This is a genomic window from Nocardioides koreensis, from assembly GCF_039531775.1.
Classification (GTDB): domain Bacteria; phylum Actinomycetota; class Actinomycetes; order Propionibacteriales; family Nocardioidaceae; genus Nocardioides; species Nocardioides koreensis.
In genome coordinates, this window is sequence record NZ_BAAAQR010000012.1 from 1 (window position 1) to 110,483 (window position 110,483).

General features: G+C 71.9%; 115 protein-coding genes, 6 tRNA genes and 1 riboswitch (1 of these 122 running past the window's edge). Of the genes, 81 read left to right on the forward strand and 40 right to left on the reverse strand.

Annotated elements, in window-relative coordinates; translation table 11 throughout:
* Window positions 1-217 precede the first annotated feature (217 nt).
* The 5 genes from ABD268_RS17285 (at window position 218) to ABD268_RS17305 (ending at window position 4,124) form a co-directional block, all read left to right on the forward strand.
* On the forward strand, window positions 218-643 hold the full coding sequence (locus ABD268_RS17285) for a hypothetical protein (RefSeq protein WP_344155093.1): 426 nt from the start codon (window positions 218-220) through the stop codon (window positions 641-643).
* A 100-nt stretch (window positions 644-743) separates the two neighbouring features.
* Window positions 744-1,169: an HIT family protein gene (locus tag ABD268_RS17290; protein ID WP_344155096.1), complete on the forward strand. Its 426-nt coding sequence runs from the start codon at window positions 744-746 to the stop codon at window positions 1,167-1,169.
* A 213-nt stretch (window positions 1,170-1,382) separates the two neighbouring features.
* Window positions 1,383-2,150 (forward strand): SDR family NAD(P)-dependent oxidoreductase, encoded by a 768-nt coding sequence (locus ABD268_RS17295; RefSeq protein WP_344155099.1) that lies wholly within the window; start codon window positions 1,383-1,385, stop codon window positions 2,148-2,150.
* Window positions 2,151-2,278: 128 nt separating this feature from the next.
* A riboswitch (cyclic di-AMP (ydaO/yuaA leader) is annotated at window positions 2,279-2,460 on the forward strand.
* A gap of 9 nt (window positions 2,461-2,469) precedes the next feature.
* Entirely contained in the window at window positions 2,470-2,994 is a 525-nt protein-coding gene (locus ABD268_RS17300; RefSeq protein ID WP_344155102.1) for a C40 family peptidase, read from the forward strand.
* Between the two features lie 116 nt (window positions 2,995-3,110).
* A complete protein-coding gene (locus ABD268_RS17305) occupies window positions 3,111-4,124 on the forward strand; it encodes a DUF3048 domain-containing protein (protein ID WP_344155105.1) in 1,014 nt (337 codons plus the stop codon).
* On the opposite strand, the gene ABD268_RS17310 is transcribed toward ABD268_RS17305, so the two are convergent.
* Window positions 4,125-4,805 (reverse strand): TetR/AcrR family transcriptional regulator, encoded by a 681-nt coding sequence (locus ABD268_RS17310; protein ID WP_344155108.1) that lies wholly within the window; start codon window positions 4,803-4,805, stop codon window positions 4,125-4,127. It abuts the gene before it with no gap.
* A 137-nt stretch (window positions 4,806-4,942) separates the two neighbouring features.
* On the opposite strand from ABD268_RS17310, the gene ABD268_RS17315 reads away from it, so the two are divergent.
* From ABD268_RS17315 to ABD268_RS17335, 5 genes are all read left to right on the forward strand, one after another.
* Window positions 4,943-5,467, forward strand: coding sequence for a hypothetical protein (locus ABD268_RS17315; protein ID WP_344155111.1), 525 nt, complete (start codon window positions 4,943-4,945; stop codon window positions 5,465-5,467).
* A 66-nt stretch (window positions 5,468-5,533) separates the two neighbouring features.
* Window positions 5,534-6,091, forward strand: coding sequence for a YqgE/AlgH family protein (locus ABD268_RS17320; RefSeq protein WP_344155114.1), 558 nt, complete (start codon window positions 5,534-5,536; stop codon window positions 6,089-6,091).
* A gap of 47 nt (window positions 6,092-6,138) precedes the next feature.
* Window positions 6,139-6,402, forward strand: coding sequence for a DUF3039 domain-containing protein (locus ABD268_RS17325; RefSeq protein WP_425573751.1), 264 nt, complete (start codon window positions 6,139-6,141; stop codon window positions 6,400-6,402).
* 50 nt (window positions 6,403-6,452) lie between these two features.
* Window positions 6,453-8,216 (forward strand): DEAD/DEAH box helicase, encoded by a 1,764-nt coding sequence (locus tag ABD268_RS17330; protein ID WP_344155605.1) that lies wholly within the window; start codon window positions 6,453-6,455, stop codon window positions 8,214-8,216.
* Between the two features lie 30 nt (window positions 8,217-8,246).
* Entirely contained in the window at window positions 8,247-8,885 is a 639-nt protein-coding gene (locus ABD268_RS17335; RefSeq protein WP_344155117.1) for an IclR family transcriptional regulator, read from the forward strand.
* Here ABD268_RS17335 and ABD268_RS17340 read toward each other — a convergent pair.
* On the reverse strand, window positions 8,866-9,345 hold the full coding sequence (locus ABD268_RS17340) for an Lrp/AsnC family transcriptional regulator (protein WP_344155120.1): 480 nt from the start codon (window positions 9,343-9,345) through the stop codon (window positions 8,866-8,868). The two genes, ABD268_RS17335 and ABD268_RS17340, sit on opposite strands and share 20 nt — an antisense overlap.
* Window positions 9,346-9,426: 81 nt before the next feature.
* Between ABD268_RS17340 and hppD the strand changes: the two genes are divergently transcribed.
* The gene (gene hppD / locus ABD268_RS17345; protein WP_344155123.1) at window positions 9,427-10,671 is read left to right on the forward strand and encodes a 4-hydroxyphenylpyruvate dioxygenase; all 1,245 of its coding nucleotides are present in this window, start codon (window positions 9,427-9,429) and stop codon (window positions 10,669-10,671) included.
* Window positions 10,672-10,690: 19 nt separating this feature from the next.
* Here hppD and ABD268_RS17350 read toward each other — a convergent pair whose 3' ends face one another.
* Both ABD268_RS17350 and ABD268_RS17355 read right to left on the reverse strand, forming a co-directional pair.
* On the reverse strand, window positions 10,691-11,932 hold the full coding sequence (locus ABD268_RS17350; protein WP_344155126.1) for an MFS transporter: 1,242 nt from the start codon (window positions 11,930-11,932) through the stop codon (window positions 10,691-10,693).
* A complete protein-coding gene (locus tag ABD268_RS17355; RefSeq protein WP_344155129.1) occupies window positions 11,929-12,375 on the reverse strand; it encodes a MarR family winged helix-turn-helix transcriptional regulator in 447 nt (148 codons plus the stop codon). The genes ABD268_RS17350 and ABD268_RS17355 overlap by 4 nt, the downstream gene beginning before the upstream one ends.
* 76 nt (window positions 12,376-12,451) lie before the next feature.
* Here ABD268_RS17355 and ABD268_RS17360 point away from each other — a divergent pair, with 76 nt between their 5' ends.
* On the forward strand, window positions 12,452-12,985 hold the full coding sequence (locus ABD268_RS17360) for a DUF1697 domain-containing protein (protein ID WP_344155133.1): 534 nt from the start codon (window positions 12,452-12,454) through the stop codon (window positions 12,983-12,985).
* Between the two features lie 110 nt (window positions 12,986-13,095).
* A complete protein-coding gene (locus tag ABD268_RS17365; protein ID WP_344155136.1) occupies window positions 13,096-14,946 on the forward strand; it encodes a bifunctional metallophosphatase/5'-nucleotidase in 1,851 nt (616 codons plus the stop codon).
* Window positions 14,947-15,016: 70 nt separating this feature from the next.
* Here ABD268_RS17365 and ABD268_RS17370 read toward each other — a convergent pair whose 3' ends face one another.
* From ABD268_RS17370 to ABD268_RS17380, 3 genes are read right to left on the reverse strand one after another with little or no spacing between them, the layout of a single operon-like run.
* A complete protein-coding gene (locus ABD268_RS17370; RefSeq protein WP_344155140.1) occupies window positions 15,017-15,787 on the reverse strand; it encodes an enoyl-CoA hydratase in 771 nt (256 codons plus the stop codon).
* Window positions 15,780-16,355 carry an isochorismatase family protein gene (locus ABD268_RS17375; RefSeq protein WP_344155143.1) on the reverse strand — a complete coding sequence of 192 codons (576 nt, stop codon included), beginning with the start codon at window positions 16,353-16,355 and terminating at the stop codon, window positions 15,780-15,782. The genes ABD268_RS17370 and ABD268_RS17375 overlap by 8 nt, the downstream gene beginning before the upstream one ends.
* A gap of 60 nt (window positions 16,356-16,415) precedes the next feature.
* A complete protein-coding gene (locus ABD268_RS17380; RefSeq protein WP_344155146.1) occupies window positions 16,416-17,714 on the reverse strand; it encodes a nicotinate phosphoribosyltransferase in 1,299 nt (432 codons plus the stop codon).
* A 65-nt stretch (window positions 17,715-17,779) separates the two neighbouring features.
* Here ABD268_RS17380 and clpS point away from each other — a divergent pair, with 65 nt between their 5' ends.
* From clpS to ABD268_RS17420, 8 genes are all read left to right on the forward strand, one after another.
* Complete coding sequence (clpS, locus tag ABD268_RS17385) at window positions 17,780-18,076, forward strand: ATP-dependent Clp protease adapter ClpS (RefSeq protein ID WP_425573752.1); 297 nt, start codon at window positions 17,780-17,782, stop codon at window positions 18,074-18,076.
* Window positions 18,073-18,660, forward strand: coding sequence for a DUF2017 domain-containing protein (locus tag ABD268_RS17390; protein ID WP_344155149.1), 588 nt, complete (start codon window positions 18,073-18,075; stop codon window positions 18,658-18,660). Before clpS ends, ABD268_RS17390 begins: the two co-directional genes overlap by 4 nt.
* A 49-nt stretch (window positions 18,661-18,709) precedes the next feature.
* Entirely contained in the window at window positions 18,710-19,177 is a 468-nt protein-coding gene (locus ABD268_RS17395) for a hypothetical protein (RefSeq protein WP_344155152.1), read from the forward strand.
* Between the two features lie 82 nt (window positions 19,178-19,259).
* Entirely contained in the window at window positions 19,260-19,688 is a 429-nt protein-coding gene (locus ABD268_RS17400) for a M67 family metallopeptidase (protein WP_344155155.1), read from the forward strand.
* 18 nt (window positions 19,689-19,706) lie between these two features.
* Window positions 19,707-19,979, forward strand: a complete 273-nt coding sequence (locus ABD268_RS17405) for a MoaD family protein (RefSeq protein ID WP_344155158.1) — start codon at window positions 19,707-19,709, stop codon at window positions 19,977-19,979.
* 25 nt (window positions 19,980-20,004) lie between these two features.
* Window positions 20,005-20,952, forward strand: a complete 948-nt coding sequence (locus ABD268_RS17410; RefSeq protein ID WP_344155161.1) for a PLP-dependent cysteine synthase family protein — start codon at window positions 20,005-20,007, stop codon at window positions 20,950-20,952.
* Window positions 20,953-21,039: 87 nt separating this feature from the next.
* Entirely contained in the window at window positions 21,040-21,864 is an 825-nt protein-coding gene (murI, locus tag ABD268_RS17415) for a glutamate racemase (protein ID WP_344155166.1), read from the forward strand.
* Window positions 21,865-21,888: 24 nt separating this feature from the next.
* On the forward strand, window positions 21,889-22,656 hold the full coding sequence (locus ABD268_RS17420) for an MBL fold metallo-hydrolase (RefSeq protein WP_344155169.1): 768 nt from the start codon (window positions 21,889-21,891) through the stop codon (window positions 22,654-22,656).
* 10 nt (window positions 22,657-22,666) lie between these two features.
* On the opposite strand, the gene ABD268_RS17425 is transcribed toward ABD268_RS17420, so the two are convergent.
* Window positions 22,667-22,951 carry a Fe-S cluster assembly protein HesB gene (locus ABD268_RS17425; RefSeq protein WP_344155172.1) on the reverse strand — a complete coding sequence of 95 codons (285 nt, stop codon included), beginning with the start codon at window positions 22,949-22,951 and terminating at the stop codon, window positions 22,667-22,669.
* Window positions 22,952-23,156: 205 nt separating this feature from the next.
* Here ABD268_RS17425 and ABD268_RS17430 point away from each other — a divergent pair, with 205 nt between their 5' ends.
* From ABD268_RS17430 to rdgB, 4 genes are read left to right on the forward strand one after another with little or no spacing between them, the layout of a single operon-like run.
* Complete coding sequence (locus ABD268_RS17430; RefSeq protein ID WP_344155175.1) at window positions 23,157-24,071, forward strand: ABC transporter ATP-binding protein; 915 nt, start codon at window positions 23,157-23,159, stop codon at window positions 24,069-24,071.
* On the forward strand, window positions 24,068-24,883 hold the full coding sequence (locus ABD268_RS17435; protein ID WP_344155178.1) for an ABC-2 transporter permease: 816 nt from the start codon (window positions 24,068-24,070) through the stop codon (window positions 24,881-24,883). Before ABD268_RS17430 ends, ABD268_RS17435 begins: the two co-directional genes overlap by 4 nt.
* Before the next feature lie 42 nt (window positions 24,884-24,925).
* Window positions 24,926-25,648, forward strand: a complete 723-nt coding sequence (rph, locus tag ABD268_RS17440) for a ribonuclease PH (RefSeq protein WP_344155181.1) — start codon at window positions 24,926-24,928, stop codon at window positions 25,646-25,648.
* A complete protein-coding gene (gene rdgB / locus ABD268_RS17445) occupies window positions 25,645-26,265 on the forward strand; it encodes an RdgB/HAM1 family non-canonical purine NTP pyrophosphatase (RefSeq protein WP_344155184.1) in 621 nt (206 codons plus the stop codon). Before rph ends, rdgB begins: the two co-directional genes overlap by 4 nt.
* A gap of 727 nt (window positions 26,266-26,992) precedes the next feature.
* On the opposite strand, the gene ABD268_RS17450 is transcribed toward rdgB, so the two are convergent.
* Window positions 26,993-27,583, reverse strand: a complete 591-nt coding sequence (locus ABD268_RS17450) for a TMEM175 family protein (RefSeq protein WP_344155186.1) — start codon at window positions 27,581-27,583, stop codon at window positions 26,993-26,995.
* Window positions 27,584-27,650: 67 nt separating this feature from the next.
* On the opposite strand from ABD268_RS17450, the gene ABD268_RS17455 reads away from it, so the two are divergent.
* Window positions 27,651-28,013 (forward strand): pyridoxamine 5'-phosphate oxidase family protein, encoded by a 363-nt coding sequence (locus ABD268_RS17455; RefSeq protein WP_344155189.1) that lies wholly within the window; start codon window positions 27,651-27,653, stop codon window positions 28,011-28,013.
* A gap of 5 nt (window positions 28,014-28,018) precedes the next feature.
* On the opposite strand, the gene ABD268_RS17460 is transcribed toward ABD268_RS17455, so the two are convergent.
* Both ABD268_RS17460 and bcp read right to left on the reverse strand, forming a co-directional pair.
* Window positions 28,019-28,092: transfer RNA gene (locus ABD268_RS17460), tRNA-Leu, on the reverse strand.
* A 9-nt stretch (window positions 28,093-28,101) separates the two neighbouring features.
* Window positions 28,102-28,575 (reverse strand): thioredoxin-dependent thiol peroxidase, encoded by a 474-nt coding sequence (bcp, locus tag ABD268_RS17465; protein WP_344155192.1) that lies wholly within the window; start codon window positions 28,573-28,575, stop codon window positions 28,102-28,104.
* A gap of 68 nt (window positions 28,576-28,643) precedes the next feature.
* On the opposite strand from bcp, the gene ABD268_RS17470 reads away from it, so the two are divergent.
* The 8 genes from ABD268_RS17470 to ABD268_RS17505 all read left to right on the forward strand — a co-directional run bounded on the left by ABD268_RS17470 (window position 28,644) and on the right by ABD268_RS17505 (window position 37,443).
* Entirely contained in the window at window positions 28,644-28,898 is a 255-nt protein-coding gene (locus tag ABD268_RS17470) for a DUF3618 domain-containing protein (protein ID WP_344155195.1), read from the forward strand.
* Between the two features lie 50 nt (window positions 28,899-28,948).
* Window positions 28,949-29,263: a GroES family chaperonin gene (locus tag ABD268_RS17475; protein WP_344155198.1), complete on the forward strand. Its 315-nt coding sequence runs from the start codon at window positions 28,949-28,951 to the stop codon at window positions 29,261-29,263.
* Between the two features lie 48 nt (window positions 29,264-29,311).
* Complete coding sequence (locus ABD268_RS17480; protein WP_344155201.1) at window positions 29,312-31,723, forward strand: penicillin acylase family protein; 2,412 nt, start codon at window positions 29,312-29,314, stop codon at window positions 31,721-31,723.
* Window positions 31,724-31,769: 46 nt separating this feature from the next.
* Window positions 31,770-32,219, forward strand: coding sequence for an SRPBCC family protein (locus tag ABD268_RS17485; RefSeq protein ID WP_344155203.1), 450 nt, complete (start codon window positions 31,770-31,772; stop codon window positions 32,217-32,219).
* Window positions 32,220-32,232: 13 nt separating this feature from the next.
* Window positions 32,233-33,825, forward strand: coding sequence for a phytoene desaturase family protein (locus ABD268_RS17490; RefSeq protein ID WP_344155206.1), 1,593 nt, complete (start codon window positions 32,233-32,235; stop codon window positions 33,823-33,825).
* 47 nt (window positions 33,826-33,872) lie between these two features.
* Window positions 33,873-34,994 carry a YihY/virulence factor BrkB family protein gene (locus ABD268_RS17495; RefSeq protein ID WP_344155210.1) on the forward strand — a complete coding sequence of 374 codons (1,122 nt, stop codon included), beginning with the start codon at window positions 33,873-33,875 and terminating at the stop codon, window positions 34,992-34,994.
* Window positions 34,991-36,484: an FAD-dependent oxidoreductase gene (locus ABD268_RS17500; RefSeq protein WP_344155213.1), complete on the forward strand. Its 1,494-nt coding sequence runs from the start codon at window positions 34,991-34,993 to the stop codon at window positions 36,482-36,484. The genes ABD268_RS17495 and ABD268_RS17500 overlap by 4 nt, the downstream gene beginning before the upstream one ends.
* A 95-nt stretch (window positions 36,485-36,579) precedes the next feature.
* Window positions 36,580-37,443, forward strand: a complete 864-nt coding sequence (locus tag ABD268_RS17505; protein WP_344155216.1) for an aldo/keto reductase — start codon at window positions 36,580-36,582, stop codon at window positions 37,441-37,443.
* Between the two features lie 20 nt (window positions 37,444-37,463).
* On the opposite strand, the gene ABD268_RS17510 is transcribed toward ABD268_RS17505, so the two are convergent.
* A complete protein-coding gene (locus ABD268_RS17510; protein ID WP_344155218.1) occupies window positions 37,464-38,915 on the reverse strand; it encodes an MFS transporter in 1,452 nt (483 codons plus the stop codon).
* Window positions 38,916-39,021: 106 nt separating this feature from the next.
* On the opposite strand from ABD268_RS17510, the gene ABD268_RS17515 reads away from it, so the two are divergent.
* Window positions 39,022-39,666 carry a methyltransferase gene (locus tag ABD268_RS17515; protein WP_344155222.1) on the forward strand — a complete coding sequence of 215 codons (645 nt, stop codon included), beginning with the start codon at window positions 39,022-39,024 and terminating at the stop codon, window positions 39,664-39,666.
* Window positions 39,667-39,672: 6 nt separating this feature from the next.
* Here the strand turns inward: ABD268_RS17515 and ABD268_RS17520 are convergent, their stop codons facing one another.
* From ABD268_RS17520 to ABD268_RS17535, 4 genes are all read right to left on the reverse strand, one after another.
* On the reverse strand, window positions 39,673-39,894 hold the full coding sequence (locus ABD268_RS17520; RefSeq protein ID WP_344155225.1) for a CDGSH iron-sulfur domain-containing protein: 222 nt from the start codon (window positions 39,892-39,894) through the stop codon (window positions 39,673-39,675).
* A complete protein-coding gene (locus tag ABD268_RS17525; protein ID WP_344155228.1) occupies window positions 39,891-40,844 on the reverse strand; it encodes an iron-containing redox enzyme family protein in 954 nt (317 codons plus the stop codon). Before ABD268_RS17525 ends, ABD268_RS17520 begins: the two co-directional genes overlap by 4 nt.
* Window positions 40,845-41,004: 160 nt before the next feature.
* Window positions 41,005-43,263 (reverse strand): sensor histidine kinase, encoded by a 2,259-nt coding sequence (locus tag ABD268_RS17530; RefSeq protein WP_344155231.1) that lies wholly within the window; start codon window positions 43,261-43,263, stop codon window positions 41,005-41,007.
* Window positions 43,264-43,369: 106 nt separating this feature from the next.
* Window positions 43,370-44,131, reverse strand: coding sequence for a GH12 family glycosyl hydrolase domain-containing protein (locus ABD268_RS17535; RefSeq protein ID WP_344155236.1), 762 nt, complete (start codon window positions 44,129-44,131; stop codon window positions 43,370-43,372).
* A gap of 343 nt (window positions 44,132-44,474) precedes the next feature.
* Here ABD268_RS17535 and ABD268_RS17540 point away from each other — a divergent pair, with 343 nt between their 5' ends.
* Window positions 44,475-45,623: a TolB family protein gene (locus ABD268_RS17540; protein ID WP_344155239.1), complete on the forward strand. Its 1,149-nt coding sequence runs from the start codon at window positions 44,475-44,477 to the stop codon at window positions 45,621-45,623.
* A gap of 20 nt (window positions 45,624-45,643) precedes the next feature.
* On the opposite strand, the gene ABD268_RS17545 is transcribed toward ABD268_RS17540, so the two are convergent.
* Both ABD268_RS17545 and ABD268_RS17550 read right to left on the reverse strand, forming a co-directional pair.
* A tRNA-Lys gene (locus ABD268_RS17545) sits at window positions 45,644-45,719 on the reverse strand.
* A gap of 60 nt (window positions 45,720-45,779) precedes the next feature.
* Window positions 45,780-47,351 (reverse strand): phytoene desaturase family protein, encoded by a 1,572-nt coding sequence (locus ABD268_RS17550; RefSeq protein ID WP_344155242.1) that lies wholly within the window; start codon window positions 47,349-47,351, stop codon window positions 45,780-45,782.
* A 149-nt stretch (window positions 47,352-47,500) separates the two neighbouring features.
* Here ABD268_RS17550 and ABD268_RS17555 point away from each other — a divergent pair, with 149 nt between their 5' ends.
* Window positions 47,501-48,445 carry a pirin family protein gene (locus ABD268_RS17555; RefSeq protein WP_344155245.1) on the forward strand — a complete coding sequence of 315 codons (945 nt, stop codon included), beginning with the start codon at window positions 47,501-47,503 and terminating at the stop codon, window positions 48,443-48,445.
* Between the two features lie 74 nt (window positions 48,446-48,519).
* Here ABD268_RS17555 and ABD268_RS17560 read toward each other — a convergent pair.
* A tRNA-His gene (locus ABD268_RS17560) sits at window positions 48,520-48,595 on the reverse strand.
* Between the two features lie 41 nt (window positions 48,596-48,636).
* On the reverse strand, window positions 48,637-49,284 hold the full coding sequence (gene orn / locus ABD268_RS17565; protein WP_344155248.1) for an oligoribonuclease: 648 nt from the start codon (window positions 49,282-49,284) through the stop codon (window positions 48,637-48,639).
* Window positions 49,285-49,355: 71 nt separating this feature from the next.
* Between orn and ABD268_RS17570 the strand changes: the two genes are divergently transcribed.
* The 4 genes from ABD268_RS17570 to ABD268_RS17585 are packed head-to-tail and all read left to right on the forward strand — an operon-like array spanning window position 49,356 to window position 51,911.
* Entirely contained in the window at window positions 49,356-49,835 is a 480-nt protein-coding gene (locus tag ABD268_RS17570) for a MauE/DoxX family redox-associated membrane protein (RefSeq protein ID WP_344155251.1), read from the forward strand.
* A 2-nt stretch (window positions 49,836-49,837) separates the two neighbouring features.
* The gene (locus tag ABD268_RS17575) at window positions 49,838-50,566 is read left to right on the forward strand and encodes a DsbA family protein (RefSeq protein WP_344155254.1); all 729 of its coding nucleotides are present in this window, start codon (window positions 49,838-49,840) and stop codon (window positions 50,564-50,566) included.
* A gap of 30 nt (window positions 50,567-50,596) precedes the next feature.
* Window positions 50,597-50,860 carry a hypothetical protein gene (locus ABD268_RS17580; protein ID WP_344155258.1) on the forward strand — a complete coding sequence of 88 codons (264 nt, stop codon included), beginning with the start codon at window positions 50,597-50,599 and terminating at the stop codon, window positions 50,858-50,860.
* A 13-nt stretch (window positions 50,861-50,873) separates the two neighbouring features.
* The gene (locus ABD268_RS17585) at window positions 50,874-51,911 is read left to right on the forward strand and encodes an adenosine deaminase (protein ID WP_344155261.1); all 1,038 of its coding nucleotides are present in this window, start codon (window positions 50,874-50,876) and stop codon (window positions 51,909-51,911) included.
* 108 nt (window positions 51,912-52,019) lie between these two features.
* Here ABD268_RS17585 and ABD268_RS17590 read toward each other — a convergent pair whose 3' ends face one another.
* The 3 genes from ABD268_RS17590 to ABD268_RS17600 are packed head-to-tail and all read right to left on the reverse strand — an operon-like array spanning window position 52,020 to window position 55,134.
* Window positions 52,020-52,733, reverse strand: a complete 714-nt coding sequence (locus ABD268_RS17590; protein ID WP_344155264.1) for a glycosyltransferase family 2 protein — start codon at window positions 52,731-52,733, stop codon at window positions 52,020-52,022.
* On the reverse strand, window positions 52,730-54,076 hold the full coding sequence (locus ABD268_RS17595) for a PIG-L family deacetylase (RefSeq protein ID WP_344155267.1): 1,347 nt from the start codon (window positions 54,074-54,076) through the stop codon (window positions 52,730-52,732). Before ABD268_RS17595 ends, ABD268_RS17590 begins: the two co-directional genes overlap by 4 nt.
* Entirely contained in the window at window positions 54,073-55,134 is a 1,062-nt protein-coding gene (locus tag ABD268_RS17600; RefSeq protein WP_344155270.1) for an acyl-CoA dehydrogenase, read from the reverse strand. The genes ABD268_RS17595 and ABD268_RS17600 overlap by 4 nt, the downstream gene beginning before the upstream one ends.
* Window positions 55,135-55,239: 105 nt before the next feature.
* Between ABD268_RS17600 and ABD268_RS17605 the strand changes: the two genes are divergently transcribed.
* Both ABD268_RS17605 and ABD268_RS17610 read left to right on the forward strand, forming a co-directional pair.
* Window positions 55,240-55,905, forward strand: coding sequence for a LuxR C-terminal-related transcriptional regulator (locus tag ABD268_RS17605; protein ID WP_344155273.1), 666 nt, complete (start codon window positions 55,240-55,242; stop codon window positions 55,903-55,905).
* Window positions 55,906-55,915: 10 nt separating this feature from the next.
* Window positions 55,916-56,491, forward strand: a complete 576-nt coding sequence (locus tag ABD268_RS17610) for a hypothetical protein (protein WP_344155276.1) — start codon at window positions 55,916-55,918, stop codon at window positions 56,489-56,491.
* A 10-nt stretch (window positions 56,492-56,501) separates the two neighbouring features.
* Here ABD268_RS17610 and ABD268_RS17615 read toward each other — a convergent pair.
* Window positions 56,502-56,575, reverse strand: a tRNA-Arg gene (locus ABD268_RS17615).
* A 208-nt stretch (window positions 56,576-56,783) separates the two neighbouring features.
* On the opposite strand from ABD268_RS17615, the gene ABD268_RS17620 reads away from it, so the two are divergent.
* From ABD268_RS17620 to ABD268_RS17645, 6 genes are all read left to right on the forward strand, one after another.
* Window positions 56,784-57,059: a hypothetical protein gene (locus ABD268_RS17620; RefSeq protein WP_344155279.1), complete on the forward strand. Its 276-nt coding sequence runs from the start codon at window positions 56,784-56,786 to the stop codon at window positions 57,057-57,059.
* 186 nt (window positions 57,060-57,245) lie between these two features.
* Window positions 57,246-58,451, forward strand: a complete 1,206-nt coding sequence (locus ABD268_RS17625; RefSeq protein WP_344155282.1) for an endonuclease/exonuclease/phosphatase family protein — start codon at window positions 57,246-57,248, stop codon at window positions 58,449-58,451.
* A 203-nt stretch (window positions 58,452-58,654) separates the two neighbouring features.
* Window positions 58,655-60,061 carry an MFS transporter gene (locus ABD268_RS17630; RefSeq protein WP_344155285.1) on the forward strand — a complete coding sequence of 469 codons (1,407 nt, stop codon included), beginning with the start codon at window positions 58,655-58,657 and terminating at the stop codon, window positions 60,059-60,061.
* Window positions 60,062-60,098: 37 nt separating this feature from the next.
* On the forward strand, window positions 60,099-62,237 hold the full coding sequence (locus ABD268_RS17635) for a SpoIIE family protein phosphatase (RefSeq protein WP_344155288.1): 2,139 nt from the start codon (window positions 60,099-60,101) through the stop codon (window positions 62,235-62,237).
* Between the two features lie 10 nt (window positions 62,238-62,247).
* On the forward strand, window positions 62,248-64,209 hold the full coding sequence (locus ABD268_RS17640; RefSeq protein WP_344155290.1) for a PAS domain S-box protein: 1,962 nt from the start codon (window positions 62,248-62,250) through the stop codon (window positions 64,207-64,209).
* Window positions 64,210-64,220: 11 nt separating this feature from the next.
* On the forward strand, window positions 64,221-64,961 hold the full coding sequence (locus ABD268_RS17645) for a response regulator (RefSeq protein WP_344155292.1): 741 nt from the start codon (window positions 64,221-64,223) through the stop codon (window positions 64,959-64,961).
* Window positions 64,962-65,004: 43 nt separating this feature from the next.
* On the opposite strand, the gene ABD268_RS17650 is transcribed toward ABD268_RS17645, so the two are convergent.
* Both ABD268_RS17650 and ABD268_RS17655 read right to left on the reverse strand, forming a co-directional pair.
* On the reverse strand, window positions 65,005-66,249 hold the full coding sequence (locus ABD268_RS17650; RefSeq protein WP_344155295.1) for a glycoside hydrolase family 3 N-terminal domain-containing protein: 1,245 nt from the start codon (window positions 66,247-66,249) through the stop codon (window positions 65,005-65,007).
* A 144-nt stretch (window positions 66,250-66,393) separates the two neighbouring features.
* Entirely contained in the window at window positions 66,394-66,567 is a 174-nt protein-coding gene (locus ABD268_RS17655) for a hypothetical protein (RefSeq protein WP_344155298.1), read from the reverse strand.
* Window positions 66,568-66,680: 113 nt separating this feature from the next.
* Here ABD268_RS17655 and ABD268_RS17660 point away from each other — a divergent pair, with 113 nt between their 5' ends.
* Together ABD268_RS17660 and ABD268_RS17665 are read left to right on the forward strand one after the other, a co-directional pair.
* Window positions 66,681-67,193: a helix-turn-helix domain-containing protein gene (locus ABD268_RS17660; RefSeq protein WP_344155300.1), complete on the forward strand. Its 513-nt coding sequence runs from the start codon at window positions 66,681-66,683 to the stop codon at window positions 67,191-67,193.
* 13 nt (window positions 67,194-67,206) lie between these two features.
* On the forward strand, window positions 67,207-67,956 hold the full coding sequence (locus tag ABD268_RS17665; RefSeq protein ID WP_344155303.1) for a helix-turn-helix transcriptional regulator: 750 nt from the start codon (window positions 67,207-67,209) through the stop codon (window positions 67,954-67,956).
* Window positions 67,957-67,963: 7 nt separating this feature from the next.
* On the opposite strand, the gene ABD268_RS17670 is transcribed toward ABD268_RS17665, so the two are convergent.
* Window positions 67,964-69,385 (reverse strand): aminopeptidase P family protein, encoded by a 1,422-nt coding sequence (locus ABD268_RS17670; protein WP_344155306.1) that lies wholly within the window; start codon window positions 69,383-69,385, stop codon window positions 67,964-67,966.
* Between the two features lie 58 nt (window positions 69,386-69,443).
* Here ABD268_RS17670 and ABD268_RS17675 point away from each other — a divergent pair, with 58 nt between their 5' ends.
* The 5 genes from ABD268_RS17675 (at window position 69,444) to ettA (ending at window position 76,371) form a co-directional block, all read left to right on the forward strand.
* Window positions 69,444-70,565 (forward strand): PrsW family intramembrane metalloprotease, encoded by a 1,122-nt coding sequence (locus ABD268_RS17675; RefSeq protein ID WP_344155309.1) that lies wholly within the window; start codon window positions 69,444-69,446, stop codon window positions 70,563-70,565.
* On the forward strand, window positions 70,562-72,319 hold the full coding sequence (locus ABD268_RS17680; protein WP_344155312.1) for a dynamin family protein: 1,758 nt from the start codon (window positions 70,562-70,564) through the stop codon (window positions 72,317-72,319). The genes ABD268_RS17675 and ABD268_RS17680 overlap by 4 nt, the downstream gene beginning before the upstream one ends.
* 55 nt (window positions 72,320-72,374) lie before the next feature.
* Window positions 72,375-74,036, forward strand: a complete 1,662-nt coding sequence (locus ABD268_RS17685) for a GTPase (protein ID WP_344155315.1) — start codon at window positions 72,375-72,377, stop codon at window positions 74,034-74,036.
* 136 nt (window positions 74,037-74,172) lie between these two features.
* The gene (locus tag ABD268_RS17690) at window positions 74,173-74,595 is read left to right on the forward strand and encodes a single-stranded DNA-binding protein (protein WP_344155318.1); all 423 of its coding nucleotides are present in this window, start codon (window positions 74,173-74,175) and stop codon (window positions 74,593-74,595) included.
* Between the two features lie 93 nt (window positions 74,596-74,688).
* Window positions 74,689-76,371 (forward strand): energy-dependent translational throttle protein EttA, encoded by a 1,683-nt coding sequence (gene ettA, locus ABD268_RS17695; RefSeq protein WP_344155321.1) that lies wholly within the window; start codon window positions 74,689-74,691, stop codon window positions 76,369-76,371.
* 146 nt (window positions 76,372-76,517) lie between these two features.
* Here the strand turns inward: ettA and ABD268_RS17700 are convergent, their stop codons facing one another.
* The 3 genes from ABD268_RS17700 to ABD268_RS17710 all read right to left on the reverse strand — a co-directional run bounded on the left by ABD268_RS17700 (window position 76,518) and on the right by ABD268_RS17710 (window position 78,963).
* Window positions 76,518-77,006, reverse strand: coding sequence for a MarR family winged helix-turn-helix transcriptional regulator (locus ABD268_RS17700; RefSeq protein WP_344155324.1), 489 nt, complete (start codon window positions 77,004-77,006; stop codon window positions 76,518-76,520).
* Window positions 77,007-77,055: 49 nt separating this feature from the next.
* Entirely contained in the window at window positions 77,056-78,273 is a 1,218-nt protein-coding gene (locus tag ABD268_RS17705) for an acetyl-CoA C-acetyltransferase (RefSeq protein ID WP_344155327.1), read from the reverse strand.
* Window positions 78,274-78,354: 81 nt separating this feature from the next.
* Entirely contained in the window at window positions 78,355-78,963 is a 609-nt protein-coding gene (locus ABD268_RS17710; RefSeq protein ID WP_344155330.1) for a TetR/AcrR family transcriptional regulator, read from the reverse strand.
* A 119-nt stretch (window positions 78,964-79,082) separates the two neighbouring features.
* On the opposite strand from ABD268_RS17710, the gene ABD268_RS17715 reads away from it, so the two are divergent.
* Both ABD268_RS17715 and ABD268_RS17720 read left to right on the forward strand, forming a co-directional pair.
* Window positions 79,083-79,268, forward strand: coding sequence for a hypothetical protein (locus ABD268_RS17715; protein WP_344155333.1), 186 nt, complete (start codon window positions 79,083-79,085; stop codon window positions 79,266-79,268).
* Between the two features lie 41 nt (window positions 79,269-79,309).
* Window positions 79,310-80,179 carry an acyl-CoA thioesterase gene (locus ABD268_RS17720; protein WP_344155335.1) on the forward strand — a complete coding sequence of 290 codons (870 nt, stop codon included), beginning with the start codon at window positions 79,310-79,312 and terminating at the stop codon, window positions 80,177-80,179.
* Here ABD268_RS17720 and ABD268_RS17725 read toward each other — a convergent pair.
* The 4 genes from ABD268_RS17725 to ABD268_RS17740 form a co-directional block, all read right to left on the reverse strand.
* A complete protein-coding gene (locus ABD268_RS17725; protein WP_344155338.1) occupies window positions 80,146-80,700 on the reverse strand; it encodes an RNA polymerase sigma factor in 555 nt (184 codons plus the stop codon). The two genes, ABD268_RS17720 and ABD268_RS17725, sit on opposite strands and share 34 nt — an antisense overlap.
* The gene (locus ABD268_RS17730; RefSeq protein ID WP_344155341.1) at window positions 80,697-81,371 is read right to left on the reverse strand and encodes a hypothetical protein; all 675 of its coding nucleotides are present in this window, start codon (window positions 81,369-81,371) and stop codon (window positions 80,697-80,699) included. Before ABD268_RS17730 ends, ABD268_RS17725 begins: the two co-directional genes overlap by 4 nt.
* Window positions 81,372-81,456: 85 nt before the next feature.
* Window positions 81,457-82,011: a hypothetical protein gene (locus tag ABD268_RS17735; protein ID WP_344155344.1), complete on the reverse strand. Its 555-nt coding sequence runs from the start codon at window positions 82,009-82,011 to the stop codon at window positions 81,457-81,459.
* Between the two features lie 131 nt (window positions 82,012-82,142).
* Entirely contained in the window at window positions 82,143-82,517 is a 375-nt protein-coding gene (locus ABD268_RS17740) for a globin (RefSeq protein ID WP_344155347.1), read from the reverse strand.
* Between the two features lie 89 nt (window positions 82,518-82,606).
* On the opposite strand from ABD268_RS17740, the gene ABD268_RS17745 reads away from it, so the two are divergent.
* The gene (locus tag ABD268_RS17745) at window positions 82,607-83,032 is read left to right on the forward strand and encodes an OsmC family peroxiredoxin (protein ID WP_344155350.1); all 426 of its coding nucleotides are present in this window, start codon (window positions 82,607-82,609) and stop codon (window positions 83,030-83,032) included.
* Between the two features lie 75 nt (window positions 83,033-83,107).
* On the opposite strand, the gene ABD268_RS17750 is transcribed toward ABD268_RS17745, so the two are convergent.
* Window positions 83,108-84,145: a mechanosensitive ion channel family protein gene (locus tag ABD268_RS17750; protein ID WP_344155353.1), complete on the reverse strand. Its 1,038-nt coding sequence runs from the start codon at window positions 84,143-84,145 to the stop codon at window positions 83,108-83,110.
* Between the two features lie 114 nt (window positions 84,146-84,259).
* On the opposite strand from ABD268_RS17750, the gene ABD268_RS17755 reads away from it, so the two are divergent.
* Together ABD268_RS17755 and ABD268_RS17760 are read left to right on the forward strand one after the other, a co-directional pair.
* On the forward strand, window positions 84,260-84,613 hold the full coding sequence (locus ABD268_RS17755) for a hypothetical protein (protein ID WP_344155356.1): 354 nt from the start codon (window positions 84,260-84,262) through the stop codon (window positions 84,611-84,613).
* Window positions 84,591-84,983, forward strand: a complete 393-nt coding sequence (locus ABD268_RS17760) for a DUF5130 family protein (RefSeq protein WP_344155359.1) — start codon at window positions 84,591-84,593, stop codon at window positions 84,981-84,983. The genes ABD268_RS17755 and ABD268_RS17760 overlap by 23 nt, the downstream gene beginning before the upstream one ends.
* Before the next feature lie 111 nt (window positions 84,984-85,094).
* Here the strand turns inward: ABD268_RS17760 and pepN are convergent, their stop codons facing one another.
* Complete coding sequence (gene pepN, locus ABD268_RS17765) at window positions 85,095-87,677, reverse strand: aminopeptidase N (protein WP_344155362.1); 2,583 nt, start codon at window positions 87,675-87,677, stop codon at window positions 85,095-85,097.
* Window positions 87,678-87,832: 155 nt separating this feature from the next.
* On the opposite strand from pepN, the gene ABD268_RS17770 reads away from it, so the two are divergent.
* Both ABD268_RS17770 and ABD268_RS17775 read left to right on the forward strand, forming a co-directional pair.
* Complete coding sequence (locus ABD268_RS17770; protein WP_344155365.1) at window positions 87,833-88,432, forward strand: mycothiol-dependent nitroreductase Rv2466c family protein; 600 nt, start codon at window positions 87,833-87,835, stop codon at window positions 88,430-88,432.
* A 129-nt stretch (window positions 88,433-88,561) separates the two neighbouring features.
* The gene (locus ABD268_RS17775) at window positions 88,562-90,190 is read left to right on the forward strand and encodes a CHAP domain-containing protein (protein ID WP_344155368.1); all 1,629 of its coding nucleotides are present in this window, start codon (window positions 88,562-88,564) and stop codon (window positions 90,188-90,190) included.
* A gap of 168 nt (window positions 90,191-90,358) precedes the next feature.
* Here ABD268_RS17775 and ABD268_RS17780 read toward each other — a convergent pair whose 3' ends face one another.
* The gene (locus ABD268_RS17780; protein WP_344155371.1) at window positions 90,359-91,042 is read right to left on the reverse strand and encodes a GOLPH3/VPS74 family protein; all 684 of its coding nucleotides are present in this window, start codon (window positions 91,040-91,042) and stop codon (window positions 90,359-90,361) included.
* A 73-nt stretch (window positions 91,043-91,115) separates the two neighbouring features.
* On the opposite strand from ABD268_RS17780, the gene metG reads away from it, so the two are divergent.
* On the forward strand, window positions 91,116-92,942 hold the full coding sequence (metG, locus tag ABD268_RS17785; RefSeq protein ID WP_344155374.1) for a methionine--tRNA ligase: 1,827 nt from the start codon (window positions 91,116-91,118) through the stop codon (window positions 92,940-92,942).
* A complete protein-coding gene (locus ABD268_RS17790; protein ID WP_344155377.1) occupies window positions 92,939-93,679 on the forward strand; it encodes a DUF3626 domain-containing protein in 741 nt (246 codons plus the stop codon). Before metG ends, ABD268_RS17790 begins: the two co-directional genes overlap by 4 nt.
* Window positions 93,680-93,711: 32 nt before the next feature.
* Here ABD268_RS17790 and ABD268_RS17795 read toward each other — a convergent pair whose 3' ends face one another.
* Both ABD268_RS17795 and ABD268_RS17800 read right to left on the reverse strand, forming a co-directional pair.
* Window positions 93,712-94,551, reverse strand: coding sequence for a hypothetical protein (locus ABD268_RS17795; protein WP_344155380.1), 840 nt, complete (start codon window positions 94,549-94,551; stop codon window positions 93,712-93,714).
* Window positions 94,548-94,892: a DUF2568 domain-containing protein gene (locus ABD268_RS17800; protein ID WP_344155383.1), complete on the reverse strand. Its 345-nt coding sequence runs from the start codon at window positions 94,890-94,892 to the stop codon at window positions 94,548-94,550. The genes ABD268_RS17795 and ABD268_RS17800 overlap by 4 nt, the downstream gene beginning before the upstream one ends.
* 34 nt (window positions 94,893-94,926) lie before the next feature.
* Between ABD268_RS17800 and ABD268_RS17805 the strand changes: the two genes are divergently transcribed.
* The 14 genes from ABD268_RS17805 (at window position 94,927) to ABD268_RS17870 (ending at window position 106,141) form a co-directional block, all read left to right on the forward strand.
* On the forward strand, window positions 94,927-95,496 hold the full coding sequence (locus tag ABD268_RS17805) for an LURP-one-related family protein (RefSeq protein ID WP_344155386.1): 570 nt from the start codon (window positions 94,927-94,929) through the stop codon (window positions 95,494-95,496).
* Window positions 95,497-95,503: 7 nt separating this feature from the next.
* Complete coding sequence (locus tag ABD268_RS17810) at window positions 95,504-96,385, forward strand: alpha/beta hydrolase (protein WP_344155389.1); 882 nt, start codon at window positions 95,504-95,506, stop codon at window positions 96,383-96,385.
* A gap of 58 nt (window positions 96,386-96,443) precedes the next feature.
* Window positions 96,444-96,959, forward strand: a complete 516-nt coding sequence (locus ABD268_RS17815; protein ID WP_344155391.1) for a ribose-5-phosphate isomerase — start codon at window positions 96,444-96,446, stop codon at window positions 96,957-96,959.
* Window positions 96,960-96,967: 8 nt separating this feature from the next.
* Entirely contained in the window at window positions 96,968-97,810 is an 843-nt protein-coding gene (locus tag ABD268_RS17820) for an Fpg/Nei family DNA glycosylase (RefSeq protein WP_344155393.1), read from the forward strand.
* A 29-nt stretch (window positions 97,811-97,839) separates the two neighbouring features.
* Window positions 97,840-98,952, forward strand: coding sequence for a PP2C family protein-serine/threonine phosphatase (locus tag ABD268_RS17825; RefSeq protein ID WP_344155396.1), 1,113 nt, complete (start codon window positions 97,840-97,842; stop codon window positions 98,950-98,952).
* A gap of 97 nt (window positions 98,953-99,049) precedes the next feature.
* Window positions 99,050-99,123, forward strand: a tRNA-Gly gene (locus tag ABD268_RS17830).
* Window positions 99,124-99,146: 23 nt separating this feature from the next.
* Window positions 99,147-99,219 (forward strand) — tRNA-Pro (locus tag ABD268_RS17835).
* A 33-nt stretch (window positions 99,220-99,252) separates the two neighbouring features.
* Window positions 99,253-100,671 carry a trigger factor gene (gene tig, locus ABD268_RS17840; RefSeq protein WP_344155399.1) on the forward strand — a complete coding sequence of 473 codons (1,419 nt, stop codon included), beginning with the start codon at window positions 99,253-99,255 and terminating at the stop codon, window positions 100,669-100,671.
* 148 nt (window positions 100,672-100,819) lie between these two features.
* Window positions 100,820-102,004 carry an esterase/lipase family protein gene (locus ABD268_RS17845; RefSeq protein WP_344155402.1) on the forward strand — a complete coding sequence of 395 codons (1,185 nt, stop codon included), beginning with the start codon at window positions 100,820-100,822 and terminating at the stop codon, window positions 102,002-102,004.
* On the forward strand, window positions 102,001-102,477 hold the full coding sequence (locus ABD268_RS17850) for an SRPBCC family protein (RefSeq protein WP_344155405.1): 477 nt from the start codon (window positions 102,001-102,003) through the stop codon (window positions 102,475-102,477). Before ABD268_RS17845 ends, ABD268_RS17850 begins: the two co-directional genes overlap by 4 nt.
* 174 nt (window positions 102,478-102,651) lie before the next feature.
* Window positions 102,652-103,257, forward strand: a complete 606-nt coding sequence (locus ABD268_RS17855; RefSeq protein ID WP_344155611.1) for an ATP-dependent Clp protease proteolytic subunit — start codon at window positions 102,652-102,654, stop codon at window positions 103,255-103,257.
* 3 nt (window positions 103,258-103,260) lie between these two features.
* A complete protein-coding gene (locus ABD268_RS17860; RefSeq protein ID WP_344155408.1) occupies window positions 103,261-103,872 on the forward strand; it encodes an ATP-dependent Clp protease proteolytic subunit in 612 nt (203 codons plus the stop codon).
* Window positions 103,873-104,031: 159 nt separating this feature from the next.
* Window positions 104,032-105,315 carry an ATP-dependent Clp protease ATP-binding subunit ClpX gene (gene clpX, locus ABD268_RS17865; protein ID WP_344155411.1) on the forward strand — a complete coding sequence of 428 codons (1,284 nt, stop codon included), beginning with the start codon at window positions 104,032-104,034 and terminating at the stop codon, window positions 105,313-105,315.
* A 145-nt stretch (window positions 105,316-105,460) separates the two neighbouring features.
* Window positions 105,461-106,141, forward strand: a complete 681-nt coding sequence (locus ABD268_RS17870) for a hypothetical protein (protein WP_344155413.1) — start codon at window positions 105,461-105,463, stop codon at window positions 106,139-106,141.
* A 30-nt stretch (window positions 106,142-106,171) separates the two neighbouring features.
* Here the strand turns inward: ABD268_RS17870 and valS are convergent, their stop codons facing one another.
* Window positions 106,172-108,805 carry a valine--tRNA ligase gene (valS, locus tag ABD268_RS17875; protein ID WP_344155415.1) on the reverse strand — a complete coding sequence of 878 codons (2,634 nt, stop codon included), beginning with the start codon at window positions 108,803-108,805 and terminating at the stop codon, window positions 106,172-106,174.
* Between the two features lie 79 nt (window positions 108,806-108,884).
* On the opposite strand from valS, the gene ABD268_RS17880 reads away from it, so the two are divergent.
* Together ABD268_RS17880 and folC are read left to right on the forward strand one after the other, a co-directional pair.
* Window positions 108,885-109,784 carry a GNAT family N-acetyltransferase gene (locus ABD268_RS17880; RefSeq protein WP_344155418.1) on the forward strand — a complete coding sequence of 300 codons (900 nt, stop codon included), beginning with the start codon at window positions 108,885-108,887 and terminating at the stop codon, window positions 109,782-109,784.
* Window positions 109,785-109,806: 22 nt separating this feature from the next.
* A protein-coding gene (folC, locus tag ABD268_RS17885) for a bifunctional tetrahydrofolate synthase/dihydrofolate synthase (RefSeq protein WP_344155421.1) crosses the window boundary here: on the forward strand, window positions 109,807-110,483 show its 5' end (the start). The gene runs 700 nt beyond the window's last position; 677 of the gene's 1,377 nt are visible here — the first part of the coding sequence; it begins with the start codon at window positions 109,807-109,809; its stop codon lies off the right edge, out of view.

Consider the following 110,483-nt stretch of genomic DNA (forward strand, 5'->3'; position numbering starts at 1 on the left):
ACGGGGATCGATGGGTTCACTGACAGCCACCGCCGAAGCCTCGGGGCAGAAGTGTCACCACCAAGATGATTCAAAGTGTTACCGATGTCTTGATGCAGAACTGTCACCGATGTCCTGCCACATGACATCCGGGGATGTGGAAGACGGGTGCAAATCATCGCCACGGCGCTCGGTGTCGCAGCAGAGCTCCGCGCGTCACGGGCCAGATACTCACGTCATGACCCACGCAGGAGAGCCCGCCGCTGGCGAGAAACGAACGTCGGCGGCCGGCGCGAGGTGGCCGGCACGGCGCATCGCAGCCGCGGCAGTCGTCGGACTGCTCCTTGTGTTGGCGGGCTATCTCATCGGTGTGCGTTCACCGTGGACGGCTCACCATCCGCACCTCGTGAGCGGCCAGGCCGAGAGGGTCCCCGCAGACGTGCCGTCCGGCTACTTCGACCCCGAGGACGGCGACAGGGTTGCCTTTCGACTCGACGACGTGGTGTGGCGCTCCGGAGGCAGGACCGGCGAAGGAAGCGTGCCACCCTGCCTCCGGGAAGAGGGTCGACGTGTTGCCGTGCACGTGGGTCTCCTCGAGGTCGCCCGGCCGTTCGGGTCGGGGTCCTACGGGCAGGTCCTCTCCCTGACCTGCCCACCCGGGTGATCCACGCGACCGTCTCACTCGCCGCGACAAGGCCTTAGCCTGCGCACATGCCACGCCGTTCGCCCCTCTCGCACCGGCGACCCGAGATCGGTCGGCGCTGATGGACGACTGCGTCTTCTGCGCCATCGCCACGGGCGCCGTGGCGGCCGACCTGGTGCTCGAGACCGACGACGTGGTCGCCTTCCTGGACCGGCGTCCACTGTTCAAGGGGCACACGCTGCTCGTGCCGCGCCGGCACGTGGTGACGCTGCCGGACCTGCCCGCGGAGCTGCGGGACCCGTTCCTGGCGGCCGGTCAGCGACTGGCGGCCGCGATGGTCGAGGGCCTCGGCGCCGAGGGCTCGTTCGTGGCCATGAACAACACGGTCAGCCAGTCCGTGCCCCACCTGCACCTGCACGTCGTGCCCCGCACCAAGGGTGACGGCCTCCGGGGGTTCTTCTGGCCGCGGCACAAGTACGCCGACGACGCCGAGCGCGCTGAGTACGCCGCTCGCGTGCGCGCCGTGCTGCCGAACCTGCCGGACTGACCCGCCGTCCCGTGCCGTCGCCGACGCCCTAGGGTGTGGTCTCGACAAGCTCGACCAACGAGACAAGTCGACCAACGAGACAAGTCGACCAACGAGACAAGTCGACCAACGAGACAAGTCGACCAACGAGACAAGTCGACCAACGAGACAAGTCGACCAACGAGACAAGTCGACCAACGAGCTAGCACGACCACCGAGGCAAGGAGTCAGGTCATGGGCCGTTTTGACGGGCGCGTCGCTGTCGTCACGGGAGCCGCGCGCGGCATCGGTTTCGGGACCGCCACGCGGTTCGCCGAGGAGGGTGCCTCGGTCGCGATCATCGACCTCGACGAGTCGTCGGCCGCCGAGTCGGCCGCCAGGCTCCCCCTGACCGACGGCGCCAAGGCGATCGGCATCGGCTGTGACGTGAGCAGCGCCGAGTCGGTCGACGCGGGCGTCGCGCGGGTGGTCGAGGAGCTCGGCGGGATCCACATCCTGGTCAACAACGCGGGGATCACCCGCGACAACCTCCTCTTCAAGATGACCGAGGAGGACTGGGACCTGGTCATGAACGTCCACCTCAAGGGCGCGTTCCTGATGACCAAGGCCGCCCAGAAGCACTTCGTGGAGCAGAAGTACGGCAAGATCCTCAACCTCTCCAGCGTCTCGGCGCTGGGCAACCGCGGCCAGGCCAACTACTCCGCCGCCAAGATGGGCGTCCAGGGCTTCACCCGCACGCTCGGCATCGAGCTCGGCCCCTTCGGCATCAACGCCAACGCGATCGCCCCCGGCTTCATCGCGACCGAGATGACCGACGCGACCGCCGCGCGCCTGAAGATGGACGTCGAGGAGTTCCGCAAGCTCAACGCCGAGGCCAACCCGGTCAAGCGGGTCGGCTACCCCGAGGACATCGCGGCCGCGGCAGCCTTCCTGTGCAGCGACGAGGCGTCGTACATCACCGGCCAGACGCTCTACGTCGACGGCGGCGCCAAGCTCGGCTGACGACCGGATCGTTGTGACGTCGGTCGCTCGACCGGCGAAATCGTCCCCCAGACGGGGGAAGCGCGGTGGTTCGGCCCGTCGGGCTCTGCCTAACGTGCTGACGTCGCAAACGCGACCGAACCCGGGTACGCCGAATCCTGCCCGCCCGGGTCATCGTTCCCCCGACGTACCGAGGGCAGGAGTGGGGGACCCACAGGTTCCACCGCCGCACCTCGGGTGCGGCTCGGGGTGAAGTCGGCGCTTCTCGGGCGGCGCAGGCAGAGGACTTTCCACCTCCAACCCGACAGCTCACCTCACAGGCGTGGGAAAGGCCCGATCCATGTCTGCACGCCTGCGCGCCTTCATCGCGCTGCCCGCACTCCTCCTCAGTCTCTTCACCGCCGTCGTGGCCGCCGGCGTCTCCACGGCCCCCACGGCCGACGCCGCCACGCACAAGGCTCACCACAAGGCCCACCACGCGCCGTCCCAGAGCGCCAAGATCGTGCACGCCCGCAACCTCGCGCTGCGCCAGATCGGCGACCCGTACGTCTACGGCGCCGCCGGCCCGAAGGCCTTCGACTGCTCCGGCCTGGTGTTCTTCAGCTACCGGCACTCCGGCCTCTCGGTGCCCCGCACCTCGAGCGCCCAGGCCGCGCACGCCCGGCACATCCCCAAGAGCCGGCTCAAGACCGGTGACTTCCTGTTCTTCGCCGACGGCGGCGGCGTCTACCACGTCGGGATCTTCCTGCACTGGGGCAAGGGCCACCACGCGGTGATGCTGCACTCGCCGAAGCCCGGCCAGAAGGTCCAGCGCGCCGTCCCGTGGACCAGCTCCTGGTTCGCCGGCACCCTGCGCGGCCGCTGAGCCGTCCGGGGCTGCTACCTTGACCGATCGTCGGAGCGGGCGCGCCTTCCGTCGGTCGGTCAGGGCCCCCCGCACACTGAAGTCGACTCCATCTCACTACACGAACGGAGCCCATCGTGCGCCGTGCCCCCCTGCCCGCTGCTGTCCTGATCGCCGCGAGCCTCGTGCTGGCCGGCTGTGGGGGTGGTGACGAGACCACCTCGGAGGACAGCTCGCCGGCCTCGCAGAAGGTCGCTGGTGGTTCGACGCTCGACTCGACCTGGCCGCTGACCGGCCTGCCGGTCTCCGGTGACCAGAGCGCCTCGCAGGACCACCCCGTGCTGGTCGCGAAGATGGACAACACCTACTCCAGCGCACCCCAGATCGGCCTCTCCAAGGCCGACATGGTGGTCGAGGAGCTGGTCGAGGGCGGGCTCACCCGGCTCGCGGCGTTCTACTACTCGCAGGTCCCGGGCGAGGTCGGCCCGGTGCGCTCGATGCGCGCCAGCGACATCGGCATCGTCTCGCCGGTCGACGCCGACGTCGTCACCAGCGGCGCGGCCGCCCGCACGATCGCGCGGATCAAGGGTGCCGGGATCACGTTCTTCCAGGAGGGCGCGAAGGGCCTCCACCGCGACTCCGGCCGCAGCGCGCCGTACAACCTGTTCGCCGACCTCGGCGAGGTCTCCTCGACGATCAAGCAGGACGAGGCGCGCCCCGACGACTACCTGCCGTGGGGCGGGGACAAGGACATGCCGAAGGGCCAGCCGGCGAAGACCATCGCGGCGTCCTTCTCGGGCGGTCACACCACGAACTGGAGCTACCGCGACGGCGGCTACGTCAACGAGAACACCTACGCCGCGGACGGCGACGAGTTCCCGGCCGACACCGTGCTGGTCCTGCGGGTCCAGGTCGGTGACGCGGGCTACCTCGACCCGGCCGGCAACCACGTCCCCGAGACGAAGTTCACCGGCTCCGGCGCGGCCCTGCTCTTCCACGACGGCCGGCTGGTCAAGGGCACCTGGAAGAAGGGCGACCTGAAGTCCCCGCTGCAGCTGTCGACCAAGGCCGGAAAGCTCACCGTGCCCGCCGGTCACACCTGGATCGAGCTGGTCCCGTCCAACGGCGGGAACGTCACCTACAAGAAGTAGTCACAGGCTCGAGGGCAGCTCGACGCCGGAGTCCGCCAGCGTCTGGAAGCCCACGAGGATGAACCCGATCGCCGTCTCGACCCTGGCCGCGGCGGCGATCGGGTCGTCCGCGCTCGACACCGACTCGCCCGCGGACGACATCGCCCCGAAGAAGATCCGGGCGAAGGTCTGGAGCATGTCCTCGTCGAGGTCCCACGTCCCCGCGCTGAGCACGGCGCGGACGATCTCGAGGACGTTGGCGAACGTCGAGCGCTCCTCCTGCTCGCGGTAGCGCTCGTAGCCCAGCACCGCGGGCCCCTCCTGGATCACGATCCGGCGGTAGCGCGGCTCCTGCACGACGCCGAGGAACGCCCGCAGCCCGGCCCGGGCCTTCTCCCACGGGTCCTGGTGCCCCCGCAGGGAGGTCTGGATCGCGCGCGAGGCGTCCGCCTCCACCCGCTCGAAGACCGCCTCGAACAGCGCCTGCTTGCCGCTGAAGTGGTGGTAGAGCGCGCCCTTGGTGACCTGCGCCCCCGCGACGATGGCGTCCAGGGACGTCGAGGCGTACCCGTGGGTGGTGAACAGCTCCTCGGCCACGTCGACCAGGGCCCGCTTCGTGGACGCGGAGTACTGCTGGCGCCTGCTCGCCCCCGGGACGTGGGGCACCTTGGGCACCAGCTTGGACACCGACGGCTTGCTCATTGGCGCAGTCTAGGTACCGCCACCTCGATCACGTGGCCGGGATCACCGCGCGTTGCCTTTGCATACCGCGAGTACGTCACCGTACTGTGGGTACGTACTCACGGTATGTACGTGTGACACACGACGAGGAGCCGACCATGACCTGGAATTCCTTTCACCGTCGCGGGGAGATCCTCCGCACGGTCATCGCCACCGCCGACCGTCGCCGGGACGGACTCCTGCCCATGGACGTCGACGGCGTGGCGCAGACCTTCGGCGACGAGCTGTCGCTGCTCGGCGCGCTGCAGCTACGCTGGCACACCCGCCTGGCCGGTCGGATCGAGCGCGAGCTCATGCACCAGCCGATGGAGCTCGAGAGCGCGGTGGTCGCCGCCTGGCACGCCACCTCCGACGAGCTGCCCGGGATCCGCGCGATCATCGACCACTACCGCCACGAGCCGCTCGACGACGCGATGGCGGCGATGATGACCAAGTCCGCGGCCAAGGAGCACATCCTGCTCGCCGTGATGGCCGGCCGGGTCAGCGCGCAGGACGCGACCGCCGCCCGCGTCGGCGAGTCGATCGAGCACACGGCGCGCGCCACCTACCGGCCGATCCGCCCGGCCGCCGAGCCGACCGGCCACGGCCTGCTCGACCGGATCAGGGCCGCGCTGGCTGCCTGAGCGGCCGTCCGCCGCCGATTCCTCGAGGGTGGTGCCGCCCCCGGCCGTGTGGGTGATGATGGAGGCATGACCGAGGTGAGCGCCGGGATGCTGCTCGTGGCGACTCCTGCCCTCCTCGACCCGAACTTCGCCGACACCGTCGTGCTCGTGCTCGACGTCGACGAGAACGGCGCCCTCGGCGTGGTGCTCAACCGGCCGTCGGCGATCCCGGTCGCCGACGTCCTGGCCGACTGGCGCGACGTGGTCGCCGAGCCCGAGGTGCTCTTCCACGGCGGCCCGGTCAGCACCGAGGGCGCGCTCGCCGTCGCGAGGCTGCGGCGCGAGGACGATGTGCCCGTCGGGTTCCGTGAGGTCGCGGGCCGGCTCGGGCTGGTCGACCTCGACACCCCGGTCGAGCTGCTCGACGGCAGCCTGGACGGGCTGCGGATCTTCGCCGGGTACGCCGGCTGGGGCGCCGCCCAGCTCGAGGGCGAGATCGCCGAGGGGAGCTGGTACGTCGTGCCGTCGCAGCCCCTCGACGTGTTCCGGATCGACCCGGGCGAGCTGTGGCGCGACGTGCTCCGGCGCCAGCCCGGCGAGCTGGCGTGGCACTCCACACGTCCCGTGGACCCGGACCTGAACTGATCCGCGTCGACTCTGATCTGACCGCTTCCTCAACTACAGTGGGGCCCGTGACCACCATCGGATTCTCGACAGACACGGACGTCCGCGAGGACCGACGTACCGTCCCGACCGATGACGGGGACCACGAGCGGTTCTCGCACTACGTCGAGAAGGAAAAGCTCACCGAGGCCATGGTGATGGGCACCCCCGTGGTCGCGCTGTGCGGCAAGGTGTGGGTCCCCAGCCGGGCGCCGGAGAAGTTCCCGGTCTGCCCGGAGTGCAAGGAGATCTGGGACTCCATGAAGGACGACTCGGGCGAGGGTGACGAGTGACGGGACGGCCCCTCCAGGACCACGCCCCCCAGGACCCAGACCAGCTCGAGATCGACCCGGCACTCCCGCCCGCGTACCCCGACCGCGCGGCGTGGGGCACCGCACCCTCGCTGCGCGCCTGGCAGGCGGCGGCGATGCACAAGTACTTCTCCGACCAGCCCCGTGACTTCCTCGCGGTGGCGACGCCGGGCGCGGGCAAGACGACGTTCGCGCTGACGGTGGCCGCCGAGCTGCTCGGTCGGCGGCTCATCGACCGGATCACGATCGTGGCGCCCACCGAGCACCTCAAGGTGCAGTGGGCCGAGGCCGCCGCGCGGGCCGGGATCCCGATCGACCCGACGTACGCCGCGGGCAAGGGCAAGACGTCGAAGGACTACGTCGGCATCGCGGTCACCTACGCCGGCGTCGCGGTCAACCCGCTCGCGATGCGGATCCGCACCGAGAACTTCAAGACCCTCGTGATCCTCGACGAGGTGCACCACGCGGGGGACGCGCTGTCGTGGGGCGAGGGCGTGCGCGAGGCGTTCGAGCCCGCGGCCCGACGGCTGGCGCTGACCGGCACGCCGTTCCGCTCTGACGTGAACCCGATCCCGTTCGTGACCTACGCGCCCGGCGACGACGGCATCCCACGGTCGGTCGCGGACTACGCCTACGGCTACGCCCACGCGCTCGCCGACCACGTCGTGCGCCCGGTGCTGTTCATGGCCTACTCCGGCGAGATGCAGTGGCGCACCCGCGCCGGTGACGAGATCGCGGCCCGGCTGGGGGAGCCGCTCACCAAGGACATGACCGCGCAGGCGCTGCGGACCGCCCTGGACCCCGCGGGGTCGTGGATGCCGTCGGTGCTGGCCGCCGCGGACAAGCGCCTCTCGGAGGTACGCCGCCACGTGCCCGACGCCGGCGGGTTGGTCATCGCCAGCGACCAGGAGTCGGCGCGCGCCTACGCCAAGCTGCTGCGGGCGATCTCGGGCGAGGCGCCGACCGTCGTGCTCTCCGACGAGAAGGCCAGCTCCAAGAAGATCGCGACGTTCAGCGAGAACGAGGCGCGGTGGATGGTCGCGGTCCGGATGGTCTCCGAGGGCGTCGACGTGCCGCGCCTGGCCGTCGGGGTCTACGCGACGACGTACTCCACCCCGCTGTTCTTCGCCCAGGCCGTCGGCCGTTTCGTCCGGGCCCGCAAGCGCGGCGAGACCGCGTCGGTCTTCCTGCCCTCGGTGCCGACCCTGCTCGGGCACGCCTCCGAGATGGAGGTCCAGCGCGATCACGTGCTGGGCAAGAAGATCACCGACGAGGGCGACATCTTCGCCGCCGAGAACGACCTGCTCGCCCAGGCGAACGCCTCCGAGGCGGCCTCCTCGGAGCTCGAGTTCTCCTTCGAGGCGATCGGCTCGCAGGCGACGTTCGACCGGGTCCTCTACGACGGCGGCGAGTTCGGCCACTCCGGCGAGGTGCACGTGGGGTCGGAGGAGGAGATGGACTTCCTCGGCATCCCCGGGCTGCTCGAGCCCGACCAGGTGCGGGAGCTGCTGCACTCGCGGCAGAGCGAGCGCGCTCGCAAGCAGAAGCGGTCGGCCCCGGTCGCCGAGCCGGACACCGTCTCGGAGCTGTCCACGCACGAGCAGCTCGCGGTGCTGCGCCGCGAGCTCAACGGGCTGGTCGCGGCCTGGCACCACCGGACCGGGCAGGCGCACGGCATCACCCACGCCGCGCTGCGCAAGGAGTGCGGGGGGCCGGCGGCCGCGGTGGCGACCTCCGACCAGCTGCACGCGCGGATCGACCGGCTCCGGGAGTGGGCGGCCCGGAAGTCCTCCTGAGGGGACGGGCTCGGGCCCTACACTCAGGCCATGCCGGCCGAGACCTCCCAGACGCTCGACCGCGGTCTCCGCGTGCTCGACGTCCTCGCCGCGGCCCCGGGTGGCCTGACCGTCACCGAGCTCGCCGCCCGGCTGGAGGTCAACCGCACCGTCGTCTACCGGCTGGTGAGCACGCTCGAGCAGCACGCGCTGGTCCGCAAGGACTCCCGGGGGCGGCTGCACGTGGGGCTCGGCGTGCTGCACCTCGCCTCGGCGGTCCAGCCGGTGCTGCGCGACCTGGCCGTGCCGGTGCTGCGCGGGCTGGCCGAGCAGGTCGGCTGCACCGCCCACCTCACCGTCGCCGACGGCGACGAGGCGCTGGCCCTCGCGGTGGTCGAGCCGTCGTGGACCGACTTCCACGTGAGCTACCGGGTCGGTTCCCGGCACCCGCTGGAGCAGGGTGCGGCCGGGAAGGCGATCCTGCTGGGGCGCAGCGCCGCGGCCGACCATCCCTACGAGGTGACCGAGGGGGAGCTGCAGCCCGGCGCCCGCGGGCTGGCCGCTCCGGTGCGCGGGGTGGACGGGCTGGAGGCCAGCGTCGGGATCGTCACCCTGGGCGAGCTCGACACCGTGACCATCGGGCCGCAGGTCGCCGCCGCGGCCGCGGAGGTCACGGCCCGGCTTCGCTGAGGCGGGCGAGCGGGAGGACCCGGTAGGGCACCTGGGTCGCGAGCGCGATCACCGTCGAGCTGCGCACGATCGCCGGCTCCTTGAGGACGAGGTCGATCACCCGCTGCAGGTCGGTGTTGGAGCGGGCGACGACCCGCGCCCACATGTCGCCGGCGCCGGTGATCGTGTGCGCCTCGAGGACCTCCGGGATGGACGCGAGGTGCCGCCCGACGGTCTCGTGGCCGCCGTGCTCGGCGGTGTCCTGGCGGATCTCGAGGGTGAGGAACGCCGTCACCGGGTAGCCCAGCGCCTCGGGGGAGAGCTCGGGGCCCCAGCCGGTGATCACGCCGCGCTCGACGAGCTTGTCCAGCCGCGCCTGCACGGTGCCGCGGGCCACCGTGAGCCGCCGGGACGCCTCCAGCACCCCGATCCGGGGGTCCTGCGCGAACAGATCGATCAATCTGCGGTCGAGATCGTCCATCGTGGCTCCTTGACTGGGCAGGTTGCGCAGCATTCTGGCGTACTGTTGCACACTCTGCGCGTCGTCGTCAGGCTGTGCGCCATGACTTCCACGGTTTCGACAGGCACCACCACCGACCAGGCATCGACCGGCGGCGCGCTGACCGCCGACGAGCTCAAGGCCGACCTCACCCTGGACCAGCTCCAGCAGCTGGTCGGGCTGGTCGAGTACGACGAGGACGGCGACGTCTTCCCGGTGACCGGCTGGGACTCGATCGTCTTCGTCGTGGGCAACGCGACCCAGACCGCGCACTACTACCAGTCGGCGTGGGGGATGCGGCTCGAGGCGTACTCCGGCCCGGAGAACGGCAACCGCGACCACAAGTCCTTCGTGCTGCGCTCCGGCTCGATCCGCTTCGTCATCAACGGCGCGGTCGACCCCGACAGCCCGCTCGTCGAGCACCACCGCAAGCACGGCGACGGCGTCGTGGACATCGCCCTCGAGGTGCCCGACGTCGACAAGTGCGTCGCGCAGGCGCGCCGCGCGGGCGCGACCGTCGTACGCGAGCCGGAGGACATCACCGACGAGCACGGCACCATCCGCATCGCCGCGATCGCGACGTACGGCGAGACCCGGCACACGCTGGTCGACCGCTCCCGCTACGACGGCCCCTACCTGCCCGGCTACCGGGCCGCGGAGAGCACCTGGGTCAAGCGTGAGGGCGAGCCGAAGCGGCTCTTCCAGGCCCTGGACCACATCGTCGGCAACGTCGAGCTCGGCCGCATGGACGAGTGGGTCACCTTCTACAACAAGGTGATGGGCTTCGTGAACATGGCGGAGTTCATCGGCGACGACATCGCCACCGACTACTCCGCACTGATGTCGAAGGTGGTCGCGAACGGCAACCACCGGGTGAAGTTCCCGCTCAACGAGCCGGCGATCGCGAAGAAGAAGTCGCAGATCGACGAGTACCTCGAGTTCTACCGCGGCGCCGGCGCCCAGCACCTCGCGCTGGCCACGGGCGACATCCTCGCGACCGTCGACGCGCTGCGCGCCAACGGCGTGGAGTTCCTCGAGACCCCGGACTCCTACTACGAGGACGCCGAGCTCCGGGAGCGGATCGGCCAGGTGCGCGTGCCGATCGAGGAGCTGCAGAAGCGCAAGATCCTCGTCGACCGCGACGAGGACGGCTACCTGCTGCAGATCTTCACCAAGCCGCTCGGCGACCGGCCGACGGTGTTCTTCGAGCTGATCGAGCGGCACGGGTCGCTGGGCTTCGGCAAGGGCAACTTCAAGGCGCTCTTCGAGGCGATCGAGCGCGAGCAGGACAAGCGCGGCAACCTCTGAGTCACCGTGGTCGGCGACGTCAGCTGATGTCGCCGACCAGCTCGGCCTCGGCCTCGTCCTCGCTGTGGGCGGCGGGAGCGTGCACGCCCTGCAGGTGCCGCGCGCCGGCGGCGAGGACGAGGACGGCCACGGCGACAGCGACCGCACCCATCCAGAACGGCGCGTGGATGCTGACGTTCTCGCCGAGCTTGCCGGCGGCGTACGGCGCGACCGCGCCGCCGGAGAACCGGACGAAGGAGTACGCCGCGGACGCGACCGGCCGCTCGACCGGGGCCGCGCCCATGACCGACTCGGTGATGACGGTGTTGTTGATGCCGAGGAACGCGCCGGCCACGACCACCCCGACCACGAGGACGGCCTTCTCGTCGGTCCAGATCGCCATCGCGGCGAGGTCGAGGGCGAAGAGCGACAGCGACGCCAGCATCGTGGGGACCGAGCCGATCGCGCGCTGGAGCAGCGGCGCGACCCAGACCGACGTGATCGCCAGCAGCAGCCCCCAGCCGAAGAAGATCAGCCCGACCTGGTGGGCGGTCATGTCCAGCGGGAACGGCGTGAACGCGAGCAGCGTGAAGAAGCCGACGTTGTAGAACAGCGCGGTCAGCGCGACCGTCAGCAGCCCGGGGTAGCGCAACGCGCGGAACGGGTCGGCCAGCGACGTACGACGACCGACGGCCGGGGTGCGGGGGAGCAGGAACGCCGTGGCGAGCAGGGCGATCGTCATCAGGACGGCCACGCCGTAGAACGGCGCGCGCCACGAGAGGGAGCCGAGCTCACCGCCGACCAGCGGGCCGGCCGCGATGCCGAGGCCGAGGGCGGCCTCGAACAGGATGATCGCCCGCGCCGTCGAGCCGCGCGCGGACATCACGATGGTGGACAGGGCGGTGGCGATGAAGAGGGCGTTGCCCAGGCCCCAGCCCGCGCGGAACCCGACGATCTGGCCGATCGTGCCGGAGGACCCGGCCAGGGCGGAGAAGACGATGATCAGGGCCAGGCCGGCGAGCAGCGTCTTCTTGGCACCGATGCGGGACGACACGACGCCGGTGACGAGCATCGCGACGCCCATCACGGCCATGTAGCTGGTGAAGAGCAGCGAGACCTGGCTCGGGGTCGCGTCGAGCTGGTCGGCGATCGGCTTGAGGATCGGGTCGACCAGGCCGATGCCCATGAACGCGATCACGCACGCGAAGGCGACGGCCCACACGGCGCGGGGCTGGTCGAAGAACGAGCCGGTGGGCTCGCGGGTGGTGCTGGGGGAGGTCACGGAGTGCCTTTCTCGGTGTCGGGTCCGGAGGAGAGGACGTCGCGCAGCACAGCGACGGCGATGGCGAGGTCCTCGGGGGTGTGCTCGTGGTGGGCGGCCAGCCGGGCCGCGACCAGCTCGCCGTTGGTGCGGCGGGCGCGGTCCAGCTCCTGGCGGCCGCTGTCGGTCAGCGTGACCACGCTGCCGCGGGCGTCGGCGGGGTTCGGCTGCTTGTCGACCCAGCCGCGCTCGGCGAGGGCGGACACGGCGCCGGACATCGTGGGCTGCGAGCAGCGGTCCGCGCCGGCCAGCGCGGTGATGCCGAGCGGTCCGTGCTCGTCGAGCAGCGACAGCACGCGGAAGCCGGGTGGCAGCTCGGTGGCACGTCGTACGGCGCGGACCAGGCGGGCGGCGTGGACGACCAGGTCGCTGCTCAGCTCCTGGAGGTCGGGGGTGGCGGTCACGAGGCGCAACGTTACATCGGAAACCTATGCATGTGAACGTGATGCCGCGCACGACCGACTGCGGCATGATCGGGGCGTGGCGACGTACATCGCGTTCCTGAGGGCGGTCAACCTCGGTGCGAACCGCAAGTTCCCCAAGGACGCCGTCAAGGCGGCCGTCGAGGCCGCGGGCGGCGCCCGGGTGGAGACCTACATCAACACCGGCAACGTGCGGCTCGACTCCTCGCTGCGCTCCCGCGCCAGGCTCGAGGCCACGCTGGAGGAGGCCTTCCTCGCCGACCGCGGCTTCGAGGTGCCGACGATCGTGTTCACCCCGGCCGAGCTGCGCGAGATCGCCGAGGACGCCAAGCGGTTCGCGGACGGCCACGAGGGACGGCACTACGTCTCGCTGCTCAAGGAGGAGCCCGCGCCGGACGTGGTCGAGCTGGTCGAGGCCGCCGGGACGGCCGGTGAGGTGGCTCGCGTCGGAGGGCGCGCCGTACACCTCCTGCTGGGGCCGGACTACCACACGGCGACGCTGACCAACGCGGTCGTCGAGAAGCACCTCGGCATCGCGACGAACCGCAACCTGACCGTCGTGCGCACGCTCGCCGAGCGCTGGGGCGCCTGACTCCGCTGGGTGAACATCGGGCGGCGGATCCGGCGTTTCCTACGCGGCGCGGGGGCCGGAAGAGGTAGAACTGTCCGGCTCACCCGCTCATCCAACGGAGGATTTCCCGCATGTCGCAGCCCACGCCGTCGCGTCGCGCCCTGCTCACCGGAGGTGCCGCGCTCGCGGCCGCCGGGTACGTCGCCGAGCCGGCCCTCGCCGCCACCAGCAAGACCGACGCGGCCCTGGCCGCTCGCAAGAAGCGGGTGCGGCTCACCGTGCTCGGCACGACCGACCTGCACGGCAACGTCTTCAACTGGGACTACTTCAAGAACACCGAGTTCGACAACAAGGTCCACGACGACATCGGCGTCGCCAAGGTCGCCACCCTGATCAAGGGCGTGCGGGCCGACCGCAAGGGCGAGCCGATCCTCACCCTCGACGCCGGCGACACGATCCAGGGCACCCCGCTGGCCTACTACTACGCCAAGATCGACCCGATCACCGCCGGCGCCAAGCACCCGATGGCCAACGCGATGAACCTCGTCGGGTACGACGCCGCGGCGCTGGGCAACCACGAGTTCAACTACGGCATCGACACGCTGCGCGCCTTCGAGTCGCAGCTGAACTTCCCGCTGCTGGGCGCCAACGCGGTCGACCCGGTGACGAAGCGGCCGGTCTTCCCGCCGTACATCATCAAGAAGTTCAAGGTCGGCGACGGCCGCACGATCAAGGTCGGCGTCCTCGGCCTGACCAACCCCGGCATCGCGATCTGGGACAAGGCCAACGTCGAGGGCAAGATGGAGTTCCCCGGCCTGGTCGAGCAGGCCAAGAAGTACGTCCACATCCTGAAGAAGGAGAAGGACTGCGACCTGGTCATCATCTCCGCGCACTCGGGCGCGGACACGTCCTCGTCGTACGGTGACGCGCTGCCGTACCCGGAGAACGCCGCGTCCCTCGTCGCCGCGCAGGTGCCGCACGTCGACGCGATCCTGGTCGGCCACGCGCACAAGGAGATCGACCAGCGGTTCGTCCGCAACGAGAAGACCGGCCAGCAGGTGCTGATCTGCGAGCCGTACTACTGGGGCATGCGCCTGGCGGTCATGGACTTCGTGGTCCAGGAGGTCTACGGCCGCTACGGCAAGCAGAAGTGGGTCCTCGTGGCGTCGGGCTCGCAGCTGCTCAACTCCAACACCGCCCCCGAGGACCCGGCCGTCGCCGCCGCCGTGAAGGCGCAGCACGACACCGTCGTCGACTACGTCAACTCGGTCATCGGCAAGTCCACCGAGGCGATGTCGGCCGCCCGCGCGGTCGTCGAGGACGTGCCGATCATCGACTTCGTGAACTACGTGCAGGCCGACGCGGTCAAGGCGGGTCTCTCCGGTGCCGACGCCGCGCTGCCGGTGCTCTCGATCGCCGCGCCGTTCAACCGCCAGGCGTCGTTCCCGGCCGGCGAGGTGACCGTGCGCGACGTGGCGGGCCTCTACATCTACGACAACACGCTGCTCGGCGTGAAGGTCACCGGCAAGGACGTCAAGGACTACCTGGAGTACTCCGCGCGGTACTTCAAGGCCTGCACCAAGACGACCGCCACCATGGACGAGCTGACCAACGCGGTCACGCCCACCGCCCCCAACGGCACGCCGGACTACAACTACGACGCGGTCGCCGGCCTGGACGCGCCGCTGACCTACGACATCGACCTGGCCCAGCCGGTCGGCTCGCGGATCACCAACCTCGCGTACGACGGGGTGCCGGTCACCGACGCCCAGGAGTTCGCGATGGCGGTCAACAACTACCGCCAGTCCGGCGGCGGCGGCTTCCCCGCGGTCGCCACCGCTCCGGTGGTCTACAACCGCCAGAACGAGATCCGTCAGCTGATCATCGACTGGGTCACCGAGCACCAGACCATCGACCCGACCGAGTTCGCCTCGGTGGACTGGAAGCTGGTCGCCAACGGTCAGCCGATCACGGTGTCGTAAGGCAGACCAAGCGCTCGTCACGCGGCGTCCACGTCAGACGTGGGCGCCGCGTGACGTGTACGGCGCCCCCTCACTCGCCGCGGAACACCGGCTTCCGCTTCTCCGAGAACGCACGCATGCCCTCGGCGACGTCGGAGGTGCGGAGGAGGACCGTCTGGCCGGTGCGTTCGCGTTCGAGGGCGTCGTCGAGGTGGGGGAGGGTGGCGGCGTTGACGGCCTTCTTGCTCGCGGCGAGTGCGAGCGGGGGGCCGGCGGCCAGGCGGGCGACGAGGCGCGACACCAGCTCGGGGAAGTCGGCGTCCGGGGCGACGTGGGTGACCAGCCCGGCGGCGTACGCCTCGCGGGCGGTGAGCGGCTCGGCCAGCAGCGCCATCCGCATGGCGCGGGCCCGGCCGATCGAGGCGGCGACGGTGGCGGTCGCGCCGCCGTCCGGCATCAGGCCGATCCGGGCGAAGGCGAGCAGGAAGCCGGCCGACTCCGCGGCCACGACGATGTCCGCGGCCAGGGCTGCCGAGCAGCCGACGCCGGCCGCGATCCCGTTGACGGCGGCCACCACGGGCTTGTCGAGCCGGGTGATCGCCCGGATGATCCGGTTCGCGCGGTCCAGCGCGGAGACGTCGAAGTGCTCGTGGGCCTCGGCGCCCGAGATGTCGGCGCCGGTGCTGAAGGCCTGACCGGTGCCGGTCAGCACCACGACGCGTACGTCGTCACGGGCGGTCGCCTCCTCGACCAGCCGGGCGACCTCGTCGGCCATCTCGGCGCTCAGCGCGTTGAAGACGTGGGGCCGGTTCATGGTCAGCCACAGCACGCCGTCCTCGACGCGGACCTCGAGGTCAGCCAACGGTGACGCCCGCGTCGCGCATGGCCACCAGCGCCTGCTCGGTGGTGGCCGGCGCGATCCCCGCGCAGAGGCGCCGCAGCACCCGCGTCTCGAACCCGCTCGCGGCGGCGTCCAGCGCGGTCAGCTTCACGCAGTAGTCCATGGTGAGGCCGCAGATGTCGACGTGGGTGACGTCGTGCTTGCGCAGCCAGTCGACCAGCGACGTGCCGTTGGTGGTGCGCCCCTCGAAGCCGGAGTACGCCGCGGCGTGGTCGCCCTTGAGGAAGATCGCGTCGAACGGCTGCGGGTCGAGGTTGGGGTGGAACGCCTCGCCGTCGGTCCCGACCTTGCAGTGCACCGGCCAGGAGTCGGTGTAGTCGGGGTCCTTCGACCAGTGCGCCCCCGGGTCGACGTGGTGGTCCTTGGTGGCCACCACGTGCGCGTAGTCCGGGGCCTTGGGGTCCTTGTTGACCCAGTGGTGGAGGATCTCGGCGATGTCGTGCGCCACCTGGGCGCCGCCCTCGACGGGCAGCGACCCGCCCTCGCAGAAGTCGTTCTGCACGTCGACCACGATCAGCGCACGCTTCATGGCCGCGAGCCTAGCCACTCGTACGCCGGCCGCCCAGCAACCCCGGGGACCAGCGACCGCTCAGGCGCCCACGTGCTGCGTGTCGATCACCGGCTCGCCGCGCGACATCTGCTGGGCCGCGATCGGCAGCTCCGCGCGCGAGCGCTCGTGCCGGGCCCGGGCGTCGTCGAGCAGCTCGCGACCGACCACCGCGCCGCGGCGCACCAGCGGGACCAGCAACGACCGGTCGTCGCCGTCGTCGACGGGGGGCGTGCCGATGCCGATCACCTCGGCCTCGGCGACGCCGTGCCGGTCGCGGCGGCGCAGGGCGTACTTGCGGCCGCCGATCGAGATCTTGTCCTGGCTCTTCTTGGCGACCGAGACCATCGCGCCGGTGTCGTCCTCGCGCGCCACCAGCTTGTAGACGAAGCCGCAGGTCGGGTGTCCGGAGCCGGTGACCAGCTCGGTGCCCACGCCGTACCCGTCGACCGGCGCCGCGGCCAGCGAGGCGATCGCGAACTCGTCGAGGTCGCTGGTGACGATGATCCGGGTGCCCGTGGCCCCCAGGGAGTCGAGCTGGGCGCGCACCTGGTGCGCCAGCGCGCCCAGGTCGCCGGAGTCGAGCCGCACCGCGCCCAGGCTCGGCCCGGCCACCTCGACGCCCAGCCGGACCGCCTCGGCGATGTCGTAGGTGTCGACCAGCAGCGTGGTGCCCTTGCCCAGCGAGTCGACCTGGGCGCGGAACGCCTGCTCCTCGGAGTCGTGCAGCAGCGTGAAGCTGTGCGCGCTCGTCCCGGCGGTGGGTACGCCGTACCGCTGGCGGGCCGCGAGGTTGGAGCTGGTCGCGAAGCCGCCGACGTACGCCGCGCGCGCGGCCGCCACCGCGGCCTCCTCGTGGGTGCGCCGCGACCCCATCTCGATGCAGGGCCGGTCCCCGGCCGCGCTCGTCATCCGCGACGCCGCCGAGGCGATCGCCGAGTCGTGGTTGTAGATCGAGAGCAGCACCGTCTCGAGCAGCACCGCCTCCGCGAACGGCGCCTCGACGGTGAGCAGCGGGGAGTAGGGGAAGTAGGTCTCGCCCTCGGCGTAGCCCCAGATGTCACCGCTGAAGCGGTAGGACGCCAGCCAGTCCAGCGTGGGACGGTCCACGACGTCGCGGAGCGCCTCGAGCACCTCGTCGTCGAACCGGAACCGCTCGAGGGCGTCGAGGGCGCGGCCCACGCCGGCGACCACGCCGTACCGCCGTCCCTCGGGGAGTCGCCGCGGGAACAGCTCGAACACCGACCGCCGCCGGGCCGTGCCGGCCCGGAGGGCCGCCTGGAGCATGGTCAGCTCGTAGTGGTCGGTCAGCAGGGCCGTCGAGGGTGAGGCGGAGTTCACGCCGACCAGCGTAGGCGTGTGCCGTTGGCACCGGCCCGGGCGCGCGCATGTGCCACGATGGAACCGTGTCCGCCGCCAGTCCGGTCGAGGTCGAGCCGACCACCACTCCCGACGAGATCACCCTCCCAGCGACGCCGTGGGTGACGATCGTCTGGAACGACCCTGTGAACCTGATGTCCTACGTCACCTACGTCTTCCAGAAGTACTTCGGCTACGCGAAGAAGAAGGCCGAGAAGCTCATGATGGAGGTGCACGAGGACGGCAAGTCCGTCGTCAGCACCGGCAGCCGCGAGGAGATGGAGCGGGACGTGCAGGCGATGCACGAGTACGGCCTGTGGGCGACCATGGAGCGGTCGGAGTGACCGGGGGCTTCGCCCGGCACCGCCGCAGCGGACGGGTCATCGCGAACTTCACCGGCTTCGAGGCCGACCTGCTGCGGTCGCTGGCCTCCCAGCTGGTCGAGCTGCTCCGCAACGAGGCGGCCGTGCCCCGCGACACCGAGGACCCCTTCGAGGCGATGATGGACTTCTCGGGCCCCACCTCCGAGCCCGAGGACCCGGTCCTCGCCCGGCTCTTCCCGACGGCGTACCCCGGCGACGAGGAGTCCTCCGCGGAGTTCCGCCGGTTCACCGAGGGCAGCCTGCGGGACGGCAAGGCGGCCGCGGCGTGCACGCTCATCGACAGCCTCGAGGAGGCGGGACTCCCACCCGAGCTGACCGAGGAGGGCCTGATGATCGACGTGGAGCTCGAGGAGCCGGCCGCGGAGTCATGGCTGCGCTCGTTCACCGACCTGCGCCTCGCCCTCGCGACCCGGCTGGGCGTCGAGGAGGGCGACGAGGAGCTCTGGTACTCGCTCCCCGACGACGACCCCCGGGCCCAGGCGCACGACATCTACGAGTGGGTCGGCTACCTGCAGGAGACGCTGGTCGACGCCCTCACCAGCTGACCGACCCCGGCTTTCGCGCGCGGGACCTGCGGATGATCTACTCCGCCCCATGCGTGCGTCTCGTGGGTTCCTGGCCGTGTCCGTCCTCTGCCTCGCTGCCTCGCTCACGGCGTGCAGCAGCGACGGCGACAGCGAGGCCGGTGCGGCCCCGTCGGACAAGCCCCGCCCGACGATGACCGAGGAGGCCCGGACCACCTGCGACGTGACGGTCGACGTCACGGGCGACGTCACGGCGTCCTGGAAGGGTGAGGGGTTCGCCACGACCGAGAACACCTCGGGCCCGCCGGCCTTCTACCAGGCTGCGGACAAGGGCATCTCGGTCACCCTCTACTCGGAGGGCAACGGCTTCGAGGCGCCGAGCGCGGTCGTCACCGTCAAGAAGACGACGTACACCACCCAGCCGGACGCCTCCGGGGTCGAGGTGGACGACGCGGGCAAGGGCGGTCAGGTCGACGCCGACGCCGAGGGGATCGCCCCCGACGCGAAGGTGCACCTGAAGACCGAGTTCGCCTGCTGAGGAAGCGCCGTACCTCACACTCGGCGCGTCTTGCATGGTGGGCCCCGTCGAGGCTGGCCGGGCGGCCAAATACGCTGGTCCGGTGCTGACCATCGACCAGGCGACGTACGACGCGATCGTCGCCCACGCGAAGCGCGACCACCCCGACGAGGCCTGCGGGATCGTGGCCGGCCCGGAGGGCAGTGACCGCCCGGAGCGGGTCGTGGAGATGGTCAACGCTGCGGGCAGCCCGACGTTCTACGAGTTCGACTCCACCGAGCTGCTCGACCTCTACAAGCAGATGTGGGACAACGACGAGGAGCCCGTCGTGATCTACCACTCGCACACGGCCACCGAGGCCTACCCCAGCCGCACCGACATCGGCCTGGCCAGCGAGCCCGGCGCGCACTACGTGTTGGTGAGCACACGCGAGCACGGGAATAACGACGGCCCTGTGGAGTTCAGGTCCTACAGAATCATCGACGGCGAGGTGACCGAGGAAGAGGTCACCGTGGTGCCCGAGCTGACCTGAGATTTCAAGGAGTGATCGATGGCCATCGAGGTCCGGATCCCGACCATCCTGCGCACCTACACCGGCGGCGAGAAGGCCGTCAGCGGTGACGGCAGCAAGCTGAGCGCGCTGATCGACGACCTGGAGGCGAACCACCCCGGTCTCAAGGAGCGCCTCATCGAGGACGGCGACCTGCGCCGCTTCGTCAACGTCTACGTCAACGACGAGGACGTCCGCTTCATCGGCGGCCTCGACGCCGAGCTCAGCGACGGCGACCAGGTCGTGGTGCTGCCCGCCGTCGCCGGCGGCTGACAGGCTCGACCACCGAAGGGCGTCCATGCGGTACGACAACCTCCTCGCCTCCGTCGGCAACACCCCGCTGGTGGGGCTGCCGCGGCTCTCGCCGACCCCTGAGGTGCGGCTGTGGGCCAAGCTCGAGGACCGCAACCCCACCGGCTCCATCAAGGACCGGCCGGCGCTGCGGATGATCGAGGAGGCCGAGAAGGACGGGTCGCTGCGCCCCGGCTGCACGATCCTCGAGCCCACCTCGGGCAACACCGGGATCTCGCTGGCGATGGCGGCCAAGCTCAAGGGCTACCGGATCGTGTGCGTGATGCCCGAGAACACCTCCGAGGAGCGGCGGCAGCTGCTGCGGATGTGGGGCGCGGAGATCGTCTCCTCGCCCGCCGCCGGCGGCTCGAACGAGGCGGTGCGGGTGGCCAAGCGGGTCGCCGCGGAGCACCCCGACTGGGTGATGCTCTACCAGTACGGCAACCCCGCGAACGTGCTCGCGCACCAGGAGGGCACCGCCCCGGAGATCCTCGCCGACCTGCCGTCGGTGACCCACTTCGTCGCGGGCCTGGGCACCACCGGCACGCTGATGGGCGCCGGCCGCTTCTTCCGGGCCGCCAAGCCCGAGGTGAAGATCGTCGCGGCCGAGCCGAGGTACGGCGAGCTGGTCTACGGGCTGCGCAACCTCGACGAGGGCTTCGTGCCCGAGCTGTACGACGCCGACCTGATCGACGGCCGGTTCTCGGTGGGCCCGCGGGACGCCGTACGCCGGGTCCGCGAGCTGCTGGAGCTCGAGGGCATCTTCGCCGGCATCTCCACCGGCGCGATCCTGCACGCCGCGCTCGGCCAGGCCGCCAAGGCGGTCAAGGCCGGGGAGAGCGCCGACATCGCGTTCGTGGTCTGCGACGGCGGCTGGAAGTACCTCTCCACGGGTGCCTACGAAGGCACGATCGACGACGCCGAGGACCGCCTCGAGGGCCAGCTCTGGGCGTAGCGGCGCACCGGGGCGTGACCGTCATCTCCGGTGACGTGGGTCGCGATGCCCTGCCAACGGGGGTGCTCTCCTCTAGCCTTGGCTCTTGTGTCAGCCCTGCCCAGCTCCGTGAACCCTGACGCCCCCATCGGCATCTTCGACTCGGGGTTCGGCGGACTGACCGTCGCCCGCTCCGTCATCGACCAGCTGCCGCACGAGTCGATCGTGTACGTCGGGGACACCGCGCGCCAGCCCTACGGCTCGAAGCCGATCGGCGAGGTGCGCGAGTACGCCCTCGAGTGCCTCGACCACCTCGTGGAACGCGGCGTGAAGGCGCTGGTCATCGCCTGCAACTCGGCGAGCGCGGCGATGCTCCGTGACGCCCGGGAGCGGTACGACGTCCCCGTGATCGAGGTGATCCTCCCGGCGACCCGGCGGGCCGTCGCCGCCAGCCGGACCGGCCGGATCGGCGTCATCTGCACCCGCGCCACCGCGGAGTCCCTGGCCTACGACGACGCGTTCGCCGCGGCCCCGCACGTCGAGCTCGTCACCCAGGCCTGCCCCAGCTTTGTCGACTTCGTCGAGCGCGGCATCACCGGCGGTGACGAGCTGCTCGCCGCCGCCCACGAGTACCTCGACCCGCTGGTCTCGCGGAGCATCGACACCTTGATCCTCGGCTGCACCCACTACCCGTTGCTGACCGGCGTGATCTCCTACGTGATGGGCGACAACGTCACCCTCGTGAGCAGCGCCGAGGAGTGCGGCAAGGACGTCTACAAGATGCTCGTCCGCACCGGCCTGATGCGCGAGGGCGGGGACCCGTCGTACGACTTCCTCACGACCGGCTCGCCCGCCGAGTTCGAGACCATCGGCCGCCGCTTCCTCGGCGCCGAGCTGATGGTCGCGTCGCAGTTCGCCGGGGGGCTGGCGTGAGGCTGGTGGCGTGAGGTGGCCGGGATGAGGCTGACGATCGTGGGCTGCTCCGGGTCCTACCCGGGGCCGGACTCGCCGGCGAGCTGCTACCTGCTCGAGGCCGTGCACGACGACGGGACCGGCCGGCGCCCCTGGCGGGTGCTGCTCGACCTCGGCAGCGGGGCCCTGGGTGCGCTGCACCGGTACGCCGACCCGCTCAGCGTGGACGCGGTGCTGCTCAGCCACCTGCACGCCGACCACTGCCTCGACCTCGCCGGCTACTACGTGCTGCGCAAGTACCACCCCACCGGGCCGCAGCCCCGGATCCCGGTGTGGGGCCCGGTCGGGACCGCCGACCGGATGGCGCGCGCCTACGACCTGCCGACCGACCCGGGCATGACCGCGGAGTTCGACTTCCGCGAGTGGCAGGGGCCGATCCAGGTGGGGCCGTTCGCGGTCGAGCCGGTGCCGGTCGACCACCCGGTGCCGGCGTTCGGGCTGCGCGTGGCCGCGGACGGGGCCACGCTCGGCTACAGCGGCGACACCGGGCCCTGCCCCGGGTTCGACGCGGTCGCCAAGGACGCCGACCTGCTGCTCGCCGAGGCGTCGTTCCGCTCGGGGGACGACAACCCACCCCAGCTGCACCTCACCGGCGCCGAGTGCGGCGAGGCCGCCACCAGGGGCCGGGCCCATCGGTTGGTGCTCACGCACGTGCCGCCGTGGCACGACCCCCGGGTCCCGCTCGCCGAGGCCCGCACGACGTACGACGGGCCGGTCGCCCTGGCCCGCGCGGGCGACGTCTACGAGCTCTGAGGCTCCCCGCTCAGCTCCCGTGCTTGACGACGAACTGGATGCGGCCCACGACGTCGGTCCGGGCGTCGAGCCGGGCGTCGGTGAAGCGCCGCGCCGCCACCGGTCCGAGGAAGACGCGGGCGCCGTCGTGGTCGACGATCTCGTCGCCGCGTCGCGGTGCGTCGGCCAGTGCCGTGGTGAAGGTGCTGCGCGAGCCCCGGGACCGGGCGATGCGCAGTCCGGCGCCGGCGGGCTGATCCGGCTGGTCGGGGATCTTCCGCAGGATGTCGCGGGCGTTCTCGGTCATCGTGAGCATGGGTGGCTCCCTCCGTCGCGAGTGGTTCCCCTCCAACGTCACGGACTGGGGCCGGCACGGGCAACCGGGGGGACGCTCGGCCCGTGACCAAGCGATGTCGAATGGTTATCGATCCTTGACCTCGCCGCGGGTGCCGTCGCCCGCGGTACGCCGACGACCTCCAAATAGAGGAGTCGCGGTGGGTCCGTGAGGCAGGCTGTGGGACATGATCAAGGTCGAAGGACTCACCAAGACGTACGGCGGCTTCACGGCCGTCGACGACGTGGACTTCGTCTGCCAGCCCGGCACGGTGACCGGGTTCCTGGGGCCGAACGGGGCCGGCAAGACGACGACGATGCGGATCATGGTCGGTCTCACGCCGGCCAGCCGCGGTCGGGTCACCATCGGTGGCCACCACTACAAGGACATCCCGAACCCGGGCCGGCACGTCGGGGTCCTGCTCGACGCCTCGGCGCAGCACGCCGGCCGCACTGGCCGCGAGGTGCTCACCGTCGGCGCCCGGACCATGGGGCTGCCGGACTCGCGGGTGGACGAGATGCTCGAGCTCGTCTCGCTGGACGCCAAGGAGTCGAAGCGCCGGGTGCGGAACTACTCGCTCGGCATGCGACAGCGACTGGGGATCGCGCACGCGCTCCTCGGTGAACCGTCGGTGCTGATCCTGGACGAGCCGGCCAACGGCCTCGACCCGGCCGGCATCCGCTGGATGCGCGGCCTGCTGAAGGAGTACGCCGAGCGCGGCGGCACCGTCCTGCTCTCGAGCCACCTGCTGCACGAGGTCGAGATCATCGCCGACGAGATGATCCTCATCGGCCGGGGCCGGATCGTGGCCCGCGGCGACAAGAAGTCGCTGCTGGCGGGCGCCGGCACCACGGCCACCTTCGTGACCGCCCTCGACAACGAGGCGCTGGCGGCCGGGCTCAAGGACAAGGGATTCGCCGTCTCGTCGGCAGGGGAGGGCCTGCGCGTCGAGACCGAGCCGGTCGAGGTCGGCCGCGTCGCGGCGGACCGCTCCCTCGTCCTCACCGACCTGCGCGCGGCCGAGGAGGGGCTCGAGGACCTGTTCCTCTCGCTCACCTCGGACAGCCAGCGCGACCACCTCACGGAAGGACCCGCGGCATGACCACCGCACCCATGGCCGAACCGGCACCCGGCTTCACCCTGGACGTCTCCGGCACCCGGCCGGTGCCGTTCAGCAGGCTCGTCAACGTCGAGCTGCGCAAGATGGCCGACACCCGCGCGGGTCGCTGGCTCCTGATCTCGATCGCTGCCGTGACCGCGCTGGTGCTGGTCATCCAGCTCTCGGTGGTCCTCAGCCAGGGCCTGTTCGTCGAGCTCCGTGACTTCACGGTCGCGATGAACACCCCGATGGGCGTCCTGCTCCCGGTCCTCGGGGTCATGAGTGTCAGCAGCGAGTGGGGCCAGCGCACCGCGATGGTGACGTTCACCCTCGAGCCCTCGCGACTCAAGCTGGTGCTCGCGAAGTTCGCCGCCACCATGCTCGTCGCGGTCGCGGCGGTGGTCGTGGGGATGGCGCTCAGCGTGGTCCTCAACCTCGTGTACGGATCGCTGTCGGGGCACCACGTGATCTGGGGGTTCGGGACGCCGGACGTGTTCTACGTCCTCCTCCTGCACATCTTCGGCATGGCGTCGGGGTTCGCGTTCGGGATGCTCTTCCTGAACACCGCGGCAGGGATCGTCGTCTACTTCGTCTACTCGTTCGTGCTGCCGGGGCTCTTCCAGCTGGGGGCGGCCCTGATGGGCTGGTTCGCCGACCTGCAGCCGTGGATCGACTTCGGGGCGGCGCAGAACCCGCTCATCGACGGGAACCTGACCGGCACCCAGTGGGCGCACCTGGCGGTATCCGGCCTGATCTGGCTGGTGCTGCCGCTGGCGGTGGGTGCCTGGCGAGTGCTGCGGGCCGAGGTCAAGTAGCCGTCGTCCGGCACCCGCAGCCGCCCGGCTAGGGTGCCGGGCATGACGACACGTGCCGACGGCCGCGCCGACGACGAGCTCCGCCCGATCACGATCACCCGCCACTGGCTCGACCACGCCGCCGGCTCGGTGCTCGTCGAGTTCGGGAAGACCCGCGTGCTGTGTGCGGCGTCCGCCTCCGAGGGTGTCCCGCGCTGGCGCAAGGGATCCGGGCTGGGCTGGGTCACCGCCGAGTACGCGATGCTGCCCGCCTCCACCAACACCCGCTCGGACCGTGAGTCGGTCAAGGGCCGCATCGGCGGACGCACCCACGAGATCAGCCGGCTGATCGGCCGCTCGCTGCGGGCGGTCATCGACTACCAGGCGCTGGGCGAGAACACGATCGTGCTGGACTGCGACGTGCTCCAGGCCGACGGCGGGACGCGCACCGCGGCGATCACCGGGGCGTACGTCGCCCTGGCCGACGCCGTCACCCACCTGCGGGCCGTCGGTGCGCTCACCGGCGAGCCGCTGACCGGGTCGGTGGCCGCGGTCAGCGTCGGCATCATCGACGGGGTGCCGCGGCTGGACCTGCCGTACGAGGAGGACGTCCGCGCCGACACCGACATGAACGTCGTGATGACCGGCGAGGGCAAGTTCGTCGAGGTCCAGGGGACCGCCGAGGCGGCGGCGTTCGACCGCACCGAGCTCGACGCGCTGCTCTCCCTCGCGGAGAAGGGCTGCGCCGACCTGACCCGGCTGCAGTCGGAGGCGCTGTCCACGTGAGCCGCGTCTTCCTCGCCTCGCGCAACCGCAAGAAGATCGAGGAGATGCAGCGGATCCTCCGCGAGCACGCTCCCGACCTCGACGTGCTGGGCATCGACGACGTCGACCACTACGACGAGCCGGTCGAGGACCAGCCGACCTTCGAGGGCAACGCGCTGCTCAAGGCCCGCGCCGGCTTCGAGGCCACCGGGCTGCCGTCGCTCGCCGACGACAGCGGCCTGTGCGTCGACGCGCTGAACGGCATGCCCGGCGTGCTCTCGGCCCGCTGGGGCGGCACCACCCCCAAGTCAGATGCCCGCAACAACGAGCTCCTGCTCCAGCAGCTCGCCGACGTCCCCGACGAGCGCCGGGGAGCCCACTTCGCCTGCGCCGTCGCGTTCGTGCACGCGGGCGGTGAGGAGGTCGTCGAGGGCCGGATGCCCGGACACGTGATCCGCGAGCTGCGCGGCGACGGCGGCTTCGGGTACGACGTGCTCTTCGTCGCCGACGAGTACGCCGCCGAGGGCCTGACCTCGGCCGAGCTCAGCCCCGCCGAGAAGGACCGCATCTCCCACCGCGGCCGTGCGCTGCGGGAGATCGCCCCGCGGGTCGCGAAGGTCGTGGGCGCCGGCGCCTGAGGCTCGGGCTCAGCCGGCTGAGCTCCCGGCGTCCCGGAGGACGGGCAGCCGGCCGCTCGGCCCAGCGCCCCCACCGTGAGGGCGCGCCGGCGGGCTCCAGCGCCTGGGGTCCGGGTGGTGGAGCCCGCTGACTCGGTGGGTGGTCAGGTGGTGTTGAGCTGGATGGTGCCGAGTCGGGCGACCAGGCAGGTCCGGCCGTGGGGGCCGTGCCCTTCGCAGCTACGGGTCCACCGCCAGGTCCTCGACGAGCCGCCAGATCCGCCGGAGCCGGTGCTGGAGGTCCAGGGCGTCGGCGATCAGCCGCAGCTTGCCCCGGTCGACCTCGCGAGCCACTGGTGCTTCTTCTCCTCCAGGACCGCGAGGAGCCAGTCGGGGTCGAGGTCCTCGACCACCACCGGCTGTCCCATCGCGTCCACCTCGAGCACGGATCAAGCCAAGCATCGAGCACCGACACCCCGGCCCCGAAAACCCCGTGGTTGAGCGGGTCTGGGGAAACCGGAAGGTAAGACTTCCCGGACCCGGGCGGCGTGGTCTCGACGAGCCCGACCACCGAGGCAGCCCGACCACCGGGAGCGGACCGTGAGCCGGGCAGCGACCGCAACACCCGGCGTACCCGCCCTCCAGCTGCCAAGGACCGCAAGCACCCACGAGCCGCCGGCCGCCGACGGAGGTCTCGACGTTCGGTTCTGGCGCGCCTCACACCTCGACCAGCGCAAGCGAGGCCTGGTCAGTCGCTCAGGCCGTGCTCGGCGACGTACGACTCGAGCCGGCGGTCCGGGATCAACCACATGGCCGCCACGAAGGTGTAGAAGACCAGGGCCGGCCAGCCGGCCACGGCCGCGGTGAGGATGCCGACGACGTAGATCAACGGCGAGACCTTCCCCTTGACGTCGCGGCCGATCGCCCGGCGCAGCAGGCCGTCGGGACCCTCGGCGCGGAAGATCGCGTGCTCGAGCAGGAAGTAGGCGAGCGCGGCCGCGAGCAGGTTGATGCCGTAGACGACCAGGGGAGTGCGCGCCAGGTCGGTCTCGTCCATCCACGCGGTGCTGAACGGGAAGAGCGAGAGCCAGAACAGCAGGTGCAGGTTCGCCCAGAGGACGGTGCCGTCGATCCTCCGCACCAGCTGGAACATGTGGTGGTGGTTGTTCCAGTAGATGCCGATGTAGACGAAGCTCAGCAGGTACGTCAGGAAGCCGGTGGTGGAGTCGGCCAGGTCCTCGAGCCTCGCCCCCTCGGGCACGTGCAGCTCCAGCACCATGATCGTGATGATGATCGCGAGGACTCCGTCGCTGAAGGCCTCGAGCCGGCTGGTTCGCATGGCCCGATCATCGCAGGGCCACGTCGCGCTTGACCTGCAGTCGGCTTGAGGTCCTAGCGTCCCGGCCATGGTCCCCGCGCACTTCGACGACTTCTGGTCCACCCCCCGCCTCGCCACCCTCGGCACGGTCCGGGCCGACGGCAGCCCGCACCTGGTGCCGGTGAAGACGATGCGCGACGGTGAGCGGTTCTTGGTGCTGACCCGCCCCGGGACGGTCAAGGTGCGCAACGTCGGCGCCACCGGACGGGCGTCCCTGGCCGAGCACACCAGCTCGCTCTGGGCCACCGTCGAGGGCCCGGCCCGGGTGAGCGGGGACCGGGCGCTCCTCGAGCACGCGCGAGCGGCGTACGAGCGGCGCTACGGACGGCCCGACACGTGGGGCACGTGCGTGCTCGTGGTCGACGTCGACCATGTCCTGCACGGGGAATGAGTGGGTGCGCCCGGAGAGACTCGAACTCTCACTGGTCAGGACCTAAACCTGATGCCTCTACCTATTGGGCTACGGGCGCCCGGCCTGGTCAGGCCGCGTCGAGCCCCAGGTCCTTGCGCAGCTTGGCGACGTGGCCGGTGGCCTTCACGTTGTACTGCGCGACCTCGATCTTCCCGTCCTCGCCGACGACGAACGTCGAGCGGATGACGCCCTGCACGACCTTGCCGTAGAGCTTCTTCTCGCCGAACGCCGAGTAGGCCGACATCACCGACTTGTCCGCGTCGGAGAGCAGCGTGATCGTCAGCGAGTCCTTCTCCCGGAACTTCGCGAGCTTCTCGGGCTTGTCGGGGGAGATGCCGAGCACCTCGTAGCCCTGGGCCTTGAGCGAGTCCAGCGAGTCGGTGAAGTCGCAGGCCTGCTTGGTGCAGCCGGGCGTCATCGCCGCCGGGTAGAAGTAGACGATCACCTTGCGGCCGCGCAGGTCCGAGAGGCTGACCTCTGCGCCCGTGTCGTCGGGCAGCGTGAAGTCGGGCGCGGTGTCACCGGGAGAGAGCCGTTCCATGGCCGAAACACTAGGACATCGTGGGGAGACATTCGGGGGCACACCCAACCGGTTGGTAGCCTGCGCGGGTGAGCAACGAGATGTCGATGTCTTCCCTCGAGCGCGAGATCGAAGAGACCCGTCAGCACCTGGCGACCACGATCGACCAGCTGCTGTACCGCGCGCACCCGAAGACCATCGTCAGCCGTGAGGTCAGCAGCATCAAGGCGCACTACGTCGACGTCGAGACCGGGCGGCCCCGCACCGACAACATCCTCAAGACCGTCGGCGGCGTCGTCGGTGTGGTCGTCGTGTTCGCGGTGGTCCGCAAGGTCGTCCGCTGATCACTGCCGTCGCCACGCCCAGCCTGAGAAGCCGTATCGAGCCTGACGAGATGACTCCCATCAAGATGCTCCACGACCGGGTCCTGGTCGAGGTGGACCGCGAGTCCGGCGAGCGCCGTTCCTCCGGCGGCATCGTCATCCCCGCGACCGCCGCCATGGGGGCCCGCCGCCTGGCCTGGTCGAAGGTCGTCGCCGTCGGGCCGCACGCCCGCGCGGTCGAGGTCGGCGACCGGGTGCTCTTCGAGCCCGAGGACAAGGCCGAGGTCGAGGTGAACGGCGAGCTGTACGTCGTGATGCGCGAGCGGGACGTGCACGCCGTCGCCGCCGACCGGCTCGGCGACGAGGCCACCGGGCTCTACCTCTGAGCGGTTAGCGACCCATAACCTCCGCGGGCGGTACCCGTTGGGTAGAACATGTTCCCCCGCCGCCTGACCGCCTGGGTCGCCGCCGCCAGCCTGCTCCCGCTCGGCGCCGTCGTCGCCACCACCGGCGGGACCACCGCCACCGCGTCGGAGGCCGCAGCCCCGGCCCGCGCCACGCACCACCGGTACGCCGCCACCATCCGGCGCACCGAGCACGGCATCCCGCACATCACCGCGGACGGCTTTGGCTCGCTCGGCTTCGGCAGCGGGTACGCCGCGGCGCAGACCTCGACCTGCACGCTCGCCGACACCGTGGTCACGGCCCGTGGCGAGCGGTCCCGCTGGTTCGGGCCGGGGAAGCGCTACAACGACCAGGTGACCCTCGAGGCGTCCAACCTCCAGGTGGACGCGTTCGTCACCGACCTCCACAACCGTCACGTCGTCGAGAAGCTGCTCGCCGACCCGGTGGCCGGCCCCGGTCGCCAGGCGCGGGCGATGGTGCGGGGCTACACGGCCGGGGTGAACCGCTACCTGGCCGAGGTCGGCCCGCAGGGGGTCACCGACCCCGCCTGCCACGGGGCCGCCTACCTCGCGCAGAAGGCCCGCCCGATCGACCTCTGGTACGGCGTGTACCTCGCCAACCTGCTGGCCTCCAGCGGCGTCTTCGTCAAGGAGATCGTCGACGCCGACCCGCCCGCGCCGGACGACCCGGGCCTCCCGAACCCGGTCGCGAGCGCGGTCGACCGGGACCAGCTGCTGGCCGGCCTCGGCAAGGACCCGAGCACGCCGTTCGGATCCAACGCCACGGCCGTCGGCGGCGCCGCCAGCACGACCGGCAAGGGGATGCTGCTCGGCAACCCGCACTTCCCGTGGCGCGGCCGTTACCGCTTCACGCAGCAGCAGCTCACGATCCCCGGCAGGTACGACGTCGCCGGGGCGTCGCTGATCGGCTCGCCGGTGGTCAACATCGGCTGGAACAAGGACGTCGCGTGGAGCCACACCGTCTCCACGGCCTACCGGTTCACGCCGTACGAGTACCACGCGGCCGGCCCCACGTCGTACGTCACCGACGCCGGGCCGCAGGACCTCGAGCACCGCAAGGTCACCGTGACGGTGAAGAAGAAGGACGGCTCGCTCGGCACGGCGAAGGAGGACCTCTACCGGACCCCGCAGGGCTACGTCATCGACGCCCCGGCCGTGCTGATGCCGTGGTCGGCCACGAGCATCTGGGCGATCCGCGACGCCAACGCCGAGCAGCTGCGCACGATCGACACGTTCCTCGACATGGGCAAGGCCCACGACGTGCGCGACCTGCTCAGGCGGCAGGACGCCGCCGGCGGCATGCCCTGGGTGAACACCACCGCGGCGGACCGCGACGGCGACGTGCTCTACGCCGACCACTCGGTGGTGCCGAACGTCCCGGACGCACTGGCCGAGCAGTGCATGACAGCGACCGGCCGGATCCTCGACCAGCTCGCCGGGCTGCCCGGCCTCGACGGCACCTTCGCGGACTCCTCGTGCGCGTGGGGCACCGACGAGGACGCCGAGCGCCCCGGCATCTTCGGCCCGAAGAACCTCCCGTCCGAGGTCCGCCGGGATTGGGTGATGAACGCCAACGACTCCTACTGGCTGCCCAACCCCGAGCAGCCGCTCGAGGGGTACGCCGGGATCATCGGCTGCGAGCAGTGCGAGCGGACGATGCGCACCCGGATGGTCTCCCACTACGTGCTGGACCGGCTGGCGGCGGGCAAGAAGGAGCCGCCCGCCAGCCTGCGCGGGCACGAGCACGAGAACCGCGTGATGGCCGGCGAGGTGATGCGGGCCGACGGCGACCTCGACACGCTGTGCGGCGAGACCGGGGAGACCGAGGCCTGCCAGGCGCTGCACGACTGGGACGGCCACTCGAACCGGACCTCGCGCGGCTACGCGATCTTCGAGGAGTTCATCTCCCGGCTGCCCGCGCAGGGCGTCTGGCTCACGCCGTTCGACCCCGCCGACCCGTTGAACACCCCGCGGGACCTGAACACCGCCAACCCGCAGCTGATCCGGGCGATGTCCGACGCGATCACGGCGCTGCGGGACCGGAAGATCCCGTTCGACGCGACCTGGGGCTCGCTGCAGGTGGCCGGTGACCGGGGGGCGCCGCCGATCCCGCTCGGTGGCGGCACCGGCGACGCGGCCGGCAACGCCAACGCCCTCGCCTCGCGCTGGGCCAGGGCCAACACCGACCACTACCGGCCCGTGACCTACGGCTCCTCGCACATCCAGGCCATCGCGTTCCTCTCCGGCGGCCGGGTCGCCGCCCGCACGATCCTGACCTACGGCCAGTCGGAGAACCCCCGCTCGCCGTGGTCGCGCGACCAGACCCGGCTGTTCTCGAAGCAGTCGTGGGTGCACTTCGCCTTCACCCGGGCCCAGGTCCGGCGGCACGCGGTCACCACGGAGGTCGTCCGGGGCGGGTGATCGGCTGTCGGGGCGTCGATGTGCGGCCGATGGGTACGGTCGGCCCATGAGTCGCAACACCTGGACCATCAAGACCACGCCCGACCGGGTCTGGGCGGTGCTGGCCGACGGCTGGCTCTACCCGCTGTGGGTCGTGGGCGCGACGCGGATGCGCGAGGTCGAGGACGACTGGCCGTCGGTCGGCTCCAGGATCCACCACTCGGTGGGTGTCTGGCCGATCGTGCTGAACGACGACACCGAGGTGCTGGAGTGCGAGCCGCAGAAGCGCCTCAAGCTCCGGGCCCGCGGCTGGCCCCCCGGTGAGGCCGACGTCGAGCTCCGGCTGACCGCGGTGCCGGAGGGCACCGAGGTGGAGATGCTGGAGGACGTCACCGCCGGCCCGGCCCGGTTCGTGCCCAAGCCGGTCCGGGCGCCGCTGATCACCTGGCGCAACACCGAGAGCCTCCGCCGCCTGGCGTTCCTCGCCGAGCGCCGCGCCGCCCGCCAGGAGCGGTGAGGGCCGACGCGTCATGAGCGTTGAGTACGACGCGGTCGTGATCGGGGCCGGGCCCAACGGGCTCTCGGCCGCCAACCACCTCGCCGACGCCGGCTGGTCGGTGCTCGTCCTCGAGGCGCAGGCCGAGGTCGGCGGCGCGGTGCGCAGCGCCCGGGACGTGCACCCGCACTTCGTGCACGACACCTTCAGCTCGTTCTACCCGCTCGCCGCCGCGTCGCCGGCCCTGCTCGACCTCGATCTCGAGCGGTACGGCGTGACGTGGCGGCACGCGCCGGCGGTGCTCGGCCACCCGATGCCCGACGGACGCTGGGCGTTGCTGCACCGCGACCGGGAGGTCACCGCCGGGCTGCTGGACGACCTGCACCCGGGGGACGGCGAGAGCTGGCGGGAGCTGTGCTCGGAGTGGGACCGGATCGGGGACCAGGTGCTCGGCGCGTTCCTGTCGCCGTTCCCGCCGGTCCGCGCGGGGCTGGGTGCGCTGGCCCGGCTCCCACGGGTGGGCGGGCTGGAGTTCGTCAAGACCCTGCTCACCCCCGCCGCAGACCTGGGCCGGAGCAGGTTCGGCGGAGAGGCGCCGCGCCTGCTGCTCGCCGGCAACGCCGGGCACGCCGACATCCCGCTCGACGCCCCCGGCTCCGGGCTGATGGGCATCCTGATGAGCATGCTCGGGCAGACCGTCGGGTTCCCCGTGCCCGAGGGCGGCGCGGGGGAGCTGTCGCGGGCCCTGGCCAGGCGGCTCGGCGCGCGCGGTGGAGACATCCGGTGCGCGGCCGAGGTCGCGGAGGTCGTCGTGCGCGGCGGCCGCGCGGTCGGCGTACGCACCCGGGACGGCGAGCCGGTCGCGGCCCGACACGCGGTGGTCGCCGACGTGGCCGCGCCCCACCTGTACGGCGGCCTGGTGTCCGCCGGTGACCTGCCCGACCGGACGCTCCGCGCGATGCGCAGCTTTCGGATGGGGCCGGGCACGGTGAAGGTCGACTGGGCCCTCGACGGACCGATCCCGTGGGCGAGCGAGCCGGCGTACGCGCCGGGCACCTTCCACGTGGCCGACTCGGTGGAGCAGATGAGCACCGCCCTGAGCCAGGTCGCCGCGCGGTACATCCCCGCTGAGCCGTTCCTGCTGGCGGGGCAGATGACCACCACCGACCCGACCCGGTCCCCGGCCGGGACGGAGTCGGTGTGGGCCTACACCCACGTCCCCCAGGAGGCGGTGGGCGACGCCGGCGACGGCGAGGTGCGCGGTGTGTGGGACGAGGCGGATTGCCAGCGCTTCGCCGACCGGGTCCAGGCCCGGATCGAGCGACTGGCTCCCGGCTTCGGCGCCCGGGTGCGGGCCCGCCGGGTGCTCGGCCCGCGCGAGCTGGAGGCGCGGGACGCCAACCTGATCGGCGGTGCGCTCGACGGGGGCACCGCCCAGCTCCACCAGCAGCTGGTCTTCCGGCCGGTCCCGGGCCTTGGCCGGGCCGAGACGCCGGTGCGCAACCTCTACCTCGGGTCCGCCTCGGCGCACCCCGGCGGGGGCGTCCACGGGGCGGCCGGCCGCAACGCCGCGCGCGCGGCGCTGGGGCACGCACGGCTGCGCCGGCTCACGCTGCGCTCGCCCTGAGCCCACCGGGGCGTGTGAGCCGGGGGCTCGCCGGGTACCAGTGACTCATGAGCAGCCCCCGACACCTGGACACCCGCGACGACCGCGCGGCCGAGGAGGCCGACGAGCGTCAGGAGCGCGAGCCCGACGGCCGTTCCTCCGTGCAGGACCCGGCCGCGGGCCGTGAGCCCGACTCGCCCCTCCAGCTGACCAAGCGGTCCTTGTTCTACGTCGCCCGCAAGACGCTGCGCGAGTTCTCCAAGGACGAGTGCACCGACCTCGCCGCCGCGTTGACCTACTACGCCGTGCTCGCGATGTTCCCCGCCGCGATCGCGCTGCTCTCCCTGGTCGGCCTGGTCAGCAACGGCCAGGACGCGGTGGAGAAGCTGACCGGAATCCTGAGCGACGTCGGGGCGGGGTCGGTGGCCGACACCCTCGAGCCCACGCTGCTGGAGCTGAGCAGCAACGCCGGCGCCGGGCTGGGCCTGGTGCTCGGACTCGCCGGTGCCCTGTGGTCGGCCTCGGGGTACGTCGGCGCGTTCGGCCGGGCCATGAACCGGATGTACGAGATCGGTGAGGGCCGCCCGATCTGGAAGCTGCGTCCCGCGATGCTGCTCGTCACGGCCGTGCTCGTCGTGCTGGCCGCGCTCACCCTGCTCGGCCTGGTGGTCTCGGGCCCGGTGGCGAGCGCGGTCGGGGACGCCCTGGGGCTCGGCTCCCTGGCCGTCGCGATCTGGGACATCGCCAAGTGGCCGGTGCTGCTGCTGATCGTCGCGCTGATCGTGGCGATCCTCTACTGGGCCACGCCCAACGTCCGGCACCCGCGCTTCCGCTGGATCAGCGTGGGTGCCGCGGTCGCGATCGTGGCGTGGGTGCTGCTCTCGGCGGCGTTCGGCCTCTACGTGGCCAACTTCTCGTCCTACGACAAGACCTACGGGTCGCTGGCCGGTGTCATCGCGTTCCTGCTCTGGCTCTGGATCACCAACCTCTCGCTGCTCTTCGGCGCCGAGCTCGACGCCGAGCTCGAGCGTGGCCGCGAGCTGCAGGCGGGCATCCCCGCCGAGGAGACGATCCAGCTGCCGCCGCGCGACTCCCGCCAGATCAGGAAGGCGGAGAAGAAGCAGCGCAAGGACATCGAGAGGGGACGCGCGATCCGGCTGCACCACGGCCGCGACGAGGACCCGTCGTGACGCTGACCTCGCTGTGGCGCGACCGGCTGCCGACGGAGACGACGGCGGCCGGCGTGGTCGAGGGCCACTGGGACGTGGTCGTCATCGGTGCCGGGATCACCGGCCTGACCACCGGGCTGCTGCTCGCCCGGGCCGGCCGGTCGGTGGCGGTCATCGAGGCGCGGCAGGTCGGCGCCGGCACGACCGGCGGCAGCACCGCCAAGGTGAGCGTGCTCCAGGGCACCCAGCTCTCCAGGATCGCGCGGCGACAGTCCGACACCGCCGTCGAGCAGTACGTCCAGGCCAACACCGAGGCCCAGGGCTGGGTGGACCGCTACTGCGCCGACCACGGGGTCGCCCTGCAGAAGCGGCCGGCGTACACCTATGCGACGACGGCGAGCGGTGAGCGCGCCGCCCGCCACGAGCTGGCGGTCGCGCAGCGCGCGGGGCTGCCGGTGGCCTGGGTCGACACCCCCGAGCTGCCGTTCGGGACCCGGGGAGCGGTGATGCTCCGCGACCAGACCCAGCTCGACCCGATGGAGCTGCTCGGGGCCCTCGCCGCGGACCTCCGGTCCCACGGCGGAACCCTCGTCGAGGGGGCGCGCGTGCGTCACGTGAAGGGGCGCGGCCCGGTCACCGTGGACACCGCGACCGGCGCCGCCACGGCCGACACCGTGGTGGTCGCCACCAACATGCCGATCCTGGACCGGGGCGGCTTCTTCGCGCGCGCCAGCGCCGAGCGCTCCTACTGCCTCGCCTTCAGCGGGGCGGAGCCGACCGTGCAGGGGATGTACCTCTCCGCCGACTCTCCGTCGCGCTCGCTCCGCGACACCCCGGGACCGGACGGACCTCTGCTCCTGGTCGGCGGGAACGGCCACGGCACCGGCCGCTCGGCGTCCCCGCAGGCCAGGGTCGACGACCTGGTCGCGTGGACCCGGCGCCACTTCCCCGGGGCCGAGCTGACCCACACCTGGTCGGCCCAGGACTACGTCACCAGCCACGCGCTGCCGTTCGTGGGCCCGCTCGTCCCCGGCCGCTCGGACCTGCTGGTGGCCGGTGGGTACGCGAAGTGGGGGATGACCAACGGCGTGGCCGCGGCGCTCGCCCTGAGCAGCCGGCTGCTCGGCGGGCACACCGACTGGGCCGCCGTGCTCGACAGCTGGTCGGCCGCGTGGCTGCGCGGTGCCCCGCAGGCGGCGCTGCTCAACGCGGAGGTGGGCTGGGAGATGACCCGCGGCTGGCTCGCACCGCTCACCCGGCCGGGCGGCCGGGCACCGGCGGAGGGGCGGGGCGAGGTGCGCCTCGACCACGTCGGGCTGCCCACGGGCGTGTCCACCGTCGACGGCGTCGTACGACGGGTGCCGGCGGTCTGTCCCCACCTCGGCGGCGTGCTGCGCTGGAACGACGCCGAGCACAGCTGGGACTGCCCGCTCCACGGCTCCCGCTTCGACAAGGACGGCGAGCTCCTCGAGGGCCCGGCCACCTGCGGGCTCCGGCCGTCCTCGGCCTGACCCGAGGACCTCGGTGCGCACACCTACCGGCGCATCGACCGCGAAGGCACGTTCCACACCGACTGGGCGGGCGACCGCTCCGAGAGGGAGACCAGATGACCACCGACAAGATCGCCACCGCGTCCGGCAGCTGCACGATCGGCGGCGACCTGCCCGTCGTACGCCTCGGCTACGGCACGATGCAGCTCACCGGCGAGGGGGTGTGGGGCCCGCCCCGGGACCACGACGAGGCGGTCCGGGTGCTGCGCCGGGCGGTCGAGCTCGGCATCACGTTCTTCGACACCGCGGACTCCTACGGACCCGTGGTTGCGGAGGAGCTGCTCAAGGAGGCCCTGCACCCCTACGCCGACGACGTCGTGATCGCCACCAAGGCCGGGCTGACCCGGCAGGGACCGGGCATCTGGACGCCGCTGGGCAACCCGGCGTACCTGCGCCAGCAGTGCGAGCTCAGCCTGCGCCGTCTCGGCGTCGAGCGGATCGACCTGTTCCAGCTGCACCGCATCGACCCGGCGGTCCGGCTGGAGGACCAGGTCGGCGAGCTGGCGAAGCTGCGCGACGAGGGCAAGGTCCGGCACCTCGGCCTCTCCGAGGTCTGCGTGCAGCAGCTGCAGGACGCGCAGGCGGTGACGCCGATCGCGACGGTGCAGAACCTCTTCAACCTCGCCAACCGGGACGCCGAGGAGCTGCTCGACCACTGCGAGAAGAACGACATCGGTTTCATCCCGTGGTTCCCGCTGGCGACCGGGGAGCTGTCGCAGGAGGACGGCCCGCTCGGCGTGGTCGCCAAGCAGCACGGCGCGACGCCGTCCCAGCTGGCGCTGGCCTGGTTGCTCCGGCGGTCGCCGGTGATGCTGCCGATTCCCGGCACCTCCAGCGTCGACCACCTGGAGTCGAACACCGCCGCGGCCGGCATCGAGCTGACGGACGCGGAGTTCGCGGCGCTCTCCGACGCGGTCTGAGCGCGGAGGACTCCGGGCGGTCAGTCGGGCGCGTGGGCGGCCGGCACGTAGGCCAGCTCGGCGTTGTCGGCGTCCTCGAGGGAGCCGTGCGTCGGCTGGTCGTGCAGGTCGGGGATCCAGGCGGCGGCGAGGGCGGCCCCCACCATCGCCACGGCGAGCAGCGCGAAGCCGATCGTGTAGCCGCTCTCGACCGGGAGGCCGGACGGCCCGATCCGGGCGGTCACGATCCCGGCCATGACCGCGGACCCGATCGACCCGCCGATGGTGCGGATGTTGGCGTTCATGCCGCTGGCCACCCCGGTCTGCTCCCGCGGGACCGAGGCGATGACCACGCCGGCGAGGCTGGAGAACACCAGCCCGGACCCGATCCCCTGCAGGGTGGTGGCCGCGCAGAGCTGCCAGGTGGCGTCGTGCCAGGCCGCCACCGAGCCGAAGGCGGCGCCGGTCAACAGCGTGCCCGTCACGATCACCGCGCGGGCGCCGAACGCGTGGATGAGCCGCGCGGTGCCGAAGCCGACCAGGAAGCTGGCCACCGCCGAGGGCAGCAGCAGCCGACCGGACTCGCTGATGGACGCGCCGAAGCCGTAGCCCGCCGCGCTGGGCGTCTGCAGGAACTGCGGCAGGAAGCCGAAGGACGCGAACATCCCGAAGCCCACGAACGCCGCGACCAGGTTGGTCGTCCACACGCCGCGGCGACGCATCATCGTCATGTCGATCATCGGCACGGGCACGCGGGTCTCGACGCGGACCCAGGCCACGGCGAGCAGCACGGCGGCGGCGAACAGGCCGAGGATGCGCGGCGAGGACCAGCCCCAGGCGTTGCCCTCGCTCAGGCCCAGGAGCAGGGCCACCAGCCACAACGAGAGGAGCACGGCGGGCAGCACCGGCAGCCGCCCCGGCGTGCGCACCGGCGACTCGGGGATGAAGAGCAGCGCCGCGGTCGCCGCGATGCTGGTCGCGATCATGGGCAGCCAGAACAGCCAGTGGTAGCCGAGGGAGTCCACGATCGGTCCGGCGATGACGATGCCGGCGCCGAAGCCGACCGCGGTCAGCGAGGCGATCACGCTCAACGCCGTGGTGACCCGGTCCTTGAACTCGTCGCGGATGATCCCGAACGCGAGGGGCAGTACGCCGCCGCCCGCGCCCTGGACGACCCGCGCGGCGATCAGCCAGCCGATCGACGGGGCGAGCGCGGCACCCAGCGATCCGACGGCCAGGGCCGCGAGGGTCACCACGAGCATGCGGGTCTTGCCCACCACGTCGCCGACGCGGCCCAGCAGGGGTGTGCAGATCGAGGCGGACAGCAGGTAGGCCGTGAGCACCCACGTCACCGTGGTCTGGTCGGTCTCGTACTCGATCTGGATGCGGGCGAGGACCGGCACGATCAGGGACTGCAGGAGGGCGAACGACGAGACCGCGACCGTCAGCACGGCAAAGGTGATGCCGGGACGCCCGCGTAGCGTGGGGGACACGTGTGGGGGACTCCTTCGAGTGGTTGCCGACGGCAACCGTCGGGGGGAATCCTACGGGCGCGCAGCGGTGGGGATGGCCACGGCCGGGCGGGGGTACGACATGCGCATGACGAGCCTGCACGAGCGCCGCGACGAGGTCGCCCCGCGGTCCATGGACTTCGGTGACCTGTGCATCGACTTCGACGCCCGGATCCTCGAGCCGCGGCCCTGGACGACGGCCCAGTCGACCTGGGCGGCCGAGCTGCTGCGCTCCGCGCCGCCCGGTCCGGTGCTCGAGCTGTGTGCCGGCGCCGGCCACATCGGGCTGCTGGCGATCCACCTGGAGCCCCGGCCCCTGGTCTGCGTCGACGTGGAGCCGGTCGCCTGCGACTACACGAGGTCGAACGCGGAACGGGCCGGGCTCGGGGACCTGGTCGAGGTGCGCGAGGGTTCGATGGACGCCGTGCTGGAGCCCGACGAGCGCTTCGCACTGGTCATCGCGGACCCGCCGTGGGTGCCCCGCGACGAGACCGCCCATTTCCCCGAGGACCCGGTGCCGGCGATCGACGGCGGCGTCGACGGCCTCGACCCGGCCCGGAGCTGCTGGGCGCTCGCCGACCGGCACCTGCTCGAGGGCGGAACGGCCGTGCTGCAGGTCGGCACCGTGGCCCAGGTGGAGTGCCTGGACGCCGAGATGCGCGGCGTCACCCGGCTGCGGGTGGGGGAGGTGCGTTCGTTCGAGCGCGGCGTGCTGGTGGCCCTCGAGGCCTGACCGCGCCTACGGACGGGACCGGGGCGGCAGCACCTTGTGCGTGCCGTCGCACCACGGCTGGGTCGCGGACTTGCCGCAGCGGCACACCGCGGTGACCGGGCGGGTGGTGCGGTGGGTACGGCCCTGCTCGTCGGCCACCACGTGCTCGCCGCGGAGCAGCACCGGACCTCCCGGACAGATCACCACGTCCGGGTGCTCGAACTCCCCGGAGGGCGTCGCGGCGCTCATGCGGCCCACTGCGCCAGGAGGTGCCGGGCGACCCGGTCCTCGAGGTCGAGGCAGCTGAACGCCCCGAAGAACACGTCGCCGACCAGGGCCGGCTCGGCGACCAGCAGGCTGCCGCAGACGGTGCGGACGGCGAGCTGCTCGTGGACCGCGTCGGCCGCGACGTGCTCGTCGTAGTAGTCGACCATCTCCCGGGCGAGCCCGAGCCGGGCTAGACCCTGCGCCATCCGCCGTGACGGCAGCGAGCTGGTCGCCTCGAACGCCGCGAGGTGACCGAGCGCGGCCCCGCGCAGGCGCCGGTGCAGGCCGAAGAGCGACATCGCGTTGTTCTGCTCCAGGACCTCGACCGGTACGTCGTTCAGGTACGCGCCGTACTCGGGGCTGAGCCCGCACGCCTCGAGGCCGCGGGCGAAGAGGTGGGCGTGCAGCCGGTTCGGGTCGCCGGTGCCGTACTCGTCGTACTGCAGCTCCATCAGGGCGGCCTTGGCGCCCACGCCGAGACGGGGGACCAGCCAGGCGGTGGGGTCGGACTCCTTGAGGTGGTAGACCGAGCGCAGCCGGAACAGCTCGAGGACCTGCTCGGTGTCGGCGTCACGATGGACGTGCGCGGCGAGCGAGGCGCCGTCGTGGCCCTCCACGAAGGCGAAGAAGGCCTCCGCGAAGGAGCCCGGCCCGGGCAGCTCGGCGGGCGGGGACCAGCGCTCACGCAACCTCGCCTCGAACGTCCGCTCCAGCCGGCGACGCAGGGCCAGCAGGTCGGGGTCCCACTCCAGCTCGTCGTCGACGTCGTCGAAGCCGCGGTGGTGCAGCTCGTAGAGCGCCCACAGCGTGACCTGCTCGTCGTCCCGGCTCTCCGCCGGCGTCGCGCAGGCGGGCGTCATGTCGGCGGGGCGCACCCTCATCGCCTCGAGCACGGCCTCGCTGAGGGCGCCGCGTGCCTTGGGGGTCAGCATGCCGATGAGGTACCCCTGTCCGGTGCGCCCATGCGTCGGGGAAAGGAGCCGCCGACCGGCCAGACGGGGGATGCAGGCCGGTCGGCGTTGGCTCAGATCCTGCCTCGCCCGGGCGGGCGATGCTCGGTGCGGGGGTACTGACTCGACTAGTGCAACGGCACTACATCGGGCCGGACTCGGGCCCCGGGAGCCACACGGTCACCAGCGTCCCGCCGCTCAGCGGGGTGCTGAGGGCGCACCACCCGCCGGCGATCGCGGCCCGGTCCTGCATGTTGACCAGCCCCCGGTGCCCTGGGGTGGAGCGGACGGGCTCCGGACCGAGCCCGCCGCCGTCGTCGGCGATCGACACCTCGAGGCCGCCGTCCCGGCCACGGACCGTGATCGTCACGTGCCGGGCGTCGGCGTGCTTGCGCGCGTTGGTCAGGGCCTCCGTGGCGATCCGGAAGGCGATCACCCGGAGGGCGTTGGGGACCTCCGGCTCGGCCGCGCCGTCCACGGTCCACCGGGTCTCGGTGTCCTCGAAGATCCCCCGCGCGGCGCTGCGCAGGGCCGCGGCGAGGCCGTCGTGGAGGTCCGGTGGCTCGAGGTCGAAGAGGAGGGCACGCAACCGCTCCGTGGCGCCGGTGACGCTGGCCCGCAGCGGCTCCAGCGACTCCAGCAGCTCGGGTGCGCGCTCGCGCAGCCGTCGCTGCAGCAGGCCGAGGCGCAGGTCGACCGCGGCCAGCGCCTGGACGGGGTCGTCGTGGACGTCGGCGGCGATCCGGGTGCGTTCCGCCTCCTGGGCGTCGACGAGCCGGGTGAGCAGGGCCTGCCTCTGGTCCGCCAGCTCGCGCAGTGCGGTCTCGGCGGCGAGCCGCTCGCTGATGTCGCGCTGGACGGTGGCGAGGGCGAACGGCTCGCCGGTCTCGACCTCGCGCATCAGGAAGCTGGCGATGGCCACCGGCACCGGGGGGCCGTTGCGGTTGCGCAGGGTGGACTCGCCCTCCCAGTGGCCGTGGGCGATGACCGCCGGTTGCTCCACCTCAACGGAGGCCGCGATCCCCTCGGGCGTCAGGTAGTCGACGATGCTGGTGGTCGTGACGTCGAGGTCGGGGTCGAGGCCGACGATCTCGCGGCCGGCCGGGTTGACGTACTTCACCACCCCGTCGAGCCCGGCGATCGCGATGAAGTCGGGGGATGCCTCCACGAGTGCCTTGAACTGCTTGAGGTCGGCATTCGCCGCGCGCAGGGCGTCCTCCGTCGCGCGCAGCCCGGTGACGTCCTTGGCGATCCAGCCCGTGCCCAGCGCCGCGCCGGTGTCGGGGTGGGAGAGGCGGAAGGCATCGAGCTCGGCGATCACCTCGTGGCCCGGGACCGCGATGCGCAGGTCCCCCGACCAGCGACCGGTCGACTCCACACCGCTGCGGATGGCCCCGGCGGTGGAGTCGCCGGCATAGGTGGCCGCCGCCGTCCACACGACGTCGTCGGGAGCGATCTCGACGCCGGCCCGGCGTACCTGCGGGTTGGTGTAGACGAAACGGTCCGCGGTGTCGGTGATCCCGACGAGGTTGTCGGAGGCGTCCGCCATCGCCTGGAACTTGACCAGCTGCTCGTGGGCCTCCCGCTGCGCGTCCAGCAGCAGCGCGTTGTCCAGCGCGAGGGCGCACCTGTCGGCGATGTCCGTCACGAGGTCGAGGTCGTGGTCGGTGACCGGTCCCCGTGAGGCCGCCCGGGTCATGTCGATCACGCCGAGCAGCAGCCCGCGGGAGCGCAGGGGCACCCGCAGGCCCGTCTCGTCCCCGCCCGTCTCGAGCACCTGCGGGACGACGAGGGCCTGCAGGCCGGCCAGGTCCGGGGGCTCCAGGTGCTCGCCCCGATCGGGGACCGTCACGCGATCCCCCTCCCGTCGCCAGCGCGCGCGCGGCGCGAGCGACCGGCCGGCGGGACTGCGGAGCCAGACGACGGCCGCGTCGGCGACCGGCTCGGTGACCGCCCGGACGGCGAGGCGCAGCAGCGCCTCGGAGTCCAGGATCTCGCGGGTCAGCGCGGTGGACAGGTCGCCCAGCAGGGTGGCCCGCTGCCTCGCCGCGCGGGCCTCGCTCTCGACGCGCCGCTGGTCCGTCACGTCGGTGGTCACCCCGATCGCCCCGATGACCACGTCCTGGGGGTTGCGCACCGGCTCGTAGTAGATCGCCAGGAGGCGGCCCCGGAACTCGCGCTCCACGGTGAAGGTCTCACCGGCCAGGACGCGGCTCAGCGCGGCCACCGACGTCTCGTCGTCGCGGTAGACGGTGAAGAGGTTCTGCCCGACGAGCTCGCCGGGCTTCACGCGCAGCAGGTCCAGGCCGATGCCGGTCGACAGCGTGCAGCGGCCGGTGGCGTCGAAGCCGAAGATGATCTGGGGCCCGACCGCGGGCCCTCGCTCGGATCTCTCGTGCATCGCCGACCCCCGGATCTCCCCGCATGCGGGCCCGTGACGGACCCTCCGGGGCCATCGTAGGCGCGAGCGGGCTCGGGTCCGCCCGATGAGGGCGGACCCGAGCGGCTCACCGTCGGGTGGACTTGACGGAGAAGTCGTTGACCTTGAAGGTGCGGGCCTCGCCGCCGGTGGACACGATCTCGAAGCCGAAGCAGATCTGGCCCAGCGTCGACCTGGCGGGGACCCTGCCCTTCGACACCAGCCACGTGAGCATCCGCTTGACGTTCACGGTGTCGTGGGTGATGCGCCCGGAGGGCTTGAACGCGATGTACCGGTTGTCCTTCGTCGCGTACACCTTCCAGGTGTGGCCGCTGAACGACAGACCCTTGGCCACCACCGAGCCGGCGGGCACCTGCTTGTAGTTGTCGGTCCAGATCATGACCTCGGTGGAGTTCCCGTCCGCGACGCCGTTGAGCCAGAGGTCGTACGCCGCGTTGTAGATGCCGGCGCGCGGGGTCTTCGCCGCGAAGGTGCTCTTGATCGACTTGAACGAGCTGAGTCGCGGCTCCTTGCCGGTGTCCCAGTTGTGGTAGTCCTTGTGGACGTTGGGGTAGGTCTTGACGGCTCCGTCGCCCGACTTGTTGCTCGCCGTCGCGCGGACGGACCAGTTGCGGGGGGCACAGGCCCTCAGGGTCTCGGACACCTTGTACCCCGACGCGTTCCACATGTTGTTGTGGACGACGTACGCGCCCTTGCTCCACATGCCGTTGGGGTCGGAGGTCACGAACTTCGGATCGGAGCAGGTCGCGGCCTCGGCGGGCGACACCGCGCCCACCGGCGCGAGCAGGCCCACCAGCGCAGCCACCAGGATCAGGATTCGTGTTCGCAAGGGTTTCTCTCCTCTGGTCGGTACCCCGCACGGGTGAGCGTGAGGGCTCGTCTCGTGGACGCCTTGACGTGCCCCGACGCGGTGATCCGCCCCACCCGGCGCAGGCACACGGGGAGGCACGCTACGCGGAGATCGGACGTGCAACCGGCTCACGTCCCCAAAATGTGCCATGCGGAGCAGCCGCGACCTGACACCAAGGGGTCAGCGAGTCTCGACGACGACGCAGCCGTGCTGCGAGAACGGTCCCGTCCAAGTCGGGGGTGTGCCCCGATCTTGGGCATGAATGTTCGACCCCGTTCCGGATAGCGTTCTTGTCTCCGGACGCGAGGAGGGCGGACGGGCGATGAGACGGACGACCTCACTGACGACGTTGTTCACGACCGCGACGGTCGTCCCGCTGGCGATGGTGGCCATGGCCCTGCCGGTGTCCGCCGGTGCCGGAGCCATCGACCACGAGAAGAGCGTGGGCGCGAGCAGTGGCCCGACCAGGAACGGTCAGATCGTCTTCCGCCGCTACTTCGATGCCGAGCAGACCAGGGGCGCCCTGTTCGTGATGAACCCCGGCGGCAGCCACGTCCATCAGGTCACCCACCCTCCCAGGGGCTGGAGGGACAACGTCCCGGCCTGGTCTCCCGATGGAAGGACCGTCACCTTCGAGCGCTTCAGGTCTGACGAGAGCACGAGCCGGATCATGGTCGTGAACCCCGACACCGGCGGCACACGCACCGTCGTGCCGTGCACGGGGAAGCGGTGCGTCTATGCCATAGATCCCTACTTCGCACCCGATGGCCGTTCCGTCGCCTACGCGCGGACGGTCGCACCACGCCACGCACAGGACCCGCCGGAGTGGAAGCTCTACTCGGCGATCTTCGTCGTCGGGCTGGACGGGAGCCGTTCGCACCAGCTGAGCAGCACGCCGAAGCGACACCGAGGACAGCCGCCCGCGTTCGACACCTCGGACCCGACGTTCTCACCCGACGGCGGGACGCTCGGCTTCGTGCGGACCCGCTTCCGCCCGCACGAGAAAACGGCTGTCTTCGTCCAGCCGATCGGCTCTCCCGGGGAGGCTCGACGGGTCACACCATGGAAGTTGAACTGCCAGGACCGCCCGACCTTCTCTCCCGACGGCACTCTGCTGCTCTTCCACTGTCAGCCCCAGGGCGAGGAGGGTCCCTCCAACCTCTACTCGTCACACCCCGATGGCACGGGCTTGCACCAGATCACCCACGCGCCGGCCGCCAAGCGGTACCTCGGGTCCAGCTTCGCGCCGAGCTTCCGTCACGGGGACGGCTGGATCGCGGTGGGGCGCACGGGCGGCTTCGGCACGTCGGGCAACGCCGACGTGTTCCGGGTCCGGGTCGAGGACGGCAAGGTGGTGCGCAAGGTGAACCTGACCAGGAGCGTGAAGTGGGACAGCGCTCCGGGGTGGGGCACTCACCAGCATGCGCGCCAGGAGCCCGGACCGACCAACGACGAAGGCCAGGACACGTGATGTGTCCTGGCCTTCGTGGGTGGTACGGCATCAGGGACTCGAACCCCGAACCCGCTGATTAAGAGTCAGCTGCTCTGCCAATTGAGCTAATGCCGCGTGCGGTGAAGCGAGTGGAACTCTAGCAGCGGCGGGGCTCCGGAGAAAAATCGGGCAGGGTCAGCGAGCGGCGAGGACCGCCTGCGCCGCGTTGTGGCCGCCGATGCCGGAGACCGCGCCGCCACGACGCGATCCCGAGCCGCAGAGCAGCACCGAGGGCGCGTCGGTCTGGACGCCCCACTGCTGGGCCGGCGTCTCCAGGCGCGCCCGGTTGGAGGCCCACGGCCAGTCCAGCTCGCCGTGGTAGATGTGCCCGCCGGGCATCGCCAGGTCCCTCTCGACGTCCTGCGGGATCTTGGCCTCGAGGCAGGGGTTCCCGTTCGCGTCCCGGGCGAGGCAGCTCTCGATCGGCTCCACGAGGTGCTCGTCGATCGACGCGAGCGCGGCGGCCACTGCCTGCGCCTTGGTGCGCTCGGGGTCCTCGGCGAAGAGCGAGGCCGGGGTGTGCAGCCCGAAGTAGGTCAGCGTGTGGGTGCCCTCGGGGGAGTCGCCCAGGATCGAGGGGTCGGTCAGCGAGTGGCAGTAGACCTCGCCGGGCAGCCTCGTGGGCACCCGCCCGGCGGCCGCGTCGGCGTACGCCGCCTCGAGCGCGCTGTAGTCCTCCGCGAGATGGAGGGTCCCCGCGAACGCGACGGCCGGGTCGGCGCCCGACTTCAGCTGCGGCAGCCGGTCCAGCAGGAGGTTGATCTTCAGCTGGGAGCCCTCGGGCTTGCCGTCGGGGTCCTCGCCGTCGCCGAGCAGGATCCGCAGCACCCACGGCGCGACGTTCGCGAGCGCGTGCCGCCCGGTGACCGTGTGCGACCGGCCGCCGTCGTGCCAGGTCACCTCCGCCCCGTCGCCGGTGTCCCGCACGGCGCTCACGCCGGCCGAGGTGACGATCTCGGCGCCCGCCTTCGCGGCGGCCCGGGCCAGCGCGTCCGTGACGGCACCCATGCCGCCGACCGGGACCCGCCACTCGCCCGTCCCGTTGCCGATGAGGTGGTAGAGGAAGGCGCGGTTCTGCACGAGGGAGGGGTCGTGCACCGAGGCGAAGGTGCCGATCAGCCCGTCGGTGGCCACCACGCCGCGGACGGTGTCGTCGCTGAACCGCTGCTCGATCGTCGCACCGAGCGGCTGGGTGACCAGGTCGCGCCAGATGCCGGGGTCGACCTGGTCGCGGATCGTGCGCTCGGTCGGCAGCGGGGAGAGCAGCGTGGGTGCCACCACGTGGGCCAGCTCGGCGACGTCGGCGTAGAACTCGCGCCAGGCGTCGTACTCCGCGTCGCCGCCGGTCAGCTCGGCGAACGAGCGCCGGGTGGCGTCACCCTCGGGTCGCTCCACCAGCAGCCCGGTCGGCTTGCCGTCGCGGACGACCGGTGCGTACGACGCCGTCGTCCGTGACGCGAGCCGGACGTCGAGGTCGAGCTCCTCGATGAGCTGGGTCGGCATCATCGAGACCAGGTAGGAGTAGCGCGACAGGCGTGCGGACCGCCCCGGGAACGCCTCGGCCGAGACGGCCGCGCCGCCGGTGTGGTCGAGGCGCTCGAGGACGAGCACCGAGAGGCCCGCGCGGGCGAGGTAGGTCGCGGCGACGAGTCCGTTGTGCCCGCCGCCGACGACCACCACGTCGTACTGCTTCTTCGCCGAAGTCACCGAGCCAACCTAGCCGCCCCCGCGACCCACGGGGCAACTCGTCGGACCGGCGTTGCTCCCGATCGTGTCCGACCCCACTGCCGGAATATCCAATCTTCAACTACCGTTGGGGGAGGTGCCGAGAAACACCCCCCCAGGAGGTGGGCCCGATGCCCGCGATCACCGTTCCCGACCTGACCGTGCTGGACCGGGTCCGCCGCCCCGGCCTGGGCGACCAGCCCCGGCCCGTCTGGCAGGTCACCACCGCGCCCCAGGGCTTCGAGGGCGAGGGGTTCCCGGTGCGGCGCGCGTTCGCCGGCATCGACCTCGCCCACCTCGACCCGTTCGTGATGATGGACCAGATGGGCGAGGTGGAGTACGCCCCCGGCGAGCCCAAGGGCACGCCCTGGCACCCGCACCGCGGCTTCGAGACCGTCACCTACATCATCGACGGCGTCTTCGACCACCAGGACAGCCACGGGGGCGGCGGAACCATCACCAACGGCGACACCCAGTGGATGACGGCGGGTTCCGGCCTGCTCCACATCGAGGCCCCGCCGGAGTGGCTGGTGCAGCAGGGTGGCCTGTTCCACGGGATCCAGCTCTGGGTGAACCTGCCCCGCGACGCCAAGATGAACGACCCGCAGTACCAGGACCTGCGCTCCGGCGAGGTCGCGCTGCTCACGTCGTACGACGCGGGGTCGCTGGTGCGGGTCATCGCCGGCTCCGTGGACGGCCACGCCGGACCGGGATCGACGTACACCCCCATGTCGCTGGTGCACGCGACCCTCGAGCCGGGTGCCCGCCTGGAGCTGCCGTGGGACGTCGACTTCAACGCGCTGGTCTACGTGCTCAACGGCCACGGCACCGTCGGTGACGGGACGCCGGTGCACACCGGCCAGGCCGCCGTGTTCGGGGCGGGGGACTACCTCACCGTGACTGCGGACGGCAGTCAGGAGAGCCGGTCGCCCCGGCTCGACGTGATCGTGGTCGGCGGCAGGCCGATCCGCGAGCCGCTCGCGTGGGCGGGCCCGTTCGTGATGAACAGCAAGGCCGAGGTGCTGCAGGCCTACGAGGACTTCCAGAAGGGCGTCTTCGGCCACATCCCGGGCTGACCCGCAGGTCACGACCCATCTCGTCGCAGACGAGACAGGCCCCTCCGGGTGACCGGAGGGGCCTGTTCTTCACGTGGGGTGAGTAACGGGACTTGAACCCGCGACATCCGCGACCACAACGCGGCGCTCTACCAGCTGAGCTATACCCACCAAGGCAGATCCCGGCAGTGCCGGGACCGGGGATGAGTGTACTAGTCCTGCCGGGATTTCCCGGAATCGGGCTCTGCCCCGGTCAGGCCGGTCAGCGAACCGCCGTGCCGGCCCGCGATCTCGCGGGCCGCGACGGTCTCGGGTCCGGGGGAGGGCACGAAGACCGCCTCGCGGTAGTAGCGCAGCTCCTCGATGCTCTCCTGGATGTCGGCGAGCGCCCGGTGGTTGCCACGCTTGGCCGGCGCCTGGAAGTAGGCGCGGGGGAACCATCGCCGCGCCAGCTCCTTGATCGAGGAGACGTCGACGATCCGGTAGTGCAGGAACGCCTCGAGCTCCGGCATGTCCCGGGCCAGGAACGCCCGGTCGGTCGCCACGGTGTTGCCGGCCAGCGGCGGACGGCTGTTGTCGGGGCAGTGCTCCTGGATGTACGCCAGCACCCGCTCCTCGGCCTCGGCCATGGTGATGCCGTGGTCCAGCTCGGCGAGGAGCCCGGAGGTCTCGTGCATGGAGCGCACGAAGTCGTTCATCTGCTCCAGCGCCTCGGCGGGGGGCTTGACGACGAGGTCGATGCCGTGCCCGAGCACGTTCAGGTCGAAGTCGGTGACCAGCGCGGCAACTTCGATCAGCGCGTCCGCCTTCAGGTCGAGGCCGGTCATCTCACAGTCGATCCAGACGAGTCTTTCGTTCACGAGGGCACCCTACTGCGCCACGCCGGGCCACTCTCAGCCGCGATTAAGTCCCCTTGTCTAGGGTCGGTGACGTGAAGGAGTGGTTCGGCGTCGTTGCCCGCCTGGTCACCGGTGTCGTGTGGATCGTCGCCGGCGCCATCAAGCTGCCCGACCCGGCCACCAGCGTGCAGGCCGTCCGGGCCTACCAGTTGCTGCCGTCGGCGATCGTGCCCACGGTGGGCCAGCTGCTGCCGATCGTCGAGATCGTCGTCGGCCTGACGCTGGTCCTCGGCCTGCTGACCCGCGGGGCCGCCGTCGTCTCCAGCGTGCTCTACCTCGCGTTCATCGTGGGGATCATCTCGGTCTGGGCGCGCGGGATCACGATCGACTGCGGGTGCTTCGGCGGGGGCGGCTTCGACCCGGACGCCGCCTCCCAGTACCCGTGGGAGATCGCGCGGGACGTCGGGCTGCTGCTCCTCTCCCTCTACCTGGTGTGGGTCGGCCGGACCCGCCTCGCCGTGGACAACCTGATCTTCCGAGCCACCACCACCCCCGCCCCCGAAGGACGCTGAGCATGTCGAAGCAGTCGGCCCGAGAGACCCGCGCCGAGCGCGCCGCCGCGGCGCTGGAGGTGCAGCGGCGCCAGGAGCGGCGCCGGGCGACGCTGATGATCGGCGGCGTCGTCCTGGTCATCCTCGCGATCGTGGTCGGGGGCTTCCTCATCAACCGGGCACGGGACACCAGCACCGACGTCGCCGCACCCGCCGCGGGCAGCGGCGACTACGGCGTGGCCATCGGCGACAAGAGCGCGCCGCACACGGTGGTGATCTACGAGGACTTCCTCTGCCCCTACTGCGGCGAGCTGGAGAAGGCGACCCACAGCGAGCTCGCCACGCTCGCCGACGAGGGCAAGGTGTACGTCGAGTACCGCCCGTTCAACCTGCTGCAGACCGACTACTCGGCGAACGCCGCGGCGGCCTTCAAGGTCGTCCTCGACGCCTCCGGTCCCGACGTCGCGAAGAAGTTCCACGACCTCCTCTACGAGAACCAGCCGGAGGAGGCCGGCCCGTACCCGGACACCGGCTGGCTGGTGGACAAGGCCGTCGAGGCGGGCGCCGAGGAGGGGCAGGTCAGCGACGACATCACGCAGGGGACCGGCAAGGCCTGGGTCGAGGACGCCAGCGCGGCGGCCAGTGACGCCGGCGTACGCGGCACCCCGACGATCCTGCTCGACGGGAAGGTCTTCCAGGACGGCCGCACCGTCGACGACCTCGCGAACAACCTCCTCGCGCAGCTGCAGTAGCCGGGCGCCGGCACGGCCTAGGCTCACGCCATGCAGGTCGAGCGGGTCCAGCGCTGGGTGATGTCCGCGCTGCTGCTCACCGTCGCGACGATCTTCGCCGGCGGGCTCTCGGTGCTGGCCGGGTCCGTCGACCGCGCCGGGGCCGAGCCCGGGCTGCTGGGCATCGCCGGCGTGGTCGGGTTGATGGCCATGGCAGGGGTGCGGATCATCAACGAGAAGCCGGTGCTCTCGCCGTGGCTGCTGCTCGGCCTGCTGCCCGCCGCCGTCGGTTCGTACTTCCTCCTCGTGCGCTGACATCATCGACCGGGTGAGCACCCAGCATCCCCTCGCCGCGTTCGTCGCCGGCCTGCCCAAGGCCGAGCTCCACGTCCACCACGTCGGCTCCGCCTCGGCCCGCATCGTCAGCGAGCTGGCCGCCCGTCACCCCGGCACCGTCCCCAGCGACCTCGACGAGCTGAAGCGCTTCTACGAGTTCCGCGACTTCGCCCACTTCGTGGAGGTCTACCTCGCGGTGGTCGACCTGATCCGCACCCCCGAGGACATCCGCTACCTCACCTACGAGGTGGCCCGCGAGATGGTCACCGGCCAGAACCTCCGCTACGCCGAGCTGACCTGCACGCCGTACACCTCCGTCCGGCCGCACGAGGACGGCAAGGGCATGCCGATCGAGGCCTACAGCGAGGCCATCGAGGACGCCCGGCTGGCGGCCGAGCGGGACTTCGGGCTGGTGCTGCGGTGGATCTACGACATCCCCGGCGAGGCCGGGCTCCCCGCCGCGGACAAGACCCTCGAGTACGCCCTGGAGCACCCGACCGACGGGCTGATCGGCTTCGGGCTCGGTGGCCCCGAGATCGGCGTCCCGCGCCCGCAGTTCCAGCCGCACTTCGAGGCGGCGCGGGCGGCGGGGCTGCGCAGCCTCCCGCACGCGGGCGAGACCACCGGCCCGCAGACGGTGTGGGACGCGCTGAACCTGCTCGGCGCCGAGCGCATCGGCCACGGCACCTCCTCGGCGCAGGACCCGGAGCTGCTGGCCCACCTCGCCGAGCGCGGCATCCCGCTCGAGGTGTGCCCCTCGTCCAACATCGCCACCCGTGCGGTGGAGACCCTGGCCGAGCACCCGATCCGGGCCTTCCGGGACGCCGGGGTGACGGTCACGATCAACTCCGACGACCCGCCGATGTTCGGCACCGACCTGAACCGGGAGTACGAGATCGCGGCGGACCTGCTGGACCTCGACGAGGCCGGGCTCGCCGAGCTGGCGCGCGCGGCGGTGCGGGCGTCGTACGCCGGCGACGAGGTGCAGGCGCGGATCCTCGCGGAGATCGACGAGTACGTCGCGGACTGAGCCGGGGCCGGAAATGGCATCGGCCGCGCCAACTCATACTTGGCGCGGCCGACCCTGTTCTACCCACCCGGGCACCGGGTTCAACCATCCGCGCCGGTGTTGCCCTCGTCACGCCAGGTCGTCGAGGTCGTCGAGGTAGTCCGCGAAACCGCCGGAGAGGCGGCCGCGGCGCCGGGCGGACGTCGTGACCGCGGTGGTGGTCGTGGCGAGCCACGGGAAGCCCGCGCACCGCACCGCCTCCACGAGGAGCGCGTCCTCGTGCAGCGGCACGGCGGGGAAGCCGCCCACCCGCAGGCACGCGTCGAGCGAGAGGCCGAGGTTCGCCCCGTGCACGTGGGGGTGGCCCTCGTGCAGGCGGTGGCGGTCGTGCCAGGCCCGCCACAGGCGGGGCTCCAGGCCGCGCCTCTCGGGGCGGACCGACCCGACGACCATCGCGAAGCCCTCGGTGGCCAGGTCGAGCTGGCGGGTCAGCCAGTGCTCCGGCACGACCGTGTCGGCGTCGGTGTTCGCCAGCCACACCCGCTGCTGGTGGACCCCGGCGCTGAGCTCGGTGACCCGGTGCACGCCCGCGCGGCGGGCGTGGCCGACACAGTCGGCGACGACCTCCACCACATCGGCCCCGGCCCGCGCGGCGACCCCGACGGTGTCGTCGGAGCAGTGGTCGGCGACCACGGTCACCCGGATGAGCAGCTCCGGCCGGGCCCGCCGCAGCGCCTCCCCGGCCCGGCGTACGGAGTCCAGGCACGCCGGCAGCAGGTCCTCCTCGTCGTGGGCGGGCACCAGCACGTGGACGAGCTGGTACGCCGCGGACGACGTCGTCACGTGGAGGGCTCGGGCCACTGGGCCGCGGGGCAGAGCACCGAGATCTCCACGTCCCGGTCCTCGTAGTGCGCCATCTCCGGGGGCAGCGGGCTGTCCCGGAAGCGCTCGTGCACGTCGGGACCGTCGAGCACCCAGCCCTCGACCCGGTGCCGCCAGTGGCAGAGCAGCACGGTGCCGCCGGGCTCCAGCGAGTCGCTGATCCGGGCGATCAACCGGTCCAGGCTGCCGGGACTGAGGAAGTAGCCGGTCTCCGAGACGACGACGAGGTCGAAGCGGCCCGCGGGCCAGTCTCCGGGCACGTCGCACTCCTCGACCCGGACGTCGGGGGTGTCGGCCAGGCGGGCCCGGGCCTCGGCGACCGCGGCCGGGCTCCGGTCCACCGCCACCAGCTCGTCGCAGCGCGCGGCGAGCTGCTCGGCCAGCGCGCCGCGCGAGCAGCCGATCTCCAGCGCGCGCCGGAACCGGGGTCTCGGCAGCGCGGCCAGGGTGAGGTGGCGCTTGCGCTCCTCGTACCAGCGCACGTCGACGCCCCACGGGTCCGCCTCCGCGCGGTGCAGCTCGTCCAGCGCGTCGTCGGCGGGGGCCGCTTCGGTGACGAAGTGCTCCACCGGGGCGTTGAAGTGGGCCAGGACCCTGCCGGGGAGCAGCACCCCGTCCTCGGGCAGGGACGACAGCGGCTGCACCTGGGTGGCGTGCGCGTGGATGGCCAACCATTTGCGCTGGGTCACCTGGGGGGAGAGGTCCAGCCGGCGCATCTGGGGCCAAGGGGCGTCGTCGGGCCGGTCCTTGTGCCACATCCAGACGGGGTACTCCGCCAGCCGGGCGCCGGTCCGCAGCGCCGCCGCGGCGGCCGCCCGGCCGGCGGCCTCGTGGTCGGGGTGGCCGTCGTGGCGCCACGGGGCGGCCAGCAGCGTGCTCCGGCCGTCGCCGATCAGGTCGACCAGGCTCGTGGTCACCTCGGCCTCGACGTCGGACACGCCGCCGTCGCCGGCGCCGAGGAAGACCAGCGGCGCCTCGGGGGCCAGGATCCCGAGGGCACGCTCGGCCTCGGCCAGCCGCCGGGTCGCCAGCGCGTGCCGGGCCAGGGTGGGGGACTCCGGGTGGGACGCCTCGCCGGCGGTGAGGAGCACGACGTACACCGCGAGGCCGGAGGCCGCGGCCGTGGCGATCAGGCCGCCGGCGCCGAGGCTCTCGTCGTCGGGGTGGGCGGCCACCACGACCAGCCGCGAGCACGGGACCTCGCCGTTGACCAGGTGGAGCTCCGGCACGGCTCCCCAGCGCGGGTGCCGGCGCCAGGAGTCGGCGTCGGTCCCGGCGCCGTCGTGGGTGAACGAGGCGGTCACCAGGGTGGCCCGTCCGTGGGGACGGCGGCGAGCACCCGCTCACCGAGGGCGGCGCCGTCCCGCTCGGCGTGGTGCTGTCGGACGTAGAGGCGCAGGTCAGCGACCCGGGCGGCGTGCTCGGGCTCGAGCGCGAGCGGGCCCGGGCCGAGCGCGTGGTCGGCTGCGGTGAGCACCCGCTCCACCGCGTCGGCCACGACCTGCCGCACGCGCAGGGCGAGGAGGGCGCCCCGGTCGCCGGCGGCGTCGCCGTCGTCGACGCGGCGCGCGGCGTCGGCGAGCACCGCTCGGGCGCCGGTGAGCGCGGCGTCCACGGTGCCCACGTGCAGGTGGGCCACCTGGTCGGGGGCCCGGTCACCCGGCTGTCGCAGGAGGCGGCGGGCGACGCCCACCGCGCCGCCGTACCAGACCGCGGCCACGCCCATGCCGCCCCACGCGAAGCCGTCGCGGCGCAGGTACCAGCCGGGCTCCCCGACGGGCTGCGCCGGCACGGCGTCGAAGCGGACCGGCCCGGAGCGGATGTCGCGCAGCCCGCGGGCGTGCCAGGTTCCGTCGAGGGGGTGTACGCCGTCGCGGCCGAGGTCGACCGCGAAGAGGCCGCGGGTGCCGTCGTCGACCCACGCCGTCACCAGGGCGTGGCTGAGGTCCCCGCCGAGCGAGCACCAGGGCTTGGTGCCGTCGAGCAGCCAGGCGTCACCCGACCGGACGGCCTCGAGCCGGACCCCGGGGCCCTCGGCGGCGAAGACGCCCCAGCAGGTGTCCTCCGGCGGGGACGGTGCCCCGGACTCGGCGAGGATCGCGCGGGCATCGACGTGCGGCTCCATGGCCCGCGCAACGGAGAGGTCGCTCGCAGCGACCGTCGCCAGGGCCTCCCACAGCTCGGTGGTGGATCCCCGCCCCGGCAGCGGCAGCTGGTTGCCCCAGCTCCGCGCGAGCTCGATCCCGGCGTGGGGCAGGTCGGAGGCCGCTTCGCGTGCCGCCTCGGCCACGAGGGCCAGGGACGCGGCGACCAGGCCCGACTCCCGCCGGAGCGTCACGGGCCAGGTCTGTTCGTCGGGCACGGAGGTCCTCACTGTCGGGTCGCCGACCCGCTCCGGGTGGCATGACACCGTAGGAGATCAGGGCAACCCGTCGCCTCCTCCGCCCGGGTGAAATAGTGTGATGTCATGGCCCCCGACCACAACACCCCGATCCGGCTCGCGATCGTCAACGACTACGAGATGGTGGTCGCAGGCGTCGCCGCGATGCTGGCTCCGCACCACGAACGCGTCACCGTGGTGGAGCTCGACTCCGGTCTGCCGGTCGTGAGCAACGTCGACGTCATCCTCTACGACACCTTCGGGCAGGTGCAGGGCGACGGAGTCGACCTGCAGGACCTGGTCCGCGACAGCGGTGCCAAGGTCGTGATCTTCAGCTGGAACCTCCAGCCCGATCTCGTCGAGCGCGCGATCGAGCACGGTGCGGCCGGCTACCTCTCCAAGGGGGTCGGGGCCGACGAGATCGTCGAGGCGCTCGAGCAGGTGCAGGCCGGGAAGGTCGTCGTACCCGCCGAGCACGAGCCGGTCGACCGCGGCGCGGGGGTGTGGCCGGGGCGCGAGTTCGGCCTGACCGAGCGCGAGGCCGAGGTGCTGGCGCTGATCACCCAGGGCCTGAGCAACCAGGAGATCGCGGAGCGCAGCTACCTCAGCATCAACTCGGTGAAGACCTACATCCGGACGGCGTACCGCAAGATCGGTGCCACCCGCCGGTCGCAGGCAGTGGTGTGGGGGATGAAGCACGGCTTCGAGCCGGACCGGCTCCGCGTCGTGGAGACCGCCTGCACCGACCAGTAGGTTGCGCGCGATGAGTCGGCCACCGGTCCTCCTGGCACTGGTGGTCGCCGCGATGCTCGCCGCGTGTGCGTCGCCGTCGGGGAACGCGGGTGGAGCACCCTCGAGCGAGCCACGACGAGGCGGTGCTGCGAAGGGCGTGCCCGAACGCTTCACGATCGTCCCCGACGACTACCACGTCCCGTACGCCGGGACCGCGGCGGACGGTCGCAAGTTCTTCCTCAGCGAGGAGCTGTTCAGCTTCGGGACCGCGCCGGACGCAGGTACGGCGTACGTCGGGCTCTTCCTGTGGAGGGCCGACGGCACCTTCGACGAGATCCGGGTCGACGAGGTCCCGCGACCCGACGGGCTGCCCCCGGGGCAGGCCGGCCCGGCCGGCGCGGACGACCTCGTCGCCGAGCGGCTGGCCGAGCTGGGCGACTACGTCCTCGAGCCCATCGAGGTCGAGCCCTTCACCGAGAAGGTGGACGGCGTGACCTTCGGCTGGAAGGTCGGTCGGTACGACGACGGCTCCTACTACATCAACATCGAGCCGGGTGACTTCATCGCCTACTACGAGCCGTGGGACGGGCTGGACTACGACACGTAGGAGGACCCGGCGCCCCCGGCAGGACTCGAACCTGCGACCTAGAGATTAGAAGGCTCTTGCTCTATCCAGCTGAGCTACAGGGGCGGGGGATCGGAGACGCCGTCCGGACTGACACGGGGATGACCCCCGTGTAGTTCACCCGGCCGATGTCCGACCCGCGGGACAGTATGCCTCAGTCTGTCCGGTCACCTCCCGATGTGCGGCTTCCACAGGGCGCGACCTCGTCCGGGACCCGCGACCACCTCGAACATCTGTTCGACGATGCGGCATCATAGGAGTCATGGCGGGCGGGATGAACAAGCGAGGCACGTACGGCTCGATGGCCGACCGGGTCGCTCGCTCCAGCCAGCCCGAGGCCGCGGAGGCCGCCGAGGCGGTCGCGGCCGTCCCGGTCAAGCACTGCTGGGTCACCGGTGCCGAAGGCAGGGTCCCGGGTCTGCTGCTCGAGTGGCGCAAGCGCCCCGACGGCTGGCACGCCCGTGTCGTACGACCGGTCCGGGATCACGCCGGCGACTGGGTCGTCGTCGAGGAGTGGCTGCCGGCCGGGCTCCTCGATCCGCTCGGTTGAGCCGCGGGACAGGGTGTCGGTGGGCACCGTCGCGCGATGACGTGGACGGGAGACGGGCCGGCTGTGTGCCCGCCAGGGCCGGAACGAGACGTGCATCACGGTCTCGGCCGAGGCCGCACCGTCGGCTCCCCAACTTGGTAGACGACGCGGTCTTCGAGCGGTCGCTTTCCCGTACCGTCCCGGGGCGTGACCGACAAGACCCCTCGATCGCACAACCACCGCCGAGCCAGGTCGCGGGGCCGGTTCCGAGCCCTGGTCCTGGTCGTACCGACCGCTGCCGCGGTGGCCGTCGCCGGCGTGGCGCTCGGGCTGCCGGGACCCGGCCTGGACACCCCCTTCGAGTCCGCGGGCGGACCGACGCGCCACGACGTCCCGACAGCCGTCCAGCCGCACGACCGGCCCGCGGCCGCCCCGTCGGCGCTGCCGCCGGCTCAACCGAGGCGCTCCGGGCCGACCCTGAGCACGGCGCCCCGGCCGGTCACCAGCTCGGCCACGGAGGTGGGCGAGCCCGGCCGCACCCGCACCCCTGAGGCCCAGGCCGGCCCGAGCACCGTGAGCAGGGTGGTCCCAGCGGCCGCGGTGAGCCAGACCGCCACGAAGGCGCGAGTCCGGCAGAAGAGCTCACCGGCGCGCAAGGCCGCATCGGACGGGAAGGCGGCGACGTTCCGGGTCGCGTCGTTCAACACCCTCGGCGCCTCGCACACGGGGCCGCGCAGCCAGCGGCCCCGATTCGCCACCGGCGCCACCCGCACCCCGTGGGCGGTGCAGCTCCTCGACGACGCCGACATCACCGTTGCCGGCCTGCAGGAGTTCCAGCCGCCGCAGATCCAGGTGTTCAACCGGGTCGCCAACGGCTGGCGGGCCTGGCCGGGACTGGGCACCCGCGCCGGCGTCAACTCCATCGCCTGGCGCACCAGCACCTGGCATCGCGTGGAGACCCACACCCTGGACATCCCCTACTTCGGTGGCCGACCCGTGCCGATGCCGTACGTGCTGCTGCGGCACGTCGCCACCGGCCAGCTGGTGTGGTTCGCGAACTTCCACAACCCCGCCGATGCCCACGGCCCCGCGCAGCGTTGGCGCAACGAGGCAGTACGCCGCGAGGTCGCCCTGGTCAACCGCCTGCACGCCAACGGCACCCCGGTCGTGGTGACCGGCGACTTCAACGACCGCGACGCGTTCTTCTGTCCCTTCGCCCGCGGCGCCGGCGTCGCCTCCGCCGACGGCAGCCGGCTGACGAGCACCGGCTGCCGGCTCGCCCCGCGGCCCGGGGTCGACTGGATCGTCGGAACCCGCGACACCGACTTCGCCGACTTCCACCGCCTCCGCAGGAACCTGGTCGCACGCACGTCGGACCATCCCCTGGTGTGGGCCCGGGCCACCGTGCACTGACCTCCGACCGGGCCTCGCTCTCCGTCCCAGTCCACCGCCGCTGACGCGGGCCCGGCCCCTGGGACGTTCGCCCCTACATCCCGCGTTGCCCGGCAAGACAGCATCGAGAGCCTGTACGCCGACCCGTCCGCAGCGGTGGGCCTCCGGGGTCCCGGCGCGCCGGTGGCAGAGAGGCGACGTCATCACGCGGAGGGAGCCGGCCCATGGCTGTCGAGGCAGGTCCGAGGTCGAGCGCCCTGGGCGGGGTGCTCGTGCCACTCGCGCTGGCGCAGTTCATCTGCAGCTTCGCGGGCTCGAACATGAACGTCATGATCAACGACATCAGCGAGGACCTGGACACGACCGTCCAGGGCGTGCAGCTGGCGATCACGATCTTCCTGCTGGTGATGGCGGCACTGATGATCCCGGGCGGCAAGCTGACCGACAAGTACGGCCGGAAGCGGTGCTTCGAGGTCGGACTCGTCGTGTACGCCGTGGGCGCGCTGATGAGTGCCGCGGCGCCGGGCCTGGGGGTCCTGATCCTGGGCAACTCGATCCTCGAGGGTGTCGGGACCGCGCTCCTGATCCCACCGGTCTACATCCTCGCGACGATGATGTTCACCGGCGTCACCTCGCGGGCTCGTGCCTTCGGCGCCATCAACGCGGCCGGAGGCATCGGCGCCGCCGCGGGTCCGCTGATCGGTGGGTTGATCACGACGGCGATCAGCTGGCGGGCCTCCTTCGTCTTCCAGGCCCTGGTGATCGGGCTGATCGTGCTCCTGGGCCGCCGGATCGAGGACCCGGCGCCGGCGGATCCCTCGCGCCCCTTCGACACCGGCGGGGCGGTCCTGTCCGCCGTCGGCCTGATCCTGCTCGTCTCCGGCATCCTGGCGGCCGACAACAACATCTGGTTGATGCTCGCGTTGATGGTCGCCGGGGGCCTCGTCCTGACCTGGTTCCTCCTGTCCATGCGCGCCAAGGAGCGCCAGGGCACGGAGGCGTTGCTGTCGCTGAGCCTCTTCCGGAACCGTGCGTCCAACATCGGGATGGTCACCCAGAACGTCCAGTGGCTGATCCTGATGGGGGCGTCGTTCACCGTGTCCGCGTTCCTGCAGGTCGTGCGCGGCTACAACGCCATCGACACCGGCATCATCTTCACGGCGGCCACGATCGGCCTGCTGACCTCGTCGCTGGCCGCCGCGCGGCTCGCCAGGCGTCGCGCCCAGCGCACCCTCATCGTGGCGGGCTTCGCCATCACGGTCGCCGGCATCGCGGTGCTGCTCGCCATGGTGATCGGGAACCCGAACGCCTGGGCGTTCGCGCCGGGACTCTTCCTGATCGGGCTGGGGGTGGGAGCCATGCTGACCCCCTCGGTCAACGTGGTGCAGTCGAGCTTCGACGAGGCGCAGCAGGGCGAGATCTCCGGCCTGTCGCGCAGCGTGTCCAACCTCGGGTCCTCGCTCGGTACGGCGGTCGCCGGCACCATCCTCGTCGCCGGCATCACGGCGACGCCCGACCGCTCGTACGGGCTCGCCATGGTCGTCCTCGGCGTGATCGGGCTCGGGGGCCTGGCAGCGGCTGCGTTCCTCCCGAAGACCCCGCCGCCGACCGAGGCGGCGACGTCCGGGTAAGGCCGTCCGGGAGGGCCTCCTCTGACATGATGGTCGGGTGCCGATCCCCGGAGTTCCGTCGTGGGTCGGTGACCTGGATCACCTCAACGGCTTGGACGAGGCGGCCTTGGCCACCGACACCGCCGGTCAGATCATCTTCGCCAACGCGACCGCGCGTCGGCTCTACCGCTTCCTCGGCGAGGACCTCTCCCGGCTGAGCCTGGTCAGCGGCCTGCTGCCCGAGGACGAGCACGCCGGCTTCCGCGAGATCGAGCGGCAGGCCCTGGGCGGTGGGCACTGGACCGGCCGCCTCGACGTGCGGCGGGTCGACGGCTCGGTGCGTGCCGCCGAGATCAGCTGCTCGCCGTTGCGCCGCGACGGCGAGGTGGTCGGCGTGGTCTGCGTCATCGACGACTCGGACCTCGACCGCGGCCCCGGTCGTGAGGTACGCCGGCTCGGTGACCGGCTGACCCGGCTCGCCCGCGTGGGCACGGACCTGGGGACCGCCGAGGACATCGAGACGGTCACCAAGGTGGTGATCACCCAGGTCGCCGACGCCGCGGGCGCGACCGTGGCCTCGGTCTCGCTCGTGCGCGACGACTCCTCGCTGGCGCTGGTCGGCCTGCGCGGCGGCCCGGAGGGAGCGGCGCAGCGCTGGGCGAGCTACTCCATCCACGACCACAACCCGGCCAGCGACGTGGCGAGGACGGGCCAGCTGCTCGTCCTCACGGGGCAGGAGGCTCTCCGGGCCCGCTACCCGGACCTCGAGCTCGCGGCCGAGGGTGAGCGCTCGATGGTCTGCCTGCCGCTGCGGGTGGTCGGGCGCGCCGTGGGTGTCATCACCCTGTCGTTCCCGGGCCGGCGAGAGTTCGACAACGCCGAGCTGGAGTTCCTCGGCATCATCGCCGACTCGTGCGCCCAGGCCCTGGAGCGCATCCGGGCCCAGCAGGAGGCCGCCGAGCAGGCGGCCCGGGTGCGCTTCCTCGCCGACGCCTCCATCGAGCTGTCCAAGAGCCTGGACTACGAGGCGACGCTCGCGAACGTCGCCCGTCTCGCCGTACCGGCCTTCGCCGACTGGTGCGCCATCGACGTGGTCGAGGACGACCGGCTGCACCGCCTGGCGGTCGAGCACGTCGACCCGGCCAAGGTGCGGCTCGCGCACGAGCTCGAACGCCGCTACCCGTCCGACCGGGACGCCGCGGGCGGCGCCTGGGAGGTCATGCGCACCGGCCAGAGCCTGCTGATCCCCGAGGTCACCGACGACATGATCCTGGCCGCGGCCAAGGACGAGGAGCACCTGCGGCTGGCCAGGCAGCTGGCTCTGCGCAGTGCCCTGGTCGTGCCGCTGGTGGCGCGCGGCCGGGTGCTCGGCGTCATCACCTGGGTGTGTGCCGAGTCCGAGCGCCGCTACACCGACTCGGACGTCGCGTTCGCGGAGGACCTCGGGCGACGCGGCGCGATCGCCATCGACAACGCCCAGCTGCACAGCGAGACCCTGGAGGCCGCCGTCCGGCTCCAGCGGGCCGTGCTGCCCGCGCTCGCCGTCGACGTGCCCGGCTGGGAGATCGCCAGCCACTACAGCCCCGCCGGCAGGACGGAGGTCGGGGGCGACTTCTACGACGCCGTCGCGCTGCCGGACGGCCGGCTCGCCTGGTTCGTCGGTGACGTGATGGGACGCGGCGTGACGGCGGCGGCCTCGATGGCGCAGATGCGGGCCGCGATCCGCGCCTACATCGCCGTGGACCCCACCCCCGAGGTCGTGCTCGGCAAGCTGGACCTGCTGTTCGCGACCTATGACATGGCCCAGCTGGTGACCTTGGTGTACGGCGTGGCCGATCCTGAGCGCGACGAGCTGGTCCTGGTCAACGCCGGACACCCACCGGCCGTCGTGCTGCGCAAGGACGGGACGGCCGAGCAGCTGCCGTCCGCGGACGGACCCCCGCTCGGGGTCAGCGACGGCGAGCGGGAGTCGATGGTCATCGGGTTCCGTGACGGCGACACCCTCGTGGCCTTCACCGATGGCCTCATCGAGCGGCGCGAGGAGGACATCGACGACGGCCAGCGCCGCGCCCTGGTGGCGATCACCGCGCTGGCGGACCGGGCCGTGGACGCGGCGCTGGAGGACCTGGTCGAGAACGTGCGCGACCACACCCGCGAGGACGACGTCGCCGTGCTGCTGGCACGGCGTACGAGGTAGGGAGGGGCGGATGAGCGCCGACGTCCCCACCGTCGTCATCGTCGACGACGCGGCCGAGGTCCGCCTGCTGATGAAGACGCGGCTGCGGGTCTCGGGGTTGTTCGACGTGGTCGGCGAGGGCGCCGACGGAGAGCAGGCGGTCGAGCTCGCACGCGAGCACGCGCCCGCGCTGATGCTCCTCGATGTCTCGATGCCCGGCGTCGACGGGCTGGAGGCGCTGCCGGGGGTCCTCGAGGCCTCGCCCGGCACCAAGGTCGTGCTGTTCAGCGGCTTCGAGGAGCAGGGACTCGCCGAGAAGGCGACCCAGCTGGGTGCCGCCGCCTTCATCGAGAAGTCCGTCCCGGTGGACACGCTCGTCGACCGGCTGCTGGCGCTGGTCGACCGCCCGGTCACCGACGACTGGGGAGCGGCCCAGCGACCGGAGGTGGAGATCGACCAGCGCGTCCTCGACGAGCACCTCGAGCGGTTCCGCGAGGTCTTCGAGGAGGCCGCCATCGGCATGGCCACGATGACGCTGACCGGCCGACTGGTGCGGGCGAACCGCGCGCTCGCCGCCCTGGTGCAGCAGTCGGCCCCGGATCTGGTCGGACGGTTCTACGGGGACCTCACCGATGGCCGGGGGGACCTCGTCACCGGCCTGCTGGAGGACATCCGGCAGCAGCCCCTCGACGTCGTCCGGCTGGAGCACGCCCTGGCGGGCGAGGGTCCGGAGCGCTGGGTGCGGGCCACGCTGGCGCCCGTGCGCGACTCGGGCGGCCGGGCGCTCTACCTGTTCGTCCAGGTCGAGGACACCACGGCCCAGCGCGCTGCGGTCGAGGCGCTCCGCAGGAGCGAGGAGCGGTTCCGGCTGCTCGTCGAGGCCGTCGAGGACTATGCGATCTTCATGCTGGACCCGACCGGGATCATCGTCAGCTGGAACGCCGGCGCCCAGCGCAGCAAGCTCTACACCGCCGACGAGATCATCGGCCAGCACTTCCGGGTCTTCTACCCGCCGGAGGTGCAGGCGCGACGACACCCGGAGCACGAGCTCGAGATCGCGCTCCGCGAGGGTCACTACGAGGAAGAGGGTTGGCGCGTCCGCAAGGACGGCTCCCGGTTCTGGGCCAACGTGCTGATCACGGCGGTGCTCAACGACGACGGCGAGCACGTCGGTTTCGCCAAGGTCACCCGCGACAACAGCGAGCGCAGGCGCCTGGAGCAGGAGCGTGAGCAGGCCGTCGCAGCGCTCGGGGCCGCGAACGACGAGCTGGAGTCGCTGAACCGACGGCTGGAGAAGGCCGCCGAGGAGCAGTCCCAGTTCCTGGCGGTGACCGCCCACGAGCTCCGCACCCCCATCGGTGTCCTCGGCGGCTCCGCGGAGACGCTCTCCCGACACTGGCAGCAGCTCACCGACGAGGAGCGCGACGACCTGCTGGGCGCCATGAACAGCAGCACCGCCCGGCTGCGCAGGCTGCTCGCGGACCTGCTGACCGCCTCCCGGCTGCAGGCCAGCGCGCTCGAGATGCAGAGCGGACCTGTCCTCGTCGGTGATGTCGTGGCGGACGCGATGGGCGGGGTCCAGTCGACCCATCCCGAGGCCCGGATCCACGTCGAGGTCCCCCCGGACCTGGCGGTCAGCGGCGACCGGGACCGGATCGCGCAGGCCCTGGACAACCTGGTCGCCAACGCCCTGCGGCACGGCACCGCGCCGGTCACGATCGAGGCACGCGCCGAGGCGGACAGGGTCGAGATCCGGGTGAGCGACGAGGGTGCCGGGGTCGACCCGGCGATGCGGGGCCGTCTCTTCGAGCGGTTCGCCACCGGCCGAAGCCGCGGGGGCACCGGCCTCGGCCTGTTCATCGTGCGTGAGCTGGCACGAGCACAGGGCGGGGACGCCGTCTACGAGCCCGGCTCGCCCGACCTGCCCTCGGGCACGTTCGTGATCACCCTGCCGCGAGCCCGGGCGGACGCCTCGTCGCCCGGGCGACCATAGGACGGCCGGAGATGGCCATCCGCGTGCTCCTGGTCGACGACGTCGTCGACGTGCGTCGTCTCCTGCGCACCGCCCTGCGCTTCCGCGGCGGTTTCGAGGTGGTCGGTGAGGCGAGCGACGGCGGCGAGGCCGTCCACCTGGCCGACTCGCTGCAGCCGGACGTGGTCGTCCTCGACCTCGGCCTCCCGGACATCGCCGGCCGGGAGGTGCTCAGCCGCATCCGCGAGCAGTCCCCGCAGTCCAAGGTCGTGGTCTTCTCCGGCGGCGACACCGAGGACCGCGCCTGGATCACCAGCAACGTCGAGGGCTACGTGCTCAAGGACGCCGAGCTGGACCACCTCGTGGACCTGCTGGAGTCCGTGGGGCGGCGGCGGGAGAACGAGACGACGCTGGACCTGCCGCAGGCGCTGACCAGCGCCGCCGCGGCCAGACGGTTCGTCCGGAAGACGGTGTCCGACTGGGGGCTCGGCCCCCTGCTCGACGACGCGCTGCTGGTGGCCAGCGAGCTCGCCGCCAATGCGGTGACCCACGCCAACTCCTCGTGCCGGCTCCGGCTCTCGCTCACGGACGCCTCGTTCCGGATCGACGTGATCGACACCGGTGCCGGGACGCCCGAGCCGCAGCCCTCGAGCTACACCGAGGAGCACGGTCGCGGGCTGCACCTGATCGCCGCGCTCACCACGGCGTGGGGGCTCGAGATCATCCCCGGGGAGGGCAAGGTCGTGTGGGCCGAGCTCGCCCGGCCGCACTGAGGCCGGCCCCCTGGGGCCGGCGGCGCAGAGGAGCCGGCGCGGGTCAGCGTCCGAGCAGGTGCCGGTCGGCCTTGACCTCGAGCACCCGTAGTGCCGACCGGTCGACCAGCTCTCGGAAGTGCCGGTCCGTGCGCGCCCGGCGCAACACCGCGTCGTACATCGCCGGCAGCGTGCTCGGGTCGACCGTGAGCACCAGGTCGCCCCCGGCCCCGAGGAAGCGGACCGCGCGGGCGCCGTACGACCAGTGGGCGACCTGTCGGGCGCTGCCGAGGTCGTCGGAGATCACGACCTTCCGGAAGCCGAGGTCGCCGCGCAGCATGGTGCGGATGACGAACCGCGAGAACGCGGCGGGGTTGCGCCGGTCCAGCCGGGAGTAGTACGCCGTCGACATCATCACCACGGGTACGCCGGCGTCGACGGCGCGGCGGAACGGCTCGAGGTAGGGGTCGTGGCGTCGGGTGACCCGGTCGGTGACCCGGCTCCGCTCGTCGGTGTTCGCGTGCACCCGCCCCAGCCCCGGGAAGTGCTTGACGGTGGGCAGCACGCCGTGGTCGGTCATGCCCCGGGCGAAGGCGACGCCGTGCCGGGCGACGACACGCGGGCTGTAGCCGAACTCACGGTCGTACCCGCCGATCGGCGGGTTGTGCGCAGCGGCCGTCGGGCCGGGGACGGTGTCGGTCACCGGGGCGAGGTTGAGGTTCACGCCGGCGGCTCGCAGCTGCCGGGCCCAGTGCCCGGCGGCCCGCTCGAGCCGCGCAGGCGTCCAGCGGCCCTGGGCGAGCGCGGCCGGCATCTCGTCGATGCCGCGCCCGTGCAGCACCTGGACGGCGCCCCCCTCCTGGTCGGTGGCGACGAGGAGCCGCACGTGCCCGGTCGCGCGGTCGGTCGCGCGCGCCTGCATCGCGGCGGCGACCCGGGCCGGCGTGCGGGTGCCGGCGTAGCTGCGACCGGTCAGCATCACGTTGCCGACGTGGAACCGGCTGATCTGGGCGAGCGTGCGCGGACTCGCGGAGGTCGCGGGCGTGCCGACCATGAAGAGCTGTCCGACCCGCTGCGGCAGGCTCAACCGTCCCAGCACCCGCTCGGCGGCCGAGGGACGGGCATGCGTGTCGCGCCGGTGTGGCCGGGGGTCCTCGGCCGCGGACTGCGGGGACGGCGTCGCGCTCGGTGGCGGTGAGGCCGGCGCGTCGCTCCGGATCACGTCGGCCACCGGAGCGAGTGAGGGGGGAGTGAACGCCGCGATCAGCGCGACGGCGGCGGCCGTCGCGATGGTCAGGCGGACCGACATCCACAACACCGAGTGACTCCCTGGAACGACGTCTGCGTGTGCACCGTCCGAGACCGCGGCGCCCGTCGGAACCACCCTGTCATGCCGAGGCCCGGTGGGAGGGCAGGACCCCCGTGGTCCCGGCCCCCCCGGTCGACCCCGGGATCAGCAGCGCGGCACCGGCCAGTCCAGGGCGACGTTCCAGTGCGACTGCTCGATGAAGCACGGACGGTCCGGATGGTCGGGTGCCGAGCGTGCCTGTGCCGCTCCCGAGGCGGCTGCCGCGACGGCGACCGAGATCGTCAGCGCGGCGGTGCTGCGGGCGAGTGAGTTCGTCATGGCTGCCTCCTGGCATCTGGTGAGCCCACTTCGACGCTAGAACTGCCGGATCACCGGCGGAATCCGCGCTTCCGCATAGGCAGGACGGGCCAGCCCGTCCTACGCTGGGGGAGGTGGGGGAGCCTCGACCGACGACGCGGGAGGCAGTCGTGGGCGGGTTCACCCTGAGCGAGCAGGACGTCGCGGCGATACAGGCGGTCGTGGACCGATGTCGGGAGGTCGGCGAGGAGCCGATCTCCTCGGCGGTCCTCGAGGCGCTGTGCGAGGTGCTCGAGACCGACCCGGTGTCCGTCGCAGGCTTGTGCGCCCCGGCCGGGCTGCGGTCGGGGAGCGCCTCCGGCCTCACCGACCGCGACCGGTTCATCCTCACGCTGCTGCGCCCGCACCTCGCCGACCACCACGCGCGCTGGCTGCGGACGCACCCGCCGACCGTCCCCCTGACGCGGCGCCAGCTCGCGGTGCTGGACCTGGTGCGGGACGGCTACACCAACGACCAGATCGGTCGTCGGCTGAACCTCTCCGAGGGGACCGTCCGCACGCACCTCAACCACGTCTACGAGCGGCTGGGCGTGGCCAGCCGGACCGCCGCCGTGTCCGCGGTCTACGGCAGTGCGGAAGCGGGCTGACCGAGGAGGAACCATGGTGGGATTCACGCTGGCCGAGCAGGAGACCGCGCGCCTGCGAGAGATCGTCGACGGCTTCCGCGACGTGGGCGAGGAGCCGATCCCCTGGTCGGTGCTGGAGGGGCTGAGCGGGCTGCTGCACACCGACGACATCTCGCTGGGCGGTTACTGCATCGTTCCGGCGCACGTGTGGTTCATCAACGGGATCGAGCGTGGGGAGCGGTGCGCCGACACGGAGACCCCGGAGCAGGCCCTGTCGAACCCCTTCTGGCAGCACTACTGGCAGGCGACGTGCAGCTATCCGGACCGCACCGGAGACTTCGACTCGGTGACACTGGAGTCCGACTTCCTGAGCCTCCGGGAGATCCGGCGCCTGAGCCGGGCCGGGGAGACGGCGCCGTTCGACCGGGAGATCATGGCGCCGCTGCGGCTGAGCCCGACCCACCAGCTGCGCGTGGTGGGCTGGCGCACCACCGGGTCGGACTTCACCGACCGGGACCGGTTCTACCTCACGCTGCTGCGCCCGCACATCCAGGACCACTACCGGCGCTGGGCGCGGGCACACCCGCCGTCCGCAGGACTCACCCGGCGCCAGCTCGCCGTGCTGAGCCTGGTCCGGGACGGGTTCACCAACCACCAGATCGGTCGCCGCCTCGACCTCTCCGAGGGCACGGTCCGCACGCACCTCAACCACGTCTACGAGCGGTTGGGGGTGGCGAGCCGGACCGCCGCCGTGACCGCGGTGTACGGGAACGCCGGCCCGTAGGCCCGACTCAGCCCCGGTGGCCGCCCATCCAGGCCTCGACGTCGGCGGAGGTGCGGGGCAGCGAGTCCGAGAGGTTCCGGAAGCCGTCGCCGGTGACGAGGATGTCGTCCTCGATCCGGATGCCGATGCCGCGCAGCTCCTCAGGCACCAGCAGGTCGTCCTCCTGGAAGTACAGGCCGGGCTCCACGGTCAGCACCATGCCCTCGGCCAGGTCGCCCTTCGGGTAGACGTCGGCCGACGCGTTGCCGCAGTCGTGGACGTCCATGCCGAGCATGTGGCTGGTGCCGTGCAGCGTCCAGCGCGCGTAGACCTTGCTCTCCGGGTCGAGCGCCTCCTCGGCCGACACGGGAAGCAGGCCCATGCCCTCGAGGCCGTGCGCGAGGACGGCCATGGCGGCGTCGTGCGCGGCGAGGAACGGCACGCCGGGGCGCACGGCCTGGATGCCCGCGTCCTGCGCCGCGTGCACAAGGTCGTAGAGCTCGCGCTGCAGGGGGGTGAACCGGCCGTCGACCGGGAGCGTGCGCGTCACGTCGGCGGTGTAGAGGTTGTGCCCCTCGACGCCCATGTCGAGCAGCACCAGCTCGCCCGGGGTGATCGGGCCGGAGTTCTCGATCCAGTGCAGCGTGGTGGCGTGCTTGCCGCCGCCGACGATCGAGTCGTAGCCGATGTCGTTGCCCATGGCGCGGGCGCGGCGGAAGAAGGTGCCCTCGATCCAGCGCTCGCCGTACTTCAGGACCTCGGCCCACTCGCGCACGGAGTCCTCGAAGCCGAGCGCGGTGATGTCACAGGCCTCCTGGAGCTCGCCGATCTCCCAGTCGTCCTTGACCAGCCGCATCTCGGAGACCACCCGGGCGAACTCCTCGTCGCGGGTCGCGTCCGCGGCCACCAGCCCGTCCACCTGCGCGGAGACGCCGCGGTGCACCCGGGTCTTGCCCGACCCGGCCAGGGCGGCGGGGAGCTCGTCGACGTGGCGCACCGGCAGCCCCAGGGACGCCGAGATCTCGCTCGCCGAGGGGCGTCGGCCCGCCCACAGCTCGCCGTACTGGCGGTCGCGGAAGAACTCGTCGGTCTCGCGGCTCGAGCGCGGCCGGGCGTAGAGCGTGGCCTCGCCGTCCTCGATCACCAGCACCGCGTCGCTGGTCTGGTTGCCCGAGAAGTAGGTGTGCCCGGTGTCGGACCGGAACCGGTAGTCGGTGTCGTTGGACCGGACCTTGTAGGTGCCGGCCGGCAGCACCAGGCGCTCACCCGGGAACGCCTCGGCCAGCTGCGCGCGGCGGCGGGCGGCGTGGTCCGCGATCGGGTGCCGCGGGAGGTCGAGCTCGCGGTCGCCCCAGCCGGTGCGCATGAACTGCGCCCATGCGGCGGGGACCTTCGGGTCGTGGGACTCGGTCCTGGGCTCGGTGGTCTCGGAGGTCGTCTGCTCGGTCACGCCGGCCATGGTACGCCGGGAGACAGTGGCGTCGGCCACTCCGGATAGGCTTCGGGCCATGCCCGGGGCCCGTCGAGACAGCATCGCCTTCACGGTCGTGGTGACCGTGCTGGTATGCCTCGGGGCCGCGCTGATGCTGCTCGTGATCGCCCTCTCCGGCGGCCCCGGATCGCTGCTCCTCGCGACCGTCCTGGCCGCCCTCCCGGTGGGCCCGCTGGTGGGCTGCTACCTGTGGCTGGACAGGTACGAGCCGGAGCCCAAGCGGCTGCTGGCCCTCGGCCTGCTGTGGGGCGGCTTCGTCGCGACCGCGGCCGCGCTGCTGATCCAGGGCATCGGCGGCTTCGTCGCCGGGTTCACCGACCGGCAGAGCCTCGAGATCGTCGCCCCGGTCAGCGAGGAGGCGAGCAAGGGCCTGTTCCTGATCCTGCTGCTGTGGTGGCGACGCGCGGAGCTCGACGGGATCCTCGACGGCATCGTCTACGCCGGCATGGTCGGTGTGGGCTTCGCGTTCACCGAGAACATCCTCTACCTCGCCGCGGCCTACAACGGCACCGACGGCATGGGTCCCGGCGGCTCCGAGGCCCTGACCGGGACCTTCGTGCTGCGCTGCCTCATCAGCCCGTTCGCGCACCCCCTGTTCACCGCGTTCACCGGCATCGGTGTCGGGATCGCCGTGGGCGCGCGCAGCGGAGCGGTCCGGTTCCTGGCGCCCCTGGCCGGGTTCGCCTGCGCGGTCCTCGCCCACGCGACCTGGAACACCTCGAGCGTCTACGGCGTCCACGGCTTCGTGGGTGTCTACCTGCTGCTGATGGCGCCCGCGCTGGTCGCGATCGCGTGCCTCGCGATCTGGTCCCGGCGCTCCGAGCGCCGGATGCTCACCGCGGCGCTGGCCGACGCGGCCGGGCGCGGGCTGATCCCGGCCACCGACATCGGCTGGGTGGTCGACCTGGGCGCCCGCCGCCGCAGCCGGGCCTACGCCCGTCAGCACGCCGGCAAGGCCGGCGAGCGGGCCATGCGCGACTACCAGCAGGCCGTCGTCGAGCTCGGCTTCCTCCACTATCGCTTCCTGCGCGGCACCCCGCCGCCGGACTTCGCCGCGCGCGGCCAGGAGTACGTCGCCCGCATCGGCGCCGTCCGCCCCTCGATCGCCTTCCCCGGACAGGTGGTACCCACCCGATGACCCCGCAGTCGACCCCGGGCTCGGCCGAGACCCAGCCCGACAACACCCAGATGGTGACCTCGCTGGTGCGCCTGCGCGGCTCGCTGCAGGCCGCCGCGCTGCCGCTGGACATCCCCGGCGTCGACGAGCAGCGCACGGCCCGGCAGGAGATGGTCGACCAGCTCGAGGACTACGTGCTGCCGCGGCTGATGACCATCGACGCCCCGCTGCTGGCGGTGGTCGGCGGGTCCACGGGTGCCGGCAAGTCGACGCTGGTGAACTCCCTGGTCGGCCACCGGGTCACCGAGCCCGGCGTGCTGCGGCCCACCACCCGGTCCCCGGTGCTGGTCCACCACCCCGACGACGCGGTCTGGTTCGGCCAGGACCGGCTGCTCCCCGACCTCGAGCGGGTCGCGCATGCCACCACCGACCCCGAGGCCCTGCAGCTGGTCGCCTCCGACACGGTGCCCGCCGGGCTGGCGATCCTCGACGCGCCCGACATCGACTCGGTCGAGGAGCGGAACCGGACCCTGGCCGCCCAGCTGCTGGCGGCGGGCGACCTGTGGCTGTTCGTGACCTCGGCCGCGAGGTACGCCGACCAGGTCCCGTGGGACTTCCTGCGCCAGGCGGCCGAGCGCTCGACGGCCGTGGCCATCGTGCTCGACCGCACCCCGCCCGAGGCGGTGCAGACCGTGGCCACCCACCTCGCCCGCATGCTCGCCAGCCGGGGGCTCAAGGACTCCCCGCTGTTCACCGTCAACGAGGGCCCGGTCTCCGACGAGGGGCTCCTGGACGCGGCGGCCGTCGCCGACATCCGCGGCTGGCTCCAGTCGCTGGCCGAGGACTCCGAGGCGCGGGGCGCCGTGGTCAAGCAGACTTTGGACGGCGCCATCCGCACCCTCACCCGCCGCAGCCACGCCGTCGCCGACGCGGCCGCCGAGCAGGTGGCCACGGTGACCCGGCTGCGCGAGGACGCCGACGCGGCGTACGACCAGGCGATCGCGGCGGTGACGACCGCGTCCGCCGACGGCACGCTGCTGCGCGGCGAGGTGCTCGCCCGCTGGCAGGAGTTCGTCGGCACCGGCGAGCTGCTGAAGTCGCTGGAGAACCGGGTCGGCTGGCTGCGCGACCGGATCGTGACCGCGGTGAAGGGCAAGCCCCAGCAGGCCGAGCGTGTCACCGTCGCCGTCGAGTCCGGCCTCGAGACGCTCATCCTCGAGCACGCCGAGGCGGCCGCCGAGCGCGCGGCCGGCTCGTGGCAGTCCCTGGAGTCCGGCAAGGCCCTGCTCGCCGAGGCGGGCGAGGACCTCGGCCGCGCCTCGCGCGACCTGCGGCGTCGTTCCGAGCGCTCGGTGCGGGACTGGCAGCACGACGTCCTGGACATGGTGCGGAGCGAGGGCGCCGACAAGCGCGGCACCGCACGCTTCCTGGCCTACGGCGTCAACGGCCTGTCGGTGGCACTGATGGTCGTGGTGTTCGCGCACACCGCAGGCCTGACGGGTGCCGAGGTGGGCATCGCGGGCGGCTCCGCCGTGCTCGGCCAGAAGCTCCTCGAGGCGGTGTTCGGCGACCAGGCGGTGCGCAGCCTCACCGAGCGGTCGCGCCGGAGCCTCGAGGAGCGGGTGCGTGCCCTGCTCGAGACCGAGCGAGCCCGCTACACCGACCTCCTCGACAGTCTCGAGATCGACACCGACGCAGCGGAGCGCCTGCGGGTGGCGTCGCGTCGCGTCGACGACCTGCGGTTCGCCCAGCGTCCGACCGGCTCCCCGTCGTGACGCGGCAACGCCCTAGGGTTGCCCCAGCACCACCGATCCGCGGTCGAGGGAGAAGATGACGTCGTTGCTGGAGGGCGCCAAGAAGCTCGTCACCCGAGGCTCCGACATCGGGGCGCGCATCGAGGGCCTCGACGCGGCCACCGACGCGGCGCGGGGACGGCTCGAGGACGACCTCGTGAACGACGCCCGGGCCGTGGTGGAGCGTGCGTCCGGGCGGCTCCGGCTCTCCGCCGACCACACGGTGGTCGCGATCGCGGGCGCGACCGGGTCGGGCAAGTCCTCGACGTTCAACGCGCTGACCGGGCTGGAGCTCTCGGCCGTCGGGGTCCGGCGCCCCACGACGTCCTGGGCGAGCGCCTGCGTCTGGGGGCGCGAGGGCGCCGACGAGCTGCTCGAGTGGCTCGGCATCCCCTCCCGGCACCAGACCACCCGGGACTCCATGCTCGACAGCGGCCGCCGGGGCAACGACCACGAGCTCGAGGGCGTCGTCCTCCTCGACCTGCCCGACCACGACTCCACCGAGGTGTCCCACCACCTCGAGGTCGACCGGCTGGTGCAGCTGGCCGACCTGCTGATCTGGGTCCTCGACCCCCAGAAGTACGCCGACGCCGCGGTCCACGACCGCTACCTCGCGCCGCTGGCGACGCACCAGGGCGTGATGCTCGTCGTGCTCAACCACATCGACACCGTGCCCGAGCAGCGGCGCCAGGCCATGGTCGACGACGTCCGCCGGCTGCTGGCCGAGGACGGGCTCCCCGAGGTGCCGGTGATCCCGGTGAGCGCCCGTCACGGCGTCGGCATCGCCGAGCTGCGCAGCCAGATCGCCGACCGGGTCTCGGCGAAGAAGATGACCCGGGCGCGGCTCGAGGCCGACCTGCGGGCCGCCGCGTCCCGCCTCGACGAGGCGTGCGGCCAGGCGAAGACGCGGGCCCTCTCCGACGAGCGCGTGGCCGCGCTCGAGGAGGCGCTCGCCGAGGCCGCCGGCGTGCCGACGGTCGTGGACGCCGTCGAGCGCTCGACCCGGATGCGGGCGGGGCGCGCGACCGGGTGGCCGATCACCGCCTGGTTCTCGCGGCTCAAGCCCGACCCGCTCAAGCGCCTGCACCTCGACCTCGGTGCCGAGGGCCGCCAGCTCACCGGCCGCGCCCGCACCTCGGTGCCCGAGGCGACCCAGGTGCAGCGGGCCCGGGTCGACTCCGAGGTCCGCGCGCTCGCCGACGACGTCTCCTCCGGCCTGGCCCGTCCCTGGGTCGAGTCCGTACGCCGTGCCTCGGTCGCCCGCCTGCCCGAGGTCGGGGACCGCCTCGACCAGGCGCTGGGCGAGACCGACCTCGGGGCCACCAGGACCCCGGTGTGGGCCGGCGCGGTCCGGGTGCTCCAGTGGCTGCTGCTCGCCGCAGCCCTGGTCGGGGGCCTCTGGCTGCTGGCGCTCGCCGGCGCGGCGTTCCTGCAGCTCCCCGAGCCCGCCACGCCGCGCACCGCCGGGATCCCGGTCCCCACCCTGCTGCTGGTCGCAGGCATCGTCGTGGGAGTGCTGCTCGCCCTGGTCTGCCGGTTCCTGGTGTCCGCGACGGCCCGCCGCCGGGCCCGGGTGGCCGACCGCCGGCTGCGGGACGCGGTGCACACCGTCGCCACCGAGCTCGTGGTGGCGCCGGTCGAGGCCGAGCTGGTGGCGTACACCGCCGTCCGCTCCGGCCTGGCCAAGACGCTCAAGTAGCCACCGAGCCTCCACAGGAGGGTCCGCGGACGCCTCCGTCCACAGGGAGCCGGGTCCGGGCTCCTCGTTGTCCGTGCTCTCGCGAAGTCTCGTCCCGATCACACCGATCGACCCTCGAGACGAAGGAGCGAGACCGATGAACGAGACGATGGTGACCCTGCAGGGGTGGCTCGGCAGCGACGTGAGCGTCCGCCAGGCGGGCGACGCGACCGTGGCCAGCTTCCGGGTGGCCTGCACGCCCCGGCGCTACCAGCGCAAGACCGAGGAGTGGGTCGACGCCGACACCCAGTGGTACACGGTGAACGCCTGGCGCGGCCTGGCCGAGAACTGCGACCGGTCCCTGCACCGCGGCGACCCGGTCGTGGTCCACGGTCGGCTCAACGCCCAGACCTGGACCAACAAGGCCGGCATCGAGGTGACCTCCTTCGAGGTCGAGGCGGTGCTCGTCGGCCACGACCTGGCGAGGGGCACCAGCCAGTTCACCCGCACCGCTGGTGCCGGCTCGGCCGGCCAGTCCGTGCCCGACCGGGACGCCGTGCAGGAAGAGGCGGCCGCGTAGCCGCACCCCGACCGCGGAGGGGGCGGCGCCGGGTTGCCTGCGCCGTCACCCCAGATCGGCCCGGTCGCCGCGTGCCCCGTAGGCTCAGGGACCATGGCGGAATATGTGTTCACCCTTCGCAACGTGCGCAAGGCCCACGGCGACAAGGTCGTTCTCGACAACGTGACGCTGTCGTTCCTGCACGGCGCGAAGATCGGCGTCGTCGGCCCCAACGGCACCGGCAAGTCCACGCTGCTGAAGATCATGGCGGGGCTCGAGCACGCCAACAACGGCGACGCGATCCTCGACCCCGAGGCCACCGTCGGCATGCTCCAGCAGGAACCGCCGCTGACCGAGGGCAGGACGGTCCTGGAGAACGTCGAGGAGGCCGTCGGCACGATCAAGGGCAAGCTCGACCGGTTCAACAAGATCTCCGAGGAGCTGGCCGACCCGGACGCCGACTACGACAAGCTCCTCGCCGAGATGGGCGACCTGCAGACCGACCTGGACCACGCCAACGCCTGGGACCTGGACAGCCGGCTCGACCAGGCCATGGACGCGCTGCGCTGCCCGCCGCCGGAGTCGCTGGTCGACAACCTCTCGGGTGGTGAGCGACGCCGCGTCGCCCTGTGCAAGCTGCTCCTCCAGCAGCCCGACCTGCTGCTCCTGGACGAGCCCACCAACCACCTGGACGCCGAGTCGGTGCAGTGGCTCGAGGGCCACCTCGCGTCGTACCCGGGTGCCGTCCTGGCCGTGACCCACGACCGGTACTTCCTCGACAACGTGGCCTCCTGGATCCTCGAGCTCGACCGCGGCCAGGCCCACCCCTACGAGGGCAACTACTCGACCTACCTCGAGACCAAGAAGGACCGCCTCAAGATCGAGGGCCAGAAGGACGCCAAGCGCGCCAAGATGCTCGAGCGCGAGCTCGAGTGGGTGCGCTCGAACCCGAAGGCCCGGCAGGCGAAGAGCAAGTCGCGACTGGCCCGCTACGAGGAGATGGCGGCCGAGGCCGACCGGATGCGCAAGATCGACACCTCGGAGATCAACATCCCCGCAGGTCCTCGCCTGGGCGACATCGTGCTCGAGGTGCACGACCTGACCAAGGGGTTCGGGGACCGCATCCTCATGCACGACCTGTCGTTCACCCTGCCCCGTGCGGGCATCGTCGGCGTGATCGGCCCCAACGGCGTCGGCAAGACCACGCTGTTCCGGATGATCACCGACCAGGAGCAGCCGGACGGTGGCGAGCTCAAGGTCGGCCAGACGGTCAAGATCTCCTACGTCGACCAGAGCCGCGGCGGCATCGACGCCAACAAGAACGTCTGGGAGGTCGTCTCCGACGGGCTCGACTTCATCAAGGTCGCGAACTTCGAGATGAACTCGCGCGCCTACGTCGCGTCGTTCGGCTTCAAGGGTCCCGACCAGCAGAAGAAGGCCGGTGTTCTGTCGGGTGGTGAGCGCAACCGCCTCAACCTCGCGCTCACGCTGAAGATGGGCGGCAACATGCTGCTGCTCGACGAGCCCACCAACGACCTGGACGTCGAGACCCTCTCCTCCCTGGAGGACGCGCTCCTGGAGTTCCCGGGATGCGCCGTGGTCACCTCGCACGACCGGTGGTTCCTCGACCGCGTCGCCACCCACATCCTCGCCTGGGAGGGCGACGACGAGGACGACGCCAAGTGGTTCTGGTTCGAGGGCAACTTCGCCGCCTACGAGGAGAACAAGATCGAGCGGCTCGGCGCCGAGGCGGCCCGGCCGCACCGCGTCACGCACCGCCGGCTCACTCGCGACTGAACCAGGGGTCGAGTCGGCGCAAGCTCGCGCGCAGATCGGCTCGAGTCGGCGCAAAGTCGTGAGCGCCTACTCACGACTTTGCGCCGACTCGACGTCTGTGGCGCCGGAGTTTGCGCCGACTCGACGTTGTCCCTACGCCGAGCGGGTCAGCGGATCTCCATCTCCGGGTGGGCGGCTACCAGGTGGTCGCAGACGGCGTCCATCACCCGGCCGAGGGCTGCGAAGTCGTCGGGGGAGACCAGGTCGACGAGGTGGGCGCGGACGCCGTTGACGTGCAGCGGGGCGATTCGGACCAGGAGCGAGTAGCCCTTGTCGGTCATGGCGGCCAGGACGCCGCGGCCGTCCTCGGGGGAGACCGTGCGCTCGACCAGCCCGGACTTCTCCATCCGGGCGATCGTGTGGGTGACCCTGCTCCGGCTGTGGGCCAGGGCGTCGGCGAGCTGGGCCATCCGCAGCCGCCGCCCGTCCGCCTCGGACAGGCGCACCAGGATCTCGTACTCCACCAGCGAGAGCTCGCAGGTGCGACGGAGGTCGTCGTCGAGGCGGTCGAACAGCAGGGTGGTGCCCATGACCAGGGCACGCCAGGAACGCTGCTGGTCCGCGTCGAGCCAGCGTGCGGTGCGTGCTTCGGTCATGGGCCCACCCTAACGACAGGCAGGCCCTCGTCGGGCCGCCCGGCCCGTGTCAGCCGAGGCGCTCCAGGATCAGTGCCATGCCCTGGCCGCCGCCGACGCACATCGTGATCAGGCCGGTGGTCTTGTCGTGCCAGTCCAGCGAGTTGAGCATCGTGTTCTGGAGCCGGGCACCGGTCATCCCGAAGGGGTGCCCGACCGCGATGGCGCCGCCGTTGACGTTCAGCCGGTCGAGGTCGATGCCGAGGTCCTGGTAGGACGGCACGACCTGCGCGGCGAACGCCTCGTTGATCTCCACGAGGTCGATGTCGCCGATCGACATCCCGGCGTTGGCCAGCGCGCGCTTCGTCGCCTCGACCGGGCCGAGGCCCATGATCTCGGGGGACAGGCCGCTGACGCCCGTGGAGACGATCCGCGCGAGCGGGGTGAGGCCGAGCTCGGCCGCCTTGGTGTCGGACATGATCACGACCGCGGCCGCACCGTCGTTGAGCGGGCAGCAGTTGCCGGCGGTGACGACGCCGTCGGGCCGGAACACGGGCTGGAGCTGGGAGAGCGCCTCGTAGGTCACGCCCGCACGGGGCCCGTCGTCGGCGCTGACCACGGTGCCGTCCGGAGCCGTGACGGCGGTGATCTCGCGGGCCCAGAAGCCGTTGTCGATGGCCTTCTCGGCCAGGTTCTGGGAGCGGACGCCGAACTCGTCGAGCTCCTCGCGCTTCAGGCCCCGCAGCCGCGCGACGTTCTCGGCGGTCTGCCCCATCGCGATGTAGGCGTCGGGGAGCCGGCCGTCCTCGCGCGGGTCGTGCCAGTCGACGCCGCCCTCGGCGGTCTTGGCGGTGCGCGCCTTGGCCTCCTCGAAGAGGGGGTTCTGGGTGTCGGGCCAGTGGTCGGAGGTGCCCTTGGCGAACCGGGAGACGGTCTCGACGCCCGCCGACACGAAGACGTCGCCCTCGCCGGCCCTGATCGCGTGGAAGGCCATCCGGGTCGTCTGCACCGACGACGCGCAGTAGCGGGTGACGGTGGCGCCAGGGACGTCGTCCATGCCGTTGAGCACGTTGACGACCCGGCCCATGTTGTTGCCGGACTCGCCGCCCGGGAGGCCGCAGCCGAGGTACAGGTCGTCCACCGTGTTCGGGTCCAGCCCGGGGATCTTGTCGAGCGCCGCCCTGACGATCTGGGCGGCCAGGTCATCGGGCCGGAAGTCCTTCAGCGACCCCTTGTTCGCGCGTCCGATGGGGGAGCGGGCGGCGGAAACGATGACTGCCTCGGGCATGGGAACTCCGTTCGGGAAGGGGTCTGCTGCGCTCGTCACCCTAGACGCTGTGCGTCGACCCCGGACGAGGCGTTCGTCACGTCATGCCGGCGGGCCTGCGGGGGCGCCCAGGGCTGCCATCAGCAGCCGCAGAGACCCCGACAGGAAGTCCCGGCGCTCCGGGTCGGGCTTGGGGAGGGCGGCCACGAGGATGCCGTCGAACGAGGCCACCAGTGCCTCGGCCCGCTCCGTCGCGTGGTCGCGGCCCTGGGCGACCATGATGCCCGCGACGACGCCGACGAGCTGCGAGCGGGACGTGGTGAGGACGGTGGCCAGCTCGGCGTCCCGGGAGGCCTCCAGCGAGAGCTCGAGCTTCGCCAGCAGCAGCTCGCGCTCGTCGAGCCAGCGCAGGAACAGCTGCGCGGTCAGCCCGGCCGCACGGTCGTCGGCGCCGGAGAGCCCCCGCAGCTGCTCGGCGAGGTCGGCGACGTCCGCCGCGAGCGCCGCGGCGACGTACTCGGCCAGGCTGGTCTGGAGGGCGCGCCGGGTCCGGAAGTACGCCGAGCAGCTGCCCTCGGGCAGCCCGGCCCGGCGGTCCACCGCCCGGTGTGTCAGCCCCCGGAGGCCGTCGTCGGCCACGACGTGGACCGCCGCGTCGAGGAGCTCTCGGCGGCGCGGGGACAGCGAGGTCGCCGCGGTGTCGACGGACATGGGCACCTTCCTGCCGGGCCGGTTGTGACTCGGCACACTACCCGCGCGGTTGGGGAACAACCGCGGCGCGACGTACCTTCTACATGCGTAGAAATTCTACAGAAGTAGAAAGGACTGTCATGACTCTCGTTCCCGACCTCAGCCCCATCGTTCCCTTCGTGATCGGCTTCTTCGTCCTCGCAGCCATCAGCGGCCTGCTCGCCGTCGCCGCGGTGGCGGGCCTCGTCGTCACCAACCGCCGGACCCGCCTCGCGCGGCACCAGAGCGTGCGGACGTACTACCGGGGGCTGTCCCTCAGCCACTGACCCGGCGACCGGCGCGGCGCCGGGTCTGGCAGCATCGAGCCGTGCGCCACGTCTACGAGTGTCCGATGCGCTGGGCCGACATGGACCTTCTCGGTCACGTCAACAACGTCGTCTACGTCGACTACCTCCAGGAGGCGCGGGTCGACATGCTGCGCACCCACGGCCCCGCCGCCCGGACGGGTGAGCTCGCGGAGGGGGTGGTGGTCGTCCGTCACGAGGTGACCTACCTGGCGCCGCTGTCCTACCGGTTCCGTCCGGTGAAGATCGAGTGCTGGGTCACCGAGGTGCGCGCCGCGTCCTTCACGATGGCCTACGAGATCTTCCAGGACGATCCCGAGGACGAGGGCGGGCGCCGGGTCTACCTCCGGGCGACCACGCTGCTCACGCCGTACGTGTTCGCCACCGAGCGGCCGCGTCGCCTCAACGACGTCGAGCGCGAGACCCTGCGGGCGTTCCTCGAGCCCTGGGAGCGTGCGCCCCGTGTCCCGCTCGCCGCCGGTCGCCAGGACGCGCTCGGCCACTACCCGGTGCACGTCCGGTTCTCCGACGTCGACGTCTACGGCCACGTGAACAACGTGAAGTACTTCGAGTACTTCCAGGAGGCCCGCATCCTGCTGACCGCACGGTTGTGGCGGGACCTGCCGGAGGGCACGCCGGAGGTCAGCATGGTGGTCGCCCAGACCGACGTGGACTACAAGGTGCCGATCCTCTTCCGCGCCGAGCCGTACGACGCGTGGTCCTGGATCTCGCGCGTGGGGAGCCGCTCCGCCACGATCGAGTCGGTCATCTGCGACGGGGACACCGTCCTGTCGCAGGCGCGGGTCGCGATCGTCTTCTTCGACCAGGAGTCGCAGCGCTCCACGCCACCGCCCGAGGTCTACCGCGAGCGGCTGCTGACGGCCCTGGCCTGACCCTCGACGTCCCGCAGGCGGCGCAGCCCCCGGTGCCGCGCCACCCGCACCGCAGCCGGGCTGATGCCCAGGGCGCGGGCGGTGCTCTCCACGTCGAGGCCGACCACGTCGACGCACGCCACCACGTCGCGCTCGCGGGGCGGCAGGTTGCGCAGCGCGTGGGCCACCCAGTCCCGGGCGACCAGCTCCGGCTCGGGGCCATCCGTCCGCTCCCGCTCGGGCGGCTCGGCCGTCGGGTCGGTGCCCCGCCTGCGGCTGCGCCGCATGGAGTTGCTGGCCAGGTTGCGGGCGATCCCGAAGATCCAGCCCGCGAAGTCCGACGAGCTGCCGCTGAACTCGTGGATCTTCTGCGCGGCGGTCAACCAGGCCTCGGCCGCCAGGTCCTCCGAGGAGATGGCGGCGTCGTCGCTGGGACGCGTGCCGAGCCAGACGACCAGTCGTCCCGCGTGCGCCCGGTACAGCTCTCGCCACGCCTGGGGATCCCCGGCCTTGGCCCGAGCGACGCACTCGTCGTCGTTCATCCACCCGCCGGCTGGTCGTCGGGTGCGTCCTGGTCGCCGTTGTCGTTGCCGCTCGAGTCGCCGTTCCCTGCGGTGTCGCCGTTCGGGGCGTCGGTCTCCTGGTCGGCGGGCCCGGGGGAGTGGTGTCCGTGGGGGGCGTGCCCGCCCTGCCCGTCCGAGGCTCCTGCCTGCGGGTCACCGGCCGAGCCGGAGTTGCCCGGGTGGTCGCCGGCGTGGCCGTGGGGCGAGGCCGGGTCCCCGGGGTGACCGCGCTCGGAAGTGCGACCGGAGTCGTCGGACGCGGCGCTCCCGCGGTCCGTGCGCGTCTCGGAGGTGCCTTCGTCGGCCCCGGTCGGCGTCTCGGGGCGCTGCGGGATCTGGCGCCCCGAGGGGGAGGTGGGGGTGTCGTCACCGCGGTGTGGGTGCGTCGCCGGCGGGCTGGGCGGGTGCGGGGACTCTGGTCCCGTCACCGCGGCGGCCAGCCAGGCCCCGCCGCCGATCACGCCGGCCACCCCGGCGGCGGCCACCGTCACCCGCCAACCACCGCGCGCGGCGGACCGCGCGACCGCAGCCGGCCTCGGCGGCGCCGCGAGTGCCGCCATCGTCGCGAGTCGGTTCACGAACGCGTCGTCAGGTTCGAGCGACGGGACGTCGAGCCTCAGGTCGGGGGCGTCGTGTCGGCGATCAGTCATGGAAGGGCCTCGTGAAAAGGGTCAACGTCCCGGCGGTAGCGCGGGGGGATGCTACCGCCGGGACGTCGTTCGTGGGGGCGTCGGGTCAGTCGGCGTCAGGGCCGCTGTCGTCGCCGTCGGTGTCGTCACCCGGGTCGTCGTCGCCCTGGGTGCCGTGCTCATCGGTGCTGTGCTGCTCCGGGTGGTCGCCCGCGTGGTCGTCCGGCGTGGCCTCGTCACCGTCGTCCGAGTGGTCCCCGTTGGCGACCGCGTGGTCGTCGGGGTGGTCACCGGAGTGGTCGTCCGGGGTCGTGCCCGGCTGCTCGTCGGCCTCGGCGTCGCCCTCGACGTCCCCGGTGGAGGGCTCGTCGGTGGAGGTGTCCTCGCCGGACTCGTCACCCTGGTCGTCGCCGGGCTCCGCGGCGGGGTCCTCCGTGGACTCGTCCGTCGAGCCCTCGTGCTGTGCACGGGCGATGGCGGCGCGGGCCTGGCCCTGCGCGGCGTGCTCGTCGACCTCGTGACCGTTCTTGTTCACGACCGGGGTCGCCGGGGCGCTGTCGTCGTTCGTCGTGCTGCCGGTGGCGTACGCGGCGCCGAAGGACGTGACAGCGGCAATCGTTGCGCCGGCCGCGATGGCCCGAGCTGCGGTGATCCTGCGCACAGGAGTGTCTCCTCGATCTCTCGACGGATCCCGGCGGTGGGTGTGCCCCGTCGCCGTTGGTCACCCGTTACCTGTCGCGGCAGGTGGTCTGCGTTACACGCGTCCGGAAATTTCTTTTCTTTTTTTCTGGGTCACTCGAAGGTGTTGACCATGAACTGGGCCGCGTGCGTGACGTAGTCCCAGAAGCGGGCGTCCTGCTCGGGGGTGAGCTCGACGGCGTCGAGCCCCGCCCGGAAGTGCGTCAGCCAGTGCTCCTTGGCCTCGGGAGTCACGGCGAACGGCGCGTGGCGCATGCGGAGCCGCGGGTGCCCGCGGCTCTCGGAGTACGTCGTGGGGCCGCCCCAGTACTGCACCAGGAACAGCAGAAAGCGCTCCTCCGCCGGGCCGAGGTCCTCCTCGGGGTAGAGCGGGCGGAGAACCTCGTCCTCGGCGACGCCCTCGTAGAACTTCGCGACGATCGTCCGAAAGGTCTCGAAGCCGCCGATCTCGTCGTAGAACGTGGTCACGCGCCCATTGTGCCGAGCGGCCCCGACCGTCCTGACACCGGCGTGGAAGACTCGACCCGTTCCCGCAGTCGAGTTGAATTGAGGAAGACATGGCAACCACCCGCAAGGCCACGACGCGCTGGGAAGGCAGTCTCTTCGAGGGTGCCGGCAAGGTGTCCCTGGAGTCCTCCGGCATTGGGACGTACGACGTGTCCTGGCCCAGCCGGGCGGAGGAGCCCAACGGCAAGACCAGCCCCGAGGAGCTGATCGCGGCCGCGCACTCCGCGTGCTTCTCGATGGCCCTCTCCAACGGCCTGGCCCAGGCCGGCTCCGCCCCGACGTCGCTGGAGACCAGCGCCGACGTGGAGTTCACCCCGGGCACGGGCATCACCGGGATCAAGCTGACCGTGCGCGGCGTCGTCGACGGCATGGGCAACGACGACTTCGTCAAGGCGGCCGAGGCCGCCAAGGAGGGTTGCCCGGTCAGCCAGGCGCTCACCGGCACCACCATCACCCTGGACGCCGCACTCGCCTGAGCTAGCGCTCGCCCACACGCACGAGAGCCGGGTCCCGCAGCGGCGGGACCCGGCTCTCTGCACGTGCACGTGTGCTCAGGCGGTGGCGCTGTCCCCGGAGCGGGGCTGCGGGGCCGCATCGGCCTCGGCCTGGGCCGCCTTCTCCTCGCGGTGCCAGATGACCCGCTGGGGGAGCGGGATCTCGATGCCCTCGTGGTCGAAGCGGGCCTTGATCCGCTGGCGCAGCTCGCGGGCCACGCCCCACTGCTCCATGGGGGCCGTCTTGAGCAGCACCCGGAGGGTGATCGACTCCGGTGCGAGCGCCTCGACCCCGGTCACCTCGGGCTCCTCGATCACGACGCCCTTGAAGTCCTCGTCCTCCCACAGGTCGTGGGCCACTTCCTGGAGCACGCGCTTGACGCGCGCGAGGTCCTCGCCGTAGCCGACGCCGACGTCGACCACCGCGCGGGACCAGTTCTGGCTCATGTTGCCGACCCGGAGGATCTCGCCGTTGGGGACGTACCAGACCGTCCCGTTGAGGTCGCGCAGGCGGGTGACCCGCAGGCTGACCGCCTCGATCGTGCCGATCGCCTCACCCACGTCGACGACGTCGCCGACGCCGTACTGGTCCTCGAGGATCATGAAGATGCCGGACAGGAAGTCCTTGACCAGGGACTGGGCGCCGAAGCCGAGGGCCAGGCCGATGATCCCCGCGCTGGCGATGATCGGGGCGATGTTGACGCCGAGCTCGCTGAGCATCATGGTGCCGAAGATCGCGACCAGGATGCCGGTGATGATGCTCTTGAGCAGGTCGCCCATGGTCTTGGCCCGCTGGACCCGCCGGGTCGCGTTGACCATGTCCCGCGCCGACGCCGGTGGCGCGGCCTTGCCGTGCCGGGTGAACCGGTTCGCCGGGAGCACGCCGCCCTCGGCGCGCGCGACGACGCGGTCGACGAGCTTGTGCAGCACCCAGCGGATGACCAGCCCCAGCAGGAGCAGCCCGAGGAGGGCGAGCGGCTTGCCGATGAGCACGTCGGCGGTGTGGGCCACGGTCTCGTTGCCGGTGATGTCCATGGCGCCCTGGCAGATCTGCTCTCCCGCCGAGCACGGTCCTGACGTGTCGAGCCCAAACATGCGCCCCAGTATGACCACGAGCGGGGGGTGATCCCGAAATCGCACACGCCGGTGTGACCCACTCGACGCGGATCCCGGCCGAGGGCGTCGTCGGCGAGCCGATATCCTGCTGACGTGATCAGCATGCGCGAGACCATCGTCCGTCGGACCGCCGTCGTTCTCGCCGCCTCCGCGGCCGTCGTCGGCCTGGCGGGACCCGCCAGCGCGGACGTCCCCGAGGGGTGGAGCACCCCCGAGGACGTGTCGGCGCTCCACGCGCTGCTCATCCTGGCCGGGATCCCGCTGCTCCTGTTCGTGCTGATCGCGCTCGCGGTCTACGTCCCCGCGATGATCCGCGGGGAGCGGGTGAAGCCCGGCGCCCCCGCCGTCGAGGACCAGTGGTTCGGGGGCCCGCGCAAGGGCACCTCCGAGCTGGCCGGCCCCGACACCGAGGAGTCGAAGGCTGGTGGCGCAAGTGGCCGCTGGTGAGTTCAGCGGCGCCGAGCGCTACGCGATCGACGAGGCGATCCGTCGGGCGGAGACCCTGTGCCGCTACGAGTTCTCGGTCTTCGTCGGTGTCGCGGAGGGTGACCCGCGCGCGTTCGCGACCCAGCTCCACAACTCGCTGGTCGCACCGGCCCGCAGCATCCTGATCATGGTGGACGTCCCCCGCCGCGCGCTGGAGATCGTGACCGGCGGCTACGTCCGGCGCACGCTCAGCGACGCCGAGGTGGAGCTGGCCGTCCTCGAGATGCGCAGCCGGTTCTCGCAGGACGACCTGGTCGGCGGTCTCAAGCGCGGCATCGAGATGCTGGCCGACCACGCGCGAGCCCCGCAGACCCTGCACACGGAGTCCTGACTAGATCCGTCGCCTCCTGACGCACGAGCACGCCGACCCTCCGCTCGTCGGCACGAGATCACGTCGACCCGTCGTCAGCTGACGACGGGTCGACGTGATTCACGTGTCAGCTCACGACCGCTGCTCGGCGTCCTTCGCCTGGGCGGCCAGGGCGCGGGCCACGTCGGCCCGGCCCTCGTGCACGTACCGCTTGGCGGCGGGGTTGGCGGGGGAGGACTCGAGCCAGGCGTCGACCCGGTCGAGCAGCTCCTGGCCGGCCAGCGGGCGGGGGAAGATGTACTCCAGGGCGGTGGAGGCGCGCTGGGTTCCCTTCTCCTCCCACATGGTGTCGGCGGCGGCGAGGTACTTCTCGACGTACGGCGCGAGCACCTCGTCCTGCCCGTGCTGCTGGAAGGCGAGCACGATGCTGCGCTGGGTCTCGTTCGCGATGTCGTCGCGGACCATCGCGGCCTCCCACGCCTCGGCCTTGGCCTCCGCGGTCGGGCGTGCGGCGCGCGCCGCCGCGGCGTGCTCCTGGCCGGAGATCGTGTTGTCCCGCTCCAGCTCGGCCGCGATCCGGTCGGCGTCGGCGCGGCCGGCGCGCGCCAGCGCGGTCAGCAGCGTCCAGCGCAGGTCGGTGTCGACGGCGAGGCCGGCGAAGCTGACCGACCCGTCGAGCAGGCCCTCGAGCGTCGAGAGCGCCTCGTCGCCGTGGGCGGCCGCGGCGTAGGCACGGACGAACGACAGCTGGTGGTCGCTGCCCGCCTCGGCCTGCTCGAGCAGCGTGCGCAGCCCCTGCTCCCACGTCGCCTTCAGGGCGGCGCGGTTCGCGGGCGCGGAGAAGGTGGAGACCGCCTGGGCGCCGTACGACGGGATCCGGCTCACGCCGAACGCGTCGGTCTCCGCCCCGATCGCGGAGAGCACCAGCTGCACGAAGTCGGTGGCGCTCATCTCGGCGTCGCGGGTCATGTCCCACGCGGCGCCCCAGCACAGGGCCCGGGCCAGGGAGTCCTCGAGCGTGCCCAGGCCGGCGACGACCGTCTCCAGCGACCGCTCGTCGAGGCGGATCTTGGCGTAGGCCAGGTCGCCCTCGTTGAGCAGCAGCAGATCCGGCTGCTTCTGGCCGACCAGCGCGGCGACCTCCGTCAGCTCGCCGTCGACGTCGATCTCCAGCGAGGTGCGGCGCACGAGCCGCCCGTTCCCCCCGGAGTCGGGCACAGCGTCGTAGAGACCGATGCCGAGGCGGTGCCGGCGCAGGGTCGGGTGGTCGGGGTGAGCGCTCTGGCGGACCGAGAACGACGTGTAGGTGCCGTCGGCGGCCAGCTCGAACTCAGGCGCCAGGGTGTTGACGCCCGAGGTCTGCAGCCACTCCCGTGCCCACGAGTCGAGCTCGCGGCCGGAGGCCTTCTCGAGGGCCGCGAGCAGGTCGCTGAACTCGGAGTTGGAGTACTCGAAGTCCTTGAAGTAGCCGCGGATGCCCTCGACGAAGTTGTCGAGGCCGACCCAGGCCACCAGCTGCTTGAGCACCGAGGCGCCCTTGGCGTAGGTGATGCCGTCGAAGTTGACCTCGACGGCCCGCAGGTCGACGTTGTCGGCCGCGATCGGGTGCGTGCTGGGCAGCTGGTCCTGGCGGTAGGCCCAGTTCTTGCGCGCGTTGGTGAAGCCGGTCCAGGACTCCTCGAACTCGGTCGCCTCGACGGCTGCGTGGTAGCACGCCCACTCGGCGAAGGACTCGTTGAGCCAGAGGTCGTCCCACCACCTCATGGTGACCAGGTCGCCGAACCACATGTGCGCCATCTCGTGGAGGATCACCTCGGCGCGGAACTCGTAGAACGAGCGGTCCTGGCGGCTGCGGGGGAGGTACTCGTCGCGCAGGGTCACGCAGCCGGCGTTCTCCATCGCGCCCATGTTGTACTCAGGCACGTAGAGCTGGTCGTACTTGCCGAACGGGTAGGGGTAGTCGAAGAGCTCCTCGAAGAACGCGAAGCCCTGGCGGGTGAGCTTGACCAGCTCCTCGGTGTCCATGTGCTCCACCAGGGACTGGCGGCAGTAGTGGCCCAGCGGGATGTCGCCGTGCCTGCCCTCGTAGGTGTCGAGCACCTCGTGGTACTCGCCGGCCACGAGGGCGGTGATGTACGTCGACATCGGCTTGGTCGCGGGGAAGCTCCAGACGGCCGTGCCGCCGCCGATCTCCTCAGGCGTGGGCGTGGGCGCGTTGGAGACGACCTTCCAGTGGCTCGGCGCGGTCACCCGGAAGGTGAACGGCGCCTTGAGGTCGGGCTGCTCGAAGGTGGTGTAGACGCGGCGGGCGTCCGGCACCTCGAACTGCGAGTACAGGTAGACGCGGTCGTCGGCCGGGTCGACGAAGCGGTGCAAGCCCTCACCGGTGCGGGAGTAGGTGCAGTCGGCCTTCACGACCAGCTCGTTGTCGGCGGCCAGGCCGGACAGCGCGATCCGGTTGTCGACGTACGCCGTGGCGGGGTCGACCGGCTCGCCGTTCAGCGTGATCTCGTGGATGGTGGCATCGACCAGGTCCGCGAACGTCTCCGCGCCGGGCTCGCTGCAGGTGAACCGGATGGTGGTGGTCGATCCGAAGGTCCCCGGAGAATCGGGTGCAGCGCCGGTCGTGAGATCCAGGTCGATGGAGTACGACGTGACGTCCAGGAGGGCGGCGCGGGTGGCGGCCTCGTCCCGGGTGAGGTTGGTTCCAGGCATGTTTCGCATCCTCTCAGAGCCCCACGCGCGGGCGCGAAGGGGTTAGTCCCGTCACAGTCCGGCGGGGGCCGGACTGGCCCGTCCGGGCCATGTCCCGGCGATCGGCACCCCCCGATCTGGGGAATCGACCGGGCCCCACCGGCGTTGTGCCTCACATGACCGACGCCGAATTCTGGTTCGACCCCCGCTGCCCGTTCGCCTGGATCACCTCACGCTGGATCCTCGAGGTGGAGAAGGTGCGCGACATCAACGTCACCTGGCACATCATGAGCCTCGCCTACCTCAACCAGGACAAGGACATCCCGCAGGAGTACCGCGACATGCTCGCGGACGCGTGGGGCCCGGTCCGGGTCTGCATGGCCGCCGAGCAGAAGCACGGCAAGGACGCGCTGCTGCCGCTCTACACCGCCCTCGGCACCCGCCTGCACGACGAGGGGCAGGAGCAGTCCCGCGAGCTGGTCGCCGCCGCCGTGGCCGAGGCGGGTCTGCCGGCGAGCCTCGTCGACGCGATGGACGACCCGTCGTACGACGAGGACATCAAGAAGTCCCACCACCTCGGCATGGACCAGGTGGGTGAGGAGGTCGGCACGCCGACGATCGCGGTGGACGGCACCGCCTTCTTCGGCCCGGTGATGACCTCGATCCCGCGCGGCGAGCAGGCCGGCGAGATCTGGGACGGGGCGGTCGCGCTGGCCCGCTACCCGTACTTCTTCGAGCTCAAGCGCACCAGGAACGCACCCCTCGACTTCAGCTGAGCGGTGGCCTACGGTGGGCAGGAGACGCCTCGTGAGTCGTCTCCTGCCCCACACGCCCCTTTGGTAACAGTTGGGTAAAGATCATTTCGCCCCGGCGTGTCGCTTGACGGGAGGCCCTAGCGTCCCCCCGTGCTCATCGATCGGGGAATCTCTCGCCGGGCCCGGCTGCTCGGGGCGGCGCTCGCGCTGCTGCTGACCCCGCTCGCCCTGCCCGCAGCGCCGGCCCACGCCGACTACGTCTCGCTGTGCACGGGGTACGACTCCTGCCGCAATGCCGGGTACCCCAACGCGGGCTACAAGAACGCGTCCGGCCGGATGTACTGGCTGATGTACTCCGGCCACAACTGCACCAACTACGCGGCCTACCGCATGGTCAAGGCCGGGATGCCCAGCTCCCGGCCCTGGTCCGGCAGCGGCAATGCGGAGAACTGGGGCCGGGCGATGAGCGGCATCACCGACGGCACCCCGAAGGTGGGCGCGGTGGCCTGGTGGACCCAGAACATCCGCGGCGTCTCCGGGAGCGCGGGTCACGTGGCCTACGTCGAGCGGGTCATCTCCGCCGACGAGATCCTGATCTCCGACGACAACTGGGGCGGCGACTTCCACTGGCACCGGGTGACCAGGTCCGGAGGCGGGTGGCCCAGCGGCTTCATCCACTTCCGGGACGTGGCGCTGCGCAACAAGCAGGCCCCCGCCGTCCTCGGCACCCCCCAGGTCGGCCAGACCCTGACCGCGACGACCGGCGTGTGGTCCTCCGCGTCGGGTTCGTACGCCTACCAGTGGTTCGCGGACGGCGTGGCGATCAAGGACGCGACCCTGGCCACCCTGGTCGTCGGCCCCGGCCGGGTGGGGCAGCAGCTGTCGGTGCGCGTGACGGCGAGCGCGACCGGGTACGCCGCCGCCACCGCGGCCTCCACTGCGACCGACGGCGTCGCGCCGGGCGTGATCACGACGGTCGCGGAGCCGGTGGTGACCGGTGAGCCCCTCGTCGGCAAGGTGCTCACCGCCAGCAGGGGCTCCTACGACCCGGGGTCGACGTCGAAGACGGTCCAGTGGCAGTCCGACGGCAAGCCGATCCCCGGTGCGACCGGCTGGTCGCTCGAGCTCGGCCCGGACCAGGCCGGCACCGTCGTCAGCGCGACGGTCTCGGTGACCCGCAAGGGCTACGAGCCGACGACGGCGACCACGGCGCCGACCGAGTCCGTCCTCGGCGGCGAGGTGCAGCTGACCGCGCCGTTCACGCTCAGCGGGGAGCCGCGGATCGGCCAGCCGCTCGAGGTCGTGCCCGGCACCTTCGAGCCCGCCGACGCGCGGGTCACCTACACCTGGCTGCGTGACGGCGTCGAGATCCCCGGGGCCACCGGGTCGGAGTACGTGCCCGGCGAGGGCGACGTGGGTGCCCACCTCTCCGTGCTCGCGAACCTCAGCAGGCAGGGCTACAAGCCGGCGTCGCAGACCACCGACCCGACCACGCCGGTCCACACGGTCCCGGAGCTGCAGGTCTCCGCCGTCGGCAAGCGGGAGCGGGCGCGGGTCACGCTCACGATCACCGCGCCCGGCGTCGCGGCGGTGAAGGGTCCGATCACCGTGCGGGTCGGCTCGCAGACGGTGAGTGTCCGGGTGCGCGACGGTGTCCGCAGCGTCACGGTCCGTGGCCTGCACCGCGGCACCAAGCCGGTGGTGGTCCGCTTCCTCGGCTGGGGCCTGGTGGACGCGGGGTCCGTCCGCAGCACGGTGGAGATCCCCCGGGCACGCTGAGCCTGGGTCCACCGCTCTCCGCCTGCTGCGCGCCACCATCCGGGCACGCTGGCTGCGTTGCCGAGGCTCGAAAAACGTCCAGTCTGCCTTCGCCCCGGCGTCTTGCCAGCGCACCCGTCTGGTGACGCTCGCGACGGCGGCCAGCGGTGGATCCAGGCTGAGCCTGGGTCAGCTGCCGGAGCCGGCGGCCGTCGCCGCGCCCGCGGTGACCGCGGCCGTCGTGGCCGCGGTGGCGGCCCGGATGGCGTCGCGAACCGCCGTGGCCGCCCACGCCCCCTCGGCGATCTCCTTGGCCCGCCGGCGGACCTCGCGAGAGGCGAGGCCCTCGTGCTCGACGACCTTGTGGGCCCGGCCGACGGCCGAGAGCAGCGCGACCAGCGCGCCGGTGTGCGCGTCGGGCTCGGCGCCCTCGACGAGCGCGGCCCGCAGCGCACGGCGTACGTCCTGCTCGTGGCCGGCGTCGACCATCGGCCAGCGCTTGGTCGGGAAGAGGCCGAGGAGCCGCCGGTCGCGGCGCGCCAGGATGCCGCGCTCGACGAGGCGCTGGGCGAGGCGTCCCCCGGCGCCCTTGCCGAGCCGTCCCACGAGGTCCTGGGCGTTGCGCTCCTTGGCGGCCACGGTCGCGAGGGCCTCGCGCAGCACCGGGTCCTCGGGGACGACGCCGGGCACGGCCCGCACCTTGGCGCTGCGCCAGACGCTGGTCTTCTCCGGCACGGAGACCGCGCCGGTCAGGGCGAGGTCGGTGAGCAGCGCGCCACCCAGGGCCGTGTCGGCGTACGACGTGCCGGAGACCGCGCCCGACTCGTCGTCCAGCAGCAGCAACAACAGGTCCTCGGCCACCAGCATCCCCATGTCCCGACGGTAGCCCGATCCGTGCCGACCCGCCCGTTCGTGCCCCGGGGTCGCGGGAACCTAGGATTCGCCCATGAGCAGAGTCCTGTCCGCCGTCGCCTGGCCGTACGCAAACGGCCCGCGCCACATCGGCCACGTGGCCGGTTTCGGTGTGCCCTCCGACGTGTTCAGTCGGTACATGAGGATGGCCGGGCACGACGTGCTCATGGTGTCCGGCACCGACGAGCACGGCACGCCGATCCTGGTCGCCGCCGACAAGGAGGGCGTCACCGCCCGCGACCTGGCCGACAAGAACAACGCGGTGATCGTCCAGGACCTCGTCGACCTCGGGCTGTCCTACGACCTGTTCACCCGCACCACCACCGGCAACCACTACCGGGTGGTGCAGGAGATGTTCGAGACCGTGCACCGCAACGGGTACATGGTCGAGAAGACGACCCTGGCCGCGATCAGCCCGTCGACCGGGCGCACGCTGCCGGACCGCTACATCGAGGGCACCTGCCCGATCTGCGGGTACGCCGAGGCGCGCGGGGACCAGTGCGACAACTGCGGCAACCAGCTCGACCCGACCGACCTGAAGAACCCGCGCTCGAAGATCAACGGCGAGGTCCCGGACTTCGTCGAGACCCAGCACTTCTTCCTCGACCTGCCCGCCCTGGCCAACGCGCTGGGGGAGTGGCTGGACGGCCGCGAGGCGAGCGGCACCTGGCGCCCGAACGTCATCAAGTTCTCCAAGAACATCCTCGAGGACATCCGCGAGCGGGCGATGACCCGCGACATCGACTGGGGCATCCCGATCCCGCTCGAGGGCTGGCGCGAGCAGCCGACCAAGCGGCTCTACGTGTGGTTCGACGCCGTGATCGGCTACCTGTCGGCGTCGATCGAGTGGGCGCGCCGGCTGGGCGAGCCCGACCGCTGGCGCGACTGGTGGAACGCTGCACCAGAGGGAGGGGAGGAGGCGCTGTCCTACTACTTCATGGGCAAGGACAACATCACCTTCCACAGCCAGATCTGGCCCGCCGAGCTGCTGGCGTACAACGGGAAGGGCGAGCGGGGCGGCGCGCCCGGGAAGTACGGCCTGCTCGAGCTCCCCACCGAGGTGGTGTCGAGCGAGTTCATGACCATGGAGAGCAAGCAGTTCTCGACCAGCCGCGGCCACGTGATCCTGGTGGGTGACATGCTGGCCCGCTACCAGCCGGACGCCCTGCGCTACTTCATCTGTGCCGCTGGCCCCGAGACGTCGGACTCCGACTTCACCTGGGCCGAGTTCGTGCAGCGCACCAACTCCGAGCTGGTCGCGGGCTGGGGCAACCTGGTCAACCGGACCGCGACGATGATCGCCAAGAACTTCGGTGAGGTCCCGCCCGCCGGCACGCTGGAGCCGGTGGACCGGACCGTGCTCGACACGGTGGCGTCCGGCTTCGGGAGCGTCGGGGACCTCATCGGCCGCCACCGCCAGCGGGCCGCGATCGCCGAGGCGATGCGGGTCGTCGGCGAGGTGAACAAGTACCTCACCGTCACCGAGCCCTACAAGATGAAGGAGCCGGACCAGCGCGAGCGCCTGGGCACCGTGCTGCACGTCGCCGCGCAGTGCGTGCTCGACTGCAACACGCTGCTGGCGCCGTTCCTGCCGCACTCCTCGAACAAGGTGTGGGCGGCCTACGGCGGCAAGGGCGAGTTCATGCCGATGCCGCGGATCGAGCACGTCGAGGACCTCGACCCCGAGGACGGCGCCGGGCTGGGCGTCTACCCGATCATCACCGGCGAGTACACCGACACCCCGACGTGGGAGCGACGCCCCGTGGTCGTCGGGACGCCGGTGGCCAAGCCGTCCCCGATCTTCACCAAGCTGGACCCGTCGGTCGTCGAGGAGGAGCGGGCCCGCCTCGCCGGCGCGTGAGGATCACGCTCCAGCTCCACCCCGACTGGCCGTTCGCGGGTGGGCTGGTCATCGAGGCGCTGGCCCGCGACGGGGTGTACCGCTCCCAGTTCGAGACCGGCACGTCCAACGGCGGGCTCACCGCCCGTGCCGGCGGCGACCGCTGGCGGTGGGAGAGCCGCCTGTTCGAGGGACGGTACGACGACCGCCCGGCCGCCGAGCGTCCCGTCTACGGTGCGCTCGACCACCGGTCGCGGCCGCACGGTGGCGCGATCCGCTTCGGCTCGGCGTACCTGCGGCTGCGACCGGAGGTGACCGCGCGCTCGACGTTCTGCTTCCCCGACTCGGTCTTCGAGCCGGAGGCCGTCGCCGGTCCGGACGGGCTGGCCGAGCTGGTGGCCCTCGCCGACGCCGCGGACCACGACGAGCTCGACGACTACGTCGAGGCGCACGTGCACGGCGGCGTGCGGCTCGACCGGGACGTGGAGGCCGTCGTCCTGGATCCCTGCTTCCGGGACGGTCCCGTGGAGGCCGCCGCGCGCGACCTCGGGTGCCCGGTGGAGTGGCACCCCGGCTTCGAGCTGGCGACCGCCGGGCTGGACGAGTCCTACCGCGGCCCCGAGGTCGCCGCCCTCGCCCGGACGCTGGGGGAGATGCTGAGGCCCGACCTCGTCGGCGCCGCCGCCCGCACCGGCGAGCACGACCCGCAGGCGCTCAAGCGGGTCTGGCACCTGCTCGCGCGCTTCGGGCGACAGTAGGGGGCTGAGCGTGGATTCAGGCTACGCCCCCGTCACACGCGCAGGCTGACCCACGTCCGGTCGTCGTACGACGCCGCGCCGGGTGCGGGAGCCTTCGTCCCCAGCAGCGCGCCGATGCAGAGCGGGTCGCTGCCCAGCAGCTCGGTCAGCCGACGGTCGCTGGCCTCGCGGTCGCCGACGATCTCCGGGTAGCCGTCCGAGGTGAGCACGAGCACGCCGGATCCGTCGAGCGCGTCGACCTCGAGGAAACGGTCCGGGACCGGGGTGCCGGTGATCGCTCCGTAGCCCAGCTCGTGGTCGCGGTTCGCGAACATGCCCTGCATTTCCAGCAGCCCCTGGATCGCCGTACGACCGGGGTCGCGGGCGGCCAGGTGCTCGACCGCCCAGCCGTCCTCCAGGTGCACCTGGGTCACGGTGCGGCGCAGCCCGGCGGTCAGGTCGTCGAAGGCCAGGTGGCCGGAGTGCGCCACGCCGTCGAAGAGCCAGGAGCAGTCGCCCACGCGCCACACCTCGTGCCGGGGTGCGGAGTAGACGACCAGCGCGCACGCCGGTCGCTGCTCCCGGGCCAGCGACGGGCGCTGCTCCCGGACCGCGTCATCGAGACGCCCGCCGATGAAGGAGACGGCGGCCGCGGCGTCGGGTGCCTCGCCGGTGGCGTCGAGCCGGGCGAGCGCCTCCGACACGACGAGCGCGGCGAAACGTCCGGAGGTCTCCGTCGTGCCCCCGTGCTCGTAGGTGAACCCCGACTTGTCGGTCACGCCGTCGAGCACGGCGACGTGACGCTCGCCGATGACGTAGGCGTCCTCGTTGGGTCGCGCGTCGCTCTTCGAGGCGGTGAACGCCTCGAGGACCTCGACCGCTCGTCGGCTCACGACTCCGCCGTCAGCGCGCGGACGCCGGGCAGGAGGGCGAGCCCGTTGACCACGACGGAGAAGATGAGCAGCCCCACCGCCCAGCCGGGACGACCCGCGGCCCACAACGCGGCCGAGGCGAGCCCGAAGACCAGGACCTTCACGACCGGCCGGACCACCGGGCCGCCGTACGCCGCCTTGGGTGAGGCGAAGAAGAACCACGCCGCCATCGCCAGGAGGGGCAGCAGCCACACCAGCAGCCAGCGCGGCGACGCCTGCCACCCCCACACGCCGAACGCCGCCATCGCGAGCAGCTCGTCGAGGAAGACGAGCGCGAGCACGGACCATCCGAGGACCACCACGCACCCATGATGGCGGTCAGTAGGGTTCCGGGTCATGACCGCCGCCATGTACCTGCCCACGTTCTTCGTCCGGCAGAAGTTCGCGATGATGACGAACCGCTACGAGATCGTCGCCGCGAACCCCGACGGCAGCAACGGCCGGCTGATGGGTCTCGCGGAGCAGAAGAAGATGGCGCTCAAGGAGCAGGTCACCTTCTTCTCCGACGAGTCGAAGACCCGGCCGGTCTTCGCCTTCAAGGCGCGCAAGGTGATGGACCTCAACTCCGGCTACGACATCACCGACGAGGGCGGACGCCAGATCGGCTTCTTCCGCAAGGACTTCGGAGCCAGCCTCCTGCGCAGCACCTTCCACGTCGAGGGGCCGGGCTACGCCGGCACCGGGCAGGAGCGCAACCAGTGGGTCGCGCTGCTGCGACGCTTCTCGGACTTCGACTTCCTGCCGATCCACTTCGACTACGTCGACCCCGAGGGCCGGCCGCTGCTGGGCGTGGAGCGCCGGGCCACGCTGCGCGACAGCTACACCGTCCACGTCCCCGACCCCCGCGTCGACTTCCGGGTGGCGGCCGCCGTGGCGGTGGCCATGGACGCGCTGATGTCGCGGTGAGGCCACGATGCTGACACCCCAGTCCCGGGCCTCGGTGCAGGCGGCCGCGGCCGAGACGCCGGTCCACCACCCGGACTTCGACATCGCCGCCGAGCGCGAGCGCTCACGCGCGCTCGCGGCCGCGCAGCCGAAGGAGCCGGTCGCCGTCGTCCGCGACGTCGACGCGGACGGGGTGCCGTGCCGGCTCTACGTGCCCGACGGTGCGGACGGGGTGGTGGTGCACCTGCACGGTGGCGGCTTCGTCCTCAACGACGTCGAGGTGCACGACGCCGCGGTGCGCCGGCTGGCGAACCGCTCCGGACGCGCCGTCCTCAGCGTCGACTACCGGCGTCCCCCCGAGCACCGCTTCCCGGCGGCGCCCGACGACGTCGATACCGCGCTCGCCTGGCTCGGCGCCCACGCGGCCCGGCACGGCCTCACCGGGCCGCTGTTCGTCCACGGCGACAGCGCCGGCGCCAACCTGGCCCTCGTGGCTGCGCTGCGCCACCCCGGGCTGTTCGCGGCGGTGGTGCTGATCTACCCGTTCCTCGACCCCGAGGGCGGCTCCGAGTCCTACCGCACCGAGGCGCACGGCTTCGACCCGGCCCAGGCCCGCTGGTACTGGGAGCAGTACGCCGCAACCGAGGCCGACCTCCGTGACCCCGACCTGGCGCCGCTGCGCTCGGACCGGCTCCACACGCTACCGCCCACCCTGGTCGTCACGGCGGAGCACGACCCGCTGCGCGACGAGGGGGAGCGGCTGGTGGCCGAGCTCGCCGAGCTCGGCGTCGACGTGGTCGGCACCCGCTACCTCGGCCAGGTCCACGGCTTCTGGCGGCACTTCCAGGTCTTCCCGCAGGCCGAGCCGCTCACGCGGCAGGTGGCCGGCTTCCTGCGTGCCGGGGCCTGAGCTCCGACCGTCGGGGCGGGCGCCGGGCGCCCGGGACCCATGCGGGAAGATGTGCGCCATGCGCGTGCACCTCGGCTCCGACCATGCCGGCCTCGACCTCAAGGACCACCTCCTCAACTGGCTGGCCGACCACGGCTACGAGGCCGTCGACCACGGTCCGTTCGTCTACGACGCCGTGGACGACTACCCGGTGTTCTGCCTGCGGGCCGCCGAGAGCGTCGCCGCCGAGCGGGCCGAGGGCCTCGACAGCCTCGGCGTGGTGATCGGCGGGTCCGGCAACGGCGAGCAGATGGCCGCCAACAAGGTGATCGGGATCCGCTCCGCCCTCGTGTGGTCGGAGGAGACCGCGGTCCTGGCGCGCGAGCACAACGACGCCAACGTGGTCTCGGTCGGCGGGCGGCTGCACTCCCTGGACGAGATGACCCGGTTCGTGGAGGTCTTCCTCACCACCCCGTTCACGGGCGAGGAGCGGCACGTGCGCCGGATCGGCCAGCTCGCGTCGTACGAGACCACGCGGGAGCTGCCCGCGCTGCCGGAGTCCGCCCTCGGCGGCCCCGGCTCGGCCGGTGCCTGAGCGCCGCAGTGCCTGAGGGACACACCCTCCACCGCCTCGCCGGAGAGCTGACGGCTGCCTTCGGGGGCCGTCAGGTCCGGGTCGGCAGCCCGCAGGGCCGCTTCGCGGACTCGGCCGCGCTGCTCGACGGCGGCGAGGTCGAGCGGGCCGAGGCGTGGGGCAAGCACCTGTTCGTCGCGTTCCCCGCCGACCGTTTCGTGCACGTCCACCTCGGCCTCTACGGCCACTTCGACGTCCACGCCGGGGTCGAGGACGTGCCGGACCCGGTCGGGCAGGTCCGGCTCCGGCTGGTCACCGTGGCCGCGGACGCGTACGCCGATCTCCGCGGCGCCACGACCTGCGAGCTGGTCACCCGGGAGCAGCGCGACACCGTGGTGGAGCGCTCGGGTCCGGACCCGATCCGGCCGGACTCGAGCTGGGAGCCCGCCTGGGAACGGGTCCGACGCAGCCGGGCGCCGATCGGCGGCCTGCTGATGGACCAGTCCGTGATCGCCGGGGTCGGCAACGTCTACCGCGCCGAGCTCCTGTTCCGGCACCGGATGCACCCGCTGCGCCCCGGCAACACGCTGCGGGTCGGCCGGTTCCGCGAGATGTGGGAGGACCTCGTCGTGCTGATGGCCGAGGGGGTGCGGACCGGCCGGATCGACACCGTCCGGCCCGAGCACACCCCGGAAGCGATGGGTCGTCCGCCGCGCGTCGACGACCACGGAGGCGAGGTCTACGTCTACCGTCGAACCGGACAACCGTGCCACGTGTGCGGTGCCGGCGTCCGCACCGAGGTCCTGCTCGGGAGAAACCTCTTCTGGTGTCCCCGTTGTCAGCCCCGGTTCCGTTCGCGCGCCGTACAGTGAGTCGTCCAGAGAGCGAGGTCCGAGCAACGATGACCGCTGTGCGTGAGCCGGCCTCGGCGTACCAGCCGGCCCGGCGTACCGGGGCCCGCCGGGCCTGGGGCACGGTGCTGCGCCGCAGCGCCGCCCGGCAGGACCGCCAGATCGTCGCGCTGGCGATCCTCACCGTCGCCATCACCGCCCTCATCGTCGCCTGGCCCGAGTACGTCCCGCTCAACTCGCTGGTCGTGCCGATGCTGGTCGGCAGCCTGCTGCTCGGCCCGCGGGAGCTCCCGTGGTTCGTGGTGTTCGTGCTGGTTGCCCTGATGGTGGCGCTGGCGGCCGAGCCGGTCCTCGAGGTCCGCACGGTCGTCGCGGTCGCCATCTTGTTCCTGCTCAGCTTCATCATCCTGCTGACCAGCTTCCGACGCTCCCGGCTCGGCGTGGCCGGCGCGCTCGGTGAGTCGATGCTCGTCGACCTGCGTGACCGCATCCTCGGCCAGGGCGGCATCCCCGACCTGCCGCCGGGGTGGTACGCCGAGTCCGCGCTGCGGTCGGCGGGCGGCACGCCGTTCGCCGGCGACTTCGTGGTCGCGGCCCGGCCCCGCACCGCCGAGCGTCTCGAGGTGGTGGTCGTCGACGTGTCCGGCAAGGGCGAGCAGGCGGGCACCCGCGCCCTGCTGCTCTCCGGCGCGTGCGGTGGCCTGCTGACGGCGCTGCCGCCTGCCGACTTTCTCAAGGCCTCCAACGAGTACCTGCTGCGCCAGGAGTGGGAGGAGGGCTTCGCCACCGCGATCCACCTCTCCCTCGACCTGGTGACCGGGAGCTACGAGCTGCGGTCGGCGGGCCACCCGCCCGGCGTCCAGCTCGTCGCCGGTTCGGGACGCTGGTCGGTCCTGGAGACCGAGGGACCGGTGCTCGGCCTCGTCGAGGACGCGCAGTTCCCCGCGGTGACGGGCGTGCTGCGGCCCGGCGACGCGTTGCTGCTCTACACCGACGGCATGGTCGAGACCCCGCGGCGCGACATCGGGCTCGGCATCGACCGGCTGCTGGGGCAGTCGGAGCGCCTGCTGCGCGGGAGCTTCGACGGGGGAGCGGCGCGGCTGGTCGACTCCCTGGGGTCGCAGAACGACGACCGGGCCCTGCTGCTGGTGCACCGGCGCTGAGCCACCACCGCCAACCTCGGTTGGGGAGCTCGGGCCGCCTTGTGGCACGATGACACCCGCGGCTCCCACCCCTCGACAGACGGGTGGTGTCGCGCGCGCGGATGTAGCTCAATGGTAGAGCCCCAGTCTTCCAAACTGGCTACGCGGGTTCGATTCCCGTCATCCGCTCCAAGGAGCCTCTCGGGGCAACTTGGCGGGGCGTAGCGTAGTGGCTAGCGCGCCTGCTTTGGGAGCAGGAGATCGCAGGTTCGAGTCCTGTCGCCCCGACGCACTACCGGAACCCAGATGAGGAGACAACCTGTGAAGAGCGCCGTCGAGACCTTGAGCCCGACCAGGGCCAAGCTGACCGTCGAGGTGCCCTTCGAGGAGCTCAAGCCGAGCCTCGACGCGGCGTACAAGAAGATTGCCCAGCAGATCAACATCCCCGGCTTCCGTCGCGGCAAGGTGCCCCCGATGGTCATCGACCGTCAGGTCGGGCGCGGTGCGGTGCTCGACGAGGCGATCAACGACGTGCTGCCCAAGAAGTACGTCGAGGCGCTGCAGGAGAACTCGCTCCAGCCGCTCGCGCAGCCGGAGATCGAGGTGACGAAGTTCGAGGACAACGAGGCGCTGGAGTTCACCGCCGAGGTCGACATCCGTCCCGAGATCACCGTTCCGGACTACGACGGCCTCGAGGCGCAGGTCGATGACATCGAGATCACCGACGCCGACGTCGAGGAGCAGGTCCAGGCGCTGCGTGAGCGCTTCGGCACCCTCAGCGACGTCGAGCGCCCGGCCGCCGACGGCGACTTCGTGGTCCTCGACCTCAAGGCCACCAAGGACGGCGAGGTGCTCGAGGGCGCCGAGGTCGCCGGCATGTCCTACCAGGTCGGCCGTGGCGGCATGCTCGACGGGCTCGACGAGGCCCTCGCGGGCATGAGCGCCGGCGACGACAAGACCTTCTCCTCCCAGCTCGTCGGCGGCGACCTGGTCGGCGAGGACGTCGAGGTCTCGGTCACCGTGACCCAGGTCCAGGAGCAGGAGCTGCCGGAGGTGGACGACGAGTTCGCCCAGCTCGCCTCCGAGTTCGACACCGCCGAGGAGCTCACCGCCGACGTGCGTGAGCGCCTCGGTCGTGGCAAGCGCCTCGAGCAGGCTGCCGCCGCCCGGGACGCGGTCCTGGAGGCCCTTCTCGACAAGGTCGAGGTGCCGCTGCCGGAGACCATGGTCACCGACGAGCTCAACGCGCGCCGCGAGAACATCGAGCAGCAGCTCGCCTACGCCGGCATCACGATGGAGAAGTACCTCGAGGACGAGGGCCAGACCGTCGAGGAGTTCGAGGCCGAGCTCGACCGCCGCGTCCGCGACGCCGTCGCCGCGCAGTTCATCCTCGACGAGATCGCGAAGAAGGAGGAGCTCGGCGTCGACCAGAACGAGCTCTCCCAGCACCTGGTCCGCAGGGCCCAGCAGTCCGGCCAGGACCCGCAGGAGTTCGCGAACCACATGTTCGAGCACAACCACATCCCCGACCTCGTGCAGGAGATCCTGCGCGGCAAGGCGCTGGCCACGATCGTGGAGTCCGCGGTCGTCAAGGACGCCTCGGGGAACACGGTGGAGCTGAAGAACCTCCGCCCCGACGGCACCATCGGTGAGCCGGAGCCCGAGACCGAGGCCGAAGTCGAGGCGGAGGCGGAGGCCCCGGTCGAGGCCGAGGCCGAGGAGAAGTCCGAGGACGCCTGAGCGACCCTCTCGTCGACCCGTCCGGCACTGCCGGGCGGGTCGACGTGCATTTCCGTGCCGATGTCCGTGCGGGCACGACGTGGAATCCGGGAGGGCGGCGCCCGCGCGTTGGGTGCACGACTGTGCACTGAAGCGTAGGATCCGGGGGATGAGCGACTCTCGCCGTCGTACGACCTCGGGGCCCGGCGTGCTCGACGCCCTCTCACTCCTCTCGGAGGTCGCCGACGAGCTCGTCGTGCGGACTGTCCGCGACACGCACCTCGCCTGGGCCGACCGGGTCCACGGGGTCACGAGAGGGCCCACGCGGGGTGCCTCCACGGTGCCGCAGGTGGTGCACCGCGGGATCGCCTCCGCGGTGTACGGCGGGCTCTCGGTCGGCCTCCGGGCCGCGTCCCGCGGCCTCGACCGGGTCGCCGCGACCGGGGTCGGGCCCCGGCTCGAGGAGCAGCCGCAGGGGCGCTTCCTGAGCGCGGCGGTCAACGGCCTGATCGGCGACCGGCTGGTGCGCCAGCGGCCGCACCTGGCGATCCCGATGGCGGTGCGCTCCCGGGGGCGCGACGTCCCCCCGGCCGCCGAGGACCTGGCCGAGGCGTTCCCCGACGCCACGGACAGGGTGGTGGTCTTCCTGCACGGCCTGTGCGAGAACGAGTCCTCCTGGAACCGGGGCCGCGAGCAGCACGGCACGACGTACGGCGAGGCGCTCGCGGCCGAGGGCTGGACCCCGGTGTTCCTGCGGGCCAACACCGGCCTGGGCCTGCGGGAGAACGGCGCAGCCCTCTCCGCGCTGATGCAGCACCTCGTCGAGGAGTGGCCGGTGGAGATCCGCCGGATCGCGCTCGTCGGGCACTCGATGGGCGGCCTGGTGATGCGCGCCGCCGGCGCAGTGGCCGCAGCGTCGGAGCGGCCCTGGACGGCCCCGGTCAGCGACGTGGTCACGCTCGGTACCCCGCACCTGGGCGCACCCGTCGCGCGGGGGATCGGGCACGGCAGCCGGGGCCTGGCCCGGCTGCCCGAGACCTCCGCCTTCGGCCGGATCCTCGACTGGCGCTCGGTCGGCGTCCACGACCTCGTCGCCGGGCTGGCCGAGGACGTGCCGCCACTCCCGCACGCCCGCTACCGGCTGGTCGCCGCCACCCTGACCGGCTCACCGAGGCACCCGGTGGGCCACGTGGTGGGCGACCTGCTGGTGCGGGTGCCCTCGGCGTACGGCCGGGACCGCTGGGGCGGCGAGCTGTTCCCGGGCGCCGACGTGCTCCACGTCGGCGGCACCGACCACTTCGGGCTGCTGAACCACCCGGAGGTCCACCGGGCCCTGCGAGACTGGCTGGCATGACGACCTCCTCGCCGGCCGCCCGGGAGCTCCGCGCCGAGGCCCGGGTGGCCGCGCCACCCTCGCGGGTCTGGCAGCTGCTGACCGACCTCTCGCGGATGCCGGCGTGGAGCCCGGAGCTGCTGGCGATGGTGCCGCTGAAGCCCGGCGGGCTCCGTGTCGGGCAGTGGTACCTCGGCCTCAACCGCCGCAAGGCCGTCGTCTGGCCGACCCGCAGCGTGGTCGCGGTCCTCGAGGACGGCCGGGCGGTCGCCTGGGACACCAGGTCCAGCGGGGCCCGCTGGGTCTGGGAGATCGAGCCGGACGGTTCCGGCGGGACCCGCGTCGTCCACCGCCGCCCGGTGCCGCGGCGGCTGACGCTGCTGAGCCGGGTCGTCGCCCCCCTGGCCCTCGGCGGCAGCGAGAGCCATGCCGACGAGCTCGAGGCCGGCATGCGGCAGACGGTCGCCCGGCTCAAGGCCGCGGCGGAGGGCTGAGGACCGCCCGCCGTCGACGCGGCGTACGTCGCCGCCGGACGCCGCCTGCACCGCACGCGCGACCACCGAAATCCGCTGTCGGCGAACAGGGGCGGTCAAGCCGTGGAACTGTCGGTGCTTGCGGCTAGGGTCGCTCTCGTGACCCAGAATCCCAGCCCCAGTCTCGCGCCCCAGATGAACGGGGCGGCGGGCTTCAACGTTCTCGACGACCACATCTACCAGCGCCTGCTGCGTGAGCGGATCATCTTCCTCGGCTCCGAGGTCCGCGACCAGAACGCCAACGCGATCTGTGCCCAGCTGCTGCTGCTCTCGGCCGAGGACCCCGAGGCCGACATCTTCCTCCACATCAACAGCCCCGGTGGCTCGGTGGACGCGGGCATGGCGATCTACGACACCATGAACTACATCCCCAACGACGTCGCCACGGTCGGCATGGGCCTGGCCGCCTCGATGGGCCAGTTCCTGCTCTGCGCGGGCACCAAGGGCAAGCGCTACGCGCTGCCGCACGCGCGGATCATGATGCACCAGCCCTCCTCGGGCATGGGCGGCTCGGCCTCGGACATCAAGATCCAGGCCCAGCAGTCGCTGCACATCAAGCAGGTGCTGCTGCAGCTCATCTCCGACCACACCGGCCAGCCGCTCGAGCAGGTCATCGCCGACGCCGACCGGGACCGCTGGTTCACCGCCGACCAGGCCCTCGAGTACGGCCTGGTCGACCAGGTCATCAAGAGCGCCCGCGAGGCCGCCGACCAGGGCCGTCCCGCCCACGAGAAGGACTGACGCATGAACTACTACATCCCGCAGTGGGAAGAGCGCACGTCGTACGGCTTCCGCCGGATCGACCCCTACGCCAAGCTGTTCGAGGACCGGATCATCTACCTCGGCACGCCGATCTCCGACGACGTGGCGAACGCCGTGATCGCCCAGCTGCTGTGCCTGCAGTCGATGAACCCCGACCAGGACATCAGCATCTACATCAACAGCCCCGGGGGCTCGTTCACGGCGCTGACGGCGATCTACGACACGATGAAGTTCATCAAGCCCGACGTGCAGACCGTGTGCATCGGCCAGGCGGCCTCGGCCGCCGCGATCCTGCTCGCGGCCGGCACCCCCGGCAAGCGGCTGGCGCTGCCGAACAGCCGGATCCTCATCCACCAGCCCTACACCGAGGGCACGTTCGGCCAGACCTCGGACATCGAGATCCAGGCCAACGAGATCCTGCGGATGCGCGAGCTGCTCGAGAAGATGATCAGCGACCACAGCGGCCGCAGCATCGAGCAGGTCAGCCACGACATCGAGCGTGACAAGATCCTGACCGCCGAGGGTGCGGTCGAGTACGGCCTGATCGACGCCGTGCTCGAGTCCCTCAAGGGGACGCCCGCCACGACGGGCTGACCCAGCCGGACTGCCCGCGACGCGTTCCTCGTGTCCCGCCCCCGTCCGGGGGCAGCACGGGGTACCGTCAAAGGGTTTGCACCACCAAGAGATCGACCGCTTTTCGACGTAGGACTGCCGACGGGACCTGCCGCCGGCCGAACCGGAGGATGACCGCCCGTGGCACGTATCGGTGACGGAGGGGACCTGCTGAAGTGTTCCTTCTGCGGGAAGAGCCAGAAGCAGGTCAAGAAGCTGATCGCCGGGCCGGGCGTCTACATCTGTGACGAGTGCATCGACCTCTGCAACGAGATCATCGAGGAGGAGCTCAGCGAGGGCGCCGAGGTCAGCCTCGACGAGCTGCCCAAGCCCAAGGAGATCTTCGAGTTCCTGAACTCCTACGTGATCGGCCAGGAGCAGGCCAAGAAGTCCCTCGCGGTCGCGGTCTACAACCACTACAAGCGGGTCCAGGCCGGCCTCCAGCCCGTGGCGGGCAAGCACAGCAAGGAGGAGGCGGTCGAGGTCGCCAAGTCCAACATCCTCGTGATCGGCCCGACCGGGTGCGGCAAGACCTACCTCGCCCAGACCCTGGCCCGGATGCTGAACGTGCCGTTCGCGATCGCGGACGCCACCGCGCTGACCGAGGCCGGCTACGTCGGCGAGGACGTCGAGAACATCCTCCTCAAGCTGATCCAGGCCGCTGACTACGACGTCAAGAAGGCCGAGACCGGCATCATCTACATCGACGAGATCGACAAGGTCGCCCGCAAGGCGGAGAACCCGTCGATCACCCGTGACGTCTCCGGCGAGGGCGTCCAGCAGGCCCTTCTGAAGATCATCGAGGGCACCACCGCCTCGGTGCCGCCGCAGGGCGGCCGCAAGCACCCGCACCAGGAGTTCATCCAGATCGACACCACGAACATCCTGTTCGTGGTCGGCGGTGCCTTCGCCGGGCTCGAGCACATCGTCGAGCAGCGGGTCGGCAAGAAGACGCTGGGCTTCACCGCCGAGGTGCGCGGCGCCGCCGAGCGTGAGGCCGACGACCTGCTCGCGCAGGTCCGGCCGGAGGACCTCACGAAGTTCGGCCTGATCCCCGAGTTCATCGGCCGCCTGCCGCTGATCGCCTCGGTCTCCAAGCTGGACCAGGAGGCCCTGGTCCAGATCCTCACCGAGCCGCGCAACGCGCTGGTCAAGCAGTACCAGAAGCTCTTCGAGCTCGACGGGGTCGAGCTGGAGTTCACCCCCGACGCCGTCGCGGCGATCGCGGACAAGGCGCTGGAGCGGGGGACGGGCGCCCGCGGGCTCCGCGCCATCATCGAGGAGGTCCTCCTCCACGTGATGTACGACGTGCCCTCGCGAGGCGACGTCGGCAAGGTCGTCGTCACCGGCGAGGTCGTCCTGGACGACGTCGCCCCGACCCTCATCCCGCGCGAGTCCGAGGCGAAGAAGAAGAAGTCCGCCTGACCCCCGGGCCTCGTGCCCGAATCGGACTAGTCAGATCGGACTAGTCCGATTGGGTCCGAACGGGCCATGTCGCGCTCGGGTCCTTGTTCGTTTTCCTTGACGTAGGCAACTGCCTGTCGCCATCCACCCTCGAGGACCCCCCTGCATGAGCGCCAACCACAAGCGACCGCTGCTCGCCTTCGCCATGGTGCTGGTCGTGTGCGTCCTCATCGTGGTCGACGGACTGCGGGGACAGGCGGCGGTCGTGACCGCGCTGCGCTCCGGAGCCGGCCGGGTCGTCGAGGGGGTCCAGCTCGTGGCGATCAAGGCGCACGAGCCGACGTCGCGCCGGCTGATGGAGCCGCCGGTGCTGGACGCCGCGCGGGCGTCCCACGTCGCGTCGCCGGCCGGCCAGCCGGCCCCCCAGCGGCTCGGACAGCCGGTCGCACAGCCCGAGGAGCCCACGCAGCCGGTCTCGACTCCGGCGTCCGCACCGGCGTCCCCCGGCAAGCAGCCGCACGGGCCGGGCGGCCCGCACGCGCATGCCTCGACGGTGGTCCGGCATCCCGGCCACCCGGGGCACGCCCAGCAGTCGCAGGAGCACGGGGACCGGGGTCCCGGCGCCCTCTCGCCGGGGCAGCACGCGGTGCTGCACCTGTCCGACCAGCTGGGGCAGCTCCTGGACCTGCACGAGGGCCGTGGGCCCGGTCGCGGCCCGGAGTCCGGGTCGGACCGGGGACGGGGCCACGGACAGCGCAGCCACGAGGACCGCGGCCGCGGGCACGGGCACGAGCACGGCCGCGGGCACGCCTGGGGCCACCACCACGGGTGGACGCGGAACCGCTGAGCCCCGGCCGGGCTCAGCGGCACGCCAGGCTCAGGCCGGCGGGGCCTCCGCCAGCTGGGCGTCCACGCGGATCGTGTCGGCGCCCTCGTCGACGGTGAAGACCAGCTCGCCGGTGATCTTGCCGGCCTTGCGCAGGTCCTCGGCCGCCGACCTCGTCGCCTCGACCTGCTCCGCGGGTCCCGAGATCTCGACGCGGGACAGCTCGGCCCGCATGGAGACCTTCGCCGTGGACTTGGCGCCACGGATGCCGGCCAGCGCCGCCGCGACGGCGTCCATGAGCGAGGGGTCCGCGGCTGCCGCCGCACCGAGGTCGCTGCTCACCGGCCAGGGGGCGCGGTGCACCGAGCCCTCCTGCCACCACGACCACACCTCTTCGGTGACGTAGGGCAGGAACGGCGCCAGCAGCCGCAGCTGGACCTGCAGCGCGATCGCGAGGGTGGCGCGCGCCGAGTCGGTGGCGTCACCGCCGTCCTCGGCGTAGGCGCGCTCCTTGACCAGCTCGAGGTAGTCGTCGCAGAACTCCCAGAAGAACTTCTCGGTCACTTCCAGGGCGGTGGTGTAGTCGTAGGCCTCGAACGCGTCGGTGGCCCGGCCCACCACGACCTCGAGCCGGGCCAGCAGGGCGCAGTCGACGGGGTCGCTGACCGCGAAGTGGTCCAGGGAGTACGCGCCGACGCCGCCGAGCACGAACTTCGAGGCGTTGAGCACCTTCATGGCCAGCCGGCGGCCGACCTTCATCTGGCTCTCGTCGAACGGCGAGTCCAGGCCGGGGCGGGCCATGGCCGCGCGCCAGCGAACCGCGTCGGCGCCGTACTTCTCGAGGACGTCGGTCGGGACGACGACGTTGCCCTTGGACTTCGACATCTTCTTGCGGTCGGGGTCGAGGATGAAGCCCGAGACCATGGCGTGCGACCACGGTGCGGCGTGGTTCTCGAAGTGCGCACGGACGACCCGGGAGAACAGCCAGGTCCGGATGATGTCGTGTGCCTGGGTGCACAGGTCCATCGGGAAGACCCGCTGCCACAGGTCGTCGTCGCTCTCCCAGCCACCGGCGATCTGCGGCGTGAGCGAGGAGGTGGCCCAGGTGTCCATCACGTCCGGGTCGCCGATGAAGCCGCCCGGCTTGCCGCGCTGGTCCTCGGTGTAGCCCTGCGGCGCCTGCGTGGACGGGTCGATCGGGAGCTCCTCCTCGCGGGGGAGCAGCGGGTGCTCGTAGTCGGGCTCACCCTCGGCGTCGAGCGGGTACCAGACCGGGAAGGGGATCCCGAAGAACCGCTGCCGCGAGATCAGCCAGTCGCCGTTGAGGCCGCCGACCCAGTTGTCGTAGCGGTGCTTCATGTGCGCGGGGATCCAGCTGACCTCGGCGCCGCGCTCGAGCATCTCGTCCCGCAGCGCGGCGTTGCGACCGCCGTTGTGGATGTACCACTGCCGGGTGGCGACGATCTCCAGCGGCTTGTCGCCCTTCTCGTAGAAGTTCGTCATCCGCTGCGTCGGCGTCGGCTCGCCCTCCAGGTCGCCGCTCTCCCGGAGCTTGGCCACGACCGCCTCGCGAGCGGAGAACGCGGTCTTGCCCTTGAGGTCCTCGTACGCCGCGGCCGCCCGCTCGCCCGAGAGCCACTCGGGCGTCTCGCGGGACATCCGGCCGTCGCGGCCGATGAGCGTGCGGACCGGCAGGTCCAGCTCGCGCCACCAGGTCACGTCGGTGAGGTCACCGAAGGTGCAGCACATGGCGATGCCGGCGCCCTTGTCCATCTCCGCGGCGTGGTGGGCGAGCACCGGGATCTCCACGCCGAAGACCGGCGAGGTGACCGTCGTGCCGAAGAGCGGCTGGTAGCGCTCGTCGTCGGGGTGCGCGATCAGCGCGACCACGCTCGGGATGAGCTCGGGGCGGGTGGTCTCGATGTGGACCGGGCTGCCGTCAGGCTTGTGGAAGGAGACCCGGTGGTAGGCGCCGGCGTACTCCCGGGCCTCGAGCTCGGCCTGGGCCACGGCGGTCTGGAAGGTGACGTCCCAGAGCGTCGGCGCCTCCTGCAGGTAGGCCTCGCCACGGGCGAAGTTGCGCAGGAACGCACGCTGGCTGACCGTCTGCGACTTCGGGCCGATGGTCGTGTAGTGCTGCTTCCAGTCGACCGACAGGCCCAGGGTGCGCCAGAGCTGCTCGAAGACCTCCTCGTCCTGCTCGACCAGCTGCTCGCACAGCTCGATGAAGTTCGGCCGGCTGATCGGGACCTGCTTCTTGGCGTCGCTGCCCTTCAATGTGCTCAGGTCCGGCGGGGTGAAGTCCTTGTCGTAGGGCAGGCTCGGGTCGCAGCGGACACCGAAGTAGTTCTGCACCCGGCGCTCGGTCGGCAGGCCGTTGTCGTCCCAGCCCATCGGGTAGAAGACGGCCTTGCCGCGCATCCGCTGGTAGCGCGCGATCAGGTCGGGGTGCGTGTAGGAGAAGACGTGCCCCACGTGCAGGCTGCCGCTGACGGTCGGCGGGGGAGTGTCGATCGAGTAGACGTTCTCGCGCGGCTGGGTGCGGTCGAAGGCGTAGGTGTCGTCGTCCCTCCACCGCGTGCTCCAGGTGGCCTCGAGCCCCTCGAGCGCAGGCTTCTCCGGTACGACGACGGCACGCTGGTCGGTGCTCGTCGTGGTCGGGGCCTGGGGCTGGGTCTCGGTCATGGACGAAATCCTAGGGTGAGAGGGCTCACCCCCGGAAACCGGTTGCGGCCCGGCACGCCGCGGACCGTACCCTCCGCCCATGTCCCACGAGCCCCACGAGGTCGTCATCACCGAGGATCCCGCCCGCTTCCTCGCCCTCGCCGACGAGCACCTCGCGGCCGACCCGGTGCTCACCACCGTGGTGTCGACGGTGACCCACCGGGCGCTCACCCAGGTCGAGCGCGGGCTGCCGGCTCCCGCGCACCCGCGCTGGTGGGCCGTGGTCCGCGACGGGTCCGGGAAGGTGGCCGGCGTCGCCATGCGGACCGCGCCGTTCGCGCCGTACCCGCTGTTCGTGCTGCCGATGGCCGACGAGGCAGCCGTGGCCCTGGCCCGCGCGCTGCACGCGCGCGGGGAGCTGGTCGGCGGCGCCAACGGGGCGCTGCCCGCGACCCGGGTCGTGGCCGACGAGGCCGCCCGGCTCCAGGGCGTGGCCGCCTCGGTGTGGGAGCACACCCGCCTCTTCGAGCTCGGCGAGCTGGTGGAGCCGGCACCGGTGGACGGCCGGCTGCGTCAGGCGACCGCCGACGACACCGACGTGTGCCTGGCCTGGTTCCAGGCGTTCGCCGCGGACGCCGCCGAGCAGGCCGGTCGGACGGAGGGTGAAGGGCACGAGGAGTACTTCACCCGCGACGACATGGTCGAGCGGATCGACGCCGGGCGGGTGTGGCTGTGGGAGGTGGCGGGGGCGCCGGTGCACCTGACCGGCTTCAACCCGCCGAGCTTCGGCGTGGTCCGGGTCGGGCCGGTCTACACGCCCAAGGAGCAGCGGGGCCGCGGCTATGCGAGCGCCGCCGTGGCCGCGGTGTCCCGCAGGCTCCTCGACGAGGGCGCCCGGGTCTGCCTCTTCACCGACCAGGCCAACCCCACCTCCAACCGGATCTACCAGGCCCTGGGCTACCGGCCCGTGGTGGACATGGCGAACTTCGTGGTCGGCTGACCCGTCCCTAGACTGGTGGGAAATGAGTGAGACCCCCGCCGCCCCCCGGCTCGCCGAGACCTTCGAGGAGGTCGAGGACGCCCTCCTGTCCCGCTGGCCGGAGACCCGCCTCGAGCCCTCCCTGGACCGGATCCAGGCCTTCACCGAGCTGCTCGGCGACCCGCAGTCGTCGTACCGCCTGATCCACCTCACCGGCACCAACGGCAAGACCTCCACGTCGCGGATGATCGACACCCTGCTGCGCGCGCTGGAGCTGCGGACCGGTCGGTTCACCAGCCCCCACGTGGAGCGGATGAACGAGCGGATCTCGATCGACGGGGAGCCGCTGACCGACGAGGAGTTCGTGCGCGCGTTCAACGACGTCGCGCCGTACACCCACCTCGTCGACGAGGACCAGGACCACCCGCTGTCGTTCTTCGAGACCGTCGTCGGCATGGCGTACGCCGCGTTCGCCGACGCGCCCGTCGACGTGGCCGTGGTCGAGGTCGGCATGGGCGGCTCTTGGGACGCGACGAACGTCGCCGACGCCGACGTGGCCGTGGTGCTGCCGATCGCGGTCGACCACGCGCAGTACCTCGGGGACTCCCCGGTGGCGATCGCCGAGGAGAAGGCCGGGATCATCAAGCCCGGCTCGATCGCCGTGCTGGCCCAGCAGGTGCCCGAGGTCGCCGAGCTCCTGGTGAGGCGAGCCGCCGAGGT

Excerpts from the sequence above, each read along its gene's own strand:
- ABD268_RS17285 (WP_344155093.1), top strand. The coding sequence starts at position 218 with ATGACCCACGCAGGAGAGCCCGCCGCTGGCGAGAAACGAACGTCGGCG.
- ABD268_RS17290 (WP_344155096.1), top strand. The coding sequence starts at position 744 with ATGGACGACTGCGTCTTCTGCGCCATCGCCACGGGCGCCGTGGCGGCC.
- ABD268_RS17295 (WP_344155099.1), top strand. The coding sequence starts at position 1,383 with ATGGGCCGTTTTGACGGGCGCGTCGCTGTCGTCACGGGAGCCGCGCGC.
- ABD268_RS17300 (WP_344155102.1), top strand. The coding sequence starts at position 2,470 with ATGTCTGCACGCCTGCGCGCCTTCATCGCGCTGCCCGCACTCCTCCTC.
- ABD268_RS17310 (WP_344155108.1), bottom strand. The coding sequence starts at position 4,805 with ATGAGCAAGCCGTCGGTGTCCAAGCTGGTGCCCAAGGTGCCCCACGTC.
- ABD268_RS17315 (WP_344155111.1), top strand. The coding sequence starts at position 4,943 with ATGACCTGGAATTCCTTTCACCGTCGCGGGGAGATCCTCCGCACGGTC.
- ABD268_RS17320 (WP_344155114.1), top strand. The coding sequence starts at position 5,534 with ATGACCGAGGTGAGCGCCGGGATGCTGCTCGTGGCGACTCCTGCCCTC.
- ABD268_RS17335 (WP_344155117.1), top strand. The coding sequence starts at position 8,247 with ATGCCGGCCGAGACCTCCCAGACGCTCGACCGCGGTCTCCGCGTGCTC.
- ABD268_RS17340 (WP_344155120.1), bottom strand. The coding sequence starts at position 9,345 with ATGGACGATCTCGACCGCAGATTGATCGATCTGTTCGCGCAGGACCCC.
- hppD (WP_344155123.1), top strand. The coding sequence starts at position 9,427 with ATGACTTCCACGGTTTCGACAGGCACCACCACCGACCAGGCATCGACC.
- ABD268_RS17365 (WP_344155136.1), top strand. The coding sequence starts at position 13,096 with ATGTCGCAGCCCACGCCGTCGCGTCGCGCCCTGCTCACCGGAGGTGCC.
- ABD268_RS17375 (WP_344155143.1), bottom strand. The coding sequence starts at position 16,355 with ATGAAGCGTGCGCTGATCGTGGTCGACGTGCAGAACGACTTCTGCGAG.
- ABD268_RS17395 (WP_344155152.1), top strand. The coding sequence starts at position 18,710 with ATGCGTGCGTCTCGTGGGTTCCTGGCCGTGTCCGTCCTCTGCCTCGCT.
- ABD268_RS17405 (WP_344155158.1), top strand. The coding sequence starts at position 19,707 with ATGGCCATCGAGGTCCGGATCCCGACCATCCTGCGCACCTACACCGGC.
- ABD268_RS17410 (WP_344155161.1), top strand. The coding sequence starts at position 20,005 with ATGCGGTACGACAACCTCCTCGCCTCCGTCGGCAACACCCCGCTGGTG.
- ABD268_RS17420 (WP_344155169.1), top strand. The coding sequence starts at position 21,889 with ATGAGGCTGACGATCGTGGGCTGCTCCGGGTCCTACCCGGGGCCGGAC.
- ABD268_RS17425 (WP_344155172.1), bottom strand. The coding sequence starts at position 22,951 with ATGCTCACGATGACCGAGAACGCCCGCGACATCCTGCGGAAGATCCCC.
- ABD268_RS17430 (WP_344155175.1), top strand. The coding sequence starts at position 23,157 with ATGATCAAGGTCGAAGGACTCACCAAGACGTACGGCGGCTTCACGGCC.
- ABD268_RS17435 (WP_344155178.1), top strand. The coding sequence starts at position 24,068 with ATGACCACCGCACCCATGGCCGAACCGGCACCCGGCTTCACCCTGGAC.
- rph (WP_344155181.1), top strand. The coding sequence starts at position 24,926 with ATGACGACACGTGCCGACGGCCGCGCCGACGACGAGCTCCGCCCGATC.
- ABD268_RS17450 (WP_344155186.1), bottom strand. The coding sequence starts at position 27,583 with ATGCGAACCAGCCGGCTCGAGGCCTTCAGCGACGGAGTCCTCGCGATC.
- ABD268_RS17455 (WP_344155189.1), top strand. The coding sequence starts at position 27,651 with ATGGTCCCCGCGCACTTCGACGACTTCTGGTCCACCCCCCGCCTCGCC.
- bcp (WP_344155192.1), bottom strand. The coding sequence starts at position 28,575 with ATGGAACGGCTCTCTCCCGGTGACACCGCGCCCGACTTCACGCTGCCC.
- ABD268_RS17475 (WP_344155198.1), top strand. The coding sequence starts at position 28,949 with ATGACTCCCATCAAGATGCTCCACGACCGGGTCCTGGTCGAGGTGGAC.
- ABD268_RS17480 (WP_344155201.1), top strand. The coding sequence starts at position 29,312 with ATGTTCCCCCGCCGCCTGACCGCCTGGGTCGCCGCCGCCAGCCTGCTC.
- ABD268_RS17485 (WP_344155203.1), top strand. The coding sequence starts at position 31,770 with ATGAGTCGCAACACCTGGACCATCAAGACCACGCCCGACCGGGTCTGG.
- ABD268_RS17490 (WP_344155206.1), top strand. The coding sequence starts at position 32,233 with ATGAGCGTTGAGTACGACGCGGTCGTGATCGGGGCCGGGCCCAACGGG.
- ABD268_RS17495 (WP_344155210.1), top strand. The coding sequence starts at position 33,873 with ATGAGCAGCCCCCGACACCTGGACACCCGCGACGACCGCGCGGCCGAG.
- ABD268_RS17505 (WP_344155216.1), top strand. The coding sequence starts at position 36,580 with ATGACCACCGACAAGATCGCCACCGCGTCCGGCAGCTGCACGATCGGC.
- ABD268_RS17515 (WP_344155222.1), top strand. The coding sequence starts at position 39,022 with ATGACGAGCCTGCACGAGCGCCGCGACGAGGTCGCCCCGCGGTCCATG.
- ABD268_RS17520 (WP_344155225.1), bottom strand. The coding sequence starts at position 39,894 with ATGAGCGCCGCGACGCCCTCCGGGGAGTTCGAGCACCCGGACGTGGTG.
- ABD268_RS17525 (WP_344155228.1), bottom strand. The coding sequence starts at position 40,844 with ATGCTGACCCCCAAGGCACGCGGCGCCCTCAGCGAGGCCGTGCTCGAG.
- ABD268_RS17530 (WP_344155231.1), bottom strand. The coding sequence starts at position 43,263 with ATGCACGAGAGATCCGAGCGAGGGCCCGCGGTCGGGCCCCAGATCATC.
- ABD268_RS17540 (WP_344155239.1), top strand. The coding sequence starts at position 44,475 with ATGAGACGGACGACCTCACTGACGACGTTGTTCACGACCGCGACGGTC.
- ABD268_RS17555 (WP_344155245.1), top strand. The coding sequence starts at position 47,501 with ATGCCCGCGATCACCGTTCCCGACCTGACCGTGCTGGACCGGGTCCGC.
- ABD268_RS17575 (WP_344155254.1), top strand. The coding sequence starts at position 49,838 with ATGTCGAAGCAGTCGGCCCGAGAGACCCGCGCCGAGCGCGCCGCCGCG.
- ABD268_RS17580 (WP_344155258.1), top strand. The coding sequence starts at position 50,597 with ATGCAGGTCGAGCGGGTCCAGCGCTGGGTGATGTCCGCGCTGCTGCTC.
- ABD268_RS17605 (WP_344155273.1), top strand. The coding sequence starts at position 55,240 with ATGGCCCCCGACCACAACACCCCGATCCGGCTCGCGATCGTCAACGAC.
- ABD268_RS17610 (WP_344155276.1), top strand. The coding sequence starts at position 55,916 with ATGAGTCGGCCACCGGTCCTCCTGGCACTGGTGGTCGCCGCGATGCTC.
- ABD268_RS17620 (WP_344155279.1), top strand. The coding sequence starts at position 56,784 with ATGAACAAGCGAGGCACGTACGGCTCGATGGCCGACCGGGTCGCTCGC.
- ABD268_RS17630 (WP_344155285.1), top strand. The coding sequence starts at position 58,655 with ATGGCTGTCGAGGCAGGTCCGAGGTCGAGCGCCCTGGGCGGGGTGCTC.
- ABD268_RS17640 (WP_344155290.1), top strand. The coding sequence starts at position 62,248 with ATGAGCGCCGACGTCCCCACCGTCGTCATCGTCGACGACGCGGCCGAG.
- ABD268_RS17645 (WP_344155292.1), top strand. The coding sequence starts at position 64,221 with ATGGCCATCCGCGTGCTCCTGGTCGACGACGTCGTCGACGTGCGTCGT.
- ABD268_RS17650 (WP_344155295.1), bottom strand. The coding sequence starts at position 66,249 with ATGTCGGTCCGCCTGACCATCGCGACGGCCGCCGCCGTCGCGCTGATC.
- ABD268_RS17655 (WP_344155298.1), bottom strand. The coding sequence starts at position 66,567 with ATGACGAACTCACTCGCCCGCAGCACCGCCGCGCTGACGATCTCGGTC.
- ABD268_RS17665 (WP_344155303.1), top strand. The coding sequence starts at position 67,207 with ATGGTGGGATTCACGCTGGCCGAGCAGGAGACCGCGCGCCTGCGAGAG.
- ABD268_RS17675 (WP_344155309.1), top strand. The coding sequence starts at position 69,444 with ATGCCCGGGGCCCGTCGAGACAGCATCGCCTTCACGGTCGTGGTGACC.
- ABD268_RS17680 (WP_344155312.1), top strand. The coding sequence starts at position 70,562 with ATGACCCCGCAGTCGACCCCGGGCTCGGCCGAGACCCAGCCCGACAAC.
- ABD268_RS17685 (WP_344155315.1), top strand. The coding sequence starts at position 72,375 with ATGACGTCGTTGCTGGAGGGCGCCAAGAAGCTCGTCACCCGAGGCTCC.
- ABD268_RS17690 (WP_344155318.1), top strand. The coding sequence starts at position 74,173 with ATGAACGAGACGATGGTGACCCTGCAGGGGTGGCTCGGCAGCGACGTG.
- ettA (WP_344155321.1), top strand. The coding sequence starts at position 74,689 with ATGGCGGAATATGTGTTCACCCTTCGCAACGTGCGCAAGGCCCACGGC.
- ABD268_RS17700 (WP_344155324.1), bottom strand. The coding sequence starts at position 77,006 with ATGACCGAAGCACGCACCGCACGCTGGCTCGACGCGGACCAGCAGCGT.
- ABD268_RS17705 (WP_344155327.1), bottom strand. The coding sequence starts at position 78,273 with ATGCCCGAGGCAGTCATCGTTTCCGCCGCCCGCTCCCCCATCGGACGC.
- ABD268_RS17710 (WP_344155330.1), bottom strand. The coding sequence starts at position 78,963 with ATGTCCGTCGACACCGCGGCGACCTCGCTGTCCCCGCGCCGCCGAGAG.
- ABD268_RS17715 (WP_344155333.1), top strand. The coding sequence starts at position 79,083 with ATGACTCTCGTTCCCGACCTCAGCCCCATCGTTCCCTTCGTGATCGGC.
- ABD268_RS17725 (WP_344155338.1), bottom strand. The coding sequence starts at position 80,700 with ATGAACGACGACGAGTGCGTCGCTCGGGCCAAGGCCGGGGATCCCCAG.
- ABD268_RS17730 (WP_344155341.1), bottom strand. The coding sequence starts at position 81,371 with ATGACTGATCGCCGACACGACGCCCCCGACCTGAGGCTCGACGTCCCG.
- ABD268_RS17745 (WP_344155350.1), top strand. The coding sequence starts at position 82,607 with ATGGCAACCACCCGCAAGGCCACGACGCGCTGGGAAGGCAGTCTCTTC.
- ABD268_RS17750 (WP_344155353.1), bottom strand. The coding sequence starts at position 84,145 with ATGTTTGGGCTCGACACGTCAGGACCGTGCTCGGCGGGAGAGCAGATC.
- pepN (WP_344155362.1), bottom strand. The coding sequence starts at position 87,677 with ATGCCTGGAACCAACCTCACCCGGGACGAGGCCGCCACCCGCGCCGCC.
- ABD268_RS17770 (WP_344155365.1), top strand. The coding sequence starts at position 87,833 with ATGACCGACGCCGAATTCTGGTTCGACCCCCGCTGCCCGTTCGCCTGG.
- ABD268_RS17780 (WP_344155371.1), bottom strand. The coding sequence starts at position 91,042 with ATGGGGATGCTGGTGGCCGAGGACCTGTTGTTGCTGCTGCTGGACGAC.
- metG (WP_344155374.1), top strand. The coding sequence starts at position 91,116 with ATGAGCAGAGTCCTGTCCGCCGTCGCCTGGCCGTACGCAAACGGCCCG.
- ABD268_RS17805 (WP_344155386.1), top strand. The coding sequence starts at position 94,927 with ATGACCGCCGCCATGTACCTGCCCACGTTCTTCGTCCGGCAGAAGTTC.
- ABD268_RS17810 (WP_344155389.1), top strand. The coding sequence starts at position 95,504 with ATGCTGACACCCCAGTCCCGGGCCTCGGTGCAGGCGGCCGCGGCCGAG.
- ABD268_RS17815 (WP_344155391.1), top strand. The coding sequence starts at position 96,444 with ATGCGCGTGCACCTCGGCTCCGACCATGCCGGCCTCGACCTCAAGGAC.
- ABD268_RS17825 (WP_344155396.1), top strand. The coding sequence starts at position 97,840 with ATGACCGCTGTGCGTGAGCCGGCCTCGGCGTACCAGCCGGCCCGGCGT.
- ABD268_RS17845 (WP_344155402.1), top strand. The coding sequence starts at position 100,820 with ATGAGCGACTCTCGCCGTCGTACGACCTCGGGGCCCGGCGTGCTCGAC.
- ABD268_RS17850 (WP_344155405.1), top strand. The coding sequence starts at position 102,001 with ATGACGACCTCCTCGCCGGCCGCCCGGGAGCTCCGCGCCGAGGCCCGG.
- ABD268_RS17855 (WP_344155611.1), top strand. The coding sequence starts at position 102,652 with ATGAACGGGGCGGCGGGCTTCAACGTTCTCGACGACCACATCTACCAG.
- ABD268_RS17860 (WP_344155408.1), top strand. The coding sequence starts at position 103,261 with ATGAACTACTACATCCCGCAGTGGGAAGAGCGCACGTCGTACGGCTTC.
- ABD268_RS17870 (WP_344155413.1), top strand. The coding sequence starts at position 105,461 with ATGAGCGCCAACCACAAGCGACCGCTGCTCGCCTTCGCCATGGTGCTG.
- valS (WP_344155415.1), bottom strand. The coding sequence starts at position 108,805 with ATGACCGAGACCCAGCCCCAGGCCCCGACCACGACGAGCACCGACCAG.
- ABD268_RS17880 (WP_344155418.1), top strand. The coding sequence starts at position 108,885 with ATGTCCCACGAGCCCCACGAGGTCGTCATCACCGAGGATCCCGCCCGC.